The sequence below is a fragment of the Weissella oryzae SG25 genome (genome assembly GCF_000691805.2).
In the GTDB taxonomy this organism is placed as follows: Bacteria; Bacillota; Bacilli; order Lactobacillales; family Lactobacillaceae; genus Weissella; species Weissella oryzae.
The window spans coordinates 57,672-159,887 of sequence record NZ_DF820487.1 but is presented as its reverse complement, the minus strand read 5'-3'; the positions used below and the strand labels follow the sequence as shown (position 1 = coordinate 159,887).

122 protein-coding genes and 1 tRNA gene (1 of these 123 cut by a window edge) are annotated in these 102,216 nt (G+C 39.6%); 14 read left to right on the top strand and 109 right to left on the bottom strand.

Annotated elements, in window-relative coordinates; translation table 11 throughout:
- Positions 1 to 175 precede the first annotated feature (175 nt).
- The 27 genes from TT13_RS11255 to TT13_RS03930 all read right to left on the bottom strand — a co-directional run bounded on the left by TT13_RS11255 (position 176) and on the right by TT13_RS03930 (position 11,319).
- Positions 176 to 340 carry a hypothetical protein gene (locus tag TT13_RS11255; protein ID WP_190279611.1) on the bottom strand — a complete coding sequence of 55 codons (165 nt, stop codon included), beginning with the start codon at positions 338 to 340 and terminating at the stop codon, positions 176 to 178.
- A 77-nt stretch (positions 341 to 417) separates the two neighbouring features.
- Positions 418 to 705, bottom strand: coding sequence for a hypothetical protein (locus TT13_RS04040; RefSeq protein WP_027698811.1), 288 nt, complete (start codon positions 703 to 705; stop codon positions 418 to 420).
- Positions 706 to 738: 33 nt separating this feature from the next.
- On the bottom strand, positions 739 to 1,098 hold the full coding sequence (locus tag TT13_RS04035; protein WP_027698810.1) for a hypothetical protein: 360 nt from the start codon (positions 1,096 to 1,098) through the stop codon (positions 739 to 741).
- 15 nt (positions 1,099 to 1,113) lie between these two features.
- Complete coding sequence (locus TT13_RS04030; RefSeq protein ID WP_027698809.1) at positions 1,114 to 1,410, bottom strand: hypothetical protein; 297 nt, start codon at positions 1,408 to 1,410, stop codon at positions 1,114 to 1,116.
- Positions 1,410 to 1,733, bottom strand: a complete 324-nt coding sequence (locus TT13_RS04025) for a hypothetical protein (protein WP_027698808.1) — start codon at positions 1,731 to 1,733, stop codon at positions 1,410 to 1,412. Before TT13_RS04025 ends, TT13_RS04030 begins: the two co-directional genes overlap by 1 nt.
- Positions 1,733 to 2,092 carry a YopX family protein gene (locus TT13_RS04020; protein WP_027698807.1) on the bottom strand — a complete coding sequence of 120 codons (360 nt, stop codon included), beginning with the start codon at positions 2,090 to 2,092 and terminating at the stop codon, positions 1,733 to 1,735. Before TT13_RS04020 ends, TT13_RS04025 begins: the two co-directional genes overlap by 1 nt.
- Positions 2,093 to 2,102: 10 nt before the next feature.
- Positions 2,103 to 2,426, bottom strand: a complete 324-nt coding sequence (locus TT13_RS04015; RefSeq protein WP_027698806.1) for a hypothetical protein — start codon at positions 2,424 to 2,426, stop codon at positions 2,103 to 2,105.
- Positions 2,427 to 2,485: 59 nt separating this feature from the next.
- The gene (locus TT13_RS04010) at positions 2,486 to 2,719 is read right to left on the bottom strand and encodes a hypothetical protein (RefSeq protein WP_027698805.1); all 234 of its coding nucleotides are present in this window, start codon (positions 2,717 to 2,719) and stop codon (positions 2,486 to 2,488) included.
- Complete coding sequence (locus tag TT13_RS04005) at positions 2,719 to 2,979, bottom strand: hypothetical protein (protein WP_027698804.1); 261 nt, start codon at positions 2,977 to 2,979, stop codon at positions 2,719 to 2,721. The genes TT13_RS04010 and TT13_RS04005 overlap by 1 nt, the downstream gene beginning before the upstream one ends.
- Positions 2,980 to 2,982: 3 nt before the next feature.
- Positions 2,983 to 3,225: a hypothetical protein gene (locus tag TT13_RS04000; protein WP_045476588.1), complete on the bottom strand. Its 243-nt coding sequence runs from the start codon at positions 3,223 to 3,225 to the stop codon at positions 2,983 to 2,985.
- Positions 3,215 to 4,339: a DNA cytosine methyltransferase gene (locus tag TT13_RS03995; protein WP_027698803.1), complete on the bottom strand. Its 1,125-nt coding sequence runs from the start codon at positions 4,337 to 4,339 to the stop codon at positions 3,215 to 3,217. Before TT13_RS03995 ends, TT13_RS04000 begins: the two co-directional genes overlap by 11 nt.
- Positions 4,339 to 4,461 (bottom strand): hypothetical protein, encoded by a 123-nt coding sequence (locus tag TT13_RS11605; RefSeq protein ID WP_278279335.1) that lies wholly within the window; start codon positions 4,459 to 4,461, stop codon positions 4,339 to 4,341. Before TT13_RS11605 ends, TT13_RS03995 begins: the two co-directional genes overlap by 1 nt.
- Positions 4,461 to 4,709 carry a hypothetical protein gene (locus tag TT13_RS03990; protein ID WP_027698802.1) on the bottom strand — a complete coding sequence of 83 codons (249 nt, stop codon included), beginning with the start codon at positions 4,707 to 4,709 and terminating at the stop codon, positions 4,461 to 4,463. Before TT13_RS03990 ends, TT13_RS11605 begins: the two co-directional genes overlap by 1 nt.
- Entirely contained in the window at positions 4,702 to 5,076 is a 375-nt protein-coding gene (locus tag TT13_RS03985) for a hypothetical protein (RefSeq protein WP_027698801.1), read from the bottom strand. The genes TT13_RS03990 and TT13_RS03985 overlap by 8 nt, the downstream gene beginning before the upstream one ends.
- A 96-nt stretch (positions 5,077 to 5,172) precedes the next feature.
- Positions 5,173 to 5,949: a DNA-methyltransferase gene (locus TT13_RS03980; protein WP_202815365.1), complete on the bottom strand. Its 777-nt coding sequence runs from the start codon at positions 5,947 to 5,949 to the stop codon at positions 5,173 to 5,175.
- Entirely contained in the window at positions 5,915 to 6,388 is a 474-nt protein-coding gene (locus tag TT13_RS03975; protein WP_027698799.1) for a RusA family crossover junction endodeoxyribonuclease, read from the bottom strand. Before TT13_RS03975 ends, TT13_RS03980 begins: the two co-directional genes overlap by 35 nt.
- Positions 6,372 to 6,542, bottom strand: coding sequence for a hypothetical protein (locus tag TT13_RS11250; RefSeq protein ID WP_190279610.1), 171 nt, complete (start codon positions 6,540 to 6,542; stop codon positions 6,372 to 6,374). The genes TT13_RS03975 and TT13_RS11250 overlap by 17 nt, the downstream gene beginning before the upstream one ends.
- A gap of 2 nt (positions 6,543 to 6,544) precedes the next feature.
- A complete protein-coding gene (locus TT13_RS03970) occupies positions 6,545 to 7,435 on the bottom strand; it encodes a DnaD domain-containing protein (protein ID WP_027698798.1) in 891 nt (296 codons plus the stop codon).
- Between the two features lie 12 nt (positions 7,436 to 7,447).
- The gene (gene ssb / locus TT13_RS03965) at positions 7,448 to 7,924 is read right to left on the bottom strand and encodes a single-stranded DNA-binding protein (protein ID WP_027698797.1); all 477 of its coding nucleotides are present in this window, start codon (positions 7,922 to 7,924) and stop codon (positions 7,448 to 7,450) included.
- Positions 7,914 to 8,600, bottom strand: coding sequence for a putative HNHc nuclease (locus tag TT13_RS03960; RefSeq protein ID WP_027698796.1), 687 nt, complete (start codon positions 8,598 to 8,600; stop codon positions 7,914 to 7,916). Before TT13_RS03960 ends, ssb begins: the two co-directional genes overlap by 11 nt.
- Before the next feature lie 2 nt (positions 8,601 to 8,602).
- Positions 8,603 to 9,262 carry an ERF family protein gene (locus TT13_RS03955; RefSeq protein WP_045476585.1) on the bottom strand — a complete coding sequence of 220 codons (660 nt, stop codon included), beginning with the start codon at positions 9,260 to 9,262 and terminating at the stop codon, positions 8,603 to 8,605.
- Positions 9,263 to 9,271: 9 nt separating this feature from the next.
- On the bottom strand, positions 9,272 to 9,484 hold the full coding sequence (locus tag TT13_RS03950; protein ID WP_027698795.1) for a hypothetical protein: 213 nt from the start codon (positions 9,482 to 9,484) through the stop codon (positions 9,272 to 9,274).
- Entirely contained in the window at positions 9,471 to 9,890 is a 420-nt protein-coding gene (locus tag TT13_RS03945; protein ID WP_027698794.1) for a hypothetical protein, read from the bottom strand. The genes TT13_RS03950 and TT13_RS03945 overlap by 14 nt, the downstream gene beginning before the upstream one ends.
- 72 nt (positions 9,891 to 9,962) lie before the next feature.
- On the bottom strand, positions 9,963 to 10,124 hold the full coding sequence (locus TT13_RS11245) for a hypothetical protein (protein WP_190279609.1): 162 nt from the start codon (positions 10,122 to 10,124) through the stop codon (positions 9,963 to 9,965).
- A gap of 4 nt (positions 10,125 to 10,128) precedes the next feature.
- Positions 10,129 to 10,326, bottom strand: a complete 198-nt coding sequence (locus TT13_RS03940; protein WP_027698793.1) for a hypothetical protein — start codon at positions 10,324 to 10,326, stop codon at positions 10,129 to 10,131.
- A gap of 2 nt (positions 10,327 to 10,328) precedes the next feature.
- Positions 10,329 to 11,057 (bottom strand): phage antirepressor KilAC domain-containing protein, encoded by a 729-nt coding sequence (locus TT13_RS03935; RefSeq protein WP_027698792.1) that lies wholly within the window; start codon positions 11,055 to 11,057, stop codon positions 10,329 to 10,331.
- Between the two features lie 13 nt (positions 11,058 to 11,070).
- Positions 11,071 to 11,319, bottom strand: coding sequence for a hypothetical protein (locus tag TT13_RS03930; protein WP_027698791.1), 249 nt, complete (start codon positions 11,317 to 11,319; stop codon positions 11,071 to 11,073).
- Positions 11,320 to 11,394: 75 nt separating this feature from the next.
- Between TT13_RS03930 and TT13_RS03925 the strand changes: the two genes are divergently transcribed.
- Positions 11,395 to 11,727, top strand: a complete 333-nt coding sequence (locus TT13_RS03925) for a hypothetical protein (protein ID WP_027698790.1) — start codon at positions 11,395 to 11,397, stop codon at positions 11,725 to 11,727.
- On the opposite strand, the gene TT13_RS03920 is transcribed toward TT13_RS03925, so the two are convergent.
- Genes TT13_RS03920 through TT13_RS03910 form a run of 3 tightly spaced genes read right to left on the bottom strand, consistent with a single transcriptional unit; the run spans position 11,717 to position 13,035 of the window.
- A complete protein-coding gene (locus TT13_RS03920; RefSeq protein WP_027698789.1) occupies positions 11,717 to 11,995 on the bottom strand; it encodes a hypothetical protein in 279 nt (92 codons plus the stop codon). The two genes, TT13_RS03925 and TT13_RS03920, sit on opposite strands and share 11 nt — an antisense overlap.
- A gap of 29 nt (positions 11,996 to 12,024) precedes the next feature.
- On the bottom strand, positions 12,025 to 12,792 hold the full coding sequence (locus tag TT13_RS03915) for a phage antirepressor KilAC domain-containing protein (protein ID WP_027698788.1): 768 nt from the start codon (positions 12,790 to 12,792) through the stop codon (positions 12,025 to 12,027).
- Between the two features lie 12 nt (positions 12,793 to 12,804).
- Positions 12,805 to 13,035 carry a hypothetical protein gene (locus TT13_RS03910; protein WP_027698787.1) on the bottom strand — a complete coding sequence of 77 codons (231 nt, stop codon included), beginning with the start codon at positions 13,033 to 13,035 and terminating at the stop codon, positions 12,805 to 12,807.
- 213 nt (positions 13,036 to 13,248) lie between these two features.
- Between TT13_RS03910 and TT13_RS03905 the strand changes: the two genes are divergently transcribed.
- The 7 genes from TT13_RS03905 to TT13_RS03875 all read left to right on the top strand — a co-directional run bounded on the left by TT13_RS03905 (position 13,249) and on the right by TT13_RS03875 (position 18,396).
- Entirely contained in the window at positions 13,249 to 13,683 is a 435-nt protein-coding gene (locus tag TT13_RS03905) for a helix-turn-helix domain-containing protein (protein ID WP_242868517.1), read from the top strand.
- Between the two features lie 3 nt (positions 13,684 to 13,686).
- Positions 13,687 to 14,085, top strand: a complete 399-nt coding sequence (locus tag TT13_RS03900) for a hypothetical protein (protein WP_027698785.1) — start codon at positions 13,687 to 13,689, stop codon at positions 14,083 to 14,085.
- A gap of 96 nt (positions 14,086 to 14,181) precedes the next feature.
- Positions 14,182 to 14,628 carry a hypothetical protein gene (locus tag TT13_RS03895; RefSeq protein ID WP_052348529.1) on the top strand — a complete coding sequence of 149 codons (447 nt, stop codon included), beginning with the start codon at positions 14,182 to 14,184 and terminating at the stop codon, positions 14,626 to 14,628.
- 94 nt (positions 14,629 to 14,722) lie between these two features.
- A complete protein-coding gene (locus tag TT13_RS03890) occupies positions 14,723 to 15,091 on the top strand; it encodes a DUF805 domain-containing protein (RefSeq protein WP_027698784.1) in 369 nt (122 codons plus the stop codon).
- A gap of 109 nt (positions 15,092 to 15,200) precedes the next feature.
- The gene (locus TT13_RS03885; protein WP_052348528.1) at positions 15,201 to 15,857 is read left to right on the top strand and encodes a hypothetical protein; all 657 of its coding nucleotides are present in this window, start codon (positions 15,201 to 15,203) and stop codon (positions 15,855 to 15,857) included.
- A gap of 193 nt (positions 15,858 to 16,050) precedes the next feature.
- Positions 16,051 to 16,770, top strand: coding sequence for a hypothetical protein (locus TT13_RS03880; RefSeq protein WP_027698783.1), 720 nt, complete (start codon positions 16,051 to 16,053; stop codon positions 16,768 to 16,770).
- A 558-nt stretch (positions 16,771 to 17,328) separates the two neighbouring features.
- The gene (locus TT13_RS03875; protein WP_027698782.1) at positions 17,329 to 18,396 is read left to right on the top strand and encodes a tyrosine-type recombinase/integrase; all 1,068 of its coding nucleotides are present in this window, start codon (positions 17,329 to 17,331) and stop codon (positions 18,394 to 18,396) included.
- Between the two features lie 159 nt (positions 18,397 to 18,555).
- On the opposite strand, the gene TT13_RS03870 is transcribed toward TT13_RS03875, so the two are convergent.
- From TT13_RS03870 to TT13_RS03850, 5 genes are all read right to left on the bottom strand, one after another.
- Positions 18,556 to 18,639, bottom strand: a tRNA-Leu gene (locus TT13_RS03870).
- A gap of 51 nt (positions 18,640 to 18,690) precedes the next feature.
- Positions 18,691 to 19,206: an antibiotic biosynthesis monooxygenase gene (locus TT13_RS03865; protein WP_027698781.1), complete on the bottom strand. Its 516-nt coding sequence runs from the start codon at positions 19,204 to 19,206 to the stop codon at positions 18,691 to 18,693.
- 181 nt (positions 19,207 to 19,387) lie between these two features.
- Positions 19,388 to 20,128: a CPBP family intramembrane glutamic endopeptidase gene (locus TT13_RS03860; protein WP_027698780.1), complete on the bottom strand. Its 741-nt coding sequence runs from the start codon at positions 20,126 to 20,128 to the stop codon at positions 19,388 to 19,390.
- Positions 20,112 to 20,324 carry a hypothetical protein gene (locus TT13_RS03855; protein ID WP_027698779.1) on the bottom strand — a complete coding sequence of 71 codons (213 nt, stop codon included), beginning with the start codon at positions 20,322 to 20,324 and terminating at the stop codon, positions 20,112 to 20,114. The genes TT13_RS03860 and TT13_RS03855 overlap by 17 nt, the downstream gene beginning before the upstream one ends.
- Positions 20,325 to 21,155, bottom strand: coding sequence for a Cof-type HAD-IIB family hydrolase (locus TT13_RS03850; protein WP_027698778.1), 831 nt, complete (start codon positions 21,153 to 21,155; stop codon positions 20,325 to 20,327).
- Between the two features lie 232 nt (positions 21,156 to 21,387).
- On the opposite strand from TT13_RS03850, the gene TT13_RS03845 reads away from it, so the two are divergent.
- A complete protein-coding gene (locus TT13_RS03845; protein WP_027698777.1) occupies positions 21,388 to 22,029 on the top strand; it encodes a deoxynucleoside kinase in 642 nt (213 codons plus the stop codon).
- Between the two features lie 43 nt (positions 22,030 to 22,072).
- Here TT13_RS03845 and TT13_RS03840 read toward each other — a convergent pair whose 3' ends face one another.
- From TT13_RS03840 to TT13_RS03815, 6 genes are all read right to left on the bottom strand, one after another.
- Positions 22,073 to 23,044 carry a LysM peptidoglycan-binding domain-containing protein gene (locus tag TT13_RS03840; RefSeq protein WP_027698776.1) on the bottom strand — a complete coding sequence of 324 codons (972 nt, stop codon included), beginning with the start codon at positions 23,042 to 23,044 and terminating at the stop codon, positions 22,073 to 22,075.
- Between the two features lie 281 nt (positions 23,045 to 23,325).
- Positions 23,326 to 24,825 carry a glycerol kinase GlpK gene (gene glpK / locus TT13_RS03835; RefSeq protein ID WP_027698775.1) on the bottom strand — a complete coding sequence of 500 codons (1,500 nt, stop codon included), beginning with the start codon at positions 24,823 to 24,825 and terminating at the stop codon, positions 23,326 to 23,328.
- Positions 24,826 to 24,981: 156 nt separating this feature from the next.
- Positions 24,982 to 25,167 carry a 2-hydroxymuconate tautomerase gene (locus tag TT13_RS03830; protein ID WP_027698774.1) on the bottom strand — a complete coding sequence of 62 codons (186 nt, stop codon included), beginning with the start codon at positions 25,165 to 25,167 and terminating at the stop codon, positions 24,982 to 24,984.
- A gap of 15 nt (positions 25,168 to 25,182) precedes the next feature.
- Positions 25,183 to 26,139 (bottom strand): YitT family protein, encoded by a 957-nt coding sequence (locus TT13_RS03825; RefSeq protein WP_027698773.1) that lies wholly within the window; start codon positions 26,137 to 26,139, stop codon positions 25,183 to 25,185.
- 301 nt (positions 26,140 to 26,440) lie between these two features.
- Complete coding sequence (rpsP, locus tag TT13_RS03820; RefSeq protein ID WP_027698772.1) at positions 26,441 to 26,713, bottom strand: 30S ribosomal protein S16; 273 nt, start codon at positions 26,711 to 26,713, stop codon at positions 26,441 to 26,443.
- A gap of 178 nt (positions 26,714 to 26,891) precedes the next feature.
- The gene (locus tag TT13_RS03815; protein WP_027698771.1) at positions 26,892 to 27,740 is read right to left on the bottom strand and encodes an NAD(P)H-binding protein; all 849 of its coding nucleotides are present in this window, start codon (positions 27,738 to 27,740) and stop codon (positions 26,892 to 26,894) included.
- Between the two features lie 107 nt (positions 27,741 to 27,847).
- Here TT13_RS03815 and TT13_RS03810 point away from each other — a divergent pair, with 107 nt between their 5' ends.
- Entirely contained in the window at positions 27,848 to 28,276 is a 429-nt protein-coding gene (locus tag TT13_RS03810) for an Rrf2 family transcriptional regulator (RefSeq protein ID WP_027698770.1), read from the top strand.
- A 55-nt stretch (positions 28,277 to 28,331) separates the two neighbouring features.
- Here the strand turns inward: TT13_RS03810 and TT13_RS11240 are convergent, their stop codons facing one another.
- The 53 genes from TT13_RS11240 to pyk form a co-directional block, all read right to left on the bottom strand.
- Positions 28,332 to 28,472, bottom strand: a complete 141-nt coding sequence (locus tag TT13_RS11240) for a hypothetical protein (RefSeq protein ID WP_190279608.1) — start codon at positions 28,470 to 28,472, stop codon at positions 28,332 to 28,334.
- A gap of 2 nt (positions 28,473 to 28,474) precedes the next feature.
- Positions 28,475 to 29,932 carry a signal recognition particle protein gene (gene ffh, locus TT13_RS03805; protein ID WP_027698769.1) on the bottom strand — a complete coding sequence of 486 codons (1,458 nt, stop codon included), beginning with the start codon at positions 29,930 to 29,932 and terminating at the stop codon, positions 28,475 to 28,477.
- Between the two features lie 3 nt (positions 29,933 to 29,935).
- A complete protein-coding gene (locus TT13_RS03800) occupies positions 29,936 to 30,277 on the bottom strand; it encodes a putative DNA-binding protein (RefSeq protein ID WP_027698768.1) in 342 nt (113 codons plus the stop codon).
- A gap of 5 nt (positions 30,278 to 30,282) precedes the next feature.
- Complete coding sequence (ftsY, locus tag TT13_RS03795; RefSeq protein WP_027698767.1) at positions 30,283 to 31,527, bottom strand: signal recognition particle-docking protein FtsY; 1,245 nt, start codon at positions 31,525 to 31,527, stop codon at positions 30,283 to 30,285.
- A 14-nt stretch (positions 31,528 to 31,541) separates the two neighbouring features.
- On the bottom strand, positions 31,542 to 35,096 hold the full coding sequence (gene smc / locus TT13_RS03790; RefSeq protein ID WP_027698766.1) for a chromosome segregation protein SMC: 3,555 nt from the start codon (positions 35,094 to 35,096) through the stop codon (positions 31,542 to 31,544).
- 5 nt (positions 35,097 to 35,101) lie between these two features.
- On the bottom strand, positions 35,102 to 35,803 hold the full coding sequence (gene rnc, locus TT13_RS03785) for a ribonuclease III (protein ID WP_027698765.1): 702 nt from the start codon (positions 35,801 to 35,803) through the stop codon (positions 35,102 to 35,104).
- Between the two features lie 134 nt (positions 35,804 to 35,937).
- Positions 35,938 to 36,879 (bottom strand): Dyp-type peroxidase, encoded by a 942-nt coding sequence (locus TT13_RS03780; RefSeq protein ID WP_027698764.1) that lies wholly within the window; start codon positions 36,877 to 36,879, stop codon positions 35,938 to 35,940.
- 129 nt (positions 36,880 to 37,008) lie between these two features.
- On the bottom strand, positions 37,009 to 37,251 hold the full coding sequence (acpP, locus tag TT13_RS03775) for an acyl carrier protein (RefSeq protein WP_027698763.1): 243 nt from the start codon (positions 37,249 to 37,251) through the stop codon (positions 37,009 to 37,011).
- A 37-nt stretch (positions 37,252 to 37,288) separates the two neighbouring features.
- Positions 37,289 to 38,338: a phosphate acyltransferase PlsX gene (gene plsX / locus TT13_RS03770; protein WP_027698762.1), complete on the bottom strand. Its 1,050-nt coding sequence runs from the start codon at positions 38,336 to 38,338 to the stop codon at positions 37,289 to 37,291.
- A gap of 55 nt (positions 38,339 to 38,393) precedes the next feature.
- Complete coding sequence (recG, locus tag TT13_RS03765; RefSeq protein WP_027698761.1) at positions 38,394 to 40,433, bottom strand: ATP-dependent DNA helicase RecG; 2,040 nt, start codon at positions 40,431 to 40,433, stop codon at positions 38,394 to 38,396.
- Between the two features lie 121 nt (positions 40,434 to 40,554).
- On the bottom strand, positions 40,555 to 42,243 hold the full coding sequence (locus tag TT13_RS03760; protein ID WP_027698760.1) for a DAK2 domain-containing protein: 1,689 nt from the start codon (positions 42,241 to 42,243) through the stop codon (positions 40,555 to 40,557).
- 21 nt (positions 42,244 to 42,264) lie between these two features.
- Positions 42,265 to 42,627: an Asp23/Gls24 family envelope stress response protein gene (locus TT13_RS03755; RefSeq protein WP_027698759.1), complete on the bottom strand. Its 363-nt coding sequence runs from the start codon at positions 42,625 to 42,627 to the stop codon at positions 42,265 to 42,267.
- 136 nt (positions 42,628 to 42,763) lie between these two features.
- Positions 42,764 to 42,964 carry a 50S ribosomal protein L28 gene (gene rpmB, locus TT13_RS03750; RefSeq protein ID WP_027698758.1) on the bottom strand — a complete coding sequence of 67 codons (201 nt, stop codon included), beginning with the start codon at positions 42,962 to 42,964 and terminating at the stop codon, positions 42,764 to 42,766.
- 121 nt (positions 42,965 to 43,085) lie between these two features.
- On the bottom strand, positions 43,086 to 43,754 hold the full coding sequence (locus TT13_RS03745) for a thiamine diphosphokinase (RefSeq protein WP_027698757.1): 669 nt from the start codon (positions 43,752 to 43,754) through the stop codon (positions 43,086 to 43,088).
- Positions 43,754 to 44,413: a ribulose-phosphate 3-epimerase gene (rpe, locus tag TT13_RS03740; RefSeq protein ID WP_027698756.1), complete on the bottom strand. Its 660-nt coding sequence runs from the start codon at positions 44,411 to 44,413 to the stop codon at positions 43,754 to 43,756. Before rpe ends, TT13_RS03745 begins: the two co-directional genes overlap by 1 nt.
- A 28-nt stretch (positions 44,414 to 44,441) precedes the next feature.
- Positions 44,442 to 45,356 (bottom strand): ribosome small subunit-dependent GTPase A, encoded by a 915-nt coding sequence (gene rsgA / locus TT13_RS03735; RefSeq protein WP_027698755.1) that lies wholly within the window; start codon positions 45,354 to 45,356, stop codon positions 44,442 to 44,444.
- An 18-nt stretch (positions 45,357 to 45,374) separates the two neighbouring features.
- Entirely contained in the window at positions 45,375 to 47,192 is a 1,818-nt protein-coding gene (gene pknB / locus TT13_RS03730; protein WP_027698754.1) for a Stk1 family PASTA domain-containing Ser/Thr kinase, read from the bottom strand.
- On the bottom strand, positions 47,192 to 47,935 hold the full coding sequence (locus tag TT13_RS03725; RefSeq protein WP_027698753.1) for a Stp1/IreP family PP2C-type Ser/Thr phosphatase: 744 nt from the start codon (positions 47,933 to 47,935) through the stop codon (positions 47,192 to 47,194). Before TT13_RS03725 ends, pknB begins: the two co-directional genes overlap by 1 nt.
- Before the next feature lie 32 nt (positions 47,936 to 47,967).
- Positions 47,968 to 49,341 carry a 16S rRNA (cytosine(967)-C(5))-methyltransferase RsmB gene (gene rsmB, locus TT13_RS03720; RefSeq protein ID WP_045476580.1) on the bottom strand — a complete coding sequence of 458 codons (1,374 nt, stop codon included), beginning with the start codon at positions 49,339 to 49,341 and terminating at the stop codon, positions 47,968 to 47,970.
- Entirely contained in the window at positions 49,334 to 50,287 is a 954-nt protein-coding gene (gene fmt / locus TT13_RS03715; RefSeq protein WP_027698751.1) for a methionyl-tRNA formyltransferase, read from the bottom strand. The genes rsmB and fmt overlap by 8 nt, the downstream gene beginning before the upstream one ends.
- Before the next feature lie 13 nt (positions 50,288 to 50,300).
- Entirely contained in the window at positions 50,301 to 52,721 is a 2,421-nt protein-coding gene (priA, locus tag TT13_RS03710) for a primosomal protein N' (RefSeq protein ID WP_027698750.1), read from the bottom strand.
- A 255-nt stretch (positions 52,722 to 52,976) separates the two neighbouring features.
- Positions 52,977 to 54,167: an acetate/propionate family kinase gene (locus TT13_RS03705; RefSeq protein WP_027698749.1), complete on the bottom strand. Its 1,191-nt coding sequence runs from the start codon at positions 54,165 to 54,167 to the stop codon at positions 52,977 to 52,979.
- A gap of 85 nt (positions 54,168 to 54,252) precedes the next feature.
- Complete coding sequence (locus TT13_RS03700; RefSeq protein ID WP_027698748.1) at positions 54,253 to 55,242, bottom strand: class I SAM-dependent methyltransferase; 990 nt, start codon at positions 55,240 to 55,242, stop codon at positions 54,253 to 54,255.
- A 440-nt stretch (positions 55,243 to 55,682) separates the two neighbouring features.
- Positions 55,683 to 56,111 carry a type IV pilus modification PilV family protein gene (locus tag TT13_RS03695; protein WP_145912334.1) on the bottom strand — a complete coding sequence of 143 codons (429 nt, stop codon included), beginning with the start codon at positions 56,109 to 56,111 and terminating at the stop codon, positions 55,683 to 55,685.
- On the bottom strand, positions 56,080 to 56,295 hold the full coding sequence (locus tag TT13_RS03690; protein WP_027698746.1) for a hypothetical protein: 216 nt from the start codon (positions 56,293 to 56,295) through the stop codon (positions 56,080 to 56,082). Before TT13_RS03690 ends, TT13_RS03695 begins: the two co-directional genes overlap by 32 nt.
- Entirely contained in the window at positions 56,282 to 56,674 is a 393-nt protein-coding gene (locus tag TT13_RS03685) for a hypothetical protein (RefSeq protein ID WP_027698745.1), read from the bottom strand. Before TT13_RS03685 ends, TT13_RS03690 begins: the two co-directional genes overlap by 14 nt.
- Positions 56,664 to 56,972, bottom strand: a complete 309-nt coding sequence (locus TT13_RS03680; RefSeq protein WP_242868516.1) for a prepilin-type N-terminal cleavage/methylation domain-containing protein — start codon at positions 56,970 to 56,972, stop codon at positions 56,664 to 56,666. Before TT13_RS03680 ends, TT13_RS03685 begins: the two co-directional genes overlap by 11 nt.
- Positions 56,962 to 57,966, bottom strand: a complete 1,005-nt coding sequence (locus tag TT13_RS03675; RefSeq protein WP_027698743.1) for a type II secretion system F family protein — start codon at positions 57,964 to 57,966, stop codon at positions 56,962 to 56,964. Before TT13_RS03675 ends, TT13_RS03680 begins: the two co-directional genes overlap by 11 nt.
- Positions 57,953 to 58,867 (bottom strand): ATPase, T2SS/T4P/T4SS family, encoded by a 915-nt coding sequence (locus TT13_RS03670; protein WP_027698742.1) that lies wholly within the window; start codon positions 58,865 to 58,867, stop codon positions 57,953 to 57,955. The genes TT13_RS03675 and TT13_RS03670 overlap by 14 nt, the downstream gene beginning before the upstream one ends.
- A gap of 121 nt (positions 58,868 to 58,988) precedes the next feature.
- Positions 58,989 to 60,449 carry an NCS2 family permease gene (locus TT13_RS03665; RefSeq protein ID WP_027698741.1) on the bottom strand — a complete coding sequence of 487 codons (1,461 nt, stop codon included), beginning with the start codon at positions 60,447 to 60,449 and terminating at the stop codon, positions 58,989 to 58,991.
- Between the two features lie 264 nt (positions 60,450 to 60,713).
- Positions 60,714 to 61,436 carry a YebC/PmpR family DNA-binding transcriptional regulator gene (locus TT13_RS03660; RefSeq protein WP_027698740.1) on the bottom strand — a complete coding sequence of 241 codons (723 nt, stop codon included), beginning with the start codon at positions 61,434 to 61,436 and terminating at the stop codon, positions 60,714 to 60,716.
- Positions 61,437 to 61,503: 67 nt separating this feature from the next.
- Complete coding sequence (gene recD2, locus TT13_RS03655) at positions 61,504 to 64,011, bottom strand: SF1B family DNA helicase RecD2 (protein ID WP_242868515.1); 2,508 nt, start codon at positions 64,009 to 64,011, stop codon at positions 61,504 to 61,506.
- Positions 63,998 to 64,657, bottom strand: coding sequence for a tetratricopeptide repeat protein (locus TT13_RS03650; protein WP_027698738.1), 660 nt, complete (start codon positions 64,655 to 64,657; stop codon positions 63,998 to 64,000). Before TT13_RS03650 ends, recD2 begins: the two co-directional genes overlap by 14 nt.
- 12 nt (positions 64,658 to 64,669) lie before the next feature.
- Positions 64,670 to 65,332, bottom strand: a complete 663-nt coding sequence (locus TT13_RS03645; protein WP_027698737.1) for a histidine phosphatase family protein — start codon at positions 65,330 to 65,332, stop codon at positions 64,670 to 64,672.
- Positions 65,333 to 65,523: 191 nt separating this feature from the next.
- Positions 65,524 to 68,319, bottom strand: coding sequence for an isoleucine--tRNA ligase (gene ileS / locus TT13_RS03640; RefSeq protein ID WP_027698736.1), 2,796 nt, complete (start codon positions 68,317 to 68,319; stop codon positions 65,524 to 65,526).
- 295 nt (positions 68,320 to 68,614) lie between these two features.
- Complete coding sequence (locus TT13_RS03635) at positions 68,615 to 69,241, bottom strand: DivIVA domain-containing protein (RefSeq protein ID WP_027698735.1); 627 nt, start codon at positions 69,239 to 69,241, stop codon at positions 68,615 to 68,617.
- An 11-nt stretch (positions 69,242 to 69,252) separates the two neighbouring features.
- A complete protein-coding gene (locus TT13_RS03630; protein WP_027698734.1) occupies positions 69,253 to 70,038 on the bottom strand; it encodes a YlmH family RNA-binding protein in 786 nt (261 codons plus the stop codon).
- A gap of 2 nt (positions 70,039 to 70,040) precedes the next feature.
- The gene (locus TT13_RS03625) at positions 70,041 to 70,301 is read right to left on the bottom strand and encodes a YggT family protein (protein WP_027698733.1); all 261 of its coding nucleotides are present in this window, start codon (positions 70,299 to 70,301) and stop codon (positions 70,041 to 70,043) included.
- Between the two features lie 9 nt (positions 70,302 to 70,310).
- Positions 70,311 to 70,772 carry a cell division protein SepF gene (locus tag TT13_RS03620; RefSeq protein WP_027698732.1) on the bottom strand — a complete coding sequence of 154 codons (462 nt, stop codon included), beginning with the start codon at positions 70,770 to 70,772 and terminating at the stop codon, positions 70,311 to 70,313.
- An 11-nt stretch (positions 70,773 to 70,783) separates the two neighbouring features.
- Positions 70,784 to 72,040 (bottom strand): cell division protein FtsZ, encoded by a 1,257-nt coding sequence (gene ftsZ / locus TT13_RS03615; protein WP_027698731.1) that lies wholly within the window; start codon positions 72,038 to 72,040, stop codon positions 70,784 to 70,786.
- 34 nt (positions 72,041 to 72,074) lie between these two features.
- The gene (gene ftsA / locus TT13_RS03610; protein WP_027698730.1) at positions 72,075 to 73,433 is read right to left on the bottom strand and encodes a cell division protein FtsA; all 1,359 of its coding nucleotides are present in this window, start codon (positions 73,431 to 73,433) and stop codon (positions 72,075 to 72,077) included.
- A gap of 145 nt (positions 73,434 to 73,578) precedes the next feature.
- Positions 73,579 to 74,571: a cell division protein FtsQ/DivIB gene (locus tag TT13_RS03605; protein WP_027698729.1), complete on the bottom strand. Its 993-nt coding sequence runs from the start codon at positions 74,569 to 74,571 to the stop codon at positions 73,579 to 73,581.
- A 15-nt stretch (positions 74,572 to 74,586) separates the two neighbouring features.
- Positions 74,587 to 75,687: an undecaprenyldiphospho-muramoylpentapeptide beta-N-acetylglucosaminyltransferase gene (murG, locus tag TT13_RS03600; protein ID WP_027698728.1), complete on the bottom strand. Its 1,101-nt coding sequence runs from the start codon at positions 75,685 to 75,687 to the stop codon at positions 74,587 to 74,589.
- 15 nt (positions 75,688 to 75,702) lie between these two features.
- Complete coding sequence (gene murD / locus TT13_RS03595; RefSeq protein WP_027698727.1) at positions 75,703 to 77,043, bottom strand: UDP-N-acetylmuramoyl-L-alanine--D-glutamate ligase; 1,341 nt, start codon at positions 77,041 to 77,043, stop codon at positions 75,703 to 75,705.
- A 69-nt stretch (positions 77,044 to 77,112) separates the two neighbouring features.
- Positions 77,113 to 78,099 (bottom strand): phospho-N-acetylmuramoyl-pentapeptide-transferase, encoded by a 987-nt coding sequence (mraY, locus tag TT13_RS03590; protein ID WP_027698726.1) that lies wholly within the window; start codon positions 78,097 to 78,099, stop codon positions 77,113 to 77,115.
- A 22-nt stretch (positions 78,100 to 78,121) separates the two neighbouring features.
- Complete coding sequence (locus tag TT13_RS03585; RefSeq protein ID WP_242868514.1) at positions 78,122 to 80,200, bottom strand: penicillin-binding transpeptidase domain-containing protein; 2,079 nt, start codon at positions 80,198 to 80,200, stop codon at positions 78,122 to 78,124.
- Positions 80,201 to 80,286: 86 nt separating this feature from the next.
- The gene (gene ftsL, locus TT13_RS03580) at positions 80,287 to 80,664 is read right to left on the bottom strand and encodes a cell division protein FtsL (RefSeq protein ID WP_027698724.1); all 378 of its coding nucleotides are present in this window, start codon (positions 80,662 to 80,664) and stop codon (positions 80,287 to 80,289) included.
- Positions 80,665 to 80,681: 17 nt separating this feature from the next.
- On the bottom strand, positions 80,682 to 81,626 hold the full coding sequence (gene rsmH / locus TT13_RS03575; protein ID WP_027698723.1) for a 16S rRNA (cytosine(1402)-N(4))-methyltransferase RsmH: 945 nt from the start codon (positions 81,624 to 81,626) through the stop codon (positions 80,682 to 80,684).
- Positions 81,627 to 81,647: 21 nt separating this feature from the next.
- On the bottom strand, positions 81,648 to 82,082 hold the full coding sequence (gene mraZ / locus TT13_RS03570) for a division/cell wall cluster transcriptional repressor MraZ (protein WP_027698722.1): 435 nt from the start codon (positions 82,080 to 82,082) through the stop codon (positions 81,648 to 81,650).
- 387 nt (positions 82,083 to 82,469) lie between these two features.
- Positions 82,470 to 82,856 (bottom strand): hypothetical protein, encoded by a 387-nt coding sequence (locus TT13_RS03565; RefSeq protein WP_027698721.1) that lies wholly within the window; start codon positions 82,854 to 82,856, stop codon positions 82,470 to 82,472.
- Positions 82,857 to 82,874: 18 nt separating this feature from the next.
- A complete protein-coding gene (locus tag TT13_RS03560) occupies positions 82,875 to 83,621 on the bottom strand; it encodes an RsmE family RNA methyltransferase (protein WP_027698720.1) in 747 nt (248 codons plus the stop codon).
- On the bottom strand, positions 83,621 to 84,580 hold the full coding sequence (gene prmA / locus TT13_RS03555) for a 50S ribosomal protein L11 methyltransferase (RefSeq protein WP_027698719.1): 960 nt from the start codon (positions 84,578 to 84,580) through the stop codon (positions 83,621 to 83,623). Before prmA ends, TT13_RS03560 begins: the two co-directional genes overlap by 1 nt.
- Positions 84,581 to 84,743: 163 nt before the next feature.
- A complete protein-coding gene (gene pyk / locus TT13_RS03550) occupies positions 84,744 to 86,171 on the bottom strand; it encodes a pyruvate kinase (protein WP_027698718.1) in 1,428 nt (475 codons plus the stop codon).
- 457 nt (positions 86,172 to 86,628) lie between these two features.
- On the opposite strand from pyk, the gene TT13_RS03545 reads away from it, so the two are divergent.
- The gene (locus TT13_RS03545) at positions 86,629 to 87,276 is read left to right on the top strand and encodes a hypothetical protein (protein ID WP_027698717.1); all 648 of its coding nucleotides are present in this window, start codon (positions 86,629 to 86,631) and stop codon (positions 87,274 to 87,276) included.
- A 62-nt stretch (positions 87,277 to 87,338) separates the two neighbouring features.
- On the opposite strand, the gene TT13_RS03540 is transcribed toward TT13_RS03545, so the two are convergent.
- The 6 genes from TT13_RS03540 to folB all read right to left on the bottom strand — a co-directional run bounded on the left by TT13_RS03540 (position 87,339) and on the right by folB (position 93,392).
- A complete protein-coding gene (locus TT13_RS03540) occupies positions 87,339 to 89,003 on the bottom strand; it encodes a formate--tetrahydrofolate ligase (protein ID WP_027698716.1) in 1,665 nt (554 codons plus the stop codon).
- A 21-nt stretch (positions 89,004 to 89,024) separates the two neighbouring features.
- Positions 89,025 to 90,311: a bifunctional folylpolyglutamate synthase/dihydrofolate synthase gene (locus tag TT13_RS03535; RefSeq protein ID WP_027698715.1), complete on the bottom strand. Its 1,287-nt coding sequence runs from the start codon at positions 90,309 to 90,311 to the stop codon at positions 89,025 to 89,027.
- A gap of 73 nt (positions 90,312 to 90,384) precedes the next feature.
- Positions 90,385 to 90,885, bottom strand: a complete 501-nt coding sequence (locus TT13_RS03530) for an NUDIX domain-containing protein (protein ID WP_027698714.1) — start codon at positions 90,883 to 90,885, stop codon at positions 90,385 to 90,387.
- A 5-nt stretch (positions 90,886 to 90,890) separates the two neighbouring features.
- On the bottom strand, positions 90,891 to 91,964 hold the full coding sequence (gene folP, locus TT13_RS03525; RefSeq protein WP_027698713.1) for a dihydropteroate synthase: 1,074 nt from the start codon (positions 91,962 to 91,964) through the stop codon (positions 90,891 to 90,893).
- Between the two features lie 18 nt (positions 91,965 to 91,982).
- Positions 91,983 to 93,035 (bottom strand): GTP cyclohydrolase I FolE, encoded by a 1,053-nt coding sequence (gene folE / locus TT13_RS03520; protein WP_027698712.1) that lies wholly within the window; start codon positions 93,033 to 93,035, stop codon positions 91,983 to 91,985.
- A 3-nt stretch (positions 93,036 to 93,038) separates the two neighbouring features.
- Positions 93,039 to 93,392, bottom strand: a complete 354-nt coding sequence (gene folB / locus TT13_RS03515) for a dihydroneopterin aldolase (protein WP_027698711.1) — start codon at positions 93,390 to 93,392, stop codon at positions 93,039 to 93,041.
- Positions 93,393 to 93,581: 189 nt separating this feature from the next.
- Here folB and TT13_RS03510 point away from each other — a divergent pair, with 189 nt between their 5' ends.
- Positions 93,582 to 94,571, top strand: coding sequence for a glycosyltransferase family 2 protein (locus TT13_RS03510; RefSeq protein WP_082816172.1), 990 nt, complete (start codon positions 93,582 to 93,584; stop codon positions 94,569 to 94,571).
- Between the two features lie 101 nt (positions 94,572 to 94,672).
- On the opposite strand, the gene mreD is transcribed toward TT13_RS03510, so the two are convergent.
- Positions 94,673 to 95,272, bottom strand: a complete 600-nt coding sequence (gene mreD / locus TT13_RS03505) for a rod shape-determining protein MreD (protein WP_027698709.1) — start codon at positions 95,270 to 95,272, stop codon at positions 94,673 to 94,675.
- Positions 95,273 to 95,442: 170 nt separating this feature from the next.
- Here mreD and TT13_RS03500 point away from each other — a divergent pair, with 170 nt between their 5' ends.
- Entirely contained in the window at positions 95,443 to 96,066 is a 624-nt protein-coding gene (locus TT13_RS03500) for a carbonic anhydrase family protein (RefSeq protein ID WP_027698708.1), read from the top strand.
- Between the two features lie 53 nt (positions 96,067 to 96,119).
- On the opposite strand, the gene mreC is transcribed toward TT13_RS03500, so the two are convergent.
- The 3 genes from mreC to TT13_RS03485 form a co-directional block, all read right to left on the bottom strand.
- Positions 96,120 to 96,971 carry a rod shape-determining protein MreC gene (gene mreC / locus TT13_RS03495; protein WP_027698707.1) on the bottom strand — a complete coding sequence of 284 codons (852 nt, stop codon included), beginning with the start codon at positions 96,969 to 96,971 and terminating at the stop codon, positions 96,120 to 96,122.
- A gap of 105 nt (positions 96,972 to 97,076) precedes the next feature.
- A complete protein-coding gene (locus TT13_RS03490) occupies positions 97,077 to 98,078 on the bottom strand; it encodes a rod shape-determining protein (RefSeq protein ID WP_027698706.1) in 1,002 nt (333 codons plus the stop codon).
- Positions 98,079 to 98,176: 98 nt separating this feature from the next.
- Positions 98,177 to 98,611: a JAB domain-containing protein gene (locus TT13_RS03485; RefSeq protein WP_052348527.1), complete on the bottom strand. Its 435-nt coding sequence runs from the start codon at positions 98,609 to 98,611 to the stop codon at positions 98,177 to 98,179.
- A gap of 92 nt (positions 98,612 to 98,703) precedes the next feature.
- Here TT13_RS03485 and TT13_RS03480 point away from each other — a divergent pair, with 92 nt between their 5' ends.
- Entirely contained in the window at positions 98,704 to 99,045 is a 342-nt protein-coding gene (locus tag TT13_RS03480; protein WP_027698704.1) for a VOC family protein, read from the top strand.
- A 48-nt stretch (positions 99,046 to 99,093) separates the two neighbouring features.
- Here TT13_RS03480 and TT13_RS03475 read toward each other — a convergent pair whose 3' ends face one another.
- The 5 genes from TT13_RS03475 to TT13_RS03455 form a co-directional block, all read right to left on the bottom strand.
- A complete protein-coding gene (locus TT13_RS03475) occupies positions 99,094 to 99,960 on the bottom strand; it encodes a DegV family protein (protein WP_027698703.1) in 867 nt (288 codons plus the stop codon).
- 24 nt (positions 99,961 to 99,984) lie between these two features.
- A complete protein-coding gene (locus TT13_RS03470) occupies positions 99,985 to 100,353 on the bottom strand; it encodes a CrcB family protein (protein ID WP_027698702.1) in 369 nt (122 codons plus the stop codon).
- Complete coding sequence (locus tag TT13_RS03465; RefSeq protein ID WP_045476569.1) at positions 100,354 to 100,722, bottom strand: fluoride efflux transporter FluC; 369 nt, start codon at positions 100,720 to 100,722, stop codon at positions 100,354 to 100,356. It lies immediately after the preceding gene.
- A gap of 183 nt (positions 100,723 to 100,905) precedes the next feature.
- Positions 100,906 to 101,676: an ABC transporter ATP-binding protein gene (locus TT13_RS03460; RefSeq protein ID WP_027698701.1), complete on the bottom strand. Its 771-nt coding sequence runs from the start codon at positions 101,674 to 101,676 to the stop codon at positions 100,906 to 100,908.
- On the bottom strand, positions 101,669 to 102,216 hold the 3' portion of the coding sequence (locus TT13_RS03455) for an ABC transporter permease (protein ID WP_027698700.1). 355 nt of this gene lie beyond the right edge of the window; 548 of the gene's 903 nt are visible here — the last part of the coding sequence; its start codon lies off the right edge, out of view — the gene reads right to left on this strand; it ends in the stop codon at positions 101,669 to 101,671. Before TT13_RS03455 ends, TT13_RS03460 begins: the two co-directional genes overlap by 8 nt.

Genomic DNA, 102,216 nt, shown 5'->3' with positions numbered 1-102,216 from the left:
TCAAAAAAGTACCTAGCTTTTTCAACAGTTCTTGCTTCATCTAATTCTGGTAACAGTGCCACAACCTACGCCCTCCATGATAAAATAAAGTTACTAATGTTTATTCGCATGGCGCTGACTTCGGTTGGCGCTTTTTTATTTGTAAACAACGGATTCAAATTCATTTCCTGCAAATTCAATGAACACTCTTTGATTCTTTGAGTTCAATCAATTCAGATTGAAGCTCGATAATATGACTATTAGTTGTATCCATTAAGGCAAGTATCAGCGAATATACAAAGACAACAATAACCGCAAATATCCGCATCCATTTTGCTTCAGAATTACCAATAAATGCCACGCATACCCACATAAGCACTGTGTTTATCAGAATGTCATATCTGTTTAACCAGCCAAACACTCTTTTTAGCCAATTCATTACTCGGCCTCCGATATTTCACGAACAATAATATCATATTCAACAGGAACGGCATTATGCTTTTGCAAGTCATGGCGAACCTCATCAGCTGTTTGTTTTCTCGCCCACACAGTACCATCATCTGGCGAGATAAGTTCATATAAATCTTCGCCATTCGCACTACAAACATTAACTCGTGATATAACATAAAGTTCATCGCTGTCTGTAAATAGATAACTCCGACCCTGCTCAATTTTGTAACTTTCAGTACGGTCTAGTCTTTCAATTGTTTTAATTTGTCCGCTCATTACTCCGCCTCTAAATATTTTTATTTTTAAAAATTAAATATCAAAGACAATTTCTACATTCACTTTTTGTGAAATACGATCGTCTTTCTTAACCCTTACCCTTTGTTGTATTCCAACACGCTTTGCCCTAATTTCGTCAATATCATCTATACCATCAATACGTACAACTATGATTTGAGGCATTCCGCGTGATTTTCGCACTTTCCCAGGTACAGAATAAAGCGGTAGCCTCTTAATCCATTTCTTTGCAATCATAATGGCGTCTTCTTTAGTCTCGACAGGTGGCAATGTTATAGCTGTTTCTCTAGTAACTATAGTAATTGGGTTATTGAACACATCTTTTTGCCCCGCTGATAAATACCTAGAATAGGTAATTTTGGGTGCATAAATCATAAACATTCTCCAATCTCATCGCAACTGTTGATTATTCGCTCCCACGTCAATCCATACTGCCAAACAATCTAGCTCACTATTAATGTCTATAGATGAAATAGTTGCTTCTAAGTATTCTTTGTTTAGAACATTCAACAGTGGGCTATTTTCTCCATAATCATATTGGCCGATTTCAAACCAATCTTTTAACGGATTTGATGACCTTTCATTAAAGACCCGAATTGTTTTCGAAGCAAATTTATCATCAGCATTACTGGCTTCTTCAAAATAATCTCTAAAATTAAAGATTTTAATGAGTTGCATCAAATTCATTACTCGTCCTCCCAACGTGAATCAGTACCCGTCTTTTGATTTTGTCGCCAAATCTTAAACTCTTCATCAGTTAGCTCAACCGGAGTTAGATGATAATTCCTAAACAGTTCACGAGTAAACGGCCATTTCTCGCCTAATCCAGACAACCACTTATCAATCTTGTGATAATGTTCAGCTGCTTCTGCATAATTATCGTTATTAAATCCCATTGCGATTGGCGCATCGACATCACCATACTCATCATCCCAATTAGCAACTTCACTCGAAAATGGTGCATACTTTCCTGGACGCCTTTTGCTTTCCCATAGTAGTACTCGTTTCATTACTCCGCCTCCAATAACTCTGGGTTCTCGTGGATATTTCCGATGACATTAGCAATCACTTGATTAAGCCGAATGTTGCCAACGACCCATTCACCAAATTGCGAATACTCTACAACGCCTTTTTCAATCAACCCATAGATTGAAGCTGAAACAATATCACCTTCATAAATCTCAACACCATTCTTATCTTTGAGACCTGTGTATTGCTCTAAAATCCTATCATCTGGATCTACGTAATACGGTTTCTTACCCCAATAATCAATCACATACATCATGCCTTGTGAATTCAACATAAAATCATCTAAGAAAATTTCGTCCTTGATTAACCACGCCCGAAACTTAATCTCTCGTTGTGCCATTACTTAACTCCTAATCTTCCAACTTTTTCAAAGTTTCTTTTGCAATAAACGATCGTTTTGCTAACTTAGTTGCATCTGGTGTTAGATTAGCCTTATTTAAATCAACATAGATACTACTAATTGTCTTAAGTGAGTCTCGCATTATTTCGTTATCCTTGAGGGTATGTTTATTTACCCACTCTTGATAATAGTTATAGTCACTCGCAATTTCTTGCATTTCTTTTGACCGCTTTTCATAGTCAATTCTTGCCTTCATCGTTCTGATAGCAAAATAGAAATACAGAATTGCACACGCAACCATCAATCCAAACCCTGCCCAATCTTCAATACTCATAATTTTTCTCCTAACCTAATTCGTACCAACTGACATATCCCGCTTATCTTTAGTCGTTGTCATCTTCTACCACCTTTTGCAAGCATTAACCTGTATATTCTTGCATCACTTAGCACATCAGAATAACTACCAACACTATTAAAGAAATCATTATTTAATGCTTGCAACTGCTGGAGTAAATCCCCAATTGCATCTTTAATATCGCTCTCGTAATCATTCTCACTATCTAACATATCCATCAAACTTATTAAGACTTCTCGTACATTTGCTCTATCATCAGAAAACTTTGCCATTACTCAACCACCTCATAAGACTTTTCAAAAAATTCTTTTTTAACAATGCTTAACTTATCGCTGAGCGTTCTAAGTAGGTAATCCCCATTATTTGCATATCCGATTCCCGCAACTATCCACTCACTACTGCATGTTGCGTAAAACATATCATCATTGAGAACAAGTAGTTCAACCCATTCAGGGACTTCATCGAAGTCATCTATATACTCACATTGCCAGGCTTCTAATACTTCGCCTGTCTTACGATTAAGAACTTTCATGACCTACGCCCTCACAATCTTTACATCGATTAGTTTGTCAGTAGTTCGATATTCTTTTTCAATTAAATCGAGTGGTGTCCGAACCTGAGCTACCACTTGATTAAGTGTTAAATTCACCAGACAGTAGCCACCATTTTCTAAATGAGAAACTAAATATAAATTGTTGTCTTCTGCTACAAACACGTTGCCAAGTTTGTATATATCTTCTGGTGTTTGCTTCTCAACTTTATCAATTTCAACTTTCATCATTTACTCCTATCGTTGCTTCATATATCAGCGACCCAATATACTCAATTACATTAACGGTTACGCTGTTACCCGCTTGCTTGTATAGCTGTGTATCGCTCATACCTGACGCTTTTGCTTTGTCAAATAAATCATCTGGAAAAGCTTGTAGTCGCCAGCATTCTCGCGGCGTAAGTTTACGAATACGGTATTCAGCTTCAGCCACAAAGTTATTTTCCTGGTAGCTGCTTGCTGACAATGTTGGTGCAATATTGTGTACGCCACCTTTGTTAAATCCCCGACCAAGTTGGATAATGCGAGGCTTTTTTAGTAATACCCCATGTCTTGCCATTGTGGTTAATGTAAATGAAGGTTCACCATTTGTTTTAAATCTACGTCCACCTTGCTTCATATTTAACCTGTCCGGATTCATAACAGGAATTGCAATACGATTAGGTGTTTTATAGTCAGTTGCGGTCAATGTTGGTGCAATCCCATCAATACCTAAAACATTTCCCCGACGTCCATGCCTTGGATCATTAACCGACGTTAAATCACTGATACTTGCAACATTAACTTTGTTGTTTTCTCTGAGGAGAGGTAGTATTTCTCGTCCACTTGATCCTCTAAGATGTCCGATAATGTACACTCTTTCCCGATTTTGTGGGACACCGAAGTCTTTGCTGTTAAGTACACTCCATTCTGTGTCATACCCCAATTCATCAAGCGTGGCGAGGATTGTTCTAAAAGTTCGCCCTTGGTCGTGATTGAGAAGCCCTTTAACATTCTCAAGGAGTAAAAGCTGTGGTTTGATTTCTTTAGCTGCTCTTGCGATTTCAAAGAATAAAGTTCCCTTAGTTTCGTCAAGGAAACCTTTTCGCTTTCCAGCAATGCTAAATGATTGGCAGGGAAAGCCGCCGGCAATAAGCTCAACTGTTCCATTAAATTCCCTCCATTCTTCATCAGTTACTTTAGTAATATCAGTTGCAGTCCATTCGCCTTGAGTATCATACATAGCTTCATAAGATTGCCTGGCAAACTTGTCGAGTTCAACATAACCAGCTGGCTCAAATCCAGCCCTTGTAAGTCCAAGACGAAACCCACCAATACCACTAAACAGGTCTAGAAATTTCATCATTTACTCCTATCACTAATCAGTAACCAACTGGCATAAATAGCTAACGCCGCTCCAAAGATAATCATTCCAAAAATCATCCAAGGATGTGCACAGATAAATAACCAAATTTGCCACCGCATCAGTAATCTCTCCTATCAACGTCTTCAAAGTAGACCTCTTCGAGACCGTTGTATTTTGCATCTTCCATTGTTAAAACTCCTTCTTTGAATAACTCTCTAACAAACCACCGCTTTAACTGTGGGCTCTGTGCTCGCCAAGCTAGCTGTTGGTTATCAGTCCATGTCATTATTCTTTTACCGCTAGGCTCATAAGCTTGTTGCCAAAACTTGCCGTCAGACTTACGAATAATGTAGTAATACTTATTCATCTCCAACACCGCTTTTTCTAGTGCTGTATTTGCTAATCATCTTGTAAGCATTTCTCAGTTCTTTAACTAAAGGCTGAGCTTCATCAACATCCCACTTCTCATAACTGCCTAATTCTCTTAAAATTCGCAGTTTTTCTTTTTTCCAGAACTTATATTTTTCTTTGTCACCCAGGTAAAGCCCACCAATCATATGAGCACTATCAATACCATGCTCTTTGCGATAACGAACTGAATACTTACTACTTTTGAGTGATTTAACGGTGTAACCCCAAGTGTCTGCAATTTCTTCAATAGTTGCTCCGGCTTCTAATTGCTTACAGAACTCTGCATATCTTTCCTCATAAGACCATTTATTTTTTCTTGGCATTTCAAAACGGGTTCACAGTCTTCTCACCCTCGACTGATAGTTTTACTAAATAATCAACACTTATTTATCATTTAAATCTAACAATGCGTTACACATTTAAAATAAACTGGGTTGAATATCCAACAACATTTTTTCTTTTGCTGCTTTGTAGAAGTCTTTTTTTATTTCAAAACCATAGGCTTCACGACCCAAACTTGCCGCAGCTCTTAGAGTCGAGCCACTCCCAGCAACTGGATCAATTACTACATCGCCCCTATCTGTAAAGATTTCAATTAACCGTTCCAACACACCTTGCGGCTTTTGTGTCGGGTGTACTTTGGGTATTTCTTTACCATCACGACCCCAACGCATCCAGTTAAAAATCATCTCGCCATTATTATTGAACTTTGGGAGCTTATCTCTATAAAGAACTGTTGCATATTCAGTTGCACCAACAACCTTCATGTTTGCTTTTAAAACTTGCGGGCTAGTATCTTTTACAAAGACCATTGGAAAAGAATGCTTAAACCCATACTTCTCACCATATGCGGCCACCATCGGCATTTGTTGAAAAGAACTAAAGACAATCATTGCTGGGGCTTTACCAGTTTCCTTTGGCTCTTTAATAAGCATTCGATTGGCAAAGTGCATAAACTCAACGATATTGAAATTCTTATCTGTATCAAAGAATTGCTTATTAGCCTTGTCACTCTCACCCTTTGTGTTATCTCCATCTACATACCATTGATTTGAGCTTGCATACGCATTATTTCCCAAGTTGTATGGAATATCCGCAATTAATAGCTGCGCTCTGGGTAACTGATATGATTTGAAATTCTGAAAATTATCGTTGTACAATTCAACTTTCACTTCGATTAACCAGTCCTTTAACATCTTCTTTAGTGCCTTGTTCTAATTCAATTACATCAACCACAATGCATGGTTTATCACTGTAAAGCTTCTTGGCTACAATCTCGACAATCTGATTATCATCATGCCAAAAGACACCGTTTAAACCATCTTCAAATGCCTTCAAGTAATTTGATAAATCCGGCTTTTTAACTGGGAACCATTTATCAGCCTTAATAAGCGCTCTCTGCCATTTTGTAGTGGCTTTGGGTATTTCCCTATAAAAGGTGACTTCTAACCTTAGCGGCACATCTGCTACGGAAATATTGCTAGTTTTAGCTAACCCTAATCCAACCGCTCTAAGTAGCTTTTTAAACTTGGCTGTCTTTGGTGGGTCATAGACACTTGTAAAATTGCCCCGCCTAGAAAACCTCGGTCGCTCTTGTTGCTGTGGTGCTAAAGCAATCTCATAGTGCCATTGCATCAGTCACCCGCTCTTCATCAGATACCTGACTAACAATTACTTCTGTGCAACCGATATTTTGATAAGCCTCGGCTAATTTTTCGGCTTGCTGCCTGGTGTTCCGAAAAGTCTCGCTCTTAGCACCGTAAATATTTATAAAGCTAATTTGATACATAACTATGTTTCCTCTTTCTGTTTAAACTGTTTGTTCAAACTATCTAACGCCTGTTGTGCAGCTGCTAAGTCTTCGCTGCTTACTGGCGCAACATTTTGCTCTTCAAAGTTTGGTCGAGCTTCTTTAACTTTTGGAGTTCCACGATTTCTACTCCATTTAGCCTTTTGGTTAGCTCGTTGTAAGTCGAGTACTTCAATCTCTGCAACATTTTTAATGCCTTTGTCATACCAATCTTTCAATGGTTTCTTAGCATAGTTCCAAGTTGGAACCCCATTCTCAACCGCACGACTAAGTGCCTTTATGATGATATTAGCTGACTCTTGTTGGTCATTTGTCAGCCCATTAAAGTCATTCATCTCATTTCGCAACTCTTCAGCAATTAGTCCACCAATCATGCCGAAGCCATTGCTTTGGAAAAAATTAGCTACTTGCACTTCTGGTTTTGGCAGCAGCGGCTTATCTTTAGTATTTAAGTCATTAGTAATATCAGTACTTGGTATATAAGTACTTAGTAGCATGCTGTTTTCCACATGTGGATTATCCACTTGTGGGTTTTCCACATGTGGGAAACCGCAATGTGGGTTGTTCAAAAATTCCTTAGAATCAGAAACTTCTTTCTGCCAGCGAATCACTTTCCCTTTTTCATCAGTTATTCGTCTATTAATGGCATAACCGGCTGCTTCTAATTCACTCCATGCTCCACGAGTTGATCTGATACCATTCTTAGAGTTCTTAGCTACCTCTTCAAAATATATTACCCAGTCATCTGGCAACATCATTAAATAACTAAGCAGCCCTTTAGCTTGTAATGTTAGGTCCTTATCCCTTAGAAAGTCATTATTAATAATCGTGAAGTTAGAGCTCGACTTTTTACGTTTAATAGTCTGCCTCATTTATCAAAACCTCTAAAATGGTAAGTCATCATCTGAAACTTGAACCTCTTGTCCTATGCCAAATGGGTCATTATTCACTGGTGACTGTTGGTTGTTGCCAAATGAGTTGTTATTAGCTTGATTATCAAAGCCAGGATTATTGTTCGCCCCTTGTTTTACCTGACGGTCAGCCCGACTTTCAAGGAAAGTGAAACTATCAACTACAACTTCCGTAACATACCGTCTTTGACCACTTTGATCATCATAAGAACGAGTTTGTAACCTACCCTCAATGCCAACTAGTGAACCCTTACCAAAGAAATTCGCAAAGTTTTCTGCTGGTTTACGCCAAATAACTGCGTTAATAAAATCAGCTTCACGCTCTCCATTTCCATTTTTAAACTGACGGTCAACCGCAAGCGTAAAACTTGCTACAGCCATACCTGATTGTGTGTAGCGCAGCTCAACATCTTTTGTTAAGCGCCCTGTTAGGACAACCCTATTTATCATGGTCTAATTCCTCCATTCGTTTCTTAGTCATAATGCCCAACCTGATTAAGTCTTCTGGCTTTAAAGTGACACCTACTACATGATATTCAGCCGAGAAGCTTGGCCAACCCATGTTGTGTGCTAATCCATGATGTTCCCGGCATAAAGCAATTAATTCACGACCTCGGTGATCAACTAAATTACGGTTATTACCCATACCAATAGCATCCACATGGTGCACATCTGCATGTTTGCCACAGATAACACATGAACGATACTTTAGTGATTGATACATGTAAGCCTTCAAGTCATCTTGATATTCAAGCGCACTCTTACTCATCGGCACATGATGTCTTAGTGCATATTCAAGTAAGAACGTTATAAATTCACGAGCTGTTGTCATATCGACAGTCGCAAAACTAAAGTATTCGTGACCAGTTTCAGCTTCAAAGAAATACTTCATCCACTCTTTCATCTCGTCAGGAAAGTAACCAAAGTAGTTAGCCATTTCGCCCATAATTGCATAAGCCTTTTTGCGTTGAACTGGACTTATATGTCTATCATCTGAAATCTGTAGCACGGCCTCGGGTTGTTCAACTGTCGTGTATAGGGACAAGCTAGCCAGCTCTTCAAGGCTTTCAACAGATAAAGTCACCCTATGGCCTGAAATGCCTGTGATACGTCCCCATAGCTCCATATCTAGCTCTCAATATTAGATAGGTTGTCATTGGTTAATAACGTAACTGCCCCTAATAGCATTGATGCACTATTGATTTTCAATCTATCAAGGCCACTAGGTATAGCATCAGCCTCTTTCTTTTGAATAACCGCCATGACCGCTGCCAATTTTTCTTTTGGTACTAACTTCATTAGCTCTTTAATCTTGGCAATAATCGCAGAAAGTTGACGTTCTTGGTCTTGTTTCATGCGTGCAATCTCAGTGATTTGTTGCCCATCATCTTCTGAATCGGCCACCACCATAAATGCCTGTGCTAAGCTTGTCCGCTCTGAATAAGTAAGATTAGATTTATTAGTTTGCGGCTTATTATCGAAAGGAACAGGCATTCCTTCTAAAGCGATAGCTTCACCTGACCCATGCCTGATAGTGGTGACAACATATTGGATTCGGTTACCATTGCTATCAAGATCTAATAAGGTTTGTTGTTGGTAACTAATCGGTACGTCAGCCTTTTTAATGGCATTTCGAATAACCTTTTCAACAATTGCTTTGTCAATATATTTTCCGAAGTGTCCATCTTTACCTTGTGTTTCTAAATTAGGTTGTTCAATTGCAGCTTGAACTTTTGCTAAATCAGCATTTAACTCAGCCGTTGGTGTTAATTCAACTTGATTCCTCATAACTTCCTCCTATGCAGGGTTCAATCCACCATACTTATCAACCATGTAGCGAACCCCACCATTATCACTGATAAAAGTAATTGCAGCTGCGTTTAAATCGTTTATTGAGATGTAGCAGCCGTTTAATTCCATAACTTCATCATCTTCTTGCACCTCAGTACCGTCTGATAAAGTAAATGTTTTAACTTCTTCCGGGTCGAGTTGACCATCAAGCATGTTCATTGTCATATTCCTCCACTCGCACCTTTGACTCTTCAATGTTTAAGCCTGGTAACTTATCTTGTAGGCTATCTAACTCGGATTGGGTGAAGCGATTCTTATGATGGCTATCCTCTAAAGGAGTTGAAAAATTAAACCGTCTTTCCTGAAAGGCCAAACCAAGCGTTTCATCATTTAAAACATCTCGCTTATTAACTGGTGAAAGTACATAATAAAGCTGTTCTTTTTTAACTTTTGAAAGTAGCGTAGTTAGCAAATTTCTTTCTTCGCTCTGAGCAGATTTAAGCTTCATTACTAGATCGACACTTAAACCATCAACCCCATCTAAATAATTTGTTAAGGTTTTAGAGCTTTCTGCACTTTCCGATAAAGTCTTCAGTGTAAAAATTGTTTCTTGAATATCTAACATGATTAGCTCCTATATGTTTTGCTACTATTCACCTCAAGTGATAAAATCAAGAGGTAAATTTCTTTCCACATTTTATTGATTTTGCACGTTAGTGGTTGCAGCCATTGACGTGCTTTTTTTGCATAAAAAATGAACTAAATTAACGAACCCAATCAATGCCCCTCCTGTTGCTAAAATCACTGTAGCAAAACCAAAAAGCAGTTTTAAATCATCAATAGTTATTGCGTGGTACATGTTTTCACCTCCCTTCACCTCTGCCATAGGCCTTTAACAGTTCTTGCGAATACCGACCATTTTCAACTTCAACACCAAGTTTTTTAAAACGCTTATCGAAACGGATAGATTCATCAAAATATGACCTAGACCTAGAAAGCAACGCAGCAGCTTCGTCAGCAGTGACCATAATTTTTTGTTCAATTGGCATTACTATTTTCATCTCTATACCTCCTTCACATCTAAATAATTCAGAAATTTATTAACAAAGTATTGCTGGCCTTTGCCAGTGACTTTGGTTGTGAACGTTAGTTTCACAGAACCGTCTGGATTGGCATGTGAGCTTTCCTTAACTTTAAAAAGTCCTTGGTCAATGTACCGTTGTGTAGGCCGGTTATACTGGCTACCTTGTTTATGAAGATATCCATTATCTCGTAGCCAACCAAACAGTCGATTTTGACCAATTTGTACACCATTTTGAGAAATTAACTTAGCTAAATCACCAACTAAAATTGTCTGATGGCTAACATTCACAGCATCGGCAAAGATTGCTTTAGGCTTCATCTCCGCAATCTGTGACTCATAATTTAGCATTTTGCTTTCTGCGTACTGTAGAGAACGTGCCATCATCATTTCAGGTGAATTAAAAGCTTTCTCAACTGCAATGAAATAGTTACGAACTTCATCTCCACGCTGTGTATCCGTCAACATTGAAATAGATTTAGCTGTTTCAGTTGTTAAGAAATAATCGTCCATAAGTTTCGTTGCGCCATATTGGTTGGTGGTCACCTCGGAGTGACCGGCAAAATAATCAATACCGTCAATGTATTTAAAGCCCCATTGCTTCCACCAATCACTAAACCGCTTTTTTGAATCTAACGTCTTATGCAAGTCACGAGCACTGACCCGTTGTTCGCCTTGCTTAGTTGTTTGAACTTTAATCAATTCGTTCATATTTAAAACCTCTCTACCGTTCTAACCAGCTAACACCGTTGTAATGTGTGTATTCAAAAAATGTTTTTAAATGTTTCTTTGCTGCTGGTGTCTTTTCATCTCCAGCAATGATACGAGTAACATAATTACGGGAAGTTCCAATTAGCTTTGCCAATTCATCAGTTGTAAAATCTGAATCTTTAAAATAGTTTGCAAACGCCTGCTGTGCTTGTTGAATTGTCCAGTTTGCTTTTCGAACTTCTTCTTTAGTAATCGTTGACATATAATAGTCCTCCTTGTGATATGATTAATTAGTAAGTAATTAATACTCTTCAATAATTTAAACGAGGTGATAAAATTGACATCTGATGCTGAAAAACTATTAGTCCTAATATTCAAAAATTATAAGGATAAAATAAAAGCGGGTTCTAGTCGTTCAAACGCAAAAAAATTTGGTCATTATGAAGAACTTCATGCTGCACTAAATCTAAACATCTCTTTGGTAGACACTGCTGACTATATCGGCGAATTAGTTAAAGCAGAATACCTTGACGCCTCGTATGGTAGTAACCTCCCAATGGAAGTCAAACTTACCGACAAAGGAATAGAATTTGGCGAAAAGAAATTTGTTAATGACGTTAAAGATGTCCTAAATTGGGCAGGTTCGATCGTTAATATCTTCAAACCCTAGGCTCTTGTTTCATAGCATATTCAACAATTTTTCCCGAGATTTTTTCGAAGATACTATTTTGATAAAAATCATCTTGAATCGGCCTATTTTGCTTTAACTCATTTAAAGCATCTAAATAGGTCGTATTTTTTTGTAATAATTGTTCAACTATCTTATTGACAAAATCTTTTTCCGTCGCTGATAAATCCTCTTGCTGTTTAATGCGAAGTTGTTCTAGGTCCTTAGCTATTCCAATAATTTCTTGGAATGTACTTAAATCATTTTCCATTTTGTTATGCCTCCTGCTTAAATTGATGCTTACGAAGCGCTGACATCTAGTTCAATACTAGGTAGGATGCCTTCGTTTTTTAACAAGTTATAAATGAATACACGTCCTTTTTGAGTCCATTTAGTATTCATAACAACCTTATCCTGACCAACACGCTGCGAAATATCTTGTGTCTCACTAAACGTATAGCCGTGATTCTTATGCTTTGAATAGAGTAGCCATTGACCACCCACTTTATGTTGAACTCTCAACTGATAAAGCTTTGCGTTCATTTTTTGAGCAGACCAACCATAATCTTCTGCAATTTGACTAATTGTTACTAAAGACTTTGATTTCATAATCTTGTCGTAGTAATCAGCCTTTGGACGACTTTCTGCAACTTGTTGTGCCAGCATTAGCTTCTCAGCTCGTTCTTGCTTTACTTGTGTAGCAAGCTTGATAATCGTGTCTGGGTCAGCTAGGACTTCTTCTACTTTTGAATCTGTTAGATATGCACCACGCTTCCTAATCGACGGCAGTACTTCACTCGTAACCCAATCTTGAAACTTTTCAGCTGCTGCGTTGTTAGCCTTAATGGCCAACTTATAGAATTGTGGTTCTGTAATGAAATCACCTTTCCCAACTTTCTGGGAAAAATTACCCAAATATTCATTAACTCGAGGCCAACGAACATAGTTTTTGCCACTTTTGGCAAAAGTGGTAATACCTAATCCAGTCGCTGTTGTTTCTGCATCAAAGAAAATTTCACCATTTACTTCTTTAACTTTTAAACCATTAAAGATTTGTACTTCATTCATTCCTCACGTCCCCTATCTATTCAAAATTCCGTCAACATACTTCTCAGCGTCATTTAAAACTCGTTCTGCTGTAGTAGTTCCAGCTGTACCTTTTTTAACGTTGTTCCATGTTGTCTTTGAAATGCCAAGATAATTTATTACTGCCGTTTCGTTCACACCGGCAATGTTTTTAGTTTCGAAAATCTTACCAACTAGCCGACCTACACGAGCTAGATAATCACGGTCAATCGTTACTGCCACCATATATGCAATCCTCCTTTTATTATTTGGTGTACTTTTGTTCTTTTATTTTGTTTACCTTCACATAAATATGTGCTAGTATATACACATAAATAAGTGCACTAAAACACTAACGAAGCAACTAATCTTACCGTCATACTGGTTTTATTTGCTTTTGTTTTGTACATCGCTTTTTTAAAGAACTTAGGTACATGAATAATATTAGCACATATTTATGTGAAAGCAAGAGTTTTTTTAAATAAATATGTGATTATAGATTCATTGCCAAATTGGAGTATTGATATGACTATATTTGAGCGCGTAAAAGAAGCTTCAAAAAAGCAAGGCTATAGTAGTTTAAAAACTTTAGCCGAAGCAGCTGGACTATCTCAAAATGTAATATATGGTTGGAAAACTAATAAACCTAGTGCAACTGCTTTAAGTGCTGTTGCTGATAAATTAAACGTCTCAGTAGACTACCTGTTAGGCAACACAGACGAAAAAAAGCCCCACTCCGCTAGGAATGGGGAAAAGAAAAAATTTGATTTATATGAAGTGTCAGATGACGAACGTAATGACATACTATCAGCAAATGGTCAGGCTATATCTGATGAAGATTGGGCCATTATTAAAGCAGTCTTAGCAAAATATCCAAAACGTGGAGAAAAGTAAATCATGAACAAAATTAAAGACTGGATTTTGGATGACATTTTAAATTCAATTAATAAACTTGGATTTTGTGTCGAAACTGCTGAAATTGAAACTCTTCACGCATGTACAGACAATACACGAGAGTTAATAATTTATAACCCTGACTTAGCCAGTCTATATGAGTTATCCGAAGAGTATATTCATGCCCTAAAACATCATCACCGAAGAAACCCAGAATATGATTTTAGAAATCCTGATGAAGCTGAAGCGCATGATTTGGCTTTAGACTACTTACTAGAAAGATGGTGTTCTTACGAGTGCCCTAATAATTGGTTATTCTTTATGGAAGCTATGGGAACTCCAGCATATCTTCAGGATTCTATTATTGATAAATTAACTGCCTTAGCTGGCACTTTTTTTTAAACTTGTTTGTGACAAAATAAACTTTACGTTTGGAATTATTCGTTTTAAAAGCTAAGAAAACATTATTTTAATATTATTATTCATTAGGAGATAATGATGACTAGAAAAATATACTTGGTAGCTATAGCACTTATTTTTATTTTGGGAATTATAGGCGGAACGTTCATATACGTTTCAAGTCACCAAATTAGTAGTAACAAAACTGTGAGTGCAAAAATAAACAATAGTAACTCGCAATCGGGAGTAAAAATTTCAAACTCATCTTCGACTACGAGTGTACATAATTCAACTGGTTCTGCTGCAGCGTCCTCAAATAAGACAGTATCTTCTACTGAAACAACAAGTAAGGAACCTAGCACTACTAATATTTCAAAAGATACAAATACTCTATCAGGTTTCATTAATACTTATGGTATGACTCCAGCAGCTTGGCTTGTTCAAAATAAAGGTATGTCAACTGAAGAAGCATTATTAGCAACTCCTGATAGCATGGAAACAACTGGTGAACTTCAAACAGAATATTCATATATTCATTCGAAATAAGCAAATTTTTCAGGAATTAAACTACATTTGTCTTAGAACAAATTACGTGCAAACATGATTCACGTTAAAAGCTTTGATAAAGAGGAGGTATATGATGATTGAGTCATATAAGAAGTTTTGGGTTAATATCTTTGATTTTTCTGGGGTTTCGGGTCGTGCAGATTATTGGTGGCCTGTAATTATAAACTATATTTTAGGGCTAATTATTGGTGTTTCATTTGGAGGAGCTGCTGGTATTTTACCTGATACATCATCCGTAAGGCTTGCTGGAGCTGGATCAGTTGGAATTCTATACATCATTTCAATTATTATCTGGATTGCTACATTATCAGTCAAATTCCGCCGTCTTCACGATACCAATCGCTCAGGCTTCTGGATTCTTATTAACTTTGTACCAGTAATCGGTAATATTTGGTTCATTATTTTAATGTTGCTACCATCTAAGCAAAGCCGTTGGAATTAGCACATTACCTACCTGTTTTAGGTGGGATACATATACACGTGCAAACATGAACCACGTTAAAAGCACTGTAGGAGTAGTGATTTGGGTATCACTTTTTTGGGTGAATTTTATGTTTAAACGTCTTAATAAATATGTTTGGTTAATGTTATTAACAACGCTTTTAGGAGTTAGTTCGGATTTCTCTTCTTCAGTATTAACAAACCAAGTTAGTGCGAATAAAAGCAGCAGTACCAAGCAGTATCAAAAGAAAGCTGACAAACTAAAAATAAAAGGCAAAAGTGTTAAAGACGCTAAAAAAGCCTTGAAAAAGAGTTCAACATTTAAAAAAGCCACTATAAAAGTTACTGATTCAAATAACCATGATGTCCCATCTATTGATTCATTGCATATCAATTCTGCAAAAGTCTCAACTCCAAAATTCAAATTAGACAAGCATGGAAAGTTAAAATATATCTATCTAGTAACTAAAATCTCCCCAGAGAAAGTAAGCTCTGCTGTTTCATCATCTGAAGCTGCAGTAAGTTCTTCTAAACAGGCTGCAATAGACAAAGCCTCTTCTGAATCTGCCAGTAAAGCCGCATCAGAAAGTCAGCAAGCTTCAATTTCTGCTTCCGAAAGCCAACAGGCAGCAACTTCATCACAAGCTGCTGCTCAAACTCCTGTTTCTACAAGTGGATATACAAAAGATTATCGTGGACGTTGGCATCGTCCAAACGGGCAGTATGCTTCAAAGGTTGAAATTGCTCAAGCTGGTCTAGCTTGGTAATAATATCTTTCCGTCGTTGGACGGAATACATATATACGTGCAATCATGATTCACGTTAAAAGCTTAGAGCTTAGGAAGCATTAATTTATTAGATATTTAAACTTATTACATTATTAAACTATTAGTATCCTAAAATTGATTTGATGTGATACTGTTGTGATTATTTCGAAAAGTAGGATTAGAGGAGACTATTATGATCTGGAATTATTTTAAAATTTTTATGTTTATTATTTGTATCACTTTTATAGTTGTTATATATTGTTTAACTAAAATATCAAATATTAAAGAGGATAAATTGGCAAGTTATGATATAGATTGGGACGAAATCAACAATATAACTGACTATCAGCATACAGATGATGCTGACACGATTTTGCTACGTCTTCATATTTACAAAAATAGAGATAGTAAAAATTATGCGAATGCAGTGCTCAAATTCATACAGGATAATAGCGAATTCCAATATGGAAAACTTCCTTATTCAATAACAAAGCATGAGTTTAACTCTAATCCTGAAGATTCGTTTTTAGGTTTTCAAATTGTACGTCCAACTCTTGATGTATATGCCAAAAGGAACATGAATCAAACAACTTCCAATCAATTCACTAATCATTATACAAATAACTATAATGGAAACGGCCAAATAACAAATATAGATAATTCTGTTAACTTTAATAATTCGCAACAACTAATCATTAGCAAGCTTCAACAAGCAAGTAATGATTTCACAAATGATCCTAATTTATCGGTAGATGATCGCCATATTATAGTCGCACTTTTACAAAAAATTGAAAATAACACTGAAAAATTGCCAAAGAATGAACAAGACACTCTCTTAAGTAAAGTTAATAAATATATTGGTTCTATCAGTAGTGCAGCTACATTGATACAGATATTAACCAGCATATTTTAAAAAAGCCCTGCCAAAGCAGAGCCAAGATACAAGAATTACTTCTTGCGTTTCTTAATTACATCAATAATAAACGGCGTTGCAACGCTGCCTACCAATGACAGACAAGCAGTAAATACTGCTAATACGAATTGAAGTACCAATGCAATTGGCCTCCTCTCTAGTGCCTTTTATCGACGCGGCACGAAGATTAGTGTACCAAAAATAATTGCAAAATAAAAACCGTTCAGGCGTCGATTCCTAAACGGTTTAAGAAAAGAGGCCAATGCCTGCTTCTCCAATTCGTACTTAAAGTATAACACTTGTAAATTTATATGTACATGTATCCGTTTTAACCATTACGTGCAATCATGATTCACGTTAAAAGCTTTTCTAGACACAAAAAAGCTATCCTCGGCGACGAAACCAAGAATAGCTTAGACATGCAGGTTTTCCGGCATGTACACATTTGTTAAACAAAGTATAACACGTCCCACACGATTACCCACAAATAAAATCAGCCCTAGACCTGAGTATGTCTTTAAACTGCTTTAATTCATTCAGAAAGATTAGGTCTAACTTATGGCAAGCGTATTTAAACGAGGTAAAACCTACACTGTTTCTATTTCAATCAAAGAAAATGGCACATATAAAAAGAAGTCTAAGGGTGGCTTCAAAGGTAAAACAGAGGCTAGAGCTTGGGCTAGAGAACAAGAAGAATTAAACGCCAAAGGCTACATAGTAACCAATCAAGAAAAACTACTATCTGATTTCTTTCGTGAATGGTATGAGCTATACAAACAAGACGTTTCCTACTCCACTAAGGTGTGGTACAGACGTACAGAAGCTCATATAAAAGAACTCTTGCCCGGCATAACTGTGCAAGCCTTCAATCGGTCAATGGCGCAAGAGTTCTTTAATACGCTTGGTAAGCGATATGCTACCGAAACGGTGCAAAAGATTAAATATCAACTTCATCAAGCTCTAAAGTCTGCCTTGTATGAAGGCATAATTATCCGTGATCCAATTACTGATATAGCAATTACCGGAAAAGACGGCAAGCATAAAGATTTGAAGTTTTTAGAAGAACCGCAAATAAAAGCATTAGCTTCGTATATCCAAGAAATACAGCCCTCTGAGCGCTCTTACTCAGATATGATGATTTACCTAGGACTGTTCACAGGCGCCCGCTATGAGGAACTGGCTGCCCTCACGTGGAATGATTTTATCAATGGGTATATCGACATAAATAAATCTTGGAATCAAGTAACTAAAAATATTCAGGTGACTAAAACAAAATCTTCTGTGCGTCGTGTTTCGGTTCCTATGAATATCATAGATGACTTTAATATCTGGAGCCCCACTCATAAACGTACACAGTTTATCTTTGGCGATGACCAACCAATTACATCAGCTGCTGCGAATAAAAGATTAAAATCACAATTAGTAGCTATCAAGTCGCCTAAAATGATTACCTTTCACGGTTTGCGCCACACTCACGCCTCTTGGTTACTTTCACAAGGTGTTGATATTCAGTACGTTTCTGAACGTTTGGGACACACTAACGTCGCAATGACTTTAAGAGTCTACACTCACATGCTTGATAGAACAAGGAAATCAGAGGATGATAAGTCGCTAAAACTGCTCTAAAACTTGTAGTAAATTTGTAGTAAAACTTGTGTGAAACGGTGGAAAATGACGGGAAATCATGGGAAAAACGACCTTTTTAAAAACAAAAGAAAACGCCGACCTATAGGCGTTTGTGCCTATATATCAGCGTTTGCTCAGTTTTACCAAAATGTCCCAGAATGCCGCCGACAGGAATCGAACCTGCACGGGAATACACCCACACCGACCTGAACGGTGCGCGTCTGCCAGTTCCGCCACGGCGGCAACAACAGTACTATTCTAGCAAAAATCAGTTCTGTTGCCTAGCTTAATTTATTAATTCAAACTACTCTTGCTGAAGGCCTTAAAACTGTAGCCAACTCGCCGTAGGTTATAGCTCGCATTTGGTCCTTCATAACGGCGCATTGGAAAATCACTCTCCTCAGACCAGTTTTGCCACTGATCCTTACTCTTCCAAGTTGAAAGCAAGACTAATTGATGGTCATTATTGGTCCGCTGTAGCAAGAAGGATGATAATCCCCCATGCAAGTTACCTTGCTTCAAAAAGGCATCATAGCGACGAATAAAATTATCACGTTCTTGATCATTTAGCGTAATAAAAGTAAACATCATCCAACCTCGGAGTTCACTATCATCCCCGGCTGAAGAAATGACTTTATATGATGTTGGTACTGTAAAAACTGATTTAGGATCATCGGTCAATTCAATTAATTGCGCCCGTGACTGATCACCATCTTCTACACTCAGATGAATTGGTCGATCAAGGTGTTTATTACGAACTTCACTTAAAACTTCTCTTGTACCAAAGGTTGTGTGAATATATCTTGTCATAGTATTACCTCCCGCTTTCTCTACCATTATTATACGCAAATTTGTGCTAAAAAGCAGTCACATTCGTGCTTTCTCTACTTACTGTTCACGAAATAATCATAAAAGAAAACCGTACCCCCTAACTGAATGGATACGGTCCACTTTTATCACACTTTAATATTAATTAATACATTAAAATTAACTATTTTGTATTCATCACCATGGCAATAATACTAATCGCACCAATTGCATTATTCAATAAATGTAAACTAATTGAATACTGAATCTGCTTAGTTTTCTTATATACAATCGCTAAGATTATTCCCATTGTTGAGTATTGTAAAAAGGCAAAAATATCAAAACTGTCATAACCCATTAAATGAAAATAACCAAACAACACGCCTGAAAGAACAACATTAATCCACCAATTACTCTTTTTGAAAAAGTAATTTAGAATTATTCCTCGAAAAATCGTTTCCTCAATGAAAGGCGCTACTAAAACTGCTAATGTAAGGACAAAAACCAAGCGGTTTGGTCCTTGTTTAGCCATCATCTCAAGCAATTGCTGATTTTGTGCAACATGCACCTTTCCATTTACAAGAACCTGAACCAGATTTACCACCATGGAAACCCCAATAATTGCTAAGTAACCCCACAATACATAGCGTAACTTTTCCCATCTAAATTGGTGTAAACCAAATTTGGGTGATACTGGCCGAATTCCCCATTTTACAAGCACCCACATTGCTAATGCTGCTAAGAGGATAATCACTATAATTTCAATTGCTAAACTGGGCAAACTATTTGGGCCAAGACCACTAAGCTTGCCGAAAACTTTTGACACCTCAACCCCAACAACTTGAATAATAGCATCGAAGATCAAACCAACAATTATCCATATAATTCCACTTAGAATCTGACCATAATTAATTCTTTTCTGCATCTTGCTTCTCCCGCTTTCGCTTTTTTTCATACAGCGTAATTTGCGTCATTGCATATGAACTGATTAAGAAAAGGATAATGAAGGCCAGTAAAGTTATCGCCTTTGCCCAAGCAAAATAAGTGCTAATTAGCATCAAAACAACGAATAACAGCAGTACTAAAACTGAAAAAATGATTAAACGGATGTTCCCCTTCATTTAATTGCCTCCTAATACATATTGCTCCAAAACTTCAGCAATCGCCCCTTCATTATTTGTACGTTTAGTAACCAAATTAGCAATGTCCTTAACCGTTGGAATGGCATTAGCTACGGCAATTCCTAAACCAGCTGCCTCAATCATTGCAATATCATTATTATTATCCCCAATTGCCATTACTTCGCTCGCCTGAATCCCTAATTGTTCAGCTAGGTGTAAAGTCGCAGCACCCTTATTGACACCTTGCTTATTAAATTCAACATAGCGATTCGAAGAAAATGTTGCCGTAACCTGACTACCAACTGCTGCCATAACTGCCGTCTTAATTTGCTCACGTACTTTGGCATCAGCAGATTCGAAAATCACCTTCATAATTGGTTCTTTAGCCAAGAACGTAATATCAGCCGTTGTAATAACTTCATATGGCACCTGCCGATCAGCCATATATTGCCGATCACTGTCTGATAAATTATAAATGTAAAGCTTTTCTACCGTATAAATATGGGCATCGACCGTTGTGTCCACTAAGCCTGCAGTCAGAACTGACTTTGCTAGACTGAAAGGCATTTCTTGCGTTAATACTACCTGATTGCCCTTGTTTTCGATAATTGCCGCCCCGTTGTAAGAAATTACAAACTGGTCTATCTGGTCATATAAGTCTAACTCCCTCAATAAACTTTGTACTGAAAGGTATGACCGCCCTGTATTTGGGACAAACTTGAAACCTGCCGCACTAGCAGCCTTAATCGCTGTAACATTTTTCTCATTGATTGTGCCATTATCATTTAATAACGTTTCATCTAAATCAGAAACTAACATTTTATATTTCATGGTCATTCCTCACACTAGTTAATTAGTTATATTGTACCAAAGTTTATCTAAACAATTTTGATTTCAAAACATTTGTTGTCTTACCAGACAAATAATCTAATTTACGACCATATCTAAAATGTCAAGAATTGAAATCTATCATTTTCTTCGTTATTATAAATGACAGAGCTTTGAACCCTACTAGCAAGTTAGTATGGGAAAAGATAAAAATTTCAGCGGAAGAAGGACTACCATGGTGATTATCACAGCCGGTATGATTGGAGTTGGTAAAACAACTCTTACAGAATTAATTTCTAACCATTTAGGAACCCAGGCATTTTTTGAACCAGTTGGTGAAAACCCTGTTTTACCCTTATATTATGCAGACCCTAAGCAATATGGTTTCTTATTACAAATTTATTTCCTAAACAAGCGCTTTGCGATGATTAAAAAGGCCCTTGCTGATGATAATAATGTCTTAGACCGATCAATTTATGAAGATGCCCTCTTCACTAAAGAAAACCATAGTTCTGGTAATATCTCAGACGCTGAGTTAGATGTCTACATGACCCTCTTAAACAACATGATGGATGAGATTAAGTCAATGCAAAAAGGCCGACCTGATTTGATGGTCTTTGCTGATGCTGATTTTGAAACAATTCTATACCGTATCAAAAAGCGCGGCCGTGATTATGAACAATTTGATGATAACGAATCGCTCCGAGCTTATTATTTCAAAATGTGGTCAGCTTACAAACAATGGTATGAAGAATATGATGCCTCACCTAAGATGAAGATTGACTTACAAAAATATGATCTTGAAGATGAGAGTAACCGACAAGCTGTACTAGCAATTATTGATGAACGTCTAGCTGCTTTAGATGACGCTAATTAAATTCATAAAAAAACTTCGATCAAATATGATCGAAGTTTTTTTATTATGCGTTTACACTACCGATAAAGCTTGGCCCATTAGTTGCATCAAATGATGCCAATTGTACTTGCCCAGTTTCAAGTGATACTCCTACGTAGAGATTTCCGCCCAAAGAAATCGCTACATTATAACTAGCACCCTGTGTCCCCCAAAATAGTAGTTCACCTGGTTGAATATTACTCATACCTGTACTTATCGTGCAATTACCTTCAAGTGCAATTGTCGAAGCTGGTAAAGTAATGCCAGCCTGTCCAAATACTTGACTGACAAAAGTAGCCGCTGAAATTCCAGTTACTTGCTCATTAGCCATTGTCTGCGCAAGGCTAACTACATCATTTTGCTCTGTGTCAGTTAAGCTATTATTATCGTTGGTTACATCGCTCGTAGCAGTCGTTCCTGCTTCAGGTACATAGATAATCGTGCCAATCTGCAATAGGCTTAAATCAGTTTGATTAGCATCCAAGATTGCATCAACTGTTACTCCGTATTGAGCAGCAATTGCACTTAGAGTATCACCATCTTGAATTGTTACTTGTGTTGTATTGGCTGGCTTGCTCTGTGGCGCTGTACTAGCCACTGCTGCCGTCTCAGCTGGTGTATTTGGTACATCAGCTACTGCGCTAGTTGAACTCGCTGCTGTGTCATTAGAATCAGCTGCGCTATTAACTGTGACAACAGCGTTATCAGCTTGATTCTTTTGAACAATAACACTGCTACTACTACTCTTCTGGGCCGTCTTTTGCGCCTGTGAGTTAGCAACCTGCGAGGACGTTCTTACTGATGAACTTGTCCCTTGGTCACTAACCCGACTAAAATCATGACTAGCTGTAGTCGTTGCTTTCTCTGTTGGTGTCTTAACCTGCCCCTCAGTTAATTTCTCAACTGCAGCTTGAACACCAGGAATTTGTGTCGATGCAACAACCCCAATTGTTCCAGCGACACCAGCAAAGACCGTTTTCTTCGAAACTTTACTCATAAATCTTACCTCTTCCATAGCAACAAAATCTAATAATACTAAAATTTCATCTAAACCTAGTATACAATATGGACCGGCTTTAGCGGAGAAATTCATTGTTTTTACAAATAATATTCACCAATAAGCTTAATTGCTAGCAATTTGACCTTTTTATTTCAAATTAACGATTTTGCTACTTAATAGCTAAAACTATGCAATCAAAAATTAACTGCCCAAATAAAAACTCCCCATTAAGTAGTCTTAACCTACTCAACAAGGAATTCACTTAATTGCAAACTTCTTTACTTAAAAAATTGAGCAGCCAGAACGGCTTTCTTCCAACCCTGATAAGCCGCCTCATGTTCAGCAAATTTCGCTTGATTAGGTTCGCACACAATTTTTTCACCTGCATCTGGTAGATCTTCAATTGAAGGCCAATACCCAACTCCTAAACCAGCTAAAAAGGCAGCCCCCAAAGCGGTTGTTTCAACCTGTTCAGGTCGGGTAATACGAATATGCAAAAGATCTGCTTGGAACTGATGTAAATAACCATTGGCTGCCACACCACCATCAATTACCAAAGATGATAAGTCAATGTCAGTATCTTCGGCCATTGCAACTAATACATCCCGTGTTTGATATGCAAGTGACTCTAAGGTTGCTCTAACCAAATCATTTCTTGTCGTTGCTCGTGTTAAGCCAAACATTGCCCCTCTGACTGCTTGATCCCAATAAGGAGCACCAAGTCCTGAAAAGGCCGGTACTAAATAAATTGGATCTGGATGTTGTTCATAAGCACGTTGTGCCATGGCCGCTGTGTCTTTGGCGGAGTCAATTAATTCCAAGCCATCTCTTAGCCATTGAATTGCAGCTCCAGCAATAAAAACAGAACCCTCCAAAGCGTACTTCACTTCACCATTTAAACCGTATGCAATTGTTGATAGTAAGCCATTATTTGATTGAGCCACGCGGTCGCCTGTATTCATAACAATAAAGGAACCAGTACCAAAAGTGTTTTTTACGTCACCAACGCTAAAGGCCTTATGCCCAAATAAAGCGGCTTGCTGATCACCGGCAATTCCGGTAATTGGCACCTGGATACCAAAGAAAGCATACTCAGCCGTATAACCAAAATTGCTTGAAGAATCTTGTACGGTTGGTAAGATTGCTTTTGGAATATTAAACAAATCTAGTAACTCTTCATCCCAAGTCAAGTCATGAATATTGTAAAGCATGGTCCGACTGGCATTTGTTACATCAGTTGCGTGGACTGCTCCATTTGTTAGTTTGTATAATAACCAGCTATCAATTGTTCCAAATAGCAGCTCACCAGCTTCAGCCTTTTGCCGCGCACCTGGAATATTATCCAAAAGCCACATAATCTTAGTAGCTGAAAAATATGCATCAATCCATAAACCGGTTTTAGCATGAACTAAATCAGTTAGCCCCGCCGCCTTTAATTCATCAGCAATTTCGCTGGTTTGTTTTGATTGCCAGACAATTGCCGAACTAATTGGTTCCCCCGTTAGTTTATCCCAAATGACTGTAGTTTCGCGCTGATTAGTAATACCAATTCCCGCTACTTTATAAGGTGCTACATTTGCACGGATAATAACTTCAGCCATTACTTGGCGTGCGTCATCCCAAATCGTATTGGCATCATGTTCAACCCAGCCTGGCTTTTTAAAAATTTGTGGTAACTCCTTTTGCGCAACCGCTACTGCTTTTCCCGCATGGTCAAAGAGAATTGCCCGCGTACTAGTCGTTCCCTGATCCAAGGCCATTATATATTGATTGGTCATAGCTACCTCGTTCTTGTCCTGTCTATTTATATCCATATATATTTTATACAGATAATCAGTTAACGTCTAGATATTTATTAATACAGCGCTTTTCGACCACAGTAAAACCCCTAGGATTGGCGACAAAGCTCCAGTCCTAGGGGTTCATTTAAACTTTTAGTTTTCTGAACGTAAGTTACCACCGTCCATGAAACGGTCAGCGCGCATTTCATTAACAATTACCTTAATTGCTGAACGTGGTGCCCCAGTGTTCTTTTCAACGGCATCAGTGATTTCTGTCATCATTGCCTTTAGTTGGGCATCGCTACGTCCTTCAACTAGTTCTACATGAATAAATGGCATTTTATTTTCCTCTTTTTAATTATTTTTAAATTTTTCTGCTGCTTCATCTAAGTTAAGTGCTTCATTCAGCTGTGCTTGTGCTGCCACTCGCTCAAAACGAATTTGGCTTTGCAAGTCCTCGTTTAAGAAGTTGTTTGACGTCTCAACGGTGTTAATTACATTGATAAAAGCATCTGGATCGATTGACTTAGTTAATAACTCCATCTCACGTAACTCATACCGTGACAATACCATCATCAGGGTACTTGAAGGCTCCTGCGTATAAGCACCAAATGAAGGCATGATGGTAATTCCGCGAACAACGCTCTCTTGTAGGGCCTTAGCTACTTCCGAAGAGCGTTTAGTAACAATAAAAGCGGTTAACTTCTGATAACGCGTATGAATCGAATCAATTGCAATTGTTGTAATATAAATTCCAATAATCGTGTACATGGCATTTTGCCAACCAATAAAGGTCCCGGCGATTAAAACAATCGCTGCGTTAATGAATAAGGTAATGAACCCAATTGATTTGCCACTCGCCTTTTGAACGGCGGCGGCTACAATATCCATCCCACCAGTTGAGAAGCCAAACTTAAAGGTTACTCCAATTGCAATTCCCATTAGCAAACCACCAAACATTCCTGCAAGGATTGGTTCAGAATGAACTAAGCTAGTTTCTGGTAACAAGATTTGCAAACCGCTTGAAAATAGGTTTTGTAAGAATGACCAAACCGTAAATTCACGCCCCGCCCACTTCCAACCAACAAAAGCGATTGGAATATTGAAAGCCATGATAATCGCTCCAACTTGTAAATTCAAACCAAAAATTGCATGAAAAAACAAAGCAATCAGTTGAGCAATACCATTAAAGCCACCAGAAAAAATCTTATTTGGAATATAGAAGAAATTCATTGCCATTGCTACTAACAGTCCTGAAAAGACAAAAACAATAACTTTAATACTATATTCGCGTAAGTGTGTCTTGGCCACAAGCGCACCCTCCGTTCTTCCTTTTAGTTATTACATTATCACATATTCAAGACTAGTAAACCAGTCAGTTAATTGACTTTTTTAGGATTTCCAGCCGAAGTTTTATCAGGTAACCTTCATATTTATTTATTGGTATTCAATTAACTATTTAAATTTATCCTAAGGTGCTTTATATATATCAAAACCCACAAAAAAAAGTTAACCCAAGATGAGTTAACCTTTTCAAGTTTAGAACAATGTACCAAGAGCCTGACCAAAAGTGACCAACCCACTTGCAAACATTGAACTAATCAGAAACAAATTACTTAGTGTACTTTGCTTCGTGGAACTTCTTCATGATACCTGCGTTAGACAACAAGTTCTTAACAGTATCTGAAGGTTGAGCACCATTGTTCAACCATGATAGTACTGATTCCTCATTCAACTTAACTTCAGCAGGCTCAACCAATGGGTTGTACGTTCCAACAGTTTCGATGAAACGACCATCACGTGGTGAACGTGAGTCAGCAACAACGACACGGTAGAATGGACGCTTCTTTGAACCCATGCGCTTCAAACGGATCTTTACAGCCATGTTTAATTTCCTCCAGTATTTTTATACTTAATTATAATAACAAAGACCATTACAGGTGTAAAGTGTTTTTCCTTTACACTTATAAATTCATATAGTGTCAAGTAAAATTACTTGTCACCCTTTGACTTAATTATGTTACTACAATTATAAGTCGATAGCAAGGGAAATTTAATTCGTTTTAGTCTGCCAAAAGTTCCTTTAAAGCCACTGGCAAATCTGCTAATGGTTCACCCAAAGCTTGAGCTAAATCATCTGATGGAAAATCAAGTTGCCCATCAGCAATAATTTTTTGAACCGCTAAAAAGAAATCGACGCTACCTTGATCCATTCCGAATGCTGACAGGCGCTCAGCGAATTCGGCCGAACTAACTGCTTTAGCAGTAATCGGCTTTTGCACAGCCGATGCCAATCCCGCTGCTAAATCAGTATAGGTACGGACTGGCCCGCTAAAATCTAAGACCGTTTGCTCAGGCTTTTGCACCAAAACATTTGCAGCTGCGGCTGCATACTCACGTCGTAACGCCCAGCCTGTACGTCCTGTTCCGGCCGTAAAAGGTAGACTGCCATCAGCTAAAGCGATTTTAATTAGTGGCAACTCATTTTCTAAATACCAATTATTTCTAACAAAGGTGTGCGCAATTCCACTGTCCTTAATCATTTGCTCAGTAGCCGCATGGTCAGGAGCTAACATATTATCGGCATTTGGGGCCTCAGGAAAACTCGTGTAGACAATATAATCAAGCTTAGCCGTCTTAGCTGCCTGAATCACGTTGCCATGCTCGGCTTGTCGATTACCAGGTGCACCTGAAACCAATAATAATCGATCAATGCCCATTAATGCACTTGCTAAAGCCTCAGAATCATTGTAATCGGCCAAACGAACATTATATCCCTGTTCAGACAAAGCTGCGCCTTTTGCCGTATTCCGAACTAGGGCAAAAATTGACTGCTTATCAACTATTTTCGATAATTGCTTTAATGCTGCTTGCCCAAAGTGACCACTTGCTCCCGTTACTAAATAATTCATGACATGTACCCCATTCCTTTAAAACAGCTGTATATTTATAATGTACAATTAAAGTTTAATAAATATGTTACCATGAGTCAAGATATATTGATCTTAGGAGTTATACCATGAAATCCTCAACGCAGCTTAGTGATGCGGTCCATATTCTCGCTTATATTGAAATTTTTAAAGATAGTCACGCTTTGTCTAGTGAGCAGATTGCGCAAAGCGTTGCTACTAATCCAACCAATGTACGTAAAATTATGGCGCAATTACGTAAGGCCAATCTAATCCAAACAACTGTCGGCAAACCCAATCCCAAGCTTGCCCTAAAGGCTAGTGCTATCTCTTTATTCGATATTTATCGTGCCATTAGTAATGATGATTTATTATTGCAAATCGATGGTAAGACCAATATAAATTGTTTAGTCGGTGCTAATATTCAAACTGCCTTAGACCAAGCCTATCAACAAGTACAGCAGGCAGCTGAACTTGAAATGCGTAACGTTAGCTTAGATATGATTATTAAAAATATCCTACAAGCTAGTAAAAACTAAAAAGGCCCTACCACTATCAAAGTTAGTGGTAAGGCCTTTTTAGGACGCTTCGTGCTTATTTACTTTTAGTCTTTAAATATTGGGCCCGAAGTTGCGCTACTTTATCAGCTTTAGATACTGTTGTCTTAACCTTATCTGCATCTTGATGTTTCGTATTCATTGCCTTTTGTTTATCATCAAGCAAGTATTTTCCCATTGTTACTTCCGCCGCTTTTTCTTACTGTTTTTTTGCATCCGACGTGCAACTTGTTTCATAGCCATATTGGCCATTCGGCCCTTCAAACCATTACCACCTGGCATTCCCGGCATTCCGCCGCCGCCCATCGCATTCATCATTTGTTCCATCCCAGCAGTATTACCATTCATCATCTTTGACATCATGGTTTTCATCTCATTGAATTGTTTAATCATCCGATTAACTTCAACGATTGGCCGCCCTGAACCTGCTGCCAAACGACGGCGCCGACTTGGATTGATTAAATCTGGATTTTCACGTTCACTTGGCGTCATTGAGTAGACAATAGCCTTCATCCGATCCATATCTTTTGGATCAAGTTTGGCATTCTTTAGTGCTGGGTTATTAGCCATGCCTGGAATCATCTTCAAAATATCTTCCAATGGTCCCATATTTTGAACTTGATCAAGTTGAGCAATAAAATCGTTGAAATCAAAAGTATTTGACTTCATCTTTTCCATTTGCTTTTCAGCTTCTTTTTCATCAAAATCTTTTTGAGCCTTTTCGATTAAGGTCAGTAAGTCACCCATACCTAGGATACGACTAGCCATCCGATCTGGATAGAAAACATCCAAATCGGTCATTTTTTCACCTTGACCAACAAACTTAATTGGCTTACCAGTTACCGCACGAATTGATAGGGCCGCACCACCACGGGTGTCACCATCTAACTTAGTTAAGGTTACACCGGTAATATCTAAACGTTGATCAAAGCCTTCTGCTGTCTCAACGGCATTTTGACCAGTCATTGCATCGACAACCAACATAATTTCGTCTGGCTGGGCAATTTCCTTAACATCTACTAATTCTTGCATTAACGCTTCATCAATTTGTAAACGTCCAGCTGCATCAATAAAGACATAGTCAGCCTTAGCTTCCGCTGCAGCTGCTAACCCTTGCTTAACAATTTCGCGTGGATCGACCTGTGTACCGAGTTCAAAAACTGGTACACCAATCTGCTCACCTAATGTCGTCAATTGTTCAATAGCAGCTGGCCGATAAACGTCAGCCGCAATCATAAAGGGCCGAGCATTTTCCTCAGTCTTTAGTTTAAGGGCTAACTTACCAGCCGTTGTTGTCTTACCAGCTCCTTGCAAACCAACCATCATAATCACAGTTGGAATCTTGGCTGATTTATTAAGTGGTACAGCTGCCTCACCCATCATTGCAGTTAATTCATCATTAACAATTGAAACAATCTGTTGCGCTGGGTTCAAGCCATCTAAGACCTTAGCTCCAGCGGCCTTTTCGCGCACATTTCGCACAAATTCCTTAACAACGCCAAAATTAACATCGGCTTCTAACAAGGCCATCCTAATCTCACGCATTGTTTCACGTAGGTCGGCATCGGTAACCTTTCCCTTACGTCGTAGACCGCTAAGTGCGTTTTGTAAACGCTCTGTCAAACCTTCAAAGGCCATACTTTACTCCTCTTCCAATGTCATTAATTGCTTAGTTAATTCCATTAACTTCTTATCAGTCGCATAATTTTGCTCAATATAAGCTAACAGTACTGTTGACGCCTGCACTCGCTCTAAATAATCTGCATACAGGTGTAATTTCACTTCATAATCTTCTAGTAACTGCGTAGAACGCTTAAGGTTATCATAAACCGCCTGCCTTGAAACAGCAAACTCTTCAGCAATTTCACCGAGTGAAAAATCGTCAGCATAATATAATTGTAAGTATTCATTTTGCTTGGCAGTCAATAATGGTTGATAAAAATCAAACAGTGCGTTTAGACGGGTATTCTTCTCTAACTCCATCGTACTTACTCCTCCAATAAATCACCAAACAGACTCTTAGCAAAATCATCGGCATCAAAGACTTGTAAGTCCATGACCCCTTCACCAAGTCCAATCCATTTAACTGGCAAGTGTAATTCATTACGAATTGGCAAAATAATACCACCCTTGGCAGTACCATCGAGTTTAGTCAAAACAATCCCGGTTACATCGGTTGAATCTTTAAAGAGCTTTGCTTGTTGTAGCGCGTTTTGTCCGGTTGTTGAATCCAAAACCAACAAAACTTCTTGCGGTTCACTTGGTAATTCACGAGCAATAATCCGCTTCATCTTAGCCAACTCTTGCATTAAATTAACGTTATTTTGCAAACGTCCGGCCGTATCAACAAACAAAACATCAGCTTGCTGCTCAATGGCGGCTCGTACCCCGTCATATACAACTGAAGCGGGGTCAACATTTGCAGCCCCGGCAATTACTTCAACACCGTCACGTTCGCCCCAAGCCTGCAATTGTTGAGTTGCGCCGGCACGGAAAGTATCCGCAGCTGCCAAAATAACCTTTTTACCCTCAGCTTTATATCGGGCTGCCATTTTTCCAATTGTGGTGGTCTTACCAACACCATTGACTCCAACAAAGAGAATTACAGTTGGCCCCTCGTCAGCGAAATGCATTGTGGCATCTTCGTTGACTCCTTGGGCTTGATAGTGAGCAACTAAAGCGTCAACAACTACCTTAGAGACTTCACTTTTACTTTTTGCATTCTTTAACTTAACTTCATCTCTCAACTGAGCTGTCAAATCAAAGGCAGTTTGCGCACCGACATCAGCTCCAATCAAGGTTTCTTCAAGTTCCTCAAAGAAGTCCTCGTCCACGGACCGGAAATTGGCCATAAAGGCATTCCAGCGCTCTGACCAAGTCCGTCTTGTTTTATTCAAACCAGTCGCTAACGTCGCCGTTGACTCTGCTGACTCTGCTGACTCTGCTGACTCTGCTGACTCTGCTGACTCTGCTGACTCTGCTGACTCTGCTGACTCTGCTGACTCTGCTGACTCTGCTGACTCTGCTGACTCTGCTGACTCTGTAATGATTGTTGTTTCTTCGTTTATGTCAAGTTCTTTTTGCTTTGCTTCACTTGTTAGTGACGATTTATTATCAAAATTTGGTTGTAAAACTTCAACCTTAACGATTGGCCGTGGTTGGAGCACTTCAACTTCAATTTTAGGAGCAACTTTTTCAGGTTCTTTGCGTCTTAAAAAATCAAATAATCCCATCTCATGCCTCTTTCTTAATTAGTAGCTTCGCGGCTGGCGTCGGTCAGATTAACTGAGACCATTGTTGAAATTCCCGGTTCTTGCATTGTAACTCCATACAAAACATCTGCCTGTGTCATTGTACCTTTACGATGTGTAATCACAATAAACTGTGTCCGCGCATTCACTTCATGCAAATAATGCGCAAAACGATCAACATTTGCTTCATCCAAAGCTGCCTCAGTCTCATCCAAAACTGCAAAGGGTACTGGCCGGACTTCCAAAATGGCAAACAGCAAGGAAATTGCTGTTAGAGCTTTTTCTCCACCAGATAATAAACTCATTTGTTGGAACTTTTTTCCCGGTGGCTGAGCTTTAATATCAATTCCGGTTGTTAATAAATGTTCAGGATCGGCCAAAAGCAGTTGTGCTTGCCCACCGCCAAACATTTTAACAAATATTTCTCCAAAATGACTAGCAATTGCATCAAAGGTTGTCTTGAATCGTTGCTCAACCTCATTATCCATCTCAGTCATCGTTGCCTGCAAGTTGGCCTGTGCGGTTTCTAAATCTGTTTTTTGCTGATTCAAAAAATCATACCGCTCTTTAACCTCAGCATACTCATCAATCGCATGCAAATTAACCGATCCTAAGTCGTCTAAACCACGGCGCAGTAACTTTAACTGGGTACGAACTTCTGCTAATGATAAGTCGTCCATCTGACTTTCTGCAAAACTAAAGGACGTATCATATTGCTCAACCAATAGTTGTTCATCATGCTGAATCTGAGTCCGCAGCTCTGCTTGACGACTTGATAAGCGACTCAAAGTATTCAACACCTGCATTTGCTCATCGCGAATTAATGCTAACTCGTTATCGAGTTGATTACTTGCCTTGCTGGTTTCGACGAGTGTCTGCTCCAAAGTAACTAAGGTTGCTTCCGCTTTAGCTTGCTGTGCTTTAATATCCGTAATTTGTGTTTCAAGGTCAGCTACCTGCCCTTGGTCGCCACTTTCTAAGGCCAAACGTTGCTCAGTTAAATCGGTCAAGCGCTGCTGTTCACGCTTAATTTGACTTGCCTGCTCCTCAATCCGAACTTTAACTGATTCAACCTGCGCATTAGCTCTGCTATACGCCGTCCGTGTCTCTGCAATGGCTGCGTCAGCCGCTTCACTCTTTGTCTGTAGCGTCTGCTGTTTAATAATCTGGCTTGCAATCTGGCTCTGTAATTGGTCGACCTGGGTCTGCGCATTAGCCAATTCTACTTGATTTTGTGCTAATTGTTCCGTGTGTCCCGCAGTTGCATCAGTTGATTGATGTACCTCATAAACTAAAGCCTCTTTTTCACGGCTTAATTGTTTTTCACGTTCTAAAAGCACTTGCAAATTAGCCTTGGCTCTTTGCATGGCTTCATTTGCCTCAATGATTGTTGACTGTAATTCACGAAAATTAGCAGCTAAAGGCGTGATTTTTGCTGCCAATGCTTTAACTGTTTGCTCACAAGTCTGTGCCTTTTGTGTGGCAGCATCGAGCTCGTTACTCAAAGTCTCAATTTCACCCTTTTGGACCAAAAGACCGTTTCGATGACTACGATTAGCTCCACCAGTCAAAGAACCACCAGCATTCATCAATTGGCCATCTAAGGTCACCAAGCGAACGCGATGCTGTAGCTTCTGACCTAGGTTAATTGCATTATCTAGTGTATCAACAACGATTGTTAAGCCTAAGAGATTGTCTAAGATTGTTTGATATTCTGGTGCAGTTTGCGCTAAGTTTGCTGCTATGCCAATGACACCTGGCGCCTGTGCTGCTTTATGCCATAACTCTGCTGGTAAATGACGGCTCTTAATCGTCGAAAGTGGCAAGAAAGTCACCCGACCTAAACGATGTTGCGTCAAATACTGAATCGCAGCCTTCGCTGTTTGTTCATTATCGACAACTGCTTGTTGCAGCGCGCCACCAAGTGCCGTTTCTAAGGCTACTTGGTAATCATCTGGCACCGCCAACAACTCAGCAACTACCCCTTTAAGACCAGTAAACTGTGCCTTAGCGTTCATCAAGTTTTTAACCCCTTGATTATAGCCGTCATAGCTTTCAGCGACCCGTTTCAACGAGTCTAAGCGAGTCGTATAGCGCTGCTCTTCTTCTAAGGCAGTAAACCAAGTTTGCCGTGCTGCTTGATGAGTTTCTTCCAGACGTTTTCCTTCGATTTGAGCGGCTAGCAAAGATTCATCTAACTCCGCCTTTTTACTCTCTGCTTGCGCAACCACTGTTTTAGCAGCTTCAATTTCTTGACTAAGGCTTGTCAACTGACTGGTCAATTCGTGATCCCGCTTTTGTAAACGACTACTTGTTACATCAGATTGGGCATCTTCACGTTCCAAATATTTTTGAGCGTTCTTAGCATCAGCTAATGTCTGCATTGCACCTACTAAATCATTACGTAAACGTTCTATTTTTTGATTTAATTGCTTAGCTTGTTTGTTGGGGTGTTGTGCCAATAAACCATTTAGGTCTTTGCCTAGTTGCTTCGCGTTAATTTCTAGTTTAAGTAAATCAGCCTCTTGATTTAATTGTTTGCCAGCTAACTCATCAACTAATCTTTGAGCATTTTGCTGCTGTTCGGTTAAATCTGTTAAGGCTGCTGAACGATTTGCCAATCGCTCCGCCTGTAAATTACGTTTACCTAACAATTGTTGATGTTTGGTTGTTAAAGCCAATAATTCATTTTGAATTACCTGTTGTTGCTTTTCAGCCGTCTGCTGCTTTACTCGTAAATCATTAACGGTCTTGCTCCGCTCTTCTAGTAGCGTTTTTACCTGCAAACTTTTAACATTCGTTTGCTTGATTGCTTCATCATTTTCTGATTTTTCTTGATACCAATCAGTCAACTCCAAGACAATTCGAGCCTGATCTAAAGCATCAAAGCGATTCTTTTGCTCCAAGTAATCCTGTGCTAAAGCACTTTGCTTTGCTAATGGCTCTAATCGGTCCTCTAACTCATGTAGAATATCCCGCACACGATTTAGATTTTCATGCGTCCCAGTCAATTCTTTTTCAGCCCGATTTTTACTTTGCTTATATTTATAAACCCCGGCAACTTCTTCAATAATTACGCGTCGATCTTCGGCTTTAGCAGAAAAAATGCTTTCAACGCGGCCCTGCGAAATAATTGAAAAACTTTCACGCCCCAAACCAGAGTCCATAAACAGCTCTTGAATATCCTTTAGTCGTACCGTTGTACCATTTAAAAGATACTTCGAGTCGCCATTACGATAAAGAGTCCGGCTAATCGCAATTTCCGAATATGCTGAATTTAGATAATGATCACTATTATCAAAGGTAATGACAACTTCTGCCCGATTTAGTGGTGCTCGTTGTGATGTACCACCAAAAATCACATCAGTCATCCGATCACCACGTAGGCCCTTAGCCGATTGCTCACCCAAGACCCAACGAACTGCCTCAATGATATTGGACTTACCTGAACCATTTGGACCAACAACCCCTGTAATACCTGGCATAAAATCAATCTTAGTTTTATTAGCAAATGATTTAAAGCCACTGATTTCAAGTGATTTAAGCTTCATATGTACTACTTTCCCTTAGTTAGATTCTGAAAGGCCAAGCGGGCGGCGGCTTTCTCAGCATCCTTAGTTGATTTACCTTCACCAACACCAAGCTTTTTATTATCTAAAGTAACTTCAACGGTGAAAATCTGTTCATTATTTTCAATTTGGCGCTCAGCTACCTTAGTGTAGGCAATCGTAACTGCACCATTTCGTTGCAAATATTCTTGCAATTTTGATTTATAATCAACAAACTGGTCATAAAAGCCATCATCAATTTTGCTAAACATAACTTGCTTTAGAAAAGTCATGACCTTTTCAGCACCTTGGTCAAGGAACAAAGCCCCAATAAATGCTTCCCAAATATCTTCTAAAAGTGAATCACGGTTACGAGCACCTGAACGCTCTTCGCCCCGCCCCAACAAGATATACCGATCAAGATGTAGCTCACGTGACAAAGCTGCAAAAGCACGTGTTTGGACCATTGAAATTCGCAACTCTGTCAATTGACCTTCATCCCAATCTGGATAGCGCTTAAATAAATAGAGCGCCGTTGATTGCTGCATAACCGCATCCCCTAAAAATTCAAGGCGTTGGTAGTCACGACCCGTAAAGTTGGTATGTTCATTAACATAATTTGCTTGCGTTAATGCTTCTCGTAATAAGGATAAATCCTTAAATTCTATCTGATATTTTTCCGATAATTGTTTTTCTAATTTATCGAACATAAGTCACTCCATTTTTCGTTAGATAAGGTTAATTATACCAGAATTTGCATTGCTTTTGCCCTTATCTTACTTTTAAAATTACATAAACAAACACGAATAAAAACGACCTCAAAATGAGGTCGTTTGCTTTAATTTTAAAAATATTTTCCGTCAGCAATTTCAGCTAAATTATCTCGTGACGGAATAAAAAAGAGCTGACCTGACAAAAGTGTTGAGAAAGAAAGCAAGAAATCTGACTTATCCAACATTTGTTGTAGCATTTGCTTTGTTACCTGCCAATGTCGTGCATAACCGATAAAATATGTTCCCGTTTGACCAGCTGCCGGATTTGAGAAAGGCACATTCATGCGCACAATTTTTTGTTCAACTCCATCAATTTCGATTTTCGAAGCGACATTGTGTGCATTTTTAAACTTATCCTCATCTTCTAATTCCAAATCATCAAACTTATGCCGACCAACGGCCTTCTCTTGTACTTCTGTTGCATTATGTTCCCAATTTGACATATCGTGTAACCACTTTTGTGCAAAGGCATAAGAACCATTCTCAAAGTTAGGGTCTTCATCGCCAATAATCGCATATTCAGCTGCATCTTCCATTCCTGGCGCCTCAGTACCATCAACAAAGCCAATAATTGCCCGGCCTTCCAAATAACGGAAGCCCTTGGTTTCATCAATTAAATTGGTTGCTGGCTGCAAAAAAATCATAAATTGCCGAACCGCTTCATATACGATTGCTTCATCTTTTGCTCGAATATGTAAGAAAATATCACCATCACTTGCTGGCATCGAATATTTCGGTCCAGTTAATGTTGTATATGTTTCTAACTCCTTAGGCATCGTAACTTTTGGAAAAAGATACTGCCAAGCTTTTGCACTAAAACCGATTGCTACCCGTAAATTTGCTTGTGCAGCTCTAATTTTTAGTGAACGAATAATTGCTTGTGAACGATCAGCAAATTCAGCAATTTCCGCCTGCTCGGCTGCTAAATTTTCGCGTTTCATCTTAAGAACGATAAAAGATACGCTCTCCCCAGTATCTTTCCAAACATCCTGTGCTTTAGCTGCATTAATCATAAAACCCTCCTGTCCTCTCAAATAAATTCTATACCAATTACCAATTGAGCACCAGATAATCATCTAAACACAGCTTTATGTTCCTAACAAAAAAGTTGAACTAGCATCTTTGCCAGTTCAACTTATCTTTTACTTGCTGTGACTCATAATGTAATCGACAGTATTATTAATTGTTTTCAGACCTTCAGCATCTTCATCGGAGATTTCAATATCAAACTCATCTTCCATCTCTAATACTAATTCTACAAAATCAATTGAATCGGCATCAATATCGGTCAAAAAGCTCAAATCGCCCGTTACCTTTGCTGGATCCAATTCAAAATGACTCACTACAACTGAAATTACTTTATCTAATACTTCTTGCCGTTCCATTTTTATCACCTAATTCTTTTTTTATTTAAATTAAAAGTTACTTTTCATCATCACTAGCTGATTGCACCGTCAAATCTGCAGCATGTTCAGCTACAAAGCTTTCAACTTTAGCAACCAAATCTGCATGTAACATTGCTTCGATTTGAACCATTGTGTTAGCAATGGTTTCGGCTTCTGATGAGCCATGGGCCTTAACAACTGGTGCCTTAACTCCAATTACGACCGCTCCACCAGCCTTAGAATAATCAAGGCGTTCTTGCATCGTCTTCAAAGCTGGTTTTACCAAAGCGCCACCAAGCTTAGCTAATGGGCCAGCACTCATGATACTATCCTTCATTAACTTCAACAAAGTCAAAGCCGTACCTTCAATTGCTTTCAAAGTCGCATTTCCAGAAAAGCCATCCGCAATTACAACATCGGCTGGTCCTTGCAAAATATCACGTGCCTCAACATTACCAATAAAGTTTAATAGCTGATGATCTGCACCATACTGCAATAATTCATGGGCTGCTTTATGAACTTGGTCACCCTTATCAGCTTCGGTTCCATTATTTAGTAACCCAACCCGAGGCGCTTGATAACCTAAAATATTTGTAGCGTAAAATGAACCTAAAACACCATATTGATACAAGTGTGTTGCTCGATTTTCCGCATTTGCACCCATATCCATCATGACAAAATTATCATTAGGCCCAGCAAAAGCAGGCATGACGGTCATTAATGCTGGCCGATCAATTCCCTTAATCCGACCAACGATAAAGATTCCTGCAGCCAATAAAGCCCCTGTATTACCAGCTGAAAATAGTGCATCCGCCTCGCCAGCCTTAACTGCATTTGCAGCTAAGACTAATGAACTTTGCTTTTTACGTCGCACTGATTTCACTGGCTCTTCAGCCATTTCAATTACTTCATCAGCTTGAATTAAAGTAATACGCTCATCATTTTTTATTAACGGAGCAACTTTATCTAATTGTCCAAACAACATAAATTCAACATCTGAGAGTCGATCACGTGCTTGTTCAATTCCTGCAACAACTGCTTGTGGTGCATTGTCGCCGCCCATTGCATCAACTGCAATCTTAAACATATTAATTTCCTCTAGTCCTTTGTTAAACTTCGCTTACTTTACCATATTTTAGCACTTAATCAAAATAACGGTAGCGTGCCATTGTTTCTGACATATAATTTGCCAAAAAACGATTGGCTGGATCTTCCTCCCAGCCTGGCCGCGTAATTAGCTCAATTGCTTCTTGCTGGGCAATCTCCATCATTTTCATATCACGGATTGGATCACCAACGCGAAAAGCCGGTACACCAGATTGTCTGACCCCTAAGACATCACCAGAGCCCCGTAATTCTAAATCTTTTTGTGCTAAGACAAAGCCATCGGTTGTTTCAACCATTGCTTCCATTCGATCAATTCCATACTGAGTCTTAGGGTCAGCAACCAAGATCGTATATGATTGTCGCTCGCCTCGGCCAACTCGTCCTCTTAATTGGTGCAGTTGGGCTAGGCCAAAACGGTCAGCATCTAAAATCAGCATAACTGACGCATTAGGTACATCAACTCCAACTTCAATTACTGTCGTAGCCACTAAAATTTGAATCTGGTTTTGCTTAAAGCCTTCCATAATTGCATCTTTAGCCTGGTTTGTCATGCGTCCGTGTAATAAAGCAACCTCATAATCCGGTGCGAACTCCGCTTGCATCTCTGCGTAGACCTGCTCCGCATTTTGAACATCTAAAACCTCTGACTCCTCAATCAAAGGCGTTACTACATAAGCTTGTGCACCTGCCTTTAACTGTTCTTTAATTAACCGCAGTGATTTTTCTAGCTCATTATGACGCACCCAAGCGGTCTTGATTGGCTTTCGACCAGCTGGTAATTCATCAATAATTGAAACATCCATTTCACCATAGGCTGTAATTGCTAAAGTCCGCGGAATTGGCGTTGCTGTCATAGCTAAAATATCCGGATTCATCCCAATATCACGTAACAGTCCCCGCTGATCAACCCCAAAACGGTGTTGTTCATCAATTACTGCGAGCCCTAATTGATGAAATTCAATATCTGGTTGAATCAAAGCATGAGTACCAATTAAAATATCAACCTCACCACTTACTAAATCAGCCAAAATTTGACGTCGTTGTGCAGCCTTAGTTGCCCCGGTTAATAGTTCAACTCGAACCATTTGTGGATCAAATAAGTTACCAATTGATTTAGCATGCTGTTGTGCCAAGATTTCCGTGGGAGCCATCATTGTTGCCTGCATGCCAGCTGTGATTGCTGCATACATCGCTAAAGCGGCCACAATCGTTTTACCAGACCCCACATCACCTTGTAACAAGCGATTCATGTGAATTGGTCGCCGCATATCATAGACGATTTCATTAACCACTTTCTTTTGTGCTTGGGTTAATTCATACGGCAACTTCTTAATAAAGGCTTTTAAACGTTCGTTATCAAAATTAATTGCTCGCCCATGATTAGTTCGATCCATGGACTTAATAATTTGTAGGCGCATTTGAAAAGTAAAAAATTCCTCGAAGGAGGCTGAGCGCCTAGCTTGCTCGGCTTCGAGGGGCGTTTTTGGTACGTGCATCCCAAAAATTGTTGCCTTATGATCTAGTAGCTTATAGTGCGAGCGAATCGGCTCAGGCACGATATTATTTTCTGCCAACAATGCCTGATACTTCCCCAAAGCCTGCTCAATTAGACTCTTGATTGACTTTTGTTGAATCTCTTTTGATGACGGATAAATCGGCTCTAGTTCGTCCTCACTATTTTTAGGTAGTAACTTCATCCCGCTCAAACTTTGCCGACTTTTTTCATAGACCCCATAAACTGCTAGTTCATCGCCTAAATTAATACGGCTTTGAATCCATGGTTGATTAAAAAAAGTGACCAGTACATTATCATGCTCAACAAGTAAGCGAAATCCAACCCGGGTCTTCTTAAAGCCAAAACGGGTTAAAACTGGTTCTGATGATACGACCCCTTTAAAGGTAACTTTTTCACCATCTAAGGTGTCCGATGGTAACCTTTGCTCAAGATCATTATACCGATTAGGAAAATAGTTTAGCAGATCATTAATTGTGTATATTGCTAGATGATTAAGCGCTAACTCGCGCTTAGGCCCTACACCTGCTAAAGTTCCAACCGAATCTAATAATGACACCATCATCTTAGCCCACCCTTTCAAAATTAATTAAGTTTAACCATTATAACAAATATTTTTAAGGGGCCATAATTTCTTTTTAGTTAAATAAAAAAAGCCCACTAGGGGCTCTATTTAGTTTAAATTACTCAACTGAAATTAAATATGGATATAATGGTTGACCACCATCATGAATTTCAATTTCAAGATCTTCATCAATTGCCAATGCCGCATCAGCGATTGCTTGTGCACCAGCTTGATTACTTTGAGACCCAAAAATGATGGTTACAATTTCAGCTTCATCAGTAATCATTTGTGCCAATAATTGCTTAGCAGCACTTTCCAAATCATTGTCAGCAACCGCTACGGTAATTTTCCCGTCCAAAAGACCAATTGCATCGCCGTCATGGATTTCTAAACCACCCAAAGTAGTATCACGCACAGAAGTTGTCAAAGCGCCTGAAATGACTTCAGCCATTGTATCGGTCATTTCATTAGCAACTGTTGTCAAATCATCGTTGGGGTTATAACCCAACACTAGGGATGTCAAACCTTGTTGAATGGTCCGTGTCTTCACGACCGCTGTTGGTATTTCTAATAACTCAACCGCTTGTTGGGCGGCCATAAAGATATTACTGTCATTAGGTAGAATAATTGCTGCTTTAGCTCCTGAAGCTTTAACTGCATCGACTAAATCCTGAGTTGATGGTGCTTGCTCACCATCCAAAACAACGGTTGCTCCAGCTGAGGCAAACAAATCCTTAACCCCCGCACCAGTTGCAATTGTAATTACAGCTAAATCAACTGCAGCTTGTTCGCTGGCCTTATTTGCGGCTTTAGTTGCTTGTGCAGCAGCGGCAGCCTCAACTTGTTGATCGCGCATGTTATCAACCTTTACTTTACGTAAAGATCCAAAATGGGTTCCCCAACTGATAACTTCACCTGGGTTTTCCGTATGTACATGCACTTTAACCACTTCATCATCATTGATAACCAAAAGTGAGTCACCAAGTTGTGCTAAATGATTATAAAATTTGTCGTAATCAAATTTCTGATCATAAGTTGTACCTTGGGCAATATCAACCATTATCTCAGTACAATAACCATATTTGATGTCTGCAGGATTAATTTCACCCTGTACCCCACTGTCATGCAAACCTTTAATCATTGCATCTAATCCGGCATTATCAACCGTTGTTTCACCGACTTCTTGGCCAGATAGAACTGCGAAGAAGGCTTCTAAGACAATGACAAGTCCTTGCCCACCTGAATCTACCACTCCAACTTCTTTGAGGACTGGTAGTAAATCTGGTGTGGTTGCCAAGGCTGCTTCGGCGGCAACAAAAGCTGCCTGCGCTACCTTGACTACATCCTTATTATCTTCCTTAGCAGCTTGATTAGCAGCCCCAGCAGCTTCACGGACAACTGTCAGGATTGTTCCTTCAGTTGGCTTCATAACGGCCTTATAGGCTGTCTCAGCTCCACCCATTAAGGCATCCGCAAAATCACGGGCTGATAAGGTCGTCTTGCCTTCAACTGAACTAGCAAAGCCACGGAAAATCTGTGATAAAATCACCCCAGAATTTCCACGTGCTCCCATCAACAAGCCTTTTGACGTTGCCTTAGCTAAGGCACCAATTGTTGTATCAGTTTCTTGGCGTTCATATTCAGCCCCTGAAGCCATCGAAAGGGTCATGTTTGTACCAGTATCCCCATCGGGTACTGGAAAGACATTTAATTTATTGATTTTATCAGCATTATCTTTAAGAGCACTCGCTGCTGCATTAATCATTTTACCAAACTCAACGTTGGTAATATTACTAACAACTTCCACGTTAAATTTCCTCCAACTAGGCTAATCGCCAAGTACACGTACACCCTGTACTGTGACATTAACTTCAGTAGCTACAATCCCTAACATAACACTTAAATCATTTTTCACACGTGCTTGGACGCTCTTTGAAATTTCAGAGATTTTCATACCATAACCGACAACGATGTGGACATCAACTGCAACCCCATTATCTTGTTGGCGCACAACAACACCCTTTGAAAAGTTATCTTTATTTAAAATTTGATTTACACCATCGCGCAAAGGATTTTGGCTAGCCATCCCTACGACCCCGTAGTTATCTGTGGCGGCCCCCCCGACAATCGTTGCAATTACATCGTTCTCAATTTCAATGATTCCACTTGGAGTCTGAATTTTAACTGCCATTTGTTTTGCCTCCGTTAGTATACTTTCTAACATTTTAGCACACCTAGGTTTAAATTCGCTAAGTGTAGTATTTAAAGCTCATGTATCTATTTATTAATTTAAAAGAAAAAAGCTACCAAATGGCAGCTTCATCTAATTAAACACGCTCAATTGAACCGTTCTTCAAACCAGCCTTTAAAGTACGAGCTGACAAGAACACCTTCTTAGGTGCTGATCCATTGATCTTAACCGTCACCTTTTGCAAGTTTGGCTTCCAGCTACGACGGCTTGAGTTAAGGGCGTGTGAACGTTGGTTTCCGAAACGCGTACGCTTTCCAGTAATTGCATCAACTGCCATATGATTGACCCTCCAATCTTAAGCTCTTTTTTCAGTGCTTTTATTTACTTGAATTATATTATCAAACCCTCATCTGATATGCAAGGATTTTCTGTAAAGTATTTTTACTTTACACGTTTTTTTAGTCACCTTGCTGGCCATGCAAGTCGCGACTTTGGATTACAGCAACAATTCCGGCATCAAAAGAAAAATGATTTACCGTTCCGCTAAATTCGTTTGATGACCACGAAAAAGGCACTGTTGATGACCACTCCTGTAAACGATATTTTTCATCAAGTAGCGTAAGATTTTTTACAGGTGTGAGATTCATAAAACCCAAATAATGCATTGAATCTAATCGTTTAATTGTATGTTGCCCTGGCAAAAATAACTTAAGAACGTTTACCCGGTCAACTATTTGAACTTTAGGCACTAAATCCAAAAAGCGTTCTTGCGTAAAAATCCATAAATTTGATAACAACTGATCTAGCCGTCCGCCAGTTGCTCCGTAAATTATGATTTCATCTATGCTTTTATCTTCGTTTAATAAGCTCAACAATAATTCTGTATCTGTCTCGTCTTTTTCCGGCCTTACCGCAACCCGCCGAGCTACCTGAGCATCAACTAAAGCTTTCTCAGTCGCACTCATTGAATCAAAATCACCAACTACTAGTTCAGGTACAATCCCCAGCTTTAACAAGCGTAGAGCACCTCGATCAGCTGCGACCCAAGGGCCAGCAATCTGACCAGTAGCTAATTCATCAGGCCATTCGCTAACTGGGCCACCAATTAAAACGTGCATTTTTTTCATTAGTCAGTTGTTACAGCCTTTAGTCTAGCAATTTTAGCGGCTGGGTCAACCTTGTCATAAACATATGAACCGGCAACTGCGACTGTAGCACCCGCTTGGTAAGCTAAGGCCGTTGTTTCATCGTTAGCGCCGCCATCAATTTCAATATCAAAATCATAGCCAAATTCAGCTTTAAGTTCCGCTAAACGAGCAATCTTCTTCAACGTTGCTGGCAAAAACTTTTGTCCACCAAAACCAGGATTAACAGTCATAACCAAAACTTGATCAACCATGTCCAAAACTGATTCGATTGCACTAACCGGCGTCCCTGGATTAATTACAACTTCAGCTTTTTTACCGTGTCCCTTAATCTGTTGTAGTGCACGGTGAATGTGTTGAGTAGCCTCAACATGAACCCCAATAATATCAGCACCAGCAGCTGCAAAGGTGTCAATGTAGCGTTCAGGTTGTTCAACCATCAAATGAACGTCTAAAACAAGCCCGGTCATTGGGCGCAATGCTTTAACCCAACCTGGACCGTAAGAAATTGATGGTACAAACATGCCATCCATCACATCAATGTGCAATAATTCAGCGCCAGCGGCTTCAACCAACTTCACATCACGTTCAAGGTTTAAATAATCGGCTGCTAAAATTGAAGGTGCAACTTTAATTGTCATAGTTTTACTTTACTCCCATATATCTGCATTAATGTTTTTTATCATGTTTATTATAAACCGGCCGACGACCTTCTATCAAATCATAAAATAATTTGTAATTTTCATAACGCGAAGGCATAATTTCACCAGCCTCTAGTGCTGCTTTAACCGCACAACCGGGTTCATTTAGATGAACGCAGCCACGGAAGCGACATTGCCCAGCTAAACGATTGAATTCACGAAAATGCTGTGTTAATTCATTTGCTGGCATGTCAAAAACTTCAAAAGATGAAAATCCAGGTGTATCAGCAACTAAGCCACCGAACATTGAAACCAAACCAACTTGCCGTGTTGTATGTTTACCACGACTTAAAGCTTTAGAAACTTCCCCTGTTGCCAAATCTAAGTCTGGCAGCAAATGGTTTAACAAAGTGCTTTTACCTGCACCAGTTTGGCCCATTACGACGGATAGCTTATCTTGTAAGAGCCCTTTAACTGCTTCTAAACTAGCTATATCAAAAGCTGTAGCTGGTAAAATCACCTGAAAACCAGCCGCTTGATAACCCGTAGCCACAGTCTTCATGTAATCCATCTCAGCGTCATTTAATAGATCTGTTTTGGTGAAATAAATAACTGGTTCAATTCCTTTTTCATCAAGCGCTACTAGTTGACGATCCAACAAATTACTTGACCAATCGGGCATCCGGACAGCCGTTACAACAAATGCTTGATCAACATTGGCAACTGGCGGCCGAACAAGCGCATTTTCACGCTCATCAAGTGCTAAAATATAGCCTTCTTTTTGTGTTTCTGCTGAAAAGGTCACCCAGTCACCCACCAGTGGTTTTACATCGCGCTTGCGAAAGTTTCCACGTGCTCGTGTGCGATACATAATCCCATTATCAGCAAGGACATCATAAAATCCAGCTAAAGCAAGATGAATTTGTCCGTGATATTCCGCCATATTTACTCCTATTCTACCTTAACTATTTGCTGCTGAACTTGAAGAACTTGAACTAGAACTTGAAGAACTCGAAGAACTTGAACTAGATGCTTGACTTGATGAACTAGAATTATCCTGGTTACCACTGCCGCGTGAAATCGTTACATAAAGCACCTGATTCTTGGTAATTGTCCGACCAGCTGCAATGCTCTGATTGACTACCTGACCATCTGGAACGCTATTTGAATTAGTGTCAGTGTAATTAACAACAACCCCATTTTCATTTGCCCATCCCGCAACATAGTCTTGTGATCGGTTATTGAAGTCAGGGACCGTAATCTTAGTTTCACCCGTTGAAACAGTGAAAGTAACCGTTGTATCCCCTGGTACTACCTGCTTTTCAGCTTGGATGTTTTGCGAAACAATGTAGCCAGTTGGATACTCGTCACTCGCAACTTCCTTTTTGTGAACGGTGTATCCCTTAGCTTTTAGTTGACTAGCAACTGCACTATAGCGCTCATTCACATAGTCGCCAAAGCGTTCCTTTTTAGGACCGCTTGAAATTACCAAATCAACCTTACTGCCTCGATCAACAACCTTATTTGCACCTGGGTTAGTGCGTACAACCGAATCAACCGCAACATTTGAGGCAGTCTTGGTTACCTTACCAACGGTTAAACCATCTTGTTGCAAAGTCTTTTTAGCCGCAGCCTCAGTTTGCCCATTTAAATTGGAAATTGTAACCCGCTTAGGGCTCATTGCGCCAACCGCCCAAAGCGTCCCTAGGATTACAGCAAGGGCAGCTAAACTTGCCAAAATAATCCGCCGTCGGCGCTTCTTTTTGGCCTTTGGATCAAGCTTCTTTTTTGATTTCTTTGCCTTACTGTCCGTTTTTCGCAAGGCTTCATCGTTATCTTGCTCAGCTGCTTTTACTGGGCTCTTAGTTAACTCTTGTACCTCGTGTAGTGGCAATACTTTCGTCACTGCTTCAACCAGCTCTTCACCTGGTAAAACCAAGCGACTCTCATTAAGCCGTGCTGGTGAAAGTGCCGTCCGCAAGTCATTACCCATTTCAGTCGCCGAAAGATATCTTTGCATTGGCTCTTTAGCCGTTGCCCGAATAATTACATTTTCCAAAGCTTGTGGAATCCGCGCATCAATTTCCCGCACAGAAGGTATCTGTTCTTGTGTATGCTTAACTGCCACTGCAACAGGCGTTTCGCCATCAAAAGGCACATGTCCAGCTAACATCTCATAAAGAATAATTCCTAACGCATATATATCTGAGCGAACTGTTGCTGACTTGCCCTTAATTTGCTCAGGCGACATGTAATGCACCGAACCAATTGCCGAATTAGTTTGCGTCAGGCCCAATGAAGTTTCGACCTGTGCAATACCAAAATCGGTGATTTTAACTTCGCCATCACGGGCAATCAAAACATTTTGCGGTTTTAAATCCCGATGCACGATGCCATGTTCATGTGCTTCAGCCACACCTGCCAAAATTTGTTCCATAATATCAATTACTTTTGAAAAAGAAATTGGGAACTCCTCTTGAATATAGTGTTTTAAATCCATTCCATCTACAAATTCAGAAACTAGATATTGATCATCATCTTCATCACCAAAATCATAAATTTGGACAATGTTGGGATGACTAAGTTCAGCCGTAGCGGCAATTTCATTTTCAAAGCGCTTACGGACGACGTCTTTATCTCGCAAATCAAATCGTAAAATTTTAACGGTTACATCACGTTGTAAAATTACATCAAAAGCTCGGTAGACATTAGCCATACCGCCTTCGCCGATTGGTCGGATAATTCGATAGCGATCGCCAATTAATTGATTTAATTTCATTAGATTTGGCCCTCGTTTTCCTGATAACCCAAAAGGACTGTTACATTATCAGGTCCACCACCTGCATTAACATTCTTAATTAGATTTTCAACTGCTGATTTTTGTGAATCGGCATTTTCAATTTCATTGACAATTTCCTTATCTGACAAAACTTTTGGTAACCCATCTGTTGTCAAAAGTAGTAAATCATCCACTTGCAAAGCAAATTGATAGATGTCTAAAGCCACATCTTCCCCCACCCCTAAAGAACGGGTAATGATGTGGCGACCAGGATGTTCAGCTGCTTGATCAGCTGTAATCGCTCCTTGTCTAAACAATTCGCCAGCTAGATTATGGTCTTCAGTAATTTGCCGTAACTCACGATTACGCAATAAATAAGCACGGGAATCGCCTAAGTTAGCAATGATTACTTGATCCGCTAAAATAATTGCGACAACCAATGTTGTTGCCATCCCTTTTAACGTCCTATAACGACGTCCGGCATTTAAAATCGTTGTATTTTCTTGCGCTGCCATGGCTTCTAGCCAACTACGCCCAGCGTTTGCATCAGCCACGTCAGTTAAACGCCATTCATTTCCTAGATGTAAAACTGCCATGGTTGATGCAACATCGCCACCAAACTCACCACCAACACCGTCAGCAACAATTGCCAACTGGCTACCCCTAGTATTTACGAATACATCAACATAGTCTTGATTATCAGCGCGTACCCGCCCTCGATCGGACGCATATGTGATTTTCATGTTGTTATTGGCCTCTCTGTTTTCCTACAAAATTATGCTTGCTTTTCCAAGGTCGCAATAAAGAACCCGTCTGATGCAAAGTCATCAGGGAACATATGTACCATACCACGCCCATCACTTGCATTCAAACTAAATTCTGTGTACGTTGGCACAAGTTTGAAATCTGAATGACTTGCTAAAAACTGATCAATAACATCTTCATTTTCATTTTTCAAAATCGTACAAGTACCATAAACCATCCGGCCACCAGCCTTTAACTTTGGCGCAACAGCGTCCAAAATTGCTAACTGAATCTTTTGTAAGTTCTCACTATCCGCCATACTCTTGCCATAACGAATCTCTGGCTTACGTCTTAGTAAGCCAAAACCAGAGCACGGTGCATCGACCAAAATTCGGTCAAAAGTTTCATCAGCAAATTGCTCGTCAACCTTTCGTGCATCTAACAAAACTGGCTTTACTCGGTCCGCAACCTTTAAACGTTCAGCATTGGCCTTAATCAAATCGACCTTGTGCGCATGAATATCCAAAGCCGTTGCCTGACCGCCAGCCGCTTTTGAAAGATAACGTGCAATCTGGGTCGTTTTTCCACCCGGTGCCGCTGCGGCATCTAAGACTAAATCACCCGGCTCAACTTGTAAGCTAGGAACCATCAACATTGCTGATTCATCTTGTAAAGTAACCCAACCGTCATTAAACGTTTCTGAGCTAGCGACATGACCACCATGCAGAATTAAACCTTCTGGTGTAACTTGTGATTTCTCAACGGTAAAGCCTTCGGCGACTAAACGTTCGCTTGCTAGTTCAACTGTTGTGACCGCTAAATTAACCCGGGCTGATTGCGCCGGTGCCGTGTTAATTGACTGTGCAATCGTTACGGTCTTTTCCCAACCAAGTTCATTACTCATTGTCTGGATTAGCCAAGCAGGTAATGAAGCTTCAATACTTAAACGCTCAATTGGATCAGCAATTGTTGCAAAATCGGCCAAGCCTTGTCGGTCAATCGCATGCAATACGCCGGTAACAAACTTACGAATTCCATCGTGACCGCGTCGCTTAGCTAGCTTGATTGTTTCATCAAAAATTGCATGTTTTGGGACCTTATCAAGAAAGGCTAATTGAAAGATTGCAGTATACAATAATTCGCGTACCCAAGCATCTAATAGTTTTGGTTCCTTCACAAAAGGTTTTAACCAAAATTCCAAAGTCATCCGGCGTTGGATTACACCGTAAACAATTGTGGTTAATAATTGAATATCCCGGGGCTCTAAATTAGACTCTTTAATAATTTGATTTAATTGTAAATTAGAATAAGCACCATCTTGTACACGTTCTAAAGTCCGAATTGCTAAAGCCCGGGTATTATTTAGTTCCCAAGGCGCAATCTTTTGATTAGTTCCTTTACTCATTTGAAATTACCTGTTCTCCTTCGGCAAAATTGGCATGGCCATTTAGATAGGCTGTGATGTCCATTTTAGGCTTACCAGCTGGTTGTAACTCATCAATTGCAATTACAGTTCCTTGACCGGCAGCAATATGCAAGGCGTGTTTATCCTTTAAAACGACCGTTCCTGGCGCTGCCAATGTTTTTTCAGCTAACACATGCGCCTTTTGAATTTTCGTACGCACACCATTGATTACTGTGTGGGCAATTGGGAAAGGATACAACCCGCGGATATGATTATTTATCATCATTGCTGGTTGCGTAAAGTCCAAAACTTCCTGCTCAGCTGTAATATTTGGTGAAAAAGTAACTAAGGCCGGATCTTGCTCAGTTGGAACATTCTTACCAGCAATCAATTCAGGTAGGGTTTCCAAAAGTAAATCGCGCCCAAGCAAACTTAGCTTTTCAAACATTGTTCCGGTGTTATCTTCAGCCTCAATCTTTATTTTCGCTTGTGACAAAACAGCGCCTGCATCCATTGCTTTAATCATATACATAATTGAAACACCAGTTTCGGCATCCCCATTCATTACTGCATAATGGATAGGTGCACCACCCCGATACTTAGGAAGTAATGACGCATGTACATTAATTGCAGCTATTTTAGCCGATGCTAATAGCTTACTTGGTAAGAATTGACCATAGGCAGCAGTAATTAGCAAATCAGCCTCAAGGTCGATAATTTCCGCTAACTCTTCACTACCAGAAAGTTTGCTTGGTTGATAGACTGGAATACCCGCTGCAACAGCCGCTACTTTAACTGGAGTTGGTGTTAGCACCCGCTTACGACCAACTGGCCGATCTGGTTGGGTTAATACAGCAATCACATCATAAGCTGGATCTGCAATCAAAGCTTCTAGAATAGGCACTGAAAACGCTGGTGTTCCCATAAAAATAATTCTTTTTGTCATAATGCTCCTTTGATTAAATAAAATTATTGGGATCTCGATCAATCGTTAGTATTACTTTTTGCTTTTGTAAGCGCTGTGCAGCAAGCATCAGTTCCTTTAAAGCCATCTCTAAGCCATCATCATTTTTAAATTTAATTAACATTCGATAGTAGTACTTATTTTTTAAACGGCTAACTGCCCCAGCAGCCGGTCCTAGTAAGGTTGAATCTATTGCTAATTTCTGCTTTAACCAATTTGCCGTTTGATAAGCAATCTTAGCTGCAACTGCTTGGTCTTCATGAGCAATTTTAATTTGTAATGTGTAAAAATATGGCGAATATTGCCAAGTGTGGCGTAGACGCATCTCAGTTTCATAGAATGCTTCAAAATTTTGCTGACTCGCCAACTGAATTGCATAATGCTCCGGGTTGAAGGTTTGAATAACCACTTCGCCTTGCTTGTCGGCACGACCAGCGCGGCCAGCAACCTGTGTTAATAATTGAAAGGTACGTTCTGAGGCACGAAAATCGGGCACACTTAGTGAAGTATCTGCATTCAGTACCCCAACTAAAGTAATATCCGGAAAATCTAAGCCCTTTGCAATCATTTGTGTTCCTAATAGGATATCAGCCTTCTTCTCACCAAAGTCTGTTAACATCTGGTCAACCGAACCTTTTCGCCGCGTTGTGTCTACATCCATCCGCATAATACGAGCCTGTGGAAATTCCTTATGTAAAACTTGTTCAACTTTTTGCGTGCCAGCACCATAAGGGCGAATTCGCTCAGAACCACATTGGACACACTTATTGGGAATTGGCTCACTGTAACCACAATAATGGCACTCCATCCGGCCGGTATCCGTATGCATGGTCAATGCTAAATCACAATTTTTACATTTAGGTACATATCCGCAATCGCGACACATCAAAAAATTTGCATAGCCACGACGATTGAGTAAGAGCACACTTTGTTCTGATTTTTTTAAACGATCAACTAGCTTTTCAGCCAATAAAGGTGAAAACAATTCATTCGAACCGTTTTGCAAGGCTTCGCGCATATCAACAATTGTAGCGGTTGGTAAACTGCTATTTTGCGCGCGTTTGGTTAATTTCAATAACTTATAGCGCCCTTTTTGTGCGCGTGCGCGACTTTCCAAGGAAGGCGTCGCTGAGCCCAAAACAACCGTTGCATGATGATACTCTGCCCGCCAAATTGCTACATCACGCGCATGATAACGTGGGTTTTCATCTTGCTTATAAGAACCTTCATGTTCCTCATCAATAATAATTAAACCAATATTTTCTAATGGCGCAAAAATTGCTGAACGGGCACCAACCACAACTTTGACTTCACCACGTTTAATTCGCCGCCACTCATCGTAACGCTCGCCATCTGACAAACCGCTATGCATAACTGCAACCTGCGCACCAAAACGTCCTTGTACTCGACGCACCATTTGTGGGGTTAAGGTAATCTCTGGTACTAGCATCAAAGCTGTTCTACCAATTGCCAAAGTTTCAGCAATTGCCTGTAAATAAACTTCAGTCTTTCCTGAACCTGTAATCCCCTCTAACAAAAAGGTCTCATTCTGCTTTGCAATTACAGTTTCTGTTATTGCTTGATAAGCCTGCAACTGCTCAGAATTTAATTTTAGCGCTTGGGTTGTTTCGATTGTTCCCGTTAATTTTGGTAAACGATAAACTTCAATCTTAGCTTGCTCGACCCACCCATTCTTAGCGGCCCGTGTAATTAAACCGGCATCGATACCCAATAGCTTAATTAATTCTGCTTGTGGTAGATATTCATTAGACATTGTCATTAAATAGGTCAACAAATGTGCCTGCTTATGCGCCGTTGACCGTAAGCCCTGTCTTATTTGATCATATTCACTTGCTGATAAGGCTGGTTTTATTGCCAAAACCAGCTTTTCCTTAGCTCGATTGCCTACTATATACCCGATTTGTAACTGATTCAAACGTAATGCTCGCTGTACATTAGCTAGTAACTCTACTGGCACATTCTCACTATCAAAAGTAATTGTATTACGGTCAATAAAAAGTTGTTTAACTTGTGGATCCTCAATCGCATCTATATTAAGTGCTTGTAACGTCTTAGTATACTTTGCTCGCATTACATTTGGTAACATCATCTGTAAAACACTAATCTTAAAAGCAAAATTGCGATTAGCCAACCAAGCCCCTAATGCCAAAAGCTCTGTATTCAAGACTGCGGTTGGCTCTATTAACTCCTCAATACTCTTTAAATTAGTTTCACTTGGTTCAATGCTTTGAACTTCCGTTACAAACCCTTGAACCAACCGGTTACCACGTCCAAAGGGTACCGTTACGCGCATGCCAATTTCAATTAGTTGCTCTAGGCTTTCTGGCACTAAATATGTGTAGGGCTGATTGGTTTGCATCGTCGGTACATCTACAATTACTGCTGCTTGCTTCATACTTACCTCCCCACATTAATCGTAAAAAGACGAATTACTTTAATAGTTATTTTAACAAAGCTGTCAAAAAAGGTCTGCCTCAGCTCTGTTAGTAGTAAATAAACTAGTTTTTAAATTTACTTATCACAAGAAAGGGCGAATAAAGCCAAGGTTGCACTCGGTATTATTCGCCCAGTATTTAAATAAACTATTAAAGCACCATTGAAAAATAATTATTTTTCAACAACCCTACCAGAACTAATCAAAGCCAAGTTTTTATTGCTCATTCATCAATTCTTGAACATCACGTGCAATCATCAACTCTTCATTTGTAGCAATCTTCATTACTGTGACCTTTGAATCTGGATTTGAAATAATCATTTCATCGTCACGTCGCTTGTTTACTTCAGGATCAAAGGTAATTCCCATATAAGCTAATTGCTCCAAAACTCGCTCGCGAATGATAGAAGAATTTTCACCAATACCAGCGGTAAATACCAAAGCATCTAGGCCACCCATTTCGGCTGTATATTCACCAACATAACGCACAACACGATTAACGAACATCTTCATTGCCAAAGCAGCATGTTCATTTGTAGCTTCAACATCTTGTAGGTCACGCATATCTGATGAAATTGTTGAAATTCCCAACAAACCTGACTTCTTGTTTAGAACGTTTAACATTTGCTCATTCGTCAAGCCTTCACGCTCTTGGATGTAGTAAACCAATGAAGGATCAACGTCACCTGTACGAGTAGCCATCATCAAGCCAGCCAATGGGGTGAAGCCCATTGATGTATCAAAGGAAACACCATCTTTAATGGCAGTTACAGAAGCACCTGCACCTAGGTGCAAAGTAATCATCTTTAAGTCTTTTAGATCACGACCCATTACCTCGGCACCACGATGCGCAACATAACGGTGAGAAGTTCCATGCATTCCATACTTACGTGCACCGTACTTTGTGTAGTACTCATATGGTAGTGCATAAAGGTACTTATCTCTTGTCAATGTCTGGTGGAAGGCAGTATCAAAGACTGCAACTGAAACTGCATCAGGCAATAGTTCTTGGAAAACCCGGATTCCCATAGCATTTGCTGGGTTATGTAATGGTGCATATGAAGCAAGACGTTCAATCTTCTCTAGCGCATCCTCGTCAATAATGTGTGATTTATTAAACCACTCACCACCAGCAACAACACGGTGTCCAACACCCTTAATGTCATTAAATTGCTCAATCAAATTGTGCTCTTGCAGTTGGTTAAGCAGCAAATTAATTGCTTGTTCGTGATCGTTAATGTCTTGGATCAACTCTACTTTTTCACCATTAAACTTTAAAGTGAAAATTGAATCAGTCAAACCAATCCGTTCAACTTGTCCTTTTGCAATTACTTTCTCCGCGGGCATCTCAATCAATTGAAATTTCAATGATGAAGAACCGGCATTAACTGCCATAATCATTGCCATGTTAGTTGTCTCCTCTGTGAACTTGTTCAAAATATCTATCCTATTTTAGCATAAATAACGGTCAACGGCGGTAAATATATCAATTTTATAGATGATTCTCTATTAACCAAGCATCTAATTCGGCTAAAAAGCGCTCAGTTGCCTGTTGGTCTGTGTACGAAGGAATAGCGGCCAGCAAGACTGGGCTTGCTTGTTTCACCCCTTCGCCAGCTGTTTGCAAGACTAACAAAGCCTTGGCATTGGCTTGACTGGCAAACATTTTCCCCGGGAAGCGCAAAAAGGCTTGTAGATAAACATTTTCTGTCTGCAAAAATTTTAACAATCCCTTAGCAGCCTCTGTATCAAATAAATTAGCTGGAACTAATAATAGCGCCGTACCAGCAGGTTTTAAAATTTTAACCGCTTTTTCAATTAATAAGTGTTGCACATATGACAACTTACCGCTTTGATTAGCAGTTACAAAATCATTACTTACCGCCTTAGGATAATAACCTACTGGTAGGTCTGCCATGACAACATCAAAACGCGTGTTAATTTCAGCCGCAACTGCATCATCATGTTCAAGCTGCCACGTTTGTCCCAATAGTGTTGCCAAGCCACTAGCCAATGAAATCATCGTATCATCATTCTCAAGTGCAGAATAAACGCCCTTAGGCTCATTTTCGGCTATCGTTGCTAAGAGGTTTCCAGCGCCCGCCGTTAAATCCATAATTTGCGGTGCTGTTTCATTTTTTGTGATGTGACTGACTAAATAACTAAACCACATACCAATTGCATCTGGTGTAATTTGATAATTTGCCTGTAACTGATCTTGCCGTTGCATACCAACTAATAATAATTGTAAAACCTGACGCTTTTCATCTAACTTTAAATCACTAAAAGCAGCCTTCTCTAAACTAGTTTTAATTTCTGTTAAATCGGTAGCAGCTAAATCAGCAAAAGCTTCATCAGACTGATTCAACATTAGTTCAAATAATAAAATACTTGCTTCGCTTACAGACATGTCTAATTTATCAACTAATATCTGCCTAGCTGCCTCTAAATTAATTGTTGCATTTTCAATTGCTTCGTACATAATATCTCCAAAATTTAATAGCTAAATGCGCTCAATTTCCGCCAAAACTGTCGAAACTAATCCGTTTACCGTCTAGTTGACTCGTTTTTGTATAAATATAGCCATTCCATTATAACGCAAAATGTTGCGCTTATTGTCAATCCTCCAAATCACTACCTTCCTAAAATGGTATTTCATAGTTAAAGTCAAAACTAGGCCCTTTGAAACGATATATATTTTGACCAAGATAATAAACTTCACGTTTGCCATTTTTAATCAATAGCCCGTGCTTAAGTGCCTCATTTTTTCGCAAATGGTAATACAAATCTTCGCGGCAAAGATAGTAATTAATTTGATTACAGAGTACACGCTGATTTTGTTGACTAAAAGTCAACCAACTTGCAAAAAGCGTCAAAATTATTGTCGTATATAGAATCGTTTCCAAAAGAATGCTAGCAGACCTAGTCATAGTAAATAAAACCTTGATATTTTTTCTTATCAATCTGCAAGATTAATTTTAAACGGTTCTGCTTATCCACCGTTTCTCTTTGAATCTCTAGCGTATCAATATTTCGCATAATAAATAATTGACCACCCGCTTGTGTTTTAACAACCAAATTACGCTTTGCTAATAGTAAATGACAGTTCCCATAACTTTTGTTAGCAAAGCTTAAATACTGCCATGTTATCGCTTTTAGTTGACTCGCCCTAAATAAATTTTCGAGCCGTTGGCAAATCTGCTGAACTTGACTTTTCTTTTGTAAAATCATTTGGCGTTGTTTAGCTTCATTTAGTAAACGATAAAAGTCATTTAAAGCAACAACCACAAAAGAAAAAATCATTAAAGTAATTAGCGCCTCAATCAAGCAAAACCCTTTTTTCTTGATCACCGTTCCACCTTTCATATGCTACCTGTGCAGCTTTTTGAGCCAGAAACACTTCTTTTCGCAAATCGTTTTCTCTTTGTATCATACATTTCATTTGACTCATCACGATAATTGCTAGTGAGGTCAGTAGACTTAAAGCTAATAAGCTTTCAAAAATTGTACTAGCATGGCGCTTAGCGAAAATCATATGTACCTGCCCCCATTTGGAAAACTAACTTCTTTTGCCTTAACTGTTGATTCATAAAATAGACTGTTTTCGGTCGACTAGTTAAACCATCGCGCCTCATAACTAACATCAAGTTTGGACTTTGAAGCTGCCAACCAGTTGGCAGGACTAAATTAGTCTCATTGACCTTGATTGTTTGAGAATCGACCCGCTGAATTAAAAACGTAGCCTTACTAACAATGGCCGTATCAAAGGCTAAACTAAAGTTTTGTTCAAAATTAAGCCAACTATCTTTTTTAACCCTTGGTTTACTAAGATTGCTCCCAAGTAAGACCAAACTCAAAATAATTGCTAATACCAAAATCGCTTCACTCAGTAGAAATCCTGCTCTAGCCTTCATATTTTGCTTGATTATTAATAATCTTTATATTTAACTGTTTGACCCTTTGACCTTGTGCTTGATTTAGATATTTTTCATTCTGTAGTAGTTTTTCTAAGGTCACTTCTTTTTCACCATGTTCATCACGGTATAATTCTATTTGTCCCTGAACCAGCTGAGCCATTGCCTGAGCCTGTTTATTATCTGCTTGCATTCTGACGCGATTAAGGTTTGGCAAAATTAATAGCAGCAAGAGACTAATAATAAATAAAGTTGTTAAAACTTCAATTAAAGTAAATGCTTTTCTTTTAACTAGCAAGAAGTGCCTCCATTTCCCCATACATAGGTGTTAATAACATCATGTATAACCAGACAATAACCGCAGCAACTACGATAAAGATTGTTGGTTGAATTAGTACAAAAAGTTGATTAAGTTTTTGTTCAAAATGCGTGAAATCATTACGTGCAATGCGCAATAAGTCTTCACCGATTTCATTTTGACGTTTGCCTTGCTGGAATATATGAGCTAGCTGCGGTGAAAATAATTGACTGTTCGTCAGTAGAGTCACTAGCGAATCACCTTTTTGTAATTCTAAACTTGCTAACTGTGCGCTCTCCATCAATAATGGATTGTCTTCACACTTACGACAATATTCAATAATCTGGATTAACCCCACCCCGTTTTCAAAAAGTAGCGCTAGATGTAATGCCACACGATTAGAAAAATACAATCGTAGTAATTGACCAAAATATGGTAATTTTAACAACCACTTTAACTGGGTCAACTTAGAAAGTCGGGCAAACTTAACCTTGTATCCATAAATTACTATTCCAAATATGACCACTGTTAAATATAATACTTTTATCAGGATGTTTAACCCACTAAACGTCTCGCTAATATCCAATAACGGTAAAAGATACATAGCAAAAAAACAAGCAATTATTAATGTTATCACTATTAAAAAAACTGGATAATACATTAACTGTCGCAAGCGATTTTCCTGACGAACTTGCCGATCAATTCGCTCACCTAACTCGGTTAAGTAACCTGTGAGATTACCATGTAGATTAACAAAGCTTAATTCCCTAACAATTGACCTATGCACATACGGTTTTAGAATCTCTGGTAAATTAGCCGTATCTTGTAACTGTTTTTGCATCGTTATAATAACAGTGCACTCTTTATTTAGAATAACTGAAAGCAAAATTAGAGCTCGATTTAAGCTATAACCAGCCTTGATTAATTGACCGAGTTGTTTGAAGAAAATGGCTTGTTTTTTCCTTGACCACCGCTTTGTCTTAAAAAATATCATCCGTAAATTCCTTCTTTTGTTCCAATAATTTAATCAATACTCCTCCGGTTGCATAATCTAAATCTGCACTTAATCTTCCATCAGCTTTGACCAATAATTTTTGATATGCTAAACCTACAACTGCCTCTTTAAGTAAAGGCTCTGTAACCTCTAAATCAAGCATCCGTAGCCAACATCCTCGAGTTGATCGTGCATGAATCGTGCTTAACACTAAATGTCCAGATAGAGCGGCTTCTATCGCTAAACTTGCCGTCTTACTATCTCTAATTTCACCAATAACAATTACATTTGCTCGTAGTCGTAATGCAATCATTAACAAATCTGCATAATCTAAATGAGCTGGTGGATTTACCTCAAACTGTAGATAATTTGCATTAAAAATTTCAACCGGTTCTTCAATTGTCACTACAACTTTATGACTTGGTAAATCAGCTAATGCTGCATGTAGCGTAGACGTTTTACCACAGCCCATTTGGCCAGCTAACAAAATAAGCCCCTGCTTGATAGCTAAACTATTGGTAAGGCGCTTAAAACGATATTGTTGCTCAAAATGTAAATTCAACATCGAAAGTGGATATAAAAACCTAACGACCAAACTTTCCAAACCACTGACGGTTGCCACACTAGCAACACGTAGCGTAATTGTCTGGCCTTGAAAACCCAGCTGCCAACTACCAACTTGTGGCCGTCGACAATCAGTAATATCCATTTCAGCTTGATATTTGATATATTGAATTAGCTGCTGACCCAAAGGCAAACTTAGTTGATCACATTCTATATAATTAGACTGACTTAATATGATTACTCGATAATGGTCCTTTCCTGGAAAAAAATATAAATCGCTACTTTTTAATTGGCATGCCTTTTGCTGGTACTCCGTAAAAATTTGGCTAATCTCCATATAAGTTGCTACCTCCTCAAAATAATAAGAGGCGCACCAGCTTCCATAAGGCTAAAAAAAGTACCAGCAAAAATTTTGCTGGTACTTTTTAGTTTTATCACGAAGTCACACAAATTTTGTCTTACTTTGTATTCAAAGCTAAAACAATAAAATTAAGTAAGAACAAGGCTGTAATTACCCACAAAATTGGGCTAATCTCATTAAACTTACGTCGGACTGCCTTGACCAAGATGTAGAAAATGAAACCGGCCGCAATTCCATAAGAAATTGAGTATGAGAAAGCCATGAATGCAGCCGTAAAGAATGCTGGCACCGCAATCTCAATATCGTTCCAATCAATTAGTTTAAATTCATTCATCATCATAATTCCAACAACCACCAAGATTGGTGCTGTTGCAGCTCCTGGAATCACATTAACAAAAGGTGCAAAGATAATTGAAATTATGAAACCAAATGCTACCACTACAGAAGTCAAACCAGTTCGACCACCAGCCTTAATCCCAGAAGCTGCTTCGATAAAAGTCGTTGTATTAGAGGTACCAAAAATTCCAGCAAACATCGTTGCAAAGGTATCCGCAACAAGGCCTCGATCCATTTTTGACTTAAAGCCTTTACCTTCATAAAACTCCTTTTGGTCGGCTGCTGAAAAAATGCCAGTTGATAATCCAGTACCAATAAAAGTACCAATTGCATCAAACAAACCAGACAAGCCCATTGAGAAGACCGTTAGAATCACGACTAAGATATGCGTTGGACTATCAAACATTGACCAAAGCCCTTGACTTCCCAATGCTTGCCCGAAAATTGACCCGAAGTCTTTAAATGTTGTTCCAAAAGCTGCTAGACCTTCAATGTGTGTATTTGTCACACCCATTGGGATACCAATTAAAGTCGTCACAATCACGGAAATAATAAATGCACCCGGTACATTAGTAATAACTAGCAAAACTAGAATGATTAACCCAATTAATGCCAATAGCACTCCTGGAGTATTAAAGACTGCAATCATTGGCGTTGTTCCAGAACCTGAAACGACACTACTAATTGAATCGTGAATTTTCTGGCCATGGAAAGCAACATTATTAATTGATAGGATGTTGCTAGCATCAATATTGAAGTTTAAAAAGCCAGCATTGTTTAACCCAATATAAGAAATAAACAAACCAATTCCAGCGGCAATCGCATGCTTCAACTGATCTGGAATCCCCTTAACAATCATTGCTCGAACCTTAGTCAAAGTTATGATTACATCAACAAAGCCGACCAAGAAAACCATGCCTAACGCCTGTCGCCAAGTGAAACCCATTCCAAAAACAATGGTATAGGTAAACATCGCTTGCATCCCCAAAGAAGGTGCTAAAGCATATGGTAGATTTGCAAACAAACCTGTAATCAAAGTACCAGTCACTGCAGTCAAGATTGTCGCTAAAAATACACCTTGGCTAGGCATACCCGTCAATGACAAAACTGCCGGATTCAGAAAAATAATATAAGCCATTGCTACGAAAGTTGTAATTCCCGCAATCACTTCAGTTCGAACGTTTGTCTTATTTTCAGACAACTTGAAAAAATGCTCTAACACAATTGATCTCCTAAAAAAATCAGTCGTGACATATTCTGCCACGACTGAAAATATAAAAGAATCCACCTATGCTAAAAGACACTAGCAAGCCCAAATGGGATTCCCTTTTTCCGAGTCTGTGGCAAAACACGTTAACGACTCAATATGAATTTGTTCTACTAACAATATGCCTATCTATAGTAGATGTCAAGATTTTTTAAAATCCATTCATATTTCCAAAATAAAAAGCTCAGGCTAATACCTGAGCTTTTTATTTAATTGCCACTACTCAGCAGTTGTAAAGACCGCTTGCACATCATCATGCTCTTCTAGTTCATCAACTAGGCGGGCAAGTGACTCTTGCTTATCTTCTGGTACTTCAAGTGGATTTTGAGCAACCAAAGTTACTTCATCATTTTGCAATTCATAGCCAGCTTCTTCCAAAGCCTTACGGACTGCAGGGAACTCTTTTGGATCTGTATAGATTTCAAATTGGTCATCAAAGGCCTTAACGTCATCAGCACCGGCCTCTAACGCAGCCATCATAACTTCATCTTCATCGAAATCAGAATCTTCTGGCCGATCAATTTCCATATAACCTTTACGGTCAAATTGGAACGCCACTGAGCCAGTAGTTCCAAGCTCACCGCCGAAGTGCTTGAAAGCAGAACGGACGGCGGCAGCTGTACGGTTTGTATTGTCTGTCAAAACTTCTACGACAACACCGACACCAGCTGGTCCATAACCTTCATAAGTAAACTCTTGATAGTTTGCGCCACCAACACCAGTTGCCTTGTTCAAAGCACGTTGGATGTTGTCTTTTGGCATGTTGGCAGCCTTTGCCTTATCCAAAACCAAACGCAAAGCTGCGTTTGAATCTGGATCTGCACCACCAGACTTTGCTACTGTATACAAATCACGTGATAACTTTTGGAAAATCTTTCCACGCTTTGCATCTTGGGCGTTTTTACGTCCTTGAATATTATGCCACTTACTGTGTCCTGACATGTCAGAAACCCCTTTTCAATCGAATTATAACGCTTTATTTTAGCATATTTAATTTAGCTTTGACAAATTAATTCGCAAAACTAGCGGGACTTAAATCGCTCATACCAATATTGGGGTCAATTTGCTCTGCATCAATTAAAACCTTTGTTAAATAATGCTCACTCAAATCAGGTGTTACGATCTTTTGTTCTGCTGTATTTTCCTCAATTGCCTCTGCTTGACGCTCCTTAGCTACTTGCGGTTTAGCTATATTACTCTCGGCTTTACCCAAAAGTGGTTTGCCCGCCTGCACCTGCTTTATTCGTTCTTGTAAGGTCGTTTTCCGGTTAATTCCTTCATTAGTTGTGGCTCGTATGAAAGCAGCCTCCTCACCAATTAACACTAAAGATGATGATGCTCTAGTCAAACCGGTATAAAGTAAATTGCGTTGGAGCATCCGACTAAAATAATTCACCAAAGGTAAAATTACTAATTTAAATTCTGCTCCTTGCGCCTTATGAATAGTTGTTGCATAAGCTAAAGTTAATTGGTTAAAATCTTGGCGCACATAAGTAACTTCACCGGCATCAAAATCAACCGTTATCATATCAACCTTGTCGGTATTAACTGGGTCCTTTGCATATAAAATACTAGCAATATAGCCAATATCCCCATTGAAAACATTATGTTCTGGGTCATTAGCTGTCTGCATTACTTTATCACCCACACGGAAGGCAAAACTTAAATCACCATATTTTAACTTAATTTCACGCTTTTTAGGCGTTACCGGATTAAAAATATCTTGCGCAATTTGATTTAAATTATGCACCCCGGCAGATGACTTATACATCGGCGCTAAAATCTGCATATCAGCGACCGAATTGCCTTTATCGCGCCATGATTCAGCAACTTTTGCAACTAGTTTTGGTACTGTTTGCATCGTTGCTCTGAAAAAGGATCGGTCAGCTCGTTGAGCCGTGAAATCAGCCGGCAACTGCCCTGACTTAACGGCAGAAGCAAGCTCAATAATCGTTGAACCTTGTGCTTGTCGATGAATTAATTCTAACTCACGGTAATTTAACAACCCTGTTGCTAACAGATCAAAGAAAACACGACCAGGGCCAACTGATGGTAGCTGATCCTTATCACCAACTAAAATAATCTGCATACCAGCTGGTAGCGCCGATAAGAGTAGTGCAAACAACTCTGTATCGACCATGGACATTTCATCTACAACTAACAATCGACTGCTTAAACTTTCTAGTTCTAAATCGGCATTATTTTCCCGCCCGGTAATTCCTAAAAGCCGGTGAATCGTCGATGCCGGCATCTTTGTTGCTTCGGATAAACGTTTAGCAGCCCGCCCAGTTGGCGCAGCTAGGGCAATTGCTTGATCAAGCTCATCAGTCTTTAAGCCCTCTTTTTGTAATAACCGTCGGTAAACTTTGACAATCCCATTTACAATCGTGGTCTTACCCGTTCCTGGCCCACCAGTTAAGATGAAAAGATTCGCCGTTAGAGCCGCAACAATTGCGTCTTCTTGCGCTTCATCATAAGCAAAATCATTCTCTTCTTCAATCTGCTTAAGCTCATGCAAAACATCAGCTCGCTTAAAAGCCCCAAATTTACGTTTGGTTAAAGTCACCATTTTTTCCGCAATTGCAACCTCAGCATTATAGATTGTCTGCATATAAAGTCGGTTATCTTCCGCAATGATAATTCCATCCGTGGTTAAAGATAGGATTGCCCGTTCAATCAAAGCCTGGTTAATTGCAGTATTTTGGCTACGTTCTAAGAGTCTTTGCACTGCTGAAAGCAACTCATCCACTTCAACATAGCTATCGCCAGCCCCAAAGGTCACCTCATTCAAAGCTGCAACCGTCCCAGCTTGAATCCGGCGCCCATCAAGTGGATCCATACCTTGCTGTTGAGCCAATTGGTCAATTCGGGTAAAGGAAACGCCTTCAATATCAAAGATTAATTGATAAGGATTTTCTTTTAAAACAGCCAAAGTTTGGTTTTGGTACTTTTGATAAATTTGATTCGCTAAAGCCGACCCAAAGCCATAATCATTAAGGGCAATAATCGCCCGCTCCATACCATCCGTCTTTGCTAATTGTTCAACCAAACTGGCCTTAGTTTTACTTGATAAATCTAAGTCATCTAAAACATGTTCATCGGCCAAAATTAAATTAATGGCTTCAACCCCTAAGGCATCAACAATCTTACTAGCAGTTGCTTTACCGATGCCTTTAAAATGCTCTCCTGCCAGATAATTTACTAGGCCAGAGGATGTTGATGGACTCTGCTTAGTATAATTACTAGCTGTAAATTGAATGCCATAGCGTGCATGATTAGTCACCCGGCCGGTAAATTGATAACCAGCACCCAATTGAATATCACCAAAAGAGCCTGTCACAACAATCTCTTCTTCTTCATAATCAATATTTTGATCGGTTACCTGCACCCGCAAAACTTTATAGAAACTGTCTTGTGCTGCAAACATAATCGTCTGCACTTGACCAGCAATAAAGGGCGCTTCTGTACTACTTGCATCCTCATCAAAAAATAAATCAGTCTCTTCATTCATGCTCATTATCAACTTGCCCCGCCAACAGCTGGGTGATTTCATCAAGCCGTTTTGCCTGCGCCTGAAACTTTGTAGGATCTAGCTGCTTAGCCTTCAAAAGCCAAGCATTCTCGTCATCACCCTTAACAACTGCTACCACACCACGGGCAAAATTAGCGTCAAAATTATCTGGCTCAACTTTGATTGCCGCATCAAAAGCTTCCTGGGCTTCCCAACTATTTTGCAAAGCTAACCAAATATTACCCAAAAGAATTTGGGCTGAAACATCCGTTGCGTCTTGTTCAACTCCGGTTAGCGCAAATACTAAAGCTTGTTGGTACTTATTTTGTGCATACCAACCTTGGGCCTGCATCATCGTTGCATCATGCTTCAACTTGTCATCATTAATTTGATTAAAGTATTGATTAGCTAGTGCATACTCGCCAGCAGAATAGTAAACATTACCTAACGCATAGAAAAGATGTGGTCGTGCTGCTTGAATTTTATCAAAAAGTCCTAAACTCTTTAATGCTAGTTCCTCAGCTTCTGTGTAATTCTCAGTAATCATTAAAACATTAACTAAATCAATGTAAGCGCGCCAATCATCTGGCTTGGATTCAATCTTACTGACCAAACTTTTAATATCATTTTGTGCAGCTTCTGCTGGTGTCATATTCTTTCTCCCTTAAATCGTATTGGAGGCATCCGCTTTAATTCCCAAATATGAAGTATCATTGCGGACTAGTTCGGCAAAATTCTCCCCATCGTCAGTCGTTAAAACTGATGTACTTGTATTCCCCAAGCCCCCACGTGCTCTGATTTCTGTCAAAGGAATCTTTAATAAGGCGCCCATGCCAGCCGTCAAAACCATACCATGGCTAAAGAAGATGAGCGTCTTATCCGGTCCGCCATACTCTGCCACGACAGCTTGAACTGCCTTAACAAACCGTGCTTCAACTTGTGCAAAACTTTCAGACCCTTGAACTAAGCTTGAATCAAACTTTTCTGGATGGTGTCGATAAGCATCATACATTGCTGGCCATTCTGCTTTTACATCTGTAAAGGCCATACCTTCCCAAACACCCATACCAAACTCAATTAGTCCAGGTAACTCTGTTAGTAGCGGTGGACGTTTTAACTCTTTAATTGTTAATTCAGCGGTTGTTTTAGCTCTTTTAATTGGGCTTGTAAAAGCATGGTCAAAATCCAAATCTGCCAAATGTTGACCTAATAGCTCAATTTGAACCATTGACTCTTTTAGCAAGGGTGAGTCACCACTTGCTCCTTGAAAACGGCCTTCATCATTCCAGACAGTCTTACCATGGCGAATAAAATATAAAGTCGTCATTTTTTGCTCCATTTCTAGTAACTGCTATTCATTATAACAACTTCTTAGCTACTAAAAAACTAACTAAATAATGAAGTAAACCCCTAGAGTCAGAGAATACTCTCCAACCCTAGGGGCTCATCACTTCAAAAAGCCAACAATCTCAGTAAACGTGTTTACTATTTTTTGACCTTTAATTAGTTTTGTTAAGCTTAAAACTCTAAGCCTTCTTCTAATGCGGCTGGGTAGTTTTCACGAATGATTGCAGCTTCATGCGCTGACAACATTGGAAAATCACTATCCGCACCCAAATCTGTATGATACATCCGATCACGTGGTGAAACTTCACCGGCAGCTTTAGCTACTGAGATTTTGTAATCATCATAAGTTGCAACATCATCAGCTGCTTCGCTTATCTTCTTCAAATGTAATTGTGATACCATCAAGATTACACGCAAATCTTGACCCAATGAATCTAATAAATCAGCCTGCTCGTCAGTTAGATAAACGGTCAAAGCTGCTTCAGCTGGCTTACCAATCAGCTTATCATCACGAGCTACTTCTAGCGCCTTATTTGCCGCATCACGGAGTGTCATAAAGCGTTGCCACTTAGCAATTAAATTCGTTGCATCAGGTAAATCAAGCACTTGCGGCATTTCAGCTAGATAAGCAAAATCACTAGTTTCATTATCCATATACTCATGAATCTCTTCAGCTGTATGTGGCAAGATTGGCAAAATTAGTTGTTTTAAATCAGCCAAAATCTTGTATAGTACCGTTTGAACAGAACGACGAGCCTGACTATTAGGCGCCTCAACATATAAAATGTCCTTAGTAAAGTCCAAATAAAATGCTGACAAATCAACATTAATAAAGTTAATCAAAAGCTTATAGAGCGCTTGGAAATCAAAGGCATCATAGGAGGTTTTCATCTCACCAACAAACTCGTTGAAACGAGCATAGAAATATTGATCAACCGCCTGCAAATCAGCATAATCAACCGTATCATTTGCTGGTACGAAATCGGCCGTGTTTGCTAGCAAGAAGCGCATTGTATTACGAATCTTACGGTAAGAATCAGAAACAGTCTTAAGAATTTCCATTGATACTTTCATATCAGCTGAAGAATCAACGGTCGTTACCCATAGACGAATGATTTCTGCACCCATCGCTTTAACAACTTCATTAGGTGAAATTGTATTACCCAAAGACTTTGACATTTTATCGCCGTTACCATCTAAGGTGAACCCTTGTGACAAAATCTTCTTATATGGTGCTTGACCAGTTACCGCAACAGAAGTAATCAATGATGAGTTAAACCAACCACGGTATTGATCTGAGCCTTCCAAAACAAGGTCCGCTGGGAACTTTAGATTCTCGCGCGCATTCATTACACCTTGATGCGAACTACCTGAATCAAACCAAACATCCATAATGTCCATTTCTTTAGTGAAATTTCCATGTGGTGAATGTTCATTTTGATAACCAGCTGGCAAAAGTTCCTTTGCTTCCTTCTCAAACCAGATATTTGAGCCATGCTCGGCAACTAGGTCAGCAACATGATCAATCACGGCTTCATCGACAATGGCTGTACCATCTTCGGCGTAGAAGATTGGTAGTGGAACACCCCAGACCCGTTGACGAGAGATTACCCAATCACCACGGTCACGAATCATATTGTATAGACGCTTTTTACCCCACTCTGGTTGGAATTCAACCTTGTCTAATTGGTCCAAAATATCTTGTCGGAATGTCTCAATTGATGCAAACCATTGTGGAACTGCCCTAAAGATAACTGGCTTTTTAGTCCGCCAATCAAATGGATATGAGTGTAGGAGATCTTCTTCCTTTAGTAACACGCCGGCTTCGGCCAACTTTTTCAAAGATACTGCATCTGCATCTGAGTATAGCAAGCCTTCGAAATCTGCGCCTGCCTCAGCAGTCATTTTTCCTTGATCATCAACTGGTACAGCTACTTCCAAACCATAGCGTTGACCAATGATATAATCATCTTCACCAAAGCCTGGTGCAGTATGCACTAACCCAGTACCAGCATCAAGAGTTACATGATCACCAGTCATAACTAGTAGTTCAACATCCATGAAGGGATGTTTTGCTGTCATGTATTCAAGTTGACTACCTTTCAACTCAGCTTGCACTGTATAGTCGGTCCAACCAAACTTGGCTGCATCAGTTTCTAGTAATGCTTTAGCGATTACATATTTCTTAGTTGAATCATTTGGTTGGACAACTGCATAAGTAAAATCAGCATTAACTGAAATACCGCGTGAAGCTGGAATTGTCCAAGGTGTGGTAGTCCAGACTACGAAATAAGTATCTTCATCTAAAAGACCCTTACCATCCTTGACCTGCTCACCATAAAATGCAGTTTGTGCAGTTACATCGTGATATTCAATTTCAGCCATTGCAAGGGCAGATTCTGATGACCAAGACCAAAAGACTGGTTTTTTACCACGATAAATCAAATTTTTACCGGCCATCTTACCAAAGACCCGCAATTGAGCAGCTTCAAATTCTGGCAAAAGGGTCAAATATGGGTGGTCCCAATCAGCTGACACACCTAAACGTTTAAAGTCAGTCATCTGAATATTAACTTGCTTACGTGCAAATTCTTCAGCCATTTTCCGCCAGATAATTGGTCCAACCTTCTTACGGTCCTTACCGGCTTTAGTTAGTTGTTGCTCGATTGGCAATCCGTGAGTATCCCAACCTGGCACATAAGGTGCATAGAAGCCGTTCATTGACTTATATCTTACAATAATATCTTTAGAAATCTTGTTTAAAGCGTGCCCAATATGGATATTTCCATTTGCATATGGAGGTCCATCATGAAGCATAAATGACGGCTTACCTTCATTTAGCTTCTGACGTTGTTCATAAACTTTATTTTCAAACCAAATTTCTTCACGCTGGGCCTCAGTTTGTGGTAGGTTTCCCCGCATTGGGAACTTAGTCTTACCGAGGTTCAATGTCTCTTTTAATTTCATCGATCTTACCTTTCTGCTTAAAAGTCACGATTTATCCAATAATAGTTTTTAAATAAAAAGTCCCGCGCCAGCTAATGCTAGCGCGGGACGTTCGTTTAAAACGTGGTACCACCCGAGTTCACGGTTAAAAAACCGCCTCATTGCGTATTTAACTTAGCCTCTTACTGATAAAAAATCTACGGTACTTTGCTGGACTTGCACCATTCTCCAGCTCGCTATAAAGAATATAGATTTCACTTGGTTAAGAGATTAAACATTATCATACTCAACTTGGCTACCAAGTTCAAGTAATTTTTTATTTTTGTTCATCCGTTGGGAAAACAACGACTGTTTCTACTGACGATTCAACAGGTGTTGCAGCTGAACTTGGTACAGTCGAAGGTTGACTTTGTACAGCTGGCTTTGCTTGAGCAAGTGGCTTTGCAGCCTTAGTAAATGCAGCCCACTCGTCAGTCTTTAGTAAGTCAATTTGTGCTTGCAACATACCTTCAAGCTTTGACTTGAAAGTTGTCATGTCCTTTTCTAGGGCATCATGTTGCAAAACCAAACCTTCATTCTTGCGTTGGCTATCACTAATCAATGCATTAGCCTTGGTATTAGCTTCCATAACAATCCGCTGTGCTTCAGCTTGCGCTTGTTGCAAAGTTGCCTCTGATTCAGCTTCAGTTTGCTTCTTCAAACGGTCAGCTGCCTCTTGAGCAATCAAAATTGATGAATTAACCGATTGCTTCATCTCTTCAACCTGAGATGATGCTGCATCAGCATCAGCCAACTTAGTCTTCAACATTGCATTTTCTTGCATCAAACTATCATAATCTGTGACAACTTGGTCCAAAAATTCATTGACTTCCATACGGTCGTACCATTTATTGGAACGAGTTGTAAATTCTTTAGCGTGAATCTCTTGTGGTGTTAATGCCATTGTTCTACTCCTTATTTCGTAATGACCGATAAAGTTATCCGCCATTTATCTTTTTTCGTTAAGCCATTCTCCGCAACCAACTTAAGCCGGCCAAATCTACGGACCGAAAGCATATCATTGACTGCTAAAACAAAATCTGGTCGTAAAATTTCCGTCCAATTAACGCGAACCTGTCCAGCTTCAACTAATTCCTTCGCGTGGGTCCTAGAAATATTATAACCATTTGCAACAACGTTATCCAATCTTAAAGAGGATACTGTAGTTTCGGCGGTTACCCAATCATCACCAGCTGAGCGTAAATCTTGTAAAGCAATCTGGTTAAACCGTACCTTTGTTTTACCAATATACTCCATCGTATTGAGCAGATAATCTGCCATCACTTTGGTTGTTACAAATTGCCAAGTACCATCCTCACTACCGATAATATCACCAAATGCACTTCGTTCCAAACCATTATGTAACAAAGCACCCATGATTGTACTATGGTGTAGTTCAGCAAATTTGCTTGGATAATTAATTTCAAAGGCCGCTAGCTCAAAATCACCAATTGTAGGTTGATAATAACTAGGGTAAATCAAACTACGCGCCATCTCTGGGTCTGCATTTCCGCCATTATGTAATAACTTTAGTTCATCGTAGGGATTAACTAAAGTTTCCAAAATATATCGCTCACGGGGATTTAGAAAATTCGTTAATACTGGTCGATATTCATCTAAAACCTGTCGAATTTGTCCCTGCACAACTTCAATATAGTTGCGTTCGTTTGGGCGAAAATGTTGATAAACATTTTCATTCATTTTTAAAATCCTTGACTAATCATCTGAATACCCATCTGCGCTAATTGTAATAAAATAATACCAATTAAGGGAGAGAAATCCAGCATCCCAGTTCTCGGCATCACCCGCCGAATCGGATCAATTATTAAGCCAGCAAGCCGTCCCAATAATTGGCCAAAGCGTGAGCGCTGTGCACCAGGCAGCCAAGACATTAGCGCCCAAATCAAAATAATAAATTCAAAAGCGCGTAATACCAGCATCAGTCCTTGCAGAATGTATATCATAATTAAATCCTAACTAAATTGTTGCGTTAAGTTTTGTGATACTGCCCCAGATATTTTAAAACTCTTTGGTGTAAATAGGAAAATCCGCTCACCAATCCGTGTCACATCACCCTCAACAGCCTCAGCTGCCCCTGACATAAAGTCGATAATCCGACGTGCTTGTGTTTCATCAATTGAAGCAAAATTAACAATTACTGCTTCACCAGCAAGTACTTGTTGCACAATCGCCTTAGCATCTGAAAAAATTCGTGGTTCATATAAAGCAATCTTTGAAGCCGCTTCTCTTTGACCATCCATGTTTAATACATTCGGCCGTCGCGAAGCAGCTGGCCGTGTAGCACTAGCGTTTGCAACGTTTGGATTTGTGTTGTTATCAGTACTTGTACCTTCGTCAACAAATTCCTCAGATTGGTTTTCATTTTCTTCGTAGTACTCATCAACACCAAATAAATTTTTAAAACTAAATGCCATTTTCGGTCTCCTTACTTATCGCCACGGTTTTTCCATGAAAAGAAAGCAGGTCGCTCGATTTCTGATTCAGCTGCCGAGTCAACAGCCGTATCACTTTGTGGCACTGCCTGCTGGGTTGTCTGTCCGCCATTAAAGGCATCATTATTAGCTGTTGGTGTTGCATCAACAGCCGGAGTATTTACAACATTCCAATCAGCAAAAGGATCCGTTGGCTTTGTTGCCACTGGTTTACTTTCTACTGGTTGTTGTACAGTTTGCTCAAAAGGGCTAACTGCACTTTGATTACCGACTTGTAATTCTGGACGAGCTGTCACAGGTCGATCAATACCTGTAGCAATTACTGTTACTTGAAGTCCCTTCATGTCAGCATCCATCGTTGTTCCAAAAATAATGTTGACGTCATTACCAGCTGCAGCTGTAACCGCATCAGCTGCTTCTTGGGCTTCAAACAATGACATGTCCATACCACCCTTGATTGAAAGCAAAACGTTTTGCGCACCCTCAATCTTTGCTTCAAGCAATGGAGAAGCAATTGCCTTACGAGTTGCTTCAGCGGCACGGTTTTCGCCTTCGTCAACACCAATTCCCATCAAGGCAGTTCCTTGATCGGCCATAACCGTTTTAACATCGGCAAAATCCAAATTAATTAATCCTGGATTTGTAATCAAATCAGAAATTCCCGCAACACCATTCTTCAAGACGTTATCAACCATTTTAAAGGCCTCTAAGATTGGTGCTTTTTTATCAACAACTTGTAACAAGTTATTGTTGGCAATCACAATTAAAGTATCGACATTATCTTTAAGCTTAGCCAAGCCCTCAGCAGCAGCTGTACCACGACGAGGTCCCTCAAAAGAGAATGGTCGAGTTACCACACCAATTGTTAAAGCACCTAGATCTTTAGCAATTCTTGCGACAACAGGCGCAGCCCCGGTACCAGTTCCACCACCCATACCAGCTGTCACGAAGACCATGTCAGCTCCCTTAAGGGCTTCTGCAATTTCTTGCTCACTTTCGCTAGCAGCACTTTCGCCAACTTCTGGGCGAGCTCCAGCACCTAGTCCACGAGTTGCTTTGGTTCCAATTTGAATTTTGTGTTCAGCTTGTGAACGTTCTAAAGCCTGGGCATCAGTATTAGCAACGATAAATTCAACTCCGCCAACACCTTCATTGACCATTTCATTGACAGCATTACCACCACCGCCACCGACACCGATGACTTTGATTGTCGCCCCATATTGTTGGTTATTGTCGATTTGGAAATCCATAACGAGCTCCTCTTAATTCTTTTTTCTTAGATTATTAGTCAAAAAAACGGCCAAACCAGTTAGAAACCTTACTGGTTTTACTTGCATTTGTCGTCTGTTTGTTTGCATTATTTTGGGGTGCTTCTTGTGTAAAGTCCATCACTTCTTCAACTGGAGTAGCTTGGATTGCCTTGGCTTCGGTTGACGCCATATCAGGAACTTTAACAACAGCGTTTGCCCGCAAGGTTTGCACCGGTAAATTATACAAAGCTTGCTTAATCGCTAATTGTACCGTGGATTGTTGCGCTGCATGTTGAATTAAAGCCCAAGAGCGTGCAAAACCTGGATGGCGCAGGCCAAGATCTTCTGGAATGAAAACCCCGACTTTAGTTCCATACATTGTGCGCACCATATCTTGAATACCAGGTAGAGCGGCTCCACCACCAATTAAAATGACACCACCAGCGAGGTCAAAAGCTGATACCAACTTTAACTTTTCACCCAATTTACCAATGATTTGCTCAACTCGTGCTGTAATAATTTCAGCTAAATATTTTTCAGTAATTTCTTGTGGTGCATCAGCACCAAGCGGATTAATCACTAAGGAATTATTACCTACCGCATTGGGGTTAGCATTACCAGCGTCTAATTTAAGCATTTCTGCTTCATGTTGAGCAATATTCAAAACCACACTGATATCTTTAGAAATATGCTCAGCTCCAGCCGGGAAAACTGTTACAAATCGTAACTGGCGGTCTTGCACCACTGTGGCCGTCGTTTGACCGGCTCCCATGTCTATAATTACCGTACCGAAGCCTTGCTCAGCCTCGCTTAAAATCGTTGTCATATCAGCCAAAGGAGCTAATACAAAATCGCGAACTCGCAAACCAGCATGTTCAATCGCCGTCTTTAAGTTTCCAAGCACTTGACGTGGCGCTGTATAAATAGTTGCCTTCACTGCCAAGCGCATGCCAACCATATCATTAGGATCTTGAATACCATCAAAATCATCAACTGAAAATTCATTTAAAACAATGTCAACAACTTGTCGATCGGTTGATAAATCAACCATCATTGCATCACGTACTACATTTGCAACATCATCGTACGTAATATGTTGACTATCTTTAACCGTTACTAATCCACTAACATTTTGAATTTGAATATTATTGGCGGGAATACTAGCGATCACATCCGTTACAGTTCGACCACTTTGTTCATTGACCTGTGCCATTGCTAATTGAATATCTTTTGCTGTCGATTCAATATCAATAACAAGACCCTTTTTCACGCCGTGTGAGACGGAACGGCCAACTGCCAAGACATTAACTTGTTGGTCACGTACATCAGCTGCTAAAGTTTTAACAGTATTTGTACCGACATCTAAGCCAACGATTAAACCGTGATTGGCCATAATTCTCCCCCTTTACTATATTTTTTATTCTAATTTTATCTATAAAACAACTTCATTTAAAAACATCAAAATTGAATCAACAATTTGTTAAAATAATACCATAATTTATGCTAATTGTTCCAGTATTAACAGGTTTTCTCTATTTTTATTGACCACCATACGGTGTTGCAAAGGCCCCCTGCTGTAAATCAATCGTACCATTTGTATTTAATTGTGCAGCCATCGCTGGATAATACTTAAACTTACTTGCAAAATCGTCTGCATTTGCCAGCACTTCATTACCATCCTGCATGAATATCAACAAGCGTTGATTATTTTGATCATTTGGTGACCAGATAATTTCTGAAACCGAATGTCGTAAAGCGGGTTTAAGTTGACCAAATTGCTTCAAAACTGCCTTTAATTGATCTTCGGACTTGAAATTTTCATAAAGTGGCAAACCGGTACTTGGCATATTGTCCTTAGCCTTTTGTAACTTGGTCCCATCAGCCAATAAACCATAATATTTGTTGTTATTTTGAATATAACCAACTTTAACATTCTCTTTTACGTCTATCTCAACCTTGTTTAAACTTTTAAAGCTGATTTGATAATCCTTAATTTGGGCATTATTCTTTTTAGCCGTCTGACTAAAGTAGCTTCGTTCAAAAAATAGTAACCAAGCCGATTGTGGTGTCTTTAGGCCAGCCGCCTGCAATGCCTCTGCTTTAGTCATATCTTGTAAACCATTTACTTGATAACTTTGCACTTGACTTGCCGGTGAAAAAAAGAACCCCCATAGAATCGCTAAGGCAACTAACCCAGTTAAACAAGTTAGGGCCTGCTTTTCATGACCTAATAATAACTGTCTTGGCCGGTCAGGAAGCTTAAATTCAGGCCGTCTAAACGGAATTTTAAATTTAGAACCTCCTTGCTTAGCCACTTTTGTTGAGTGGTTGGTCCTGTTAGTTACCTGCTTTTTATCTGTTACTAAGTTCTTAGCTTGCTCTTCAACTACTTCAGTCTTCTTACGATCAACTTGTTGAGTCGATGCTTTTTCTGATTCTGCTTCTTCATCAACTAATTGCGCTAACCTAGCTGCCAATTCCGCCGAACTAGGTTTACTTGGCTGATTAGTATTTTGTTCTTTTTCGGCCATGCCTAGCTCCCCGCCTTATTCTTTAATCACACTCTCAATTAAATTCACAAATAAATCAGCCGCATTTGGAACACCAATTTTTTTAGCAGCTCCAGCCATTGCCTGACGCTTATCTGCGTCCTGCATTAAATCATTGATGACATCAAACAGATGTCCACCAGTTAAGTTAGCCTCAGTGATTAGACTAGCAGCGCCAACGTCAACTAAGGCCTGTGCATTTTTGGTCTGATGATCGTTTGTCACATAAGGACTTGGTATTAGAACCATTGGCTTACCCAAAGCTGTTTGCTCAGCTATACTAGTTGCCCCAGCACGCCCAACAATTAAATCAACTTGTGGCATCAACTGCGGCATGTTGTTAATATAAGGAACAACTGCAATGTTATCAGCTACGTTAATCCCTTTGCTTGTTATTTCTTCGTTCACCTCAGCATAACGTTTTGCTCCAGTTACAAAAATAACTTGATATTTACTACGATTGAATACCTTTATTGCATCAACCATTGCATGATTCAGCTTTAGAGCGCCTTGCGAACCACCAAAAATAAGCACTGTTGGTTGTCCAGCTTTCAAGCCAAGACCTTGCCAGTCATATTTCCCATTGGTTTCCACCACTTCTTGCGCTCGGGGATTACCAACAACTGTTGCCAAATTGGGCTTAAAGGCGGCCAAAGCCGCTGGGAAAGCAACCCCAACCTTTGTAATCTTCCGTGCTAGAAAACGGTTCGTCACACCAATCACAGAATTCTGTTCATGGATAACCGTCGGAATCCCCAAACGTTGTGCTGCATAAACAACTGGTCCACTCACATAACCACCGGTACCAACAACCACGTCTGGTTTAAACTTGCGAATTAAGCGCTCAGATTCGTGAACAGCCTTCAAAAATAAGTAAACGGTTTTGAAGTTATCCGGAGACAAAGACCTCTTAAAGCCTTGTACTTTGACACTAGCAAAGTCATAACCAGCTTCAGGGACTATTTTACCCTCAAGCCCCCGCTCACTTCCAATATATAACACTGCAGTGTCTGGTTTTAATGCTCGTAATTTGTTTAAAGTTGCCAAAGCCGGGTAAATATGACCACCTGTACCACCACCAGAAATAATAATACGCATTTTAAATCACCTTTTCTAATTATCCTTATAATTGTGGACAGCATCCATAAATAAATTACCACGTGTTTCAAAATTAGGATATTGATCCCATGAAGCAGCTGCTGGCGACAACAAAATTATCTCACCAGGCTGTGCCAAAGTGAATGCTGGCTCAACTGCTGTCACAACGTCTTTAGTCTTAATTACCGGTAAGTCAAGTGTTTTAGCCATTGCAACCAATTTGTCAGCTGTTTGTCCAAAAACCACTAAAGCTTTGACATGTTCCTTTACCGCTGCTAAGAGCCGCATCTGGTCATCCCCCCGGTCTAAACCACCAGCCAGTAGAACTACCGGCTTCTTAAAGCCACTTAGTGCCATCTCAGTCGCCTCAATATCAGTGGCTTTTGAATCATTATAGACAGTCCGACCGGCAATGTCGCCTACCAGCTGCAAACGATGTTCTACACCGGTAAAGGCTTTGAGTGCTGATGCAATCCGCTCTGACTTGACCTTGGATAACTTTCCTACTGCAATCGCAACAAGGGCATTTTCAATATTATGTTGTCCTGGAACAGCCAAATCTTTTGCATCCATAATATATTCATCTGCAAAATATAACTTACCATTCGCTTGATAAGCACCACTATGATCTAAACCTAACCGAGAAAAAGGAATCACTTGCGCCTTAGTTTGCTCACCTAAAGCAACCCACTCTGCTCGATCAACGTTTAGCACCAGATAATCTTTTTTTGTTTGATTACGGGTAATTCCCATTTTTGCTTTAATATAATTTTCGCGGCTACCATGATAGTCCAAGTGTGACGCAAAAATATTAGTAATTACTGCAATATGTGGTTTAGCCGTTGGCATGCCCATCAATTGGAACGATGATAATTCAGTTACTAAAGTATCAGTTGCTCTAACTTGCTCGACTACTTCACTAACTGGCGTACCAATATTACCAGCGACAATCACTCGGTGATCATTATTAGCCGTTTGTTGTAGGACAGCATTAATCATTTCAACGGATGTTGTCTTACCATTTGAGCCAGTTAGGGCTATCCACTCACCTTGCATATAACGTTGTGCTAAGGCCACTTCAGTATAAATTGGTAACTGTTTTGCCAAAGCTGCCTGCAAAATTGGAATTTGATAAGGAATCCCTGGATTTTTGACAATCATATCCGTATCTGCTAATAAATCAACATCCTGTGCTTGAGTAAAGGTAACGCCTAAAGCTTGCAATGCTTGTACCTTTGAATCATCAAGATTTAACTTAGGGTCCGAAACAGTAACCGCTGCGCCTTCTTTCACCAGTAATCTTGCTACTGCTGCCCCAGATCTAGCAAATCCCACTACTAATACGCGCTTTGTCATGTTTCTACTCCTTTTAAAATAAAATTATGTATCTGCTGACCCAAAATGGCCAGCAGGGCTATTAACTCTTTAGTGTAGACTAAAGAAAATGATGGTTGCTAATAAACCAACCGTCCAAAACAGACTGTCGACTTTCCATTCTGACCAAGGATGAGCTGGGTTACCAAATAGTCCACCCTTTTCAAAACTATGGTGAATTGGTGTCATTAAGAACACCCGTCGACCAGTTAAACGAAAACTACCAATTTGAATCATCACCGTTAAAGTTTCAATCATAAAGACAAAACCAATTAGTAATAATGACCATTCAACATGCAAGACCAATGAGTTCATAGCCAAACCGGCACCCAATGCTAATGATCCAGTATCACCCATAAAGATTGAAGCTGGGTAGCGATTAAAAATCAAAAATGCTAAAAGTGCACCAATCATTAGTGTGTTGAAAAGAATCAACGTATTGTTTCCTTGCTGAAAGGCAATTACCGCATAAGCAATATATGCAATTACTGCCGTTCCTGAAGCTAAACCATCAAGACCATCTGTTAAATTAGTCGCATTTGACCAACCAACCAACCAAAAGATGGTAAAAATTGTATAAATTGCAACACCATGTAAGGCGCCGAGGTTGAAAGGTAAATTAAGCACAAAGTCAAAATGGCCCAAAGCCAAAACTAATACAGCTAAGATAGCTGCAAAGATTTGAGCTGCTAATTTGGGTAAGAAGCGGAAGCCTTCATCCCGATGATTCCAGATTTTAATACTGTCATCAAAAGCCCCAACAATTGCGTAAACCAATACCGCAAGTAATACTGCCCAACCAGTGGCATCATGCAGATTAAAAATTGTAGCCAAGATTAGATAGGCAACGACAACCACTGCGATAAAGCCAGCGCCCCCCATTGTAGGTGTTCCAGCTTTGGCTGCATGGTCAGGACCATGTTCTTGTTTACGCATTACTAGTTGTTCAACTTTAATTTTTTTAAACCATTCACGTAAGGCTGGTGTCACAATCACTGTCAACCCAAACCCTACCGCTAACCCAATTAGCCAGATCATTATATGTTACTTCCTCCACGTCCTACTTAGTTGGTTCTTTTAATTCTAATGAAATATTATTAACGCCATCCGTTAACTTAGTTCCCGTATTAACTGACTGAGTTGCCACAAAACCATCACCATGAATAATAATATCAACATTGGCTAGCTTTCCCCAGGTAAGAGCATCACTTTTTGACCAACCTTGCATATTAGGTACTTGAATCCCTGTACCTGTATTCAAGAAAATTCGCTGTCCAGGTAAGCTTGCTGTATCACCAACTGGCATTTGAGTTGCTACCTTATCACCGGTTCCCATTACAATCGGCTTTAGACTAGCAGCAGAAATATCGCGTTCTGCCTGACTAACGCTTTCACCCTTAGTAGTAGGAACTTTTCTTTGTTGATCGGCGCTGATCGTAATTTTATTATCATTTTCTGACATCGCCAAAGCTTGTGTCATAACTGATTTAAAGACATCAGCCTGATAGTCGTTAATCTTAGCTGCATTTTCTTGTGGCTGTTTAGTCACAATATACATTAAGTACCTTGGATTATCAGCCGGTGCCATTCCCATCCAAGAGAAAATTTCATTACTAGTATCCCCTGGACGACTATAACCAGCACTTGTAGCAATTTGTGCTGTTCCCGTTTTCCCGGCCGTTACAATATTTGGCAAGGCAAACATAGATGAAATTGAGCGCTTTGAATACAAAACAGTTTCTAATTGCTTACGAGTTTCCTTGGCAACGCTATTTGAAATAGGCTTACCAACAGATGTCTTCTTAGCTTGATAGACAACCTTATGAGTATTAGGATCAACAATTTTTTCAATAATATTGGGTTTCAATAAATTACCATTACCCGCAATCGCTGAATATGCTTGCAACATCTGAATTGGCGTAACCGAAATTCCTTGTCCAAAGGCAGTGTTGGCTTGTTCAAATGGATACTTAAACTCATAATTTCCACTTTGCTCACCAGCTAGTCCGGAATTAGTTGACTTTAAGAATTTAAAAGCCTTGATATACTTTCCCCATGTAGCTCCACCAATTTTTTGCTCTGTAAGTGAGAAAGCCACATTAGACGACAAGGCTAACCCATCAGCATAGCTAATATAACCCCAACCTTGACCATTGTTCCAATCAGTAATTTGCTTGCCATCAATATCCAAAGTACCTGATTTATAAGTTGCATTTGCATTCCAGTTATTCGTTGCGATAGCACTTGCCAGAGTAATCCCCTTCATAACTGAACCTGGCTCAAACTGGTCTTCAGTCAGTAAGTTAGTCCAATATGAACCTAACCCCTTACCAGTCGTTGCATTAAAACTAGGGCGTTGACTTACTGCAACGATGTTTCCAGTCTTTGTATCCATAACAACGGCAATTGCTGACTTAGGCTTTTCGTTTTTATCCAACTCATCCATCTTAGATTCTAAAGCCATTTGTAGCGTAGAATTTAGTGTTGTATAGATGTCATCACCATTTTTAACTGCTTTATTAGTTGCCCTCATTGTTGGATCAGAAGACGTTAAAGTTGAACCATCCTTACCACTTAATTGTTTATTATATGCTGCTTCCAAGCCCATCGTCCCCTGCAAAGTTGTTTTACCATTAACAACCTTTGGTTGAGCCAAGCCAATCAAGTGTGAAGCAAAAACGCCATTTGGATAAAATCGATCAGTTCCTGTGGAGAAAGTAACACCAGGTAGTTTATCTGCTTTTAGCGCTTCATATTGTGCGGAAGAAAGGTTTGAACCGACTGAACCAAATTCAACTTGGTAAGTATCCTTGGTCACATTTTTAAAGAAACCTTCATAATACTCTGGTGTTTTACCTAGCTCCTTAGCTAAAGCTTTTGCAATTCGTGAATAATCACCCTTACTGGCTGAGCTCACCGCACTACTTTTCGTACTTACTACAACCGCAACTGTATAGGTCGTTGTATTTTCAGCTATCACGTTCCCAACAGAATCATAAATAGTTCCACGCTTAGCAGGAACATAATTAGCTTGTTGATATAACTTTTGTGCATCTTTAGAAAGCGATTGCCCGTCTGCTTCCTTAGTAATAGCCGTTCTAGCAAAAACGAAGCCGAGCCAACCAACAACAACAAACATGAGTATCAGGAGAATCCATCCCGACATCCAACTTCGCTGCCTTGATTGTCTCGGCGTTATATTTCTTTTGAATAATTTAAACATAACTACTGTACATTCCGCACATTATTTACATTCATTGACAAGCCGGACTCTTGGGCAACCTGAGTCAAGCGGTCAGTGTTAGTCAATGTTGCAATGTCTTGTTTTAAATTGTTATTGTTATTTCGCGTATTAGTAACTTTTTGATTTATTTGCGTCAAGTTTTTTTGTGCATTGGCACTTTTATTCGACACGGTGATCACTGAGAATGCGACAGCTACCAAGGCCAAAATTGCCACATAATATGGTAATTTATCTTGAAAAGTCCAAGGAGTTGCATTTAACGCTTGGCGTCGTACTGGCTGTTTTGCAACCCTAGGGGCTCTATTCGGTTGAGTAGCTTGCCGTGCAGCTGTCTCACGGCTGTAATCTGGAACTTCCATCGTTTCTTCTCCTTGCACTATTTAATTCGTTCGATAACTCGTAACTTGGCTGAATGCGCACGATGATTGTTTAACAGTTCAGTCTCACTTGGCATAATCGGCTTACGACTAACTAACCGATAGTCTGGTTGTAACTCATCAGGAATTACCGGCAAACCAATTGGTAAGTCTGGCAGTGATGTCTTTTCTTTAAACATTGTTTTAACTAATCGATCTTCTAAAGAATGGAAAGTGATTACACTAATCCGCCCACCAACTTTTAGTAACTCCAACGCTTGTGCCAATGACTCTTCTACGGCACCAAGTTCATCATTTACAGCAATTCGAATCGCTTGGAATGATTTCTTTGCCGGATGGCCACCTGTACGCCGAGCCCCCATTGGAATTGCGGACTTAATAACTTCAACTAATTCAAAGGTCGTATTAATTGGTTGAACTGCCCGCTCTCTTTCAATTGCCCGTGCAATCTGCTTAGCAAACTTTTCTTCACCATAACGCGATAAGATTCGCATTAGATCGTTGAAGCTCCAATTATTGACAACTTCCCAAGCCGAAAGGTCCTGGGTCTGATCCATCCGCATATCCAATTTAGCATCATAATTGTAAGAAAAACCTCGCTGCCCATCATCAAATTGGGGCGAAGAAACGCCGAGGTCATAAACCATTCCATCTAGTTCAGTTACCCCATGTTCGGCTAGCTCACTTTTTAAATCGCGAAAATTAGCCTGCACTAATTCAACGCGGTCTTCTGCAAGTTCACTGGCTAAATGTTCTTTATTATAGTTAATTGCTCGTATATCTTGATCAAAAGCATAGACTTTACCAGTAGTAAGGAAACTAGCCAGTAACTTTGTATGGCCACCACCACCCAAAGTTCCATCGGCATAAATGCCCGCTGGTTTAACCGCTAAGTAGTCAATCGCCTCATTCAAAAGCACGGTTATGTGATTAAATTCTGCCATCTATCCTACTTGTCTCCATTCCTAAAAGCCCAAATCCATCAAACCGCTGGCAATGTCATCAAAGTCATCGGCTGTTTGTTCATTGTATTCTGTCCATGTTTCAGCTGACCAAATTTCAAAGCTGTCGTCCCCATTTCCAAATAGGGTTACATCTTTAGTGATACCTGCGTACTCTTTTAAATCAGCTGGCAAAGAAATTCTTCCTTGCTTATCAAACTCGGCCTCAACTGCACCAGCATAGATAAAACGACGGAACCGTCTTGCATCTTTATTTGTATTTGGTAATTGATTTAATTTTGTTGAAAATTCTTGCCAGCCTTCTAATGTAAAAGCATGCAAAGAATTTTCCATCCATTTCGTAACTACAAACGTCTCCCCAAGTTGATTACGGAATTTTGCTGGGACTATTAGCCGATTTTTACTATCAAGCGTATGTTGAAATGTACCCATAAACATTGGCCATAATCCCCTTTCATTCCAAAATCAGTTCAAAAAACGATAAAGTTATCCCTTGGATCAATTAACTATTCTAATTTACCACAATCCCCCACTATCAACCACCCCACCCCACCACCTTAACAAAGCTAATTCAAGTAAAATTCCGTCTAAATGTTGGTGTAACGGGAACAAAGGTCATCAAATTTTATTTTTAAATTTATTAAGCCTTCTTAATATCTTCTTAAGTTCCCTTTAAAAATGCGATTATATCAGTCTTTTTCACCATTGCATCTAAAGTGGGGCCTGGTGGGAGATAAATTAAAAAAAACGCCATTTCGGGAGTGTAACACCCAAAATGACGCTTTTATTTTGTTGCAAATGTCGCTATTTTATCTACTTAACGCTCTACCGATCACCCTTGAAACCACCATCAACTGGAATCTGGTCACTATAGTCCAAATCATCCGTTTGTCCGTGCGTGTAGGTAAAAATACTGATTACCAAATATAGCAAGGCAAAGAAATAACCATAAAGGACTACAAACAACCCTAGCCAAGTCGCCAGTGCAATAGCCAAGGGCCATAAAACTAGGAGATACCAAAACGCTCCATGTGCTCTTAAGTAAAAACCTGTATAAGCACTATAAATACTATTGATGATGAACATCAACCCAATGATTTTGAAATTATTAGATACCAAGTGGGTCTTATCAATCAAATATGGTAAGACAAAAGCTAACACTGGTAGCCATATCCAAAAATGCCAGGCAAACCCTTCTTTTAACCGTTTCATAATAACGCTCCAAATAAGTTATCGTTCAAGTTCTAAAGCATAGCTAAGTGCACTCAACAAATACAATGGTGCTGTTTCGGCTCGCAAAATACGAGGACCCAGTCCTGCTGCTTTAAAACCAACCGTTTCTAGATATGCTAATTCACTTTCCTTTAAACCACCTTCAGGGCCAACCAGAAAAGCAATTTTCTCACCTGCTTTTAACTCCGCTAAAGTTCGTGCCAAATGCATAGCTTCCCCTACCTTAGCACTTTCTTCCCATGCCACAATTTTTTGCGTATCAGCCGGTAAATCCAAAGCCTGCAAGTTTGATAGATAGCTAATCGTCGGTGTAATTAACCGGTGGCTCTGCTCAGCAGCTGCCTCTGCAATCTTGAGCAAACGTGCCACCTTTTTACTAGCTTTGCTTCCCCAATGCGTTACTGACCAAGCAGTTTCTACAAAAATTAAATGATTAACTCCAAGTTCTGTTGTCTTTTGTGCGACTAACTCAGGCTTGTCTCCTTTGGTTAAGCCAATAATCATTGTAACGTCGACTGGCAATTCGACTTCTGGGGCCATGAGCTCCAAAACAACCATCTTAGTTACATCAGCATCAGTTGACACCACTTCGGCAATCGCAACATGCTTTCGATCAGCAAGCACAAACTCAGCCTTGCTACCGACTTTAGCTCTCAAAACTGTCATAAAATGATGAGCAATGTCTGTTGGCAAGTCAAACTGACTGTTTATAGCTAAATCTTCTTCCAAAAAATATCGTTGCATTAATTTTCCTCAGCTACTACTTTACTAGCAATCAAGCCATACCAATCACCAAGCCGCATTTGCTCATCAAGTTGATAACCATTTGCCTCAAGCAGCTGACTAATTTTATCAAGCTTATCATAATAAATACCTGACAATAAAATTTTTCCCTCAGCTGCCAAATAAGGCTTAATATTAGGAATCAGCAATTCTAAGACCTCAGCTAACATATTAGCAACAATCAAATCAAATGGCTTAGCTGGAACTGCTGCCAATAAATCTGAGGCAACAATTTCAATATCAGCTGCCACTGCTGGGTTCAAATCAATATTATCACGAGCCGACTGAACAGCAACTTCGTCAATATCAGTTGCTAAAACCTTACTTGCACCCAAAAGTTTAGCCGCAATTGCTAAGACTCCTGATCCAGTTCCTACGTCTAAGACGCTTTCTTCACCTCGAATAACAGTTTCTAAGGCCTGCAACATCAATTGAGTCGTTGGATGTGTACCAGTTCCAAAAGCCATCCCTGGATCCAAAACAATTTGGTGTTCACGTATGTCACTAGGTTGGTATTCCTCCCAGTCTGGTACTACCGTTAAATATCGTGTCACCCTAAGAGGATGATAATACTTTTGCCACTCAGTCGCCCAGTCTTCTTCAGCAACCCCAACTAGCTCAACCGTCCCAGGCAATGAGTTTAAACCAAAGTCAACCAATCGTTGCACTTTTTGCTGAATCTCAAGCACTAGCTCTGTTAAATTAGTTTCACTTGCAAAAAATCCAGCCACTTTTGCGCCTTCTGTTAAATGATCAATTTCGTTCCAATCAAGAAAGACCGTTGCATCATTTGACGTAAAGTTTTCCACATCTGCAGAATCTTCAATTTGAATTCCTTGGGCGCCAGCCTCCATTAAAATATTACTTACTGCCTCAACCGCTTCACTTTGGGTTGTAACGTTAATTTGCTGCCAGCTCATTTGCGTCTCCTCACTCATCTTTTGTCACATTAAGTATAGCAAAACATTACTTTAACGACAAAGGCGCAAAACATTGATTTGGATTTACGCTGATTACTTTTTAATAAAAAAAAGCGAAATCAATTATGATTTCGCTAATCTTTATAAACAAGATAAATCGAGTTTAGTCGATTGTTTGGATAGTCATCAAGTTAGTAGTACCTGATTCAGTTACAGGTACACCAGCAGTAACGATGATTGTATCACCCTTTTGAGCCAAACCGCGCTCAACAGCCATCTTTTTAGCTGCTTCAATCATTGCATCAGTATCTGATGGTGCTTCAGCAATAACTGGTTGAACACCCCAGTACATCATCAATGCACGTTCAACACGCTCATCGAAAGTCAAAGCCAAGATATCAGCATTTGGACGGTACTTTGAAATCATCTTTGCAGTATAACCTGACGTAGTTGCGGCAACAATGGCCTTAACATCCAAGTTTGCAGCTGCAGTAGCCACAGCAGCGGCTACAGATTCAGTATCATCAGTTACATCAAAGTTATTGATGTGACGTCCGTTGATAGCCAAAGCAGTCTCAGCCTTTTCGTCGATACGAGCCATCGTAGCAACTGACTCAACTGGGTAGTCACCATTAGCTGACTCACCAGAAAGCATTGTTGCATCAGTTCCGTCAAAGACAGCATTGGCAACGTCAGATGCTTCGGCACGTGTAGGACGTGGGTTCTCTTGCATTGAGTCCAACATGTCAGTAGCAGTGATAACTGGCTTACCAGCTGCGTTCATCATGCGGATCAAGTTCTTTTGTACCAAAGGAACGTTTTCGGCTGGAATCTCAACACCCATGTCTCCACGAGCAACCATCAATCCATCAGAAACTTCCAAGATAGCTGGGAAGTTATCGATACCTTCTTGTGATTCGATCTTAGGGAAGATCATTACATCTTCCATACCAGCCTCGCGCAAGATAGTGCGAATCTCTTCAACATCTTCTGGCTTACGAACGAATGATGCAGCGATGAAGTTAATGTTTTGAGTAAGACCAAAACGAATATCATCAGCATCCTTCTCAGTGATACCAGGCAAGTTGATTGAAACACCAGGTGCGTTAACACCCTTACGTGATCCCAAAGTGTTGTTATTTTGAACAACTGTAACCAATTCCTTGGCTGCGTCGTCCTTTTCAGTAATCAACATGTCAATCTTACCATCATCGAACAATACGTGACCGCCAACAACAACGTCATCGAATAGTCCTGGGTAAGTAACAGCAATCTTTTCCTTAGTTCCCTCAAGGCTATCATCCATTGAGATACGAACTACATCACCAGTATTGAATTCAATCTTACCAGTTGGTGTGTTTTGCTTAGTAGTACGGATTTCCGCACCCTTAGTATCCAACAAGAAACCAACTTTCTTGCCAGTAATCTTTTCAGCTTCGTGAACAGCGTTCATACGAGCCAAGTGCTCCTCGTGATCACCGTGTGAAAAGTTAAAACGGAAAACATTTGCCCCAGCTTCAATCAACTTAGCAATTGTGTCAACGTCTGAACTTGCAGGTCCAAGCGTAGAAACGATTTTGGTCTTCTTCATGTCTGAAAAATCTCCTTAATTCCATAGGTAGTATATCTTTATCAATGACTAGTATTTTACACTTGATTGTATGAATTGTATAGGTAAAAATTCTTATTATTCGCATTCGTGATTGTTAGCGCTTTCATAAAAGACACATACTTGTCAATATTGTACTAATATATATAGGCTAAATTGCCAGTATTTTAGTCAAGTTCTCCTTAGTTGAACCAGCTTCATCCTAACTTTACTTTCTATAATATTCGTCTGTCTGAAAATTCGACCTATATTTAGCAAGCTACTACTCTAAATTCCTGCAAAGGTGAAAGAGTAACAGACATTAAAACGAGATGGCTTTAATTTGGTTAATTCTATAAAATTTTACTAAAATCATTTAAGTTATTATGCCAAACTTAAGACCTAATTCTTAATATGATAGACTAATAATATCTGTTAAATACTTTAGGAGATTTACCTTATGATTATCGGTCCTGATCGTTTACGCAAACCATTAATGTTTCTTTGGCTAATTATTTTTTTAATTGTTGGCTCCAATCTTTTTTTGCCAAGTCCTTTGCTTAACATAATCGATAATTTCACCTTTAATTTCCAAAATTTGTTTTTACCAACCTGGCTATTAACAATCGCTGCCCCTTTCACTTGGTTTAGTCACGGATTTGGTAATGCCATTTTAATCTTCTTACTAATCTTTTTGCTCTGGGGCTTTAAATACAAAATTCCAGCAGCCTGGCTTCTACTCACCAATCTATCCGGCTGGCTATTAATTTCAATGCTCACCTTACTTTTAAAACATCATATTGCTGGTGGTGAGACCGCCTTTCCAAATGTGGCTATCTTCTTTACCACTCTTTTAATTACCTATCTATATAATATAGTCTTACCAGAACTTACTAAGGTTCGTTACCAAATCTTGCTGCAAATCTTTTGCATTCTAACTTTCTTAACAACCATCGTCTATGAAATCGGCCACCGTATCGCTGTCCCAACAGACCTATTAGCTGGTTGGCTCCTAGCCTTAATCTGGCTTTCGTTGGCTGAACTTATGTACGTTAAATACGCTAAACCCATGCGTCGCCGGGTCATCTTCCGTAACTCATGGTATTAAGCCTACAAAAAAAGGATTTATCCGCTTGCTAATCACTAGCTTTTGGATAAATCCTTTTTATTTTATGATAACCCGCTAATCTTACCTTCCGCATCAATATCCATATCCATTGCTGCTGGGTGCTTAGGCAAACCTGGCATCGTTAGGATTGTCCCGGTCATTGCGACAAGGAAACCTGCGCCTAATTTAGGCACAAATTCCCGCACATGAATTTTAAAGTCATGCGGTGCACCTAACAACTTAGGATCATCAGATAGTGAATATTGCGTCTTCGCCATAATGATTGGTAAACGATCCCAACCGAATTTAGCAAATGTTTTTAACTGTTTTTCAGCCTTGCTTGAAAGTTCAACACCGAGGCCACCATAAATATCGCGTACAATTTTGTTCAACTTATCCAATGCTGGCTCAGAAAAATCATATAGCGGTTGAAAATCACTTACCTGCTGACTGCTATCGATCACTGCTTGGGCTAGATTTTTTGCACCAGCCCCACCATCAGCCCAGACGGTAACTGGATAAGCAGTGGTCTGTTTTGTGCTAACATATTCAGTTAGCAATTGAAGCTCTGCATCCGTATCCTCAGTAAAGCGATTAACTGCGACTAACACAGGTACACCATAACGTTGCATACTCTTCAAGTGCTGGCCTAGATTAGCTAAACCAGCTTGTAGCGCAGCTAAATCTTCGACTTTGAGTTGATCTTTATTTGCGCCACCATTTAACTTCAAAGCACGCACCGTTGCAACAATGACAATTGTATCCGGTGTTTTTCCCAAAAGCGGTACCTTAAAGTCTAAGAACTTTTCACCACCTAAGTCAGCACCAAAGCCAGCTTCGGTAACAACGTAATCAGCCAATTGTAGAGCTGTTTTAGTTGCTTTAATCGAATTTGTTCCCTGTGCAATATTGGCAAAAGGCCCACCATGAATTAGGACTGGTGTATGCTCTAACGTCTGCACCAAGTTTGGCTTAATTGCATCTTTTAACATCACAGTTAAGGCACCCGCAACACCTAAATTATCAACCGTAACTGGTTGGCGGTCATAATTATAGGCAACCACAATACGCTTTATCCGAGCCTTTAAATCCATTAAGTCATGCGACAAAGTTAGAATTGCCATTAGTTCAGAGGCCACCGTTATATCAAAGCCGTCTTCACGAGGAACCCCACTTGTTGGACCACCTAGGCCAATCATAATATGCCGTAAAGCCCGATCATTTACGTCAAGTGCCCGCTTCCAGATAATTCTTCTTGGATCAATGTTTAAAGGATTACCTTGCTGAAGCGAATTATCAATTAAGGCCGCCAAAGTATTGTGCGCACTAGTCAAAGCATGGAAATCACCAGTAAAGTGTAGGTTGATGTCGGCCATTGGAACTACCTGGGCCATTCCACCACCAGTAGCACCACCCTTCATCCCCATAACTGGTCCCATCGAAGGTTCGCGTAAAGCGACCATTGTTTTGGCTGCAAGCTGATTCATTGCATCAGCCAAACCAACAGTTACCGTTGACTTACCTTCTCCGGCCATTGTCGGATTAATTGAAGTAACTAAAATTAACTTGCCTAGTTTAGCCTGGTCAGCCTTAGCTGGGTCAAGCACTACCTTGGCCTTATCATAACCATATGGTTCTAATTCGGCCGGGGTTAAACCAACCTGACTTGCAACTTTACTAATTGGCCAAATTTCAGCTGCCTGAGCAATTTCAATATCAGTTTTCATATTCCTTACTCCTTACTCCTCTTACTGTTCTGCTGGGATAAACAACTTCCGTACATGACTAATAAAATACAATGAACCGGTGATAATCGTCATTTCTTTTCGATTAGGTTCTAACAAAAGCGCCTTTACCAAGGCTTGCCAATCTGCGACTAAATGCACGTTATCTGCTGATAGATACTGATAGTCAGCCAAATTTAAAGCCCGCTGGTCATCAAAGGTTGTAATAATGATCTGAACCTGTGGTAATTGGGCTAAGAGCCCTAACATACTGGCAATGTCTTTGGTAATAATTGCTGAAAAGATAATCGTAATTTGCTGATTAGTATAATCTTTTTTGATATTTTCAATGAGTCTTTCCATTGCTGGTACATTATGGGCACCATCCAAAATAACCAAAGGCTTTTTTGAAATCATTTCCATCCGTGCCGGCCATTCGACTTCTAACAAAGCCTGCCGAATTTTGGTTGCATCCAAAGTAAGTTTCTGCTTTTTTGCATAAATAAAAGCAACTTCAAGGGCTAAACCGGCATTCTCTAGTTGATAATGACCTGCCAGGCCGCTTCTTAGGCCAGCTAATGTTTGATTATTATTTTGGAAAGTAAAACTCCCATCGACCGCTGGCAAAACCTGATAATCGGTTTGCCAACGATATTGCATCACCCCAACCTTTTGCGCCGTAGCATCAATCACTTCCATTGCGGTTGGTCCAATGTTACCAGTAACTAGGTCAGCTGATGCCTTGATTATACCAGCCTTCTGTCTGGCAATAGCCGGTAAATCTTTACCTAATATCGGTACATGATCCAGTCCAATGGTGGTAATTGCGGTAACCACAGGGGTTAAGACATTTGTACTGTCTTCTAAGCCCCCCATGCCAACTTCGATAATGGCTAAGTCGACTGCCTGATCTAAAAAATATTGAAAAGCAATCGCCGTTGTAATTTCAAATAAGGTCGTACCTTCTGTTAAGGGGTCTTTATCCAGCTGCTCAACTAATGGCCGAATCTTTGTAATCTGCTGCTGCAAAGCGTTTAAGCTAATTGGCTGACCGTTAATCATGATTTGTTCTGTAAAGTCTCTAATTGCTGGACTGGTAAACGTCCCTACCTTTAATTGATGCGCCTGTAAAATTGAACGTGTAAAAACTACCGTTGAACCCTTACCATTTGTACCTGCAACATGGATAGTTGGATATGCTAATTGTGGGCTACCTAGCATAGCCAAGAGGGCTTTAATCCTTACTAAGCCCGGCCGAATGTTAAATTTCTTGCGTTGTTCAAGCCAATTTTCTTCTGCACTTACTACCATATGCTCTCTTTTCTAACTGCCGCTAATAGAAAAATTCTAGATAAAAGCCGGGATTATCCATGGTCTTTTACATTTAATCTGCCAAGTTAAAATAAACTTTGAACTCTTCACTAGCCATATTGACATCCATTAGACGTACTGGCAACTCAGCCAAGCTGGCCGGCTGTGATGATAACTCTAGCTGAAAACGAAAGTCAATATGGCGATGCGCAATTTGTTTTTTTAGTGCATTTTCGGGAATTTCAATTATATTTACATCCACTAATTTACCACCTACTGCTTTTAAACCAGTTTCCTCAGAGAACTCTCGCCGTGCCGTAGCTAAGGGCTGTTCATCCAACTCGACGTGACCAGCTGGCAACAACCAAGTTTTTAAATAGGGATGTTTAATGAAAATTACCTGTTTATCAACAAAGACTAACGCACTTGCCGATATCTGTAGGTGCGAATCAACGCGACCCCGTAATTCTAACGGATAGGTTGCAAGTAGTTGCCGAATCTCAAATAGCTTAGTATCCTGCTGTTGTGAATCCTCAAGTGTATCCATTAGACTAAGTAAATCTTGATTGCGCATGAATCCTAATACTCCTGATACTTAATATATCCATCAATCAATAAACGAGTTGCCTTGGTATCATGCACACGAATTACCCGACCACCAGCTTCAAGCATCTTAGCTTCAAAAACTAGGCTACTAGTTAATCGCTGCTCTTCTGGCACCGCAAAAACCTTTGACATAAATGATTTATGTGAAATTGCCAACATGACTGGCAAACCTTGTTGGGTCAAAACTTCAGTTGCCTTAACTCGTTCAACTGAATCCATACCATTTCTTTGATCAAAAAAACCTACACCGGCATCAATACAAAGTTGCTCATTCGTGAGCCCTTGGGCCAGTAAAGCTGCTTGCTTGGCAGCAAAGAAACTTGGTAGCTCCTCATACACATTATCTGCATATTCAAAACCAGCACGTCCATTATTCATAATAACCACTGCAGGCCGATATTTAGCAAGTAAGGCCATCTTTTCTGCCGTATCAAAACCATCAATGTCATTGATAATATCAGCCCCAGCTAAGAGGGCCTGTTCCATAACGTACGGTTCGTCAGTATCAATTGCAATTACTGCCTCTGGGAAGCGCGCTCGAACTGCGGCAAGTGGCTGTTCTAGCCTAGCCCATTCGGCAGCCGGACTGATATCTTCATAACCAGGGCGTGAAGACTTACCACCAAATTCAATCACGTCAGCTCCAGCTGCAAGGTCCTTTGCCACCCGATCTAAGACGTAATCCAAGGTTAAGTTGTTTGGATTACCGTCATAAAAAGAATCTGGCGTAATATTCACAATCGCATAAACAATTGGTTTAAAAGTTAAGTCGAATTTAAAACGCTTGCCTGCCCAGATCACCTGGCGTTCCGCCAGAATTGCTGCCAACTGAGCCTTTGCATTTCCCTGTGCCCAATGATTAATCAAGTGCCGTAATTCAAAGACTGAAAGCGAAACCAACAACTCATCTGGTTTTAGCCAATTAATCTGTATATTACCAGCTAAAATTCGCCGAATTTCAACGACCGTATCTTCGTCAATGCCCTTAAATATTAGACCAACATTCGTTAAAGCCTTGCTCTTTGGATTCAATGCAACGATTTCCATAAATCACTCTCCCTTATCCTACAAGCCTGCCAAAAATTCTTGTCGCATGTTGGCATCCGTTTCAAAAACGCCTGTATAGTAACTTGTTTTCGTATGTGAATTGAGCTTTTTAATTCCCCGCATCTCAACACACATATGCCGTGCCTCAACTACTACAGCTACACCCAATGGTGCTAGGATTTCAACCAAGGTTTCAGCAATCTCGCGTGTCAAATTTTCTTGTACTTGTAACTTTTGAGAAACGTATTCAACTAAACGCGGAATTTTTGATAAACCAATAATTTTGCCAGCTTGTGGTAAATAAGCAACATGCACTTGTCCAAAAAAAGGTAGCATGTGATGCTCACACATTGAATAAAACGGAATATCTTTCATTACAATTAGTTGATTACGTTCATCAGGACTAGTTTCAAAAAGCTTATAGTCTTCAAAAGGGCCTTTAGTTTGTGATGCTAGGATTTCTTCATACATTTTAGCAACACGTTGCGGAGTTTCCACTAACCCTTCTCGCTGTGGATCTTCGCCAACAGCGGATAAGATTGTCTTCACAGCCGCAGCAATTTTTTCTTTGGGGGTTAAATCGACCGCAACTTTTTCTAGGCGTTGATCTGTAACGGTCTTTGCTAACTGCTCTAAAGCAGTGTTTACCTGCGCTTTGACTGGTGCAGAATCTTCCATAATTTCCGCCAAAGGTTGCAAAACAAAATACCGGTTAAATGCCTCTGGATGTGGCACCTTTAAGTTTGCTTGATCAATTTGCTGTTCACCATAAAAAATAATATCAATATCAATCGTTCGTGGTCCCCAATGCACAAGCCGTTGCCGATTTAATTGTTTTTCAATCGTATGAATTAAATCGAGGAGTTCTTGTGCTGATAGGGTTGTCATAATCTCAATGGCTAAGTTAATGAAGTTATCTTGAACTACGCCCCCAACTGGTGAGGTTTCATAGAAGCTAGATTGTTTGCTTACCATAACTTTTTGATTCGTTCCCAATAAAGTTAATGCTTGTTCTAAGTAATGTTGTCGATCACCAAGATTGCTACCTAAACTTAAATAAACTGTTTCCATCGCTTAACCCCGCATTTCAATTTCAGTATTTGCAAAAATTCCATCAATTGGTACTGCTAATTTTCTAACATGTACTTCAACCGCCGCAATCCGCGTTGGATCTTGCTGCTTAATTGTCTGAATAATATCAAAGGCCAATTTCTCAATTAAGTCAACCCGTGAAGCATCGACAATTTGCTTGGTTGCAGTATAAAAATCTACATAACTAAGACTTTCAGTCAGTTGATCTTGTCCACTAAAATCGAAATTAGTTTCCACCTGTAAATCAACTTCAATTTGTTGTCCAAGGATTTTTTCTTCTGCTAAGACACCAATGTGACTATGAAATTGCATTTTATTAATTTTAATCTTATACATTTTTATTCACCCCTACAGTGCCTTTTGAATCCGTAAAAACTCATATCTCCATTGTAGGGATTGGACCGGCATAAGTAAATTGTTTGCTGAGCATTCAGAATGGATTTTCTAAGCTGCATCGTTTTACTAATTGACCCACATCAAATATGCCCTTAGTAAGTTTGACGCAGTAAAGCTCAAAAGTATAAAATGACTGTAATAGTAATTACAATTACAAATAAACTTAATCTATGGGAGAAAAAATTGACCACTAAATCGCTATCAATAATCGTTCCCGTTTATAATGAAGAAGTTGCTATCCCCATCTTTATTGACGCTGTCCAGCAGAACATGCGTAAAATGCCTGAACTTGAAGTTTCTTTTTGGTTTATCGATGATGGTTCAACTGATAAAACCATTGATATTTTAGAAAATGTTAGTCACCAAGATCCATTAATTCATTACATTGAATTTTCACGTAACTTTGGTAAAGAAGCTGCTCTCTACGCTGGATTGCAGCATGCTAAAGGTGATTATCTAGCAGTTATGGATGTTGACTTACAAGACCCACCAGAATTACTACCAGAAATGTTACAAGATGTAATGTCTGGCAAGTGGGACTCCGTTGGCTCGAGGCGTACCAATCGGGATGGTGAAGCTCACCTCAGGTCATTTTTTAGCGACCTATTTTATTGGCTCATCAATAAGGTTTCCGATACTAAATTAGTGAAAGGTGCCCGTGACTACCGTGTCATGACTCGCCAAATGGTTGATGCCATTTTAAGCATGACCGAATACAATCGCTTTTCAAAGGGGATTTTTTCTTGGGTTGGTTTCAAAACTAAATACCTTGAATTTGAAAATGTCGATCGCGTTGCCGGTAACACTTCTTGGTCCTTTATGAGTCTTTTTAGATATTCCATTGAAGGGATTATCAACTTTTCAACTATCCCCTTGGATTTAGTTATTGCCACTGGTTTGGTCACCTTTTTTGCTTCAATTATTGGCATCATCGTTATTATTATTCGGGCTTTAATTTTCCCAAATACGGCGGTTTTTGGTTGGCCTTCCCTAGTTGTCATTATCCTTTTAATTGGTAGTATTCAGCTATTAAGCATCGGAGTAATTGGCCGTTACATTTCCGGTATCTATAAGGAAGTTAAACATCGGCCAATCTATATTGCACGGCGTATTAAATAAGGAAATTTGCTAATTTTGCATTCTGACAATCTATTCTTAAAAACTTGTATAAAAAATATCCGTATGACTATCTAGCAGTCATACGGATGTTTTTTGTTAAGTTACTTACGACGACCTAATGGAATTCGATTATCCAAACTTTTATCGGCAATTGTATAGTTTGCGATATCTTCTTGCAATGTCTTTTTATAGAGCCAAACCAAGAAATTATAAACTACTAAGAGAATCAATAAGTTCACCAAAATCGTTGGAAACATATGGAAAATAATGAAGCTTGATAAGTTTGCATTAGCCATATTGATAATTCCAAAAGCCATATAGTCGAAAAACAAATATGCACTTAGCGCAATAAACCAGGTTAATACGGCTGAACCAAAGTTGGTCGCAAAATATTTTTTAATTATCAATGCAATCCAGACTACCAAAGGGAAACCAACCATAGCAATACCAACAACACCATTATAGAACAAATCAAAAAGCAAGCCAGAAACGATTGCTGCCCCATATAGACTTTGTTTACTTAGTTGGTCAGCGAAACCACCGATAATTGGGATAATTAACACGATTATCGTCAGAAAGGGACTTGCAGACATTGGCTGATGAAAGAGAACAGGCGCAGCATTTAAAGCTATCGCGCCATCTAATAGCATGGCAATAAATACTAAGAAAAAATGTAACCACTTCATAGGAATATATTTCATTTGAAGAACTCCAGGCGTGAGGTAACACCCCACGCAATCTTTAACTTTTAATTATAGAGTTCAGTTTAGCATTAATTCAAAATCACGTCCAACAATCTTAAGGTTACCGTCTTAGCTAATATGATAAAATAAAGCCAATTCATTCTTACTAGAAAGCTAGGGGTTATAAAATGAAATTTGATTATTCACACCAAGAAAACTGGTACTTTGAACATGGTAAGCATCAGTCACCCATTAACATTGATGACCAAGTTGCTACTACTTGGCCAAGAGGTTCTGCACTTGAAGTTGACTACCAAAATGAAGTTAGTTTAGCCCATGATTCAGGCAACGGTCTGGAAGTCTTTGTGACAGGTACTGCAATTTTAAACTACCGTAAGTTTAATTTAGTGCAATTTCATACCCATACCCCTAGTGAACATCAATTGAATCAACATTCTTTTGCTGCAGAAATTCATTTTGTACATCAAGCTCTTAATGGTGCCAAGGCCGTAATTGCTGTCTTTTTTGAAATTGGTCCGGCTAATCCGATTTTAGCCTCTGTTATAGAAAACTGGACAAAGCCAAATGACTTTACCATTAAATTAACAGACTTCATTCCAGCTAATCCGGCTTATTATCACTACCTAGGCTCATTAACAACGCCACCTTTAACCGAAGATGTTGAATGGTACGTTATTAAAGACCCAGTTACTTTAAGCCAAGAACAACTAGCTTTCTTGGAAGGCCTTGCAGCTAAGAATAATCGTGACCTTCAACCACTTAATGACCGTCCAATTCTTTATCACGAATAAAAATAAGCCCGACCAATTAGTTCAAGCTAATCGGTCGGGCTTATTTTTCTCTATTATGATTGTGGAATTGCCACGGACACAACTGGGATGTTATTAAAGTCAGTTGCTGGCTTAATCAAAATTTGCTTTGAAACTCCGCCCTCATCCTTAGTAACAGCATCAACCTTACCCACATACAAACCAGATGGCGTTACCCCACCTAAGCCAGATGTTGTAACCATATCACCCTTTTTCACTTCAGTTTGTGATGTAATGTTGCTCATAATAATTTCATTTTTTGTCTGATTAAAACCAGAGATGATTCCATCAACAACCTCACCATTGCTAGTTGCTACTCGAATTGCAAAGCGGTTAGCTGTCTGGCTATTGTCAGAAATCAATTCTACTTTAGAATTAGTCGTATTAACTTGCACAATCCGACCAACCAAGCCACCAGAACCCATCACCGACATATTACGCTTCAAACCAGCATCAGTCCCTTTATTAATAATAATTTGTGACTGCCAATTTGATGGTGAACGCGAAATTACAACTGCATTCACAACTTTAAAGTCGGTCAAAGTTGAATCTAAGTTCAATTGGTTCTTAAGTGCTTTATTTTCAGCTTGCAAGGTTTGCAACTGAACCTTAGCTTGTGCTAGTTCATCAATTCGAGTTGTCAACTTTTCATTTTCTTGATAAGTATTCAACAATTGTTGAACCGACGCCACACTCGTCGTCAGGGCTTTAACTGGCGTTCCAACCACCTGAGCTGTCCAGCCAGTAATGTCTGATAATACTCGACTTGGCAACGAAGGTTCTGCCTTTGAATTGCGGGCATTTGAACTAATCGTAATAATTGCAATTGTTAAAATCGCAATTATTACTGCAATCACCAAACGACGTGAAGAAAATGGATTTTTCATTATAACTCCCTTCGTTCACGACTAATTTTATTTCCGATTAAGTCAGCATCTTTTCTTTAAGAAAAGCGCATCACATCTAATATGTGATGCGCCACCAAAGCTATCTTAATTGTTCAAAACGTCGATTGACTTTAAGATTTCACCCGTTCCCAAAACGACAGCATCAAGCGGCTCAGTCGCAATAAAGACCGGAACTTTGGTTGCATCGGCAATCACTTCATCGATATGGTGCAAAAGTGCTCCCCCACCAGTTAAAATAATTCCATGATCAATCACATCAGCTGCAATTTCAGGTGATGTCTCTTCAAGAGTCTCCTTAATTGCCACAATAATCTCAGCAATCACATCTTTAATCGCATCAGCAACATCAAAAGCGGTTACTTCGATTGTCTTTGGTAAACCAGTTACTAGGTCACGTCCACGAATCGTAGCGCCATCCATATCCTTAGCCAACTCTAAGTTTGCTGAACCAATTTCCATCTTTAGGCGCTCAGCTGATTGTTCACCAATCAAAACTGAGTAGTTTTGGCGGATATAAGTCATAATTGCATCATCAAGCCGGTCACCAGCCATCCGAATTGATCGTGAAGACACGATTCCACCCAATGAGATTGTCGCAACATCAGTTGTTCCACCACCCATGTCTACAACCATTGAACCAGTTGGCTCCATGACTGGCAAACCAGCTCCGACAGCTGCGGCAAATGGCTCTTCAATCACGAAGGCATCCTTAGCCCCAGCAACCCGAGCAGCATCAGTTACTGCCCGACGTTCCACAGCGGTTACGCCAGAAGGCACACCAATTACAACCTTCGGATTTGTCCGGCCATTGCCCAACGCCTTGTTCAAATAATACTTAAGCATTGCCACAGTTGTTTCGTAGTCAGCAATCACACCATCACGCATTGGACGAATGGCTTTGATTGATCCTGGCGTACGACCAAGCATCTCTTTTGCGGCTTCCCCAACCGCAACAACTTCGTCGGTTCTTGTGTTACGGGCAACCACAGATGGCTCACGCAAAACAATCCCTTTTCCTTCAATATAAACGAGCGTATTTGCAGTACCTAAATCAATACCAACATTTCGACTTCCAAATGAGAACACAGTATTTATCCCTTTTCCTTCTTTGAATATTTTATTTGAGTTTATCTATTACAAGTTTTTAAGATTTTAAAAAAGCAATTGAACATATCCCTTTAATTTTAGCACAGCCCTACTGAGTCCGTAAATGGCAGGATTACCTCAGCCAAGGAAATTTGTGGCATTCGATTAATCGAACGCTGACTAATAAATTCTTGGCGGGTAACTACGATAAAATCTAGAAAATGACATTGTATAATTTTACTACAAATTTCAATTTGAATCTTAAATTTTTCATCATTTTCCGACAGGTTTAAATTATTACTTGGGTGATTATGGATAAGCACAAAACCGTAGACATTCATCGCAATTAACGGTCGAAAAATATCACGTGGTTGCACGTCTACATGGTCAACACTCCCTAAGGCAACTCTTTGCATGATTAAAACTGCCATTTGAGTTGAAAGGCCGACAACCCAACATTCTTCTTGAACCGCAGTTCCAATTTTATTAACCATAATTTGACCAAGCTGTTGCACCGATTTTATCATTTCCATCTTAACACCCCCTTATACTTAACAAGATAGAGTGTCACTCTAGAATGTAAAGCGGTATAATCATACTAATTGTTTTTGAAAGAAGGTTTTTTATGCGTGTGCGTAAGTTTAGTCCCAAATATATTCCTAGTAAAAATCTTGGTCGAGCTGTTCGTTTTTACCGGGAGGTTTTCGATTTACCAACTGAATTCGGTGAGCATGAGGACCGGCACCTCTTTTTTAACCAAGAAGCAATCGTCTTTGATGAAGTTGAAGCTGAGCCAATTACGGTAACGGTAGTTGTGCGTGATCATGAAAGCACAGTTGAAAAGCATCTCATTAATTATTATGTACAACAAAGTGCACCCGTTACAGAAAGTGCAGATGGTAAGCACGTAACATTCCACTTAGATGATTTTGAAGGTAATCACATCGAAGTAATTGCAAATAAATAAGTCCTAAAAAGCGAGCATGTCTTTGTAGACATGCTCGCTTTTAATTTTTTAAACCAATGATTGATAATCACGTGCCCAGATGACACCCATTGCCTTTTCACCAGTATGGACACCAATGTATGGTCCGATAATTGAATGTTCAATTATCAAATCTGGTGCCATGGCTGTTAATTCAGCAATCCAACGCTCCGCCAATTTTGGATTATTCGCATCTAAAATTGTTACTCTGAGCGGATAGTCAACCGTTGCAATTACCGTATTCAAATTTTCTTGGATTTTTTTCCATGCACGCGTCATTTGGCGTTCTTTACCAATGGCAATAATCTTACCATCATCAAAAGTAAGCATCGGTTTGATATTTAATAATGAACCTAGTAGTGCTGCCCCATTTGATAGCCGTCCCGTTCGTTGTAGATGTTTAATATCATCAACAACAAAACGAACATCCGTCGAAGCCCGTAAGACTGCCAACTGCGTAAGAATCTCTTCCACCGGTTTGTTCGCATGCACGAGCTCAGCTGCTAGTAGAGCTTGATTACCAGCCCCTCTGGCAGCAATCTTTGTATCCCAAACATGCAGTTTAATTGGCACTTCATTTGCCAAGGCAGTTAAACTTGATACTAACCCAGAAATTCCAGCCGAAATTGCGACAAAAATTACATCCGTATAGCCCGCCTTGGCTAGCTCATGTAAATATTCATCAATTACACCAATCGCTACTTGTGAAGTTGTCAAAGCTGGCTTAGCCGTTTGCTGAAATTGATAAAATTCAATTTGACTTTGCCAACTAATCCCTTCAAAATACTCCGTTGCGCCCATCATCACAACATCAGGGAATGTTTTAATATCCAAACGATTTAATTCTGCTGCTGTTAAGTAACTTGAACTATTCGTGAGTACTGCAATTTTTGACATGCTTATACCTCATTGTATTTATTTTTAGAAAGTTTTTGCTACAATAATCCCCAAAAATAACATTACTAAGCCCCCAAAAAAGGCGATAAGGGTCTTAATTTCAATCAAGGTCCGATCGCCACGTTCATTACGTTCAAAGGCATCGGCTAATTCAACAATTGGTGCTGAAAAAGTTGAATATCCCCCTAGAATACCGGTTGCCCAAAAAACATTCATACTAGACTGCAAATGTAAGGCAAAAGCAATTCCAATCAAAAATGAAGCACTGAGGTTAATAATCATAACCATCCAGCTAGCTGCCTCACCAAAATAACGTTCACCTAATTCTAAGAGTAAAAATCGTAGAATCGAACCGAAAATTGCTCCAAAACCGGCCAATAATATTAATTGCATTTAAGCAACCACCTTTCGCGCTAGATTACGGGCGAAAATTACTACAACTAGGCCCCCTAACAAGGTAATTACAAAATACATTAGTGCTGGCCAGATATGACCAAGCTTTACCATGTCGAGGATGGCAGTTGAAAAAGTGGTAAAGGCCCCTAAGATACCAACCAAAACAAAATCAGATGTTATTTGTCCGACACCAATTTTATGCGCAAAAAGAATGACCAAAAAAGCCGAAATAAAGGTACCAACTAAATTGATCACGATTGTTCCCCACGGAAATGGCCCAGCCATCCATAATTCAATGGCCTCGCGCAACGCCCCACCAAAGAAGCCACCAAAGCCAACTGCTAATATGCGTCTCCAATATTGCATTCTACCCCTACCTAACTAATTTATTCTAACAGTTAAATCTACGCTAATTTAATTCTAAATGCAAAAAGCACATTGCAATTATTAAATAATAAACTATCCTTCATAGTTTTTAAAGTCTTTATCTTTAAAAAACAAAGACTGTCTGAAATTAATTTCAGACAGTCTTCATATTTGAGACGTACTTTAATAGCGGTTAAAATAAGTTAATAAATCTGTGACGGTTAATTTATTTTTAACCGCACCACTTACATCTAAAGCAACCTTACCATCTGCAATAATCAATAACCGATTTCCATATTCTAGGGCATCTGTTAAGTCATGCGTAATCATTAATGCCGTCAAATTAGCAGCCTTAATACTTTGATCGGTAATTTGCATTAATTGAGCTGAGGTCTTTGGGTCCAGCGCTGCGGTGTGTTCATCTAGCAACAACACCTTGGGCTGACTTTGCGTAGCCATTAGAAAAGATAAGGCTTGCCTTTGACCACCAGATAAATCACCAGTTGCCATACTCAACCGACTATCCAAACCGTTACCCATTTTAGCAGTTAATTGACCATACTCGGCTAATTTCGCTTTAGTCAAATTTCGGTTACGTAACCGGCGCCTTTGACCACGCCTTTCAGCCAATAATAGATTTTCAGCAACAGTCATCCGCGGTGCCGTCCCTAACTTAGGATCTTGAAAGACCCGCGACAGATACTTTGTTCGTTCAGTCTCTGATAAATGCGTTACATTAATCCCACCTAAATGAATTTCGCCACCTGTTAGCGGTAAGGTTCCTGCAATTACATTAAAGAGGGTCGATTTTCCAGCACCATTTGAGCCCAATACTGAAACAAAATCACCCGCCGCCAATTCTAAAGAAACATGGTCAAGAATATTTTTTTCATTGCTTAGGCCAGCATTTACAGTTACGGTCGCATCAATTAAGGCTACATCAATTTCAGTCATGGCTATTCACCCCTCTTTTAATAATGCTTTCCAAACGGAAAAATTTACGTAGCTGTGGCAAAATCAAGGCTAGGCCAAGAATTACCGCGCTAAATAAGTTTAAGTCATTAGCTGAGAAGCCAATTGCTAAGACAATCACTAGAACAAAACGATATAGAATCGAGCCGATAATAATCGTGATTAAGCGATTAGTTATTGATAAGTTACCCGGATAACTAACCTCACCAATAATAATTGAAGCTAGTGCAACCACGATAATGCCAATTCCCATGTTTACATCGGCAAAACCATTATTTTGTGCCACAAGTGAACCGGCAAAAGCAATTAAAGCATTTGAAATCATTAGCCCCAAAATTGTCATACTATCAGTATTAATCCCTAATGAGCGAGCCATCGTCCTGTTATCACCAGTAACGATAAAGGCTTGACCTAGTTCTGTCTGTAAAAAGATTGCAACTAAGATTGTGATAATCGCAATGACAACGGTTCCGATTAGGACGGCGGCATAATTAGGTGGTAGCTTGTCTAAACCTAAGCCAG

Bases quoted from the DNA above. Each gene is read 5' to 3' on its own strand.
- TT13_RS03865 (WP_027698781.1), bottom strand. From the start codon at position 19,206: ATGACAAGATATATTCACACAACCTTTGGTACAAGAGAAGTTTTAAGT.
- TT13_RS03780 (WP_027698764.1), bottom strand. From the start codon at position 36,879: ATGATTAATGCAGCTAAAGCACAGGATGTTTGGAAAGATACTGGGGAG.
- rpe (WP_027698756.1), bottom strand. From the start codon at position 44,413: ATGACAATTAAAGTTGCACCTTCAATTTTAGCAGCCGATTATTTAAAC.
- TT13_RS04000 (WP_045476588.1), bottom strand. From the start codon at position 3,225: ATGAAAGTTGAAATTGATAAAGTTGAGAAGCAAACACCAGAAGATATA.
- TT13_RS03990 (WP_027698802.1), bottom strand. From the start codon at position 4,709: ATGAATAAGTATTACTACATTATTCGTAAGTCTGACGGCAAGTTTTGG.
- TT13_RS03915 (WP_027698788.1), bottom strand. From the start codon at position 12,792: ATGAATGAAGTACAAATCTTTAATGGTTTAAAAGTTAAAGAAGTAAAT.
- pknB (WP_027698754.1), bottom strand. From the start codon at position 47,192: ATGAAATTAAATCAATTAATTGGCGATCGCTATCGAATTATCCGACCA.
- TT13_RS03885 (WP_052348528.1), top strand. From the start codon at position 15,201: ATGTTTAAACGTCTTAATAAATATGTTTGGTTAATGTTATTAACAACG.
- recD2 (WP_242868515.1), bottom strand. From the start codon at position 64,011: ATGAGCATGAATGAAGAGACTGATTTATTTTTTGATGAGGATGCAAGT.
- TT13_RS04025 (WP_027698808.1), bottom strand. From the start codon at position 1,733: ATGAAACGAGTACTACTATGGGAAAGCAAAAGGCGTCCAGGAAAGTAT.
- TT13_RS03475 (WP_027698703.1), bottom strand. From the start codon at position 99,960: ATGTCAAAAATTGCAGTACTCACGAATAGTTCAAGTTACTTAACAGCA.
- TT13_RS11250 (WP_190279610.1), bottom strand. From the start codon at position 6,542: ATGTATCAAATTAGCTTTATAAATATTTACGGTGCTAAGAGCGAGACT.
- TT13_RS03975 (WP_027698799.1), bottom strand. From the start codon at position 6,388: ATGCAATGGCACTATGAGATTGCTTTAGCACCACAGCAACAAGAGCGA.
- TT13_RS03725 (WP_027698753.1), bottom strand. From the start codon at position 47,935: ATGAAAATCACATATGCGTCCGATCGAGGGCGGGTACGCGCTGATAAT.
- mreC (WP_027698707.1), bottom strand. From the start codon at position 96,971: ATGAAAAATCCATTTTCTTCACGTCGTTTGGTGATTGCAGTAATAATT.
- ftsZ (WP_027698731.1), bottom strand. From the start codon at position 72,040: ATGGATTTCCAAATCGACAATAACCAACAATATGGGGCGACAATCAAA.
- TT13_RS11240 (WP_190279608.1), bottom strand. From the start codon at position 28,472: ATGGGAAAATACTTGCTTGATGATAAACAAAAGGCAATGAATACGAAA.
- TT13_RS03985 (WP_027698801.1), bottom strand. From the start codon at position 5,076: ATGCCAAGAAAAAATAAATGGTCTTATGAGGAAAGATATGCAGAGTTC.
- ssb (WP_027698797.1), bottom strand. From the start codon at position 7,924: ATGATAAATAGGGTTGTCCTAACAGGGCGCTTAACAAAAGATGTTGAG.
- mraZ (WP_027698722.1), bottom strand. From the start codon at position 82,082: ATGTTTATGGGTACATTTCAACATACGCTTGATAGTAAAAATCGGCTA.
- TT13_RS03460 (WP_027698701.1), bottom strand. From the start codon at position 101,676: ATGACTGAAATTGATGTAGCCTTAATTGATGCGACCGTAACTGTAAAT.
- TT13_RS03470 (WP_027698702.1), bottom strand. From the start codon at position 100,353: ATGCAATTAATATTATTGGCCGGTTTTGGAGCAATTTTCGGTTCGATT.
- TT13_RS03850 (WP_027698778.1), bottom strand. From the start codon at position 21,155: ATGAAATATAAAATGTTAGTTTCTGATTTAGATGAAACGTTATTAAAT.
- TT13_RS03810 (WP_027698770.1), top strand. From the start codon at position 27,848: ATGAAATCCTCAACGCAGCTTAGTGATGCGGTCCATATTCTCGCTTAT.
- TT13_RS11245 (WP_190279609.1), bottom strand. From the start codon at position 10,124: ATGTACCACGCAATAACTATTGATGATTTAAAACTGCTTTTTGGTTTT.
- TT13_RS03745 (WP_027698757.1), bottom strand. From the start codon at position 43,754: ATGAAAAAAATGCACGTTTTAATTGGTGGCCCAGTTAGCGAATGGCCT.
- murG (WP_027698728.1), bottom strand. From the start codon at position 75,687: ATGCGTATTATTATTTCTGGTGGTGGTACAGGTGGTCATATTTACCCG.
- TT13_RS03690 (WP_027698746.1), bottom strand. From the start codon at position 56,295: ATGATTTTCGCTAAGCGCCATGCTAGTACAATTTTTGAAAGCTTATTA.
- TT13_RS03685 (WP_027698745.1), bottom strand. From the start codon at position 56,674: ATGAAGGCTAGAGCAGGATTTCTACTGAGTGAAGCGATTTTGGTATTA.
- plsX (WP_027698762.1), bottom strand. From the start codon at position 38,338: ATGTTTAAGATTGCAGTTGATGCAATGGGCGGCGACAATGCACCACAA.
- TT13_RS04030 (WP_027698809.1), bottom strand. From the start codon at position 1,410: ATGAATTTGATGCAACTCATTAAAATCTTTAATTTTAGAGATTATTTT.
- TT13_RS04020 (WP_027698807.1), bottom strand. From the start codon at position 2,092: ATGGCACAACGAGAGATTAAGTTTCGGGCGTGGTTAATCAAGGACGAA.
- rnc (WP_027698765.1), bottom strand. From the start codon at position 35,803: ATGTTCGATAAATTAGAAAAACAATTATCGGAAAAATATCAGATAGAA.
- TT13_RS03630 (WP_027698734.1), bottom strand. From the start codon at position 70,038: ATGAATGAAAATGTTTATCAACATTTTCGCCCAAACGAACGCAACTAT.
- TT13_RS03800 (WP_027698768.1), bottom strand. From the start codon at position 30,277: ATGGAGTTAGAGAAGAATACCCGTCTAAACGCACTGTTTGATTTTTAT.
- rpmB (WP_027698758.1), bottom strand. From the start codon at position 42,964: ATGGCAGTTGATGCAATTACTGGAAAGCGTACGCGTTTCGGAAACCAA.
- TT13_RS04010 (WP_027698805.1), bottom strand. From the start codon at position 2,719: ATGGCAAAGTTTTCTGATGATAGAGCAAATGTACGAGAAGTCTTAATA.
- TT13_RS03645 (WP_027698737.1), bottom strand. From the start codon at position 65,332: ATGACGACTTTATATTTTATTCGCCATGGTAAGACTGTCTGGAATGAT.
- TT13_RS03560 (WP_027698720.1), bottom strand. From the start codon at position 83,621: ATGCAACGATATTTTTTGGAAGAAGATTTAGCTATAAACAGTCAGTTT.
- TT13_RS03815 (WP_027698771.1), bottom strand. From the start codon at position 27,740: ATGAATTATTTAGTAACGGGAGCAAGTGGTCACTTTGGGCAAGCAGCA.
- TT13_RS11605 (WP_278279335.1), bottom strand. From the start codon at position 4,461: ATGCGGTGGCAAATTTGGTTATTTATCTGTGCACATCCTTGGATGATT.
- TT13_RS03880 (WP_027698783.1), top strand. From the start codon at position 16,051: ATGATCTGGAATTATTTTAAAATTTTTATGTTTATTATTTGTATCACT.
- TT13_RS04005 (WP_027698804.1), bottom strand. From the start codon at position 2,979: ATGAAAGTTCTTAATCGTAAGACAGGCGAAGTATTAGAAGCCTGGCAA.
- TT13_RS03465 (WP_045476569.1), bottom strand. From the start codon at position 100,722: ATGCAATATTGGAGACGCATATTAGCAGTTGGCTTTGGTGGCTTCTTT.
- recG (WP_027698761.1), bottom strand. From the start codon at position 40,433: ATGGTGTCATTATTAGATTCGGTTGGAACTTTAGCAGGTGTAGGGCCT.
- TT13_RS04040 (WP_027698811.1), bottom strand. From the start codon at position 705: ATGAGCGGACAAATTAAAACAATTGAAAGACTAGACCGTACTGAAAGT.
- ftsL (WP_027698724.1), bottom strand. From the start codon at position 80,664: ATGGAAGTTCCAGATTACAGCCGTGAGACAGCTGCACGGCAAGCTACT.
- TT13_RS03480 (WP_027698704.1), top strand. From the start codon at position 98,704: ATGCGTGTGCGTAAGTTTAGTCCCAAATATATTCCTAGTAAAAATCTT.
- ffh (WP_027698769.1), bottom strand. From the start codon at position 29,932: ATGGCCTTTGAAGGTTTGACAGAGCGTTTACAAAACGCACTTAGCGGT.
- TT13_RS03635 (WP_027698735.1), bottom strand. From the start codon at position 69,241: ATGGCATTAACACCACAAGAGATTCACGCTAAAGAATTTACAACTCGT.
- TT13_RS03845 (WP_027698777.1), top strand. From the start codon at position 21,388: ATGGTGATTATCACAGCCGGTATGATTGGAGTTGGTAAAACAACTCTT.
- TT13_RS03565 (WP_027698721.1), bottom strand. From the start codon at position 82,856: ATGAAACGGTTAAAAGAAGGGTTTGCCTGGCATTTTTGGATATGGCTA.
- TT13_RS03605 (WP_027698729.1), bottom strand. From the start codon at position 74,571: ATGGCCGAAAAAGAACAAAATACTAATCAGCCAAGTAAACCTAGTTCG.
- TT13_RS03485 (WP_052348527.1), bottom strand. From the start codon at position 98,611: ATGGAAATGATAAAATCGGTGCAACAGCTTGGTCAAATTATGGTTAAT.
- TT13_RS03855 (WP_027698779.1), bottom strand. From the start codon at position 20,324: ATGAAGGGGAACATCCGTTTAATCATTTTTTCAGTTTTAGTACTGCTG.
- TT13_RS03620 (WP_027698732.1), bottom strand. From the start codon at position 70,772: ATGGCATTTAGTTTTAAAAATTTATTTGGTGTTGATGAGTACTACGAA.
- TT13_RS03890 (WP_027698784.1), top strand. From the start codon at position 14,723: ATGATTGAGTCATATAAGAAGTTTTGGGTTAATATCTTTGATTTTTCT.
- glpK (WP_027698775.1), bottom strand. From the start codon at position 24,825: ATGACCAATCAATATATAATGGCCTTGGATCAGGGAACGACTAGTACG.
- TT13_RS03955 (WP_045476585.1), bottom strand. From the start codon at position 9,262: ATGAGGAATCAAGTTGAATTAACACCAACGGCTGAGTTAAATGCTGAT.
- TT13_RS03910 (WP_027698787.1), bottom strand. From the start codon at position 13,035: ATGGTGGCAGTAACGATTGACCGTGATTATCTAGCTCGTGTAGGTCGG.
- TT13_RS03545 (WP_027698717.1), top strand. From the start codon at position 86,629: ATGATTATCGGTCCTGATCGTTTACGCAAACCATTAATGTTTCTTTGG.
- rsgA (WP_027698755.1), bottom strand. From the start codon at position 45,356: ATGGCGGAATATCACGGACAAATTCATCTTGCTTTAGCTGGATTTTAT.
- TT13_RS03995 (WP_027698803.1), bottom strand. From the start codon at position 4,339: ATGAAATTTCTAGACCTGTTTAGTGGTATTGGTGGGTTTCGTCTTGGA.
- TT13_RS03660 (WP_027698740.1), bottom strand. From the start codon at position 61,436: ATGTCAGGACACAGTAAGTGGCATAATATTCAAGGACGTAAAAACGCC.
- TT13_RS03830 (WP_027698774.1), bottom strand. From the start codon at position 25,167: ATGCCATTTATTCATGTAGAACTAGTTGAAGGACGTAGCGATGCCCAA.
- priA (WP_027698750.1), bottom strand. From the start codon at position 52,721: ATGAAGCAAGCAGCAGTAATTGTAGATGTACCGACGATGCAAACCAAT.
- TT13_RS04035 (WP_027698810.1), bottom strand. From the start codon at position 1,098: ATGATTTATGCACCCAAAATTACCTATTCTAGGTATTTATCAGCGGGG.
- TT13_RS03930 (WP_027698791.1), bottom strand. From the start codon at position 11,319: ATGTCAACGATTACTAAAGAAGAAGTTCGAAAAGCAAACTGGACAATT.
- TT13_RS03935 (WP_027698792.1), bottom strand. From the start codon at position 11,057: ATGAACGAATTGATTAAAGTTCAAACAACTAAGCAAGGCGAACAACGG.
- TT13_RS04015 (WP_027698806.1), bottom strand. From the start codon at position 2,426: ATGAGTATTGAAGATTGGGCAGGGTTTGGATTGATGGTTGCGTGTGCA.
- pyk (WP_027698718.1), bottom strand. From the start codon at position 86,171: ATGAAGAAGACCAAAATCGTTTCTACGCTTGGACCTGCAAGTTCAGAC.
- TT13_RS03625 (WP_027698733.1), bottom strand. From the start codon at position 70,301: ATGATATACATTCTGCAAGGACTGATGCTGGTATTACGCGCTTTTGAA.
- TT13_RS03840 (WP_027698776.1), bottom strand. From the start codon at position 23,044: ATGAGTAAAGTTTCGAAGAAAACGGTCTTTGCTGGTGTCGCTGGAACA.
- TT13_RS03945 (WP_027698794.1), bottom strand. From the start codon at position 9,890: ATGTTAGATATTCAAGAAACAATTTTTACACTGAAGACTTTATCGGAA.
- TT13_RS03500 (WP_027698708.1), top strand. From the start codon at position 95,443: ATGAAATTTGATTATTCACACCAAGAAAACTGGTACTTTGAACATGGT.
- ileS (WP_027698736.1), bottom strand. From the start codon at position 68,319: ATGAAATTAAAAGAGACATTGAACCTCGGTAAGACTAAGTTCCCAATG.
- ftsA (WP_027698730.1), bottom strand. From the start codon at position 73,433: ATGGCCAATCACGGTTTAATCGTTGGCTTAGATGTCGGTACAAATACT.
- TT13_RS03895 (WP_052348529.1), top strand. From the start codon at position 14,182: ATGACTAGAAAAATATACTTGGTAGCTATAGCACTTATTTTTATTTTG.
- TT13_RS03650 (WP_027698738.1), bottom strand. From the start codon at position 64,657: ATGACACCAGCAGAAGCTGCACAAAATGATATTAAAAGTTTGGTCAGT.
- TT13_RS03510 (WP_082816172.1), top strand. From the start codon at position 93,582: ATGACTGTAATAGTAATTACAATTACAAATAAACTTAATCTATGGGAG.
- rsmH (WP_027698723.1), bottom strand. From the start codon at position 81,626: ATGGCAGAATTTAATCACATAACCGTGCTTTTGAATGAGGCGATTGAC.
- TT13_RS03675 (WP_027698743.1), bottom strand. From the start codon at position 57,966: ATGATATTTTTTAAGACAAAGCGGTGGTCAAGGAAAAAACAAGCCATT.
- TT13_RS03900 (WP_027698785.1), top strand. From the start codon at position 13,687: ATGAACAAAATTAAAGACTGGATTTTGGATGACATTTTAAATTCAATT.
- folE (WP_027698712.1), bottom strand. From the start codon at position 93,035: ATGGAAACAGTTTATTTAAGTTTAGGTAGCAATCTTGGTGATCGACAA.
- TT13_RS03940 (WP_027698793.1), bottom strand. From the start codon at position 10,326: ATGAAAATAGTAATGCCAATTGAACAAAAAATTATGGTCACTGCTGAC.
- mreD (WP_027698709.1), bottom strand. From the start codon at position 95,272: ATGAAATATATTCCTATGAAGTGGTTACATTTTTTCTTAGTATTTATT.
- TT13_RS03980 (WP_202815365.1), bottom strand. From the start codon at position 5,949: ATGTTAAAGGACTGGTTAATCGAAGTGAAAGTTGAATTGTACAACGAT.
- TT13_RS03960 (WP_027698796.1), bottom strand. From the start codon at position 8,600: ATGGAGCTATGGGGACGTATCACAGGCATTTCAGGCCATAGGGTGACT.
- TT13_RS03535 (WP_027698715.1), bottom strand. From the start codon at position 90,311: ATGGTAGTAAGTGCAGAAGAAAATTGGCTTGAACAACGCAAGAAATTT.
- folP (WP_027698713.1), bottom strand. From the start codon at position 91,964: ATGGAAATCGTTGCATTGAATCCAAAGAGCAAGGCTTTAACGAATGTT.
- TT13_RS03950 (WP_027698795.1), bottom strand. From the start codon at position 9,484: ATGAACATGCTTGATGGTCAACTCGACCCGGAAGAAGTTAAAACATTT.
- TT13_RS03860 (WP_027698780.1), bottom strand. From the start codon at position 20,128: ATGCAGAAAAGAATTAATTATGGTCAGATTCTAAGTGGAATTATATGG.
- TT13_RS03540 (WP_027698716.1), bottom strand. From the start codon at position 89,003: ATGAAAACTGATATTGAAATTGCTCAGGCAGCTGAAATTTGGCCAATT.
- rpsP (WP_027698772.1), bottom strand. From the start codon at position 26,713: ATGGCTGTAAAGATCCGTTTGAAGCGCATGGGTTCAAAGAAGCGTCCA.
- fmt (WP_027698751.1), bottom strand. From the start codon at position 50,287: ATGACAAAAAGAATTATTTTTATGGGAACACCAGCGTTTTCAGTGCCT.
- mraY (WP_027698726.1), bottom strand. From the start codon at position 78,099: ATGATCTGGCTAATTGGGTTAGCGGTAGGGTTTGGGTTGACAGTGATT.
- TT13_RS03585 (WP_242868514.1), bottom strand. From the start codon at position 80,200: ATGTTTGTTGTTGTTGGTTGGCTCGGCTTCGTTTTTGCTAGAACGGCT.
- TT13_RS03875 (WP_027698782.1), top strand. From the start codon at position 17,329: ATGGCAAGCGTATTTAAACGAGGTAAAACCTACACTGTTTCTATTTCA.
- TT13_RS03530 (WP_027698714.1), bottom strand. From the start codon at position 90,885: ATGCGCAATCAAGATTTACTTAGTCTAATGGATACACTTGAGGATTCA.
- TT13_RS03670 (WP_027698742.1), bottom strand. From the start codon at position 58,867: ATGGAGATTAGCCAAATTTTTACGGAGTACCAGCAAAAGGCATGCCAA.
- folB (WP_027698711.1), bottom strand. From the start codon at position 93,392: ATGTATAAGATTAAAATTAATAAAATGCAATTTCATAGTCACATTGGT.
- smc (WP_027698766.1), bottom strand. From the start codon at position 35,096: ATGAAGCTTAAATCACTTGAAATCAGTGGCTTTAAATCATTTGCTAAT.
- TT13_RS03755 (WP_027698759.1), bottom strand. From the start codon at position 42,627: ATGGCAGTTAAAATTCAGACTCCAAGTGGAATCATTGAAATTGAGAAC.
- TT13_RS03705 (WP_027698749.1), bottom strand. From the start codon at position 54,167: ATGGCAATGATTATGGCAGTTAATGCCGGTTCTTCATCATTGAAATTT.
- TT13_RS03700 (WP_027698748.1), bottom strand. From the start codon at position 55,242: ATGTACGAAGCAATTGAAAATGCAACAATTAATTTAGAGGCAGCTAGG.
- TT13_RS03970 (WP_027698798.1), bottom strand. From the start codon at position 7,435: ATGAGGCAGACTATTAAACGTAAAAAGTCGAGCTCTAACTTCACGATT.
- TT13_RS03920 (WP_027698789.1), bottom strand. From the start codon at position 11,995: ATGGAAAATGATTTAAGTACATTCCAAGAAATTATTGGAATAGCTAAG.
- rsmB (WP_045476580.1), bottom strand. From the start codon at position 49,341: ATGAGTAAAGGAACTAATCAAAAGATTGCGCCTTGGGAACTAAATAAT.
- prmA (WP_027698719.1), bottom strand. From the start codon at position 84,580: ATGAGCTGGCAGCAAATTAACGTTACAACCCAAAGTGAAGCGGTTGAG.
- ftsY (WP_027698767.1), bottom strand. From the start codon at position 31,527: ATGGGATTATTTGATTTTTTAAGACGCAAAGAACCTGAAAAAGTTGCT.
- murD (WP_027698727.1), bottom strand. From the start codon at position 77,043: ATGACAAAGCGCGTATTAGTAGTGGGATTTGCTAGATCTGGGGCAGCA.
- acpP (WP_027698763.1), bottom strand. From the start codon at position 37,251: ATGGAACGGCAAGAAGTATTAGATAAAGTAATTTCAGTTGTAGTGAGT.